Here is a 114287-nt window from a genome sequence, read left to right on the forward strand (position 1 = left end):
CGGCCGGCGTCGACGACCTGCTCCGGCACGAGCTGACCCACGCCGCCTCGCTGCCCGACCGGGGCTACTCCGGCCGGGCCGACTGGTGGCTGGTGGAGGGGCTCGCCGAGTACGCCGGCGCGGACGGCCAGCCGGTGCTCCGTTACGAAGGCCTCGCCGAGGTGCGGAAACTCGTCCGGAGCGGATGGAACGGCCGGCTGGACGGGTTGGCCCCGGCCGACAACGCGGCCGACGACCGGGTCGGCGGCAGTTACGGGATCGGCTACCTGGCCGTCCGGCACCTCGTCGACCGGTACGGCGAACAGCGGCTGCTGGACTTCTTCCGGGCCGTGATCCACGACCGGAGCACGGTCGAGGAGGCGTCCGAGCGGGTCTTCGGGGAGCAGTGGAGGACGCTGCACGACGACTGCGTCGCGTACGTCCGTGACGCCGCCGGCTGAGCGGTCGACGTTCGTCGACGGGTCGTAGCATGGACCGGGTGGCCCGCACCCACTCGCCGCGGCCCGCGATCGCCACGCGGCCCCGCCTGTTCACCGCCCTCCTCGCCGTCGTCGCCCTGACCGGCACCACCGCCGCCTCGTGCGGTGACGACAAGTCTCCCGTCGCGCTCGCCCCGGTCGGCCGGTCCGCCGTCGCCGAGGTGATCGACGCCCCGGCCACGGTGACCGCCCGCGCCGCCGCGACCCTCACCGCCCCCGCCGACGGCACCCTCGCCAGCCTCCGGGTCCAACCCGGACAGCGGGTGCGCCGGGGGCAGGTGCTCGCCGTCATCAGCTCACCGTCGGCACAGGACCGGCTCAAGCAGGCCCGCGAGGCGCTGCGCGCGGCGAAGCGCGCCGGCCGCGGCGTCGGGGTCGGTGACCTGGGCGGTAGCCGGCGCGGCACCGACCGGGCCGCCGCCGACGCGTTCGACGCCGCCCGGACCGCCGCCGGCAAGATCGGCGATCCGCAGCTGCGCGCCGCACTCCAGCTCCAGGTCCGCTCCGCCCAGCAGCAGTACGAGTCAGCCGCCCGCGCCGCCGACCGCGCGGTCGCCGCCGTGCAGCGCGGGGTGGCGGGGGTGAACTCGGCCGTCGGCGCGCTCTCCAGCGCCCAACGCCTGCAGGCCCAGCAGGCGTACGACCTGGCGAAGGCGACCGTCGACGCGCTCACCCTGCGGGCCCCGGTCGACGGGGTGGTGCAGCCCGGTGGCACCCGTACCGGCGGTGCGCCGACCGACCTGGCGGGGCTGCTGGGTGCGGCCGGTCAGGGCGCGGCGGGGGCGTTCGCGCCCGCTCAGGGCGGCCCGCCGCCGGGGGTGGACGACGCCGTACCGGCCGGTGGCCGGGTCACCGCGGGAACGCCGGTGCTGACCGTGGTGGACATCGGTGCGCTGGGGCTGCTCGCGGAGGTGGACGAGACGGACGTGCTGCTGGTCCGGTCCGGCGTGCCCGCCTCGGTCGAGCTGGACGCGGTCACCGGCGCCACGTACGACGCCCGGGTCGGGTCGGTCGACGTGCTGCCCAGCACCTCCGCGCGCGGCGGGGTGACCTACCGGGTGCGGCTGACCCTCGGCCCGGGGCGCCTCGGCGAGGGTGAACGTGCCCCCGCCCCCCGCCCCGGCATGAACGCCGTCGTCCACCTCCGGGTACGCGAGGCCGCCGACGCGGTGGCCGTACCCGCCTCGGCGGTCTTCTCGGCCGACGGGCGGGACGCGGTCTGGGTGTTGCGGGACGGCAAGGCGGACCGGGTGCCCGTCACGGTGGGCGTGCAGGGGCAGGACCTGGTGCAGATCGTCAGCGGCGTGCAGGCCGGTGACCAGGTCGTGGTCCGGGGCGCCGACCAGGTGCGGGACGGTCAGCAGCTGCGATGAGTGCGGGCCTGCCGGCCGGGGTGCCGGCGATCGAGGCGGTCGACGTGTCCCGGACGTACGAGCTGGACGGGGTGTCGGTGCCGGCGCTGCGCGGGGTGTCGCTGACCATCGCCGCGGGGGACTACGTGGCGGTGATCGGGCCGTCCGGCTCCGGCAAGTCCACGCTGATGCACCTCCTCGGCGGGCTGGACAAGCCCTCCGGTGGCCGGCTGGTGATCGGGGGCCGGGACGTGGCGACGCTGACCGCCCCGGAGCTGGCGACGCTGCGCAACGAGACCATCGGCTTCGTCTTTCAGGCGTTCCACCTGCTGCCCCGCACGTCCGCCGTGGACAACGTGGCGCTGCCGCTGGTCTATCGGGGGATCGGCGCCCGGCAGCGGCGGGAACGGGCGGCGGCGATGCTCGGCCGGGTCGGGCTCGGGCACCGGCTGCACCACCGGCCCAACCAGCTCTCCGGCGGCGAGCAGCAGCGGGTGGCGATCGCCCGGGCGCTGGTCACCGACCCGGCGGTGCTGCTCGCCGACGAACCCACCGGCAACCTGGACACCGCGACCGGCGAGGCGGTGCTGGAACTGCTGGAACGGCTGAACGTCGAGTCGGGGGTGGCGCTGGTGATGGTCACCCACGACCAGGAGGTGGCCGCCCGGGCCCGCCGGCAGATCGCTGTCCGGGACGGGCTCGTCCGCTCCGACACGGTCACGTCGGGCGACGGCCCGCTTCATGATCGACCGCTGTCCGACCGCGCCGGCCGACCTGAGACACTGGACGCCGCTCCCAGCGCGGAGCCCCGGTCCGCGTCCGGAAGCGGCCCGGGGCACCCGTCCGGTGGCTCCGGTGGCGCCGCCGGAGCCACCGGGCGCCTTCCGCGGGAGGGCACGCCTGCCTCGCGTACCCTCGGGGCCGGAGCGGTCGGGCGGGCCGCGCCCGACGACGGACCGCCCGACGCGGCCCGGCCGGCGGCGGACGACTCGGCCGGAGGTGCCGCGTGAGGGTGGCCGAGGCGTGGCGGGTGGCGCTGGACGCGCTGCGCGCCAACCGGATGCGCAGCGCGCTGACCATGCTCGGTGTGATCATCGGGGTGGCCTCGGTGGTGCTGCTGGTGGCGATCGGCACCGGCACCAAGCAGAAGGTCGAACAGCAGGTCGAGGGGCTCGGCTCCAACCTGCTCCTGGTGGTGCCCGGCAAGATCGACGTCGGTACCGCCCCGGTGGTCTCGCCGCTGACCCTGAAGGACGTCGACGCGGTCTCCCGGGTGGTCGGCGACCCGTCCCGGGTCGCGGTCACCGTCGCCTCCGGTGCCACCGCGCGAGCCGGCAACCGGTCCGACTTCACCACCGTCCAGGGCGTGCTGGAGACCACCCCGACGGTCTTCACCCGGTCGCTGGCCCGGGGCCGCTATCTCACCGGGGCCGACGTCGACACCAGCCGGCGGGTGGCGGTGCTCGGCGCCTCCGTGGCCACCGCCCTCTTTCCCGACCGGGATCCGCTCGGCCAGCAGATCGCGCTCGCCGGGGTCCGGTTCCGGGTGATCGGCGTCTTCACGCCGCTCGGGCAGAGCCTCGGCGTGGACCGTGACGACGAGGTGCACGTACCGGTCACCGCCGCGCAGCGGCTCTGGGGCACCCAACGGGTCGACGGCATCGCGGTGAAGGCGCCGGACCGGGAACGGATCGGCGAGCTGGGCGACCGGATCACCGCCGAGCTGTCCCGCCGCCACCCGGACACCGAGTTCAGCGCGGTCACCCAGCAGCAGATCCTCGGGGTGCTCGGCGACATCCTCGGCGTGCTGACCGGGGTGCTGGCCGCGATCGCCGGGATCTCGCTGCTGGTCGGCGGCGTCGGCGTCTCCAACATCATGCTGGTCTCCGTCCGGGAACGGACCCGGGAGATCGGGCTGCGCAAGGCGGTCGGCGCCCGGCCCCGGGACATCGGGGTGCAGTTCCTGCTGGAGGCGGTGCTGCTCACCGCGATCGGCGGCCTCACCGGGATGGCGCTCGGGGTGGGCGCGGCGCTGCTGGTCGACGCGGTCTCCCCGATCCCCGCCGCGATCACCTGGTGGTCGCTGGCGCTCGCCTTCGGGGTCTCCGCCGCCGTCGGCATCGTCTTCGGGGTGGTCCCGGCGCAGCGGGCCGGCCGGCTCGACCCGGTGGTGGCACTGCGCGCCGAGTGACCCGCGTGGCCGAGGCCACGGGAGCGGTCCCGGCAACGGGACGAGGGACCCAACCGGGTGGAAAACGCCAGGTCAAGACTGGGAAAACGGCCAGCGATGCATGATCAAACGCAGGAAGGGATCGCGCCGGTCACAACCGTCCCGCTACCGTACTGGTAACACGCGCGTTGCCGTTCCGGCGGGACGATCCCGTCGGCCCCGGCACGCGCCGGGCATGGGAATGGGTCGGTGAGCCATGGCCGGGTCGCAGTCCGACGCTCGACTGTCGGATGTCAGGTTCCTGACCGTCGCCGAGGTGGCGACGGTCATGCGGGTGTCCAAGATGACGGTCTACCGTCTCGTGCACAGCGGTGAGCTCACCGCCGTCCGGGTCGGCCGGTCGTTCCGGGTCCCCGAGCACGCGGTGCACGAATACCTGCGGGGTGCCTTTCAGGAGACCGCCTGACGCGTCGTCCGGCCCTCGGGCGAGTGCGACGTAACGGGCATCCACGGGGGCGCGTTGGTCCTGCTGACCCACTCCGGCTACCCTGGAGCCCGATCGTGACCGCACACTGGTGCGCCCTGCCCACCACACGCTGGTCCGGTCCGTTGTCCGCACGCGGTCACCGACGCCACCCGAGGTGGTGTCTCCCGGTCCGCCCCGCACGTTGCATCGAAAGGCTGTCGTATGGGCTCGGTGGTCAAGAAGCGCCGCAAGCGCATGGCTAAGAAGAAGCACCGCAAGCTGCTGCGCAAGACCCGCGTCCAGCGTCGCCGTCTCGGCAAGTGACCGCAGCCGGGCCACGGCCCGGCTGCCGGCACCACTTGCCAACTGTCGACTCTCGGAGGCTCAGGTGATCAGGCCGCGGATGTCCCGGCTCGATCCCGCCTGCCGGGCGAGGCGCACGACATGACCCCCGGTGGCACCCCAGGTGCTCCGGGGGTCGTCGTCGTGACCGGGGTGGGTCGCTATCTCGGCGCCCACGTCGCCGCCCGGCTCGCCGCCGATCCCCGGATCGAGCGGGTCATCGGCGTCGACCCGGCCACCCCGGGCCCCGAGGTCACCGACCTGCTCGACCGGGTCGAACGGGTCCGCCTCGACCTCGACTCCCTCGGCGGTCTCCTCGCCGACCTCGACGTCGACGCCGTCGTCCACCTGGCGCTGGTCAGCTCACCCGACCCGCAGCACGGCGGCCGGTCGGCGATGAAGGAACAGAACGTCATCGGCACCATGCAGCTGCTCGCCGCCTGCCAGCGGGCGCCCCGGCTGCGCAAGCTCGTGGTCCGCTCCTCGACCGCCGCGTACGGCGCGTCGTTCCGCGACCCGGCGGTGTTCACCGAGGAGACCGAGCCACGCGAGGTGCCGCGCGGCGGTTTCGGCCGCGACATCCTCGACATCGAGGGGTACGTCCGCGGGTTCCGCCGCCGCCGGCCCGACGTGACCGCCACCGTGCTGCGCTTCGCGCCGTTCATCGGCTCCACGGCCGACACCACGCTCACCCGCTACTTCTCCCAGCCGGTGGTGCCCACCGTCTTCGGCCGTGACCCCCGCCTCCAGTTCGTGCACTTCGACGACGCCCTGGAGGTGCTGCACCGGTCCATCGTCGAGGACCATCCGGGCACCTACAACGTCGCCGGGCCGGGGGTGCTCTCCCTCTCCCAGGCGATCCGGCGGGCCGGTCGGGTCGCCATGCCGGTGCTGGAACCCGGCCTCTCCGGGGCCGCCGCGTTCGCCCGCAGCCTCGGCTTCGGCCGCTACGGTTTGGACCAGGTGGACCTCTTCGTGCACGGTCGGGTGGTGGACACCAGTCGACTGGAGCGGGAGTACGGCTTCACGCCGCGTACCACCGCCGCCGCCTTCGAGGACTTCATCCGTGCCCACCACGGCGGCATCGTGGTGACCCGGGAGCAGCTCAGTGCCGCCGAGCAGTTGGTGCTGGAAGGCATCCGGCAGGTGCGCTCGGCCGTCCGGGAACGCCCGTGACCGGCCGGGACGAGCGGGGCGACGCCCGCTTCGACGTACCGCCGGCCATGCCCGGGCCGGACGCGGAGCCGGCGCGGCGCAACGGACACCGCCGGGCGACGGTCGCCGCCGTCGAACCGACAACCCACGACGAGCCGGACACCGCCGCGACGGACGAGCCGGTCGCCGTCGCGCCGCACGAGCCGGTCGTCCCTGCGCGGGACGAGCCGGACACGGACGAGCCGGACGAGCCGGACGCTGCCGCGCGGGACGAGCCGGGCCCGGCCGCAAGCGACGAGCCGGACGCTGCCGCGCAGGATGGGCCGGCGGTGCACGCGGGACCGGCGGTGGCGGACCGGCACGACCACTGGGACCGGCGGGTCGCGGGCGGGCTGGCGTTCCTGCGCCGGCGGCTCTCCGGCGACTACGAGGTCGACGAGTTCGGGTTCGACCCCGATCTGACCGACGCGGTCTTTCACCCGCTGGTCCGGCTGCTCTACCGGGACTGGTTCCGCACCGAGGTCAGCGGCCTGGAGAACGTGCCCACCGACGGTGCCGGCCTGGTGGTCGGCAACCACTCCGGCACGGTCGCGCTGGACGCCTTGATCCTCGCCACCGCGCTGCACGACCAGCACCCCGCCCGCCGCTACCTGCGGCTGCTCGGCGCCGACCTGGTCTTCCGGATGCCGGTGGTCTCCGAGATCGCCCGCAAGACCGGCGGCACGGTGGCCTGCAACCCGGACGCGGAGCGGCTGCTCGGCAACGGTGAACTCGTCGGCGTCTTCCCGGAGGGCTTCAAGGGCGTCGGCAAGCTCTATTCCGACCGCTACAAGCTCCAGCGTTTCGGTCGGGGCGGGTTCGTCTCGGCGGCGCTGCGCACCGGCACCCCGATCGTGCCGGTGGCGATCGTCGGTGGCGAGGAGATCTATCCGATGCTCGCCGACATCAAGCCACTGGCCCGACTGCTGAAGCTGCCCTACTTCCCGGTCACCCCGACCTTCCCGTGGCTCGGGCCGCTCGGCATGGTGCCGCTGCCCAGCAAGTGGCTGATCGAGTTCTGCCCGCCGATCCCCACCGCCCACCTGACCGACGCGGCGGACGACCCACTGGTCGTCTTCAACCTCGCCGACCAGGTCCGGGAGACCATCCAGCACACCCTGCACAAGCTGCTGGAACGACGCCCCGACCCGTTCGGTCCCTGACCGGCCGGGGCCCCGGCGTCAGGGGGTGCGGCGGCGGCGGTGCAGCGCGAGGCCGGCGGTGACCGCGCCGGCGACCAGTCCGGCGGCGGCCGTCGACGGTACGGCGATCTTCGCCGCCCGCCGCCCGGTGCGGAAGTCCCGCACCTCCCAGCCGTGCTCGCGGGCCCGCCGGAGCAGAGTGGAGTCGGGGTTCACCGCCACCGGGTGCCCCACCGTGGAGAGCATCGGCAGGTCGTTGGCGGAGTCGCTGTAGGCGGCGCAGCGGGTCAGGTCCAGCCCCTCCACCGCGGCGAGCTGGCGTACCGCCTCCGCCTTGGCCGGCCCGTGCATCAGGTCACCGACCAACCGCCCGGTGTACGCCCCGTCCACCACCTCGGCCACCGTGCCGATCGCGCCGGTCAGGCCGAGCCGGGTGGCGATCACCCGGCCGATCTCCACCGGGGCGGCGCTGACCAGCCAGACCCGCTGGCCGGCATCCAGGTGGCGTTGCGCCAGTTTGCGGGTGCCGGCCCAGATCCGCGGTGCCATCAGCTCGTCGAAGATCTCCTCGGCGAGCCGTTCGACGTCGTCGACCCGCCAGCCGTGGATGAACGCGAGCGCGGCCTCCTTGGCCTGGGACATGTCACCGGCGTGCTCGGTGGCGAGCAGCCGGAACTTCGCCTGCTGCCAGGCGAACCGGGCCAGGTCACCGCTGGTGAAGTAGTTCCGGGCGGCGAGCCCACGGGCGAACCAGTAGATCGAGGCGCCCTGCATCATCGTGTTGTCCACGTCGAAGAAGGCCGCCGCGCCCGGATCCGGCGTCGGGGTGGCCGGGGGTGCCGCCGGGGTCTCCGACCAACCGGCGGTGTGACCGTGGACGTCGGTGCTGACCGTGACCTTGCGGGTGCGGACCACGCGACCTCCCTCCCCGTACGACGACCGCGAACCGTCCTGCACTGCGAGCGTAGCCGGGGGTCGGTGACGGTCGGGTGTCCGTGCGGGGAAGTGTGGCGTGGACGGCTGTCCCGCTGCGCCGACCGGTTTCGGGTGGACTCAGCGGTCGCCGGGGCAGCTGTTCGGAGTGGGGCCGAGCGCGTCGCTGGCCACCGGGGCCGGCAGGCCGCAGGCGATCGCCGCGCGGAGCGCCCCGGAGCGTTTGCCGATCGCGTCGAGCAGGGCCAGCGAACGCCGGGTGCGGTCCCGCTCGACGTGGTCGTCCCGGTCGAGCAGGCCGCTGACCGCCCGGCGCTGCCCGGTGAGGAAGGTGCTGACCGCGTCCAGGCCCGCCGGGTCGGAGCGCTGCGCCGCGACGGTGGTCAGCAGGCGTACGCCCTGGCGGGTGTCGGCGTCCATGTCGTCGAGGACGGCGCTGAACCCGATCCGGTCGCCGTGCAGCGTGGCGGCCTCGTCGAGCCGGGTGCGGGCGAAGTCGAGGAAGAGCTGGCCACGGCTGATGTCGGAGCTGGCCAGCGCGAGCTGGGCGCGTTCCGTGGAGCGCTTCATGCCGTACAGGGCGTCACCGGGGACCGCGTTCTCGCTGGCGGCGGAGATGCCGGAGAGGGCGACCGCCCCGGCGGCCACGCCGACCAGGATCGCGCCCCGGGCCCGGGCCCGACGGGCGGTGGCCGCCGGCAGGAACGAGCCGCGGGCGGTGCTGGCGGCGGTCTCCGGGGTCGTCTTCGCCGGGCTGCCGATGCCCTCCCGCTCGGCGGTGGCGACGAGCATCGCCCGCAGCCCGGTACGGAAGTCCGGCTCCACGTCGACGTCGGGCCGGTCTGCGGTGAGTTGCTGACCGAGCGCGACGAGTCCGGCGAGTTCCTCGTCGGCCCGGGAGCGGACGTGGTGCCGCCGCCCGCCGTTGGCCTCGTCGAGAAGCTGCGCGAAGCGTTCGGCACGCCGACGGGAGAAGAGGTTGCTGTCCACCGCAGGCACCTCCTCTCGCTGGTCACGGCCGGTCGGCCGTAGTCGTCACCAGCGACCGGTGGAGTGTGACGCCGACGGACGGCCCGATCGGCCGACCCCCGTTCACCGGACCGGGTGGCCCGGGGGACGCCGGGACAACCACTGGTCGCACCCGGAGAAACGGTCCGCGCCGGGTGGCGGTTACGGGGCGGGCGGAGGCGAAATCACGAAGAGTGATCGTCGTCACGGTGGCGTGACGGGTGGCCCGCCCTCGTGACGATGGCGGGTCGCAGCGGCGGTGATCAGGGCTGGAAGCCGTCGGGCAGCAGCCGGGCGAGGGCGCGTACCGCCCGGTACTGGAGGGCCTTGATGGCGCCCTCGTTCTTGCCCATCGCCCGGGCCGTCTCGGCCACCGAGAACCCCTGGAGGAACCGGAGCACGATGCACTCCTGCTGCTCCGGGTTGAGCTGCTTGACGGCGGTCAGCAGGGCGACGTTGGTGATGTGCTCCACCACCGCCGCCTCCGGGCTGCCCTCCGGCCCGCGGTCCTCGCGGTCGGCGTCGAGGACGTCCCCGGTAGTGACCTCCAGCCGGTAGCGGCCGGACTTGAAGTGGTCGGCGACCAGGTTGCGGGCGATGGTGACCAGCCAGGCGCCGAGGTCGCGGCCCTGCCAGGTGAAGCTGCCGATCCGCTTGAGCGCGCGCAGGAAGGTGTCGGAGGTGAGGTCCTCGGCGAGCTGCCGGTTGCCCACCCGGAAGTAGACGAAGCGGAAGACCGTGTCGACGTACCGGTCGTAGAGCAGCCCGAACGCCTCGGCCTCGCCGGCCTGGGCCCGTTCGACCAGGGACCACACCTCGGTGGCCGGGTCGGACGGGTCGGGGCGGCTCGGGTAGCCGGTCGCGGTGGTGGCGGGCGGTGCGGCCTCGGCCGGCACCTTGGGCAGCACCGCCGTGTCGGCGGCGGGGACCGCGGGCAGCACGGCGGTCTCGCCCGCCGACGGGTCGCTCACCGCGGGCGGGTCGCCGGCCCGGCGGCCCTGCACCGGCATGACGGGCCGGGGCGGTGCGCCGACCCGGCCGGCGGTCGGCATCGCGTTCCCGCCGGGTTGTGCCGGTCGGGCGGGCGCCTCGTTGTGGTGCGACCGGTTGCGCAGCCGCCGGGCGCCGCCCTCGCCGCGCAGGGCGAGCCCGGAGCTGCCCTCCGCCGGCTCCAGCCGCTCGTTGACCGCCGCCCTGGGTGCCGGGCCGGTGAGGCCGGTCGGCCGTTCCGTCCAACCGAAGGTGGTCACCGCGCCTCCCCGATCCGCACCGGGCGTGGCCGTGCCGGTCGTCGCGGCGGCGCGCCGGGACCGGGCAGGGCCGTCCCGGGACCCGCCGACAGGCGGCAGGTCACCTTGAGGTGCTGGTCCAATGCGCTCACAGGCACGGGGGCCTCCTCGGGCTGAGGGGTGTCAACTCACGGCAAATGGGGTGAGCTGACCCGAGTGATGATAGGGCCAACGTCACCCGCGCGTGGCAAGTCCGTTACACAGGGCGGAAGTATTTCCCTCCCCGTCGCACAAATGGCGGACCGGTTGTCCGTCGTGTGCGGTTGACTTTGTCGCTGTGGGCTGGTCCGGAGTGGAAAGTCCTGGTCGGAGCGGTTGCCGGGGCCCGTCGGCGTGTCGCGGCGGGGCGGCCTCGCCGGCACCCGTACCCGGGTCGCCGGGCGACCGGTGCCGCCCGCACGCCGGTCCTCCCGGCGGGACCGGGGTCACCGTCACCCCCATTCGGCGTACGGGCATGGCCGGGCGCGGGCCGCTGTGCCAGACTCAGCGACCGTGCAGGACGCAGCCGACAGCTCCGCGCCGAACCTCGCCGACCGGCTCCGCCGGGCGGCCGTCGCCCACGGCGACCGCCCCGCGCTGCACTGGCGGGACCGGACCCTCACCTGGTCCGAACTGGACGCCGCGGTGACCACCACCGCCCGGGCCCTCGCCGCCACCGTGCCGGGCGCGGGGCCGGCCGACCGGCACCCGCCCCGGGTCGCCCTCGCCCTCGGCAACACGCCGGACTTCGTGGTCAGCTACCTCGCCGTGCTGCGGGCCGGGCTGGTCGCGGTGCCGGTCAACCCGGGCTACACCGGGCGGGAGCTGAGGCACGTCCTCGCCGACTCCGGCGCCGGCGTGCTGATCTGCGCCGAGGAGGTGCGGGACCGGGTCGCCGCCCTCGCCGCCGAGCTGCCCGCGCTGACCGCCGTGCACACCGCCCCGCCGGTGACCGACGTCGCCGGGGCGGTCACCTTCCCCCGCCGCGGCGGGGAGGATCTCGCCGTCCTCCTCTACACCTCCGGCACCGAGGGCCGACCCAAGGGCGCGATGCTCCCGCACCGCGCCCTGGCCGCCAACCACGAGCAGGTCGCCCGGATCGACCCGCCGGTGGTCGGGCCCGACGACACCGTGCTGCTGGCCCTGCCGCTCTTCCACGCGTACGGGCTGAACTCGGGGCTGGGCGCGGTCGTCCACCACGGCGCGACCGGGGTGCTGGTCGACGAGCCCGGGGCGGGCGGGGCACTCGCCGACATCGCCCGGCACCGGGTCAGCGTGCTGGTCGGCGTACCGTCGATGTTCCTGGCCTGGGCGGACGCCGGCGCCGAGCTGGCCGCCGCGACCAGCTCGGTCCGGGTCGCGGTCTGCGGCGCGGCGCCGCTCCCGCCGGCCACCGCGGCGCGGTTCGCGCAGCTCACCGGCCGTCCCGTGCACGTCGGGTACGGCCTCACCGAGACCGCACCGGTGCTCACCTCCACCCTGACCGGCGGCGCCCCGAAGGCGGGCTCGATCGGCCGGCCGCTGCCCGGGGTGGAGCTGCGCCTGGTCGGCCCCGACGGGGTGGACCTGTGGCGCGACGGCGCGCCGGTGCCCGAGGAGGACCCCGACGAGCTGGACCTCTCCGACGCCGACGCGGGCACCGACCCCGGCGAGATCGTGGTCCGGGGGGCGAACCTCTTCACCGGCTACTGGCCGGACGGTCGGGACGGCCCGGACGCCGCCGGCTGGTGGGCGACCGGCGACGTGGCGTACGCCGACGACGACGGGGACCTCTTCCTGGTCGACCGGCTCGGCGAGCTGATCCTGGTGAACGGCTTCAACGTCTATCCGCACGAGGTCGAGCTGGTGCTCGAGGCGCACCCGGGGGTGGCCGAGTCCGCGGTCCTGGGTGTGCCGCACGCGCGGACCGGGGAGACTGTCCGGGCGTACGTGGTGCGGGCGCCGGGGGCCACGGTGACGGGGGAGGAGCTGCTGGCCCACTCCGCCCGGAACCTGGCCCGGTTCAAGTGCCCGACCGGGGTCGAGTTCGTCGACGAGCTGCCGCACTCGGCGATCGGCAAGGTACGCAAGACCCAGCTCCGCCCGTCGGCGCCCCCGGTGCCGGCACCCGCGGCGCCGACCGACACCCGCACGGAGGTTTCCGATGTCCAGTGACGCCCGGCTCGCCCTGATCACCCGCCCGGGCTGCCACCTCTGCGAGGACGCGAAGACGGCCCTCGACCGGGTGGTGGCGGTCACCGGTGACCGGTGGATCGAGAAGGACGTCACCGGCGACATCGAGCTGGAGCGGGAGTACGGCGACCGACTGCCGGTGGTGCTGCTCGACGGCAAGGAGCACGGCTACTGGCGGGTGGAGGAGGAGCGGCTGCTGCGCGACCTGACCACCCCGCAGCTCTGACCCGACCGCCGTCCGCCTCCGACGGGCCGACCTCCGGCACGCCGGCCTCCGGCGGGCCGGCGTCCGTCCGCTCCGACGGGCTGGCCTCCGGCGGGCTCGACGGGCTGGATTATGGTGCTGCGATGACCCCTGCGCGGCACCACCTGGTGTGGGACTGGAACGGCACCCTGCTCGACGACCTCAGCCTGGTGGTCGAGGCCACCAACGTGGCCTTCGCCAGCGCCGGTGGGCCGGCGGTGAGCGCCGACGAGCACCGGGCGAGGTTCCGCCGCCCGATCGCCGACTACTACGCGGAGATGCTGGGCCGGGCGGTCGACGACGAGGCGTTCGAGCGGTTGGACCGGATCTTCCACGACGCGTACCGGGCCGGGTTGACCAGCTGCGCGCTGGCCGCCGACGCGACCACCGCCATCGCGGCCTGGCCGGGCAGCCAGTCGCTGCTGTCCATGTGGTTCCACGACGAGCTGGTGCCGACGGTGCACACCTACGGTCTGACCGACCACTTCGCCCGGGTCGACGGGCTGCGGGCGACGGTGGGTGGCGGCTTCAAGGCGCAGTGGCTGGAGAAGCACCTCGCCGAGCTGGGTCTCGACGGCGACCAGGTGGTGCTGATCGGCGACTCGCTCGACGACGCGGACGCCGCCGGATCGGTCGGCGCGCGCTGCGTCCTCTACACCGGTGGTCTCTCCGACCCCACCCGCCTGCGCAACTCCGGCCACCCCACCGCCGACACCCTCACCCACGCCGTAACCCTCGCCACCACCCTCCCCTGACCCCGCCCCCCACGCCGGACCTGACCCGCGCCCACCCCCCCTGCCCGGGCCTGGCCCGGCGCGCCGCCAGTCAGGTTGATCATGAAGTTTGCGTCTGAGTGAGCGGCGTTCCTGACGCAAACTTCATGATCAACGGGACGGGGTGGGTGGGGTGGGGTGGGAGGGGGTCAGGGGCGGAGGTAGGTGAGGACGGCTCGGACTCGGCGGTGTTGGTCGGCGTCGGGTGGGAGGGCGAGCTTGGTGAAGATGTTGCGGACGTGCTTCTCCACCGCGCCGTCGCTGACCACCAGGATCCGGGCGATGGCGGTGTTGGAGTGGCCCTCGGCCATCAGCGCCAGAACCTCGCGTTCGCGCGGGGTCAGCTCCCGCAGCGGGTCGTCCCGGCGGCGGCGGACCAGCAGCTGACCGACCACCTCCGGGTCGAGCACCGTGCCGCCGGCGGCCACCCGGGCCAGCGCGTCCAGGAACTCGTCGATCGCGGCCACCCGGTCCTTGAGCAGGTAGCCGATCCCGCCGCCGCCGGCCCCGCCGGTGGTCGCCAGCAGGTCGTCGGCGTACGACACCTCGACGTACTGGGAGAGCACCAGGACCGGCGTACGCGGCACCAGCCGGCGGGCCTCGACGGCCGCGCGCAACCCCTCGTCGGTGTGCGACGGTGGCATGCGGACGTCCACCACGGACACGTCCGGCCGGTGCGCCACCACCGCCTCCACGAGGGCGTCACCGTCGCCGACGGCGGCCACCACCTGGTGCCCCGACTCGGTCAGCAGCCGGGACAGCCCCTCCCGGAGCAGTACGGCGTCGTCCGCGATCACCACCCGCATGGGTCAGGTGTCTATCACGTCGGCCCGCTCTCCACGGCCCGGCAGGCCGTCCCCGCGCCGGCTGTGCCGTCCGGCTCGGTCGCGCCCGCTGCGCCGACCGGGGTCGTCAGCCGGGGAGGTCGGCGCGGATCTCCGTGGGGCCGCCGGCCGGGCTGACCACCTCCAGGGTGCCGTCGGTGGCCCGGACCCGGTCGGCGATGCCGGCGAGGCCGTGCCCCTTGGCCGGGTGTGCGCCACCCACGCCGTCATCGACGACGCTGATCACCAGCCGGTCGGCGGCGCGGGTGACCGTGACCCGGCACGCGGCGGCCCCGCTGTGCTTCGCCACGTTGGTCAGCGCCTCCGCCACCACGAAGTACGCCGTGTTCTCCACCGCCGGGTCGAGCCGTCCCCCGGCCGTGCCGAGGTCGGGGTCGACGGCCAGTTCGGTCGGCACCAGCGCGCGGCCGGCGAGGGCGGCCAGGGCACTGGGCAGGCCCCGGTCCACCAGGATCGGCGGGGCGATGCCCCGGGACAGGGCGCGCAGCTCGCCGAGGGTGTCCCGGGTCTGCGTGACGGCCTCGTCCAGGGTGCGGCGGGCCGCCTCCGGGTCGGCGGCGAGCTGCTGCCGGGCCCGGCTCAGGTCCATGGCGAGCCGGACCAGGCGCTGCTGCGGGCCGTCGTGGATGTCCCGTTCCAGCCGGCGCAGGGCGGTGGCCTCGGCGGAGACGGCGGCCCGCTTCTGCTCCTCCAGGGTGGTGATCCGGTTGCGCATCTCGGCCACCCCGGTCAGCAGCGACCGGGCGAAACCGGCCTGGAGCAGGGCGCAGGCGCGTACCAGCAGGGGCAGGGTGAACAGGCAGAACAGCCCGATGGCGGTGTTCACCGCGATCCGTGCGACGGCCCCGTCGCCCATTCCGAGCAGTTGGCTGAGGTCCTGGTCGTCCGGGCCGCGGGGGATGGCCCAGTCGTACGCCGGGTAGAGCGTGCCGGCGACGGCGAGCGCCCACCAGACCACGGTCAGCACGAAGGTCGGGATGGCGAGCACCAGCTTGAACAGGCCGTGCACCAGGTCGAGCCAGGACTGCGCGTCGCGCATCGGCAGGAATATCCGCCGCCACGCCTTCGCGCCCGGCTCGGGCGTCCGGTACGCGGGGCGGACCCGGGGCTGGCGCAGCACGGCGGGCAGCCGCAGCCGTTCGAGGTCGGCGAGTCCCCGGGCGGCGTAGAGGGTGCCGGCGAGGACCGGCAGGCCGAGCACGGTCACCAGGAGCCCGGCGCTGAGTGAGATCCCCGCCACCACGACCACGAAGCCGGCGACAGCCAGGGGGAGGCCGAGCAGCACGTACTGCGAGTCGCGCAGGAGTTGTCGGGTGACGCCGCGAACGGGTGCCGGCACGCTGGTCAGGGGAAGGGCGGTCATGTCGTCGAGGCTATGGGCGGCCGGGCGCGGGACCCATCCCGTACGCCGGCCTGTCGGGGGTGGGGTTGTCCCTACCGGGCGGCCCGGCGGAGTGAGGCTCGCCCCAGATAGACGGTGACTCAGCGCGACGGCCCGCGCGCGATTGGTCAGAGAAGTCGGGATTGAGCAATAATCGCCGGGCGGCGCCGACGGAGCGCGTCAGATCGATCTTGTGGAATGGAGGGGCAGGTGGAGGCGCGTCGCGAGAGAGCAAGATCGCGATTTGTGCACGTCTTCACAAGCGCCTACTCTGTAGTTTCGACGCGCCCTGCTAGCACAGCCGGCAACAACGGTCGCCAGCGGGAGTCCCGAAACGACCGGCCGCCGACGCTGGTCGAGGATCGCACCGCACGGAGTCTCATGAGTCAGCACCGTCACCCAGGCGCGCCCGGCCGTGCCGGTGCCGTACCGGCGCTCCCGGACCTGCCCGAGGCGACCGTCGCGCGGCTCCCGGAATACCTCCGTGCCCTGCACAATCTCGCCGACACCGGCCACGAAACGGTGTCCAGCGATCATCTGGCCAACGCCGCCGGGGTGAACTCGGCGAAGCTCCGCAAGGACCTCTCCCACCTCGGCTCGTACGGCACCCGGGGCGTCGGCTACGACGTGGCCCTGCTGGTCGAGCAGATCTCCTCGGTGCTCGGGCTCACCCAGTGCCGGGCCGTCGCCCTGGTCGGCGTGGGTAATCTCGGTCACGCCCTGGCCGGCTACGACGGCTTCGCCAGCCGGGGCTTCCGGATCGCCGCGCTCCTGGACGCGGACCCCTCGCGGGTCGGCGAGGAGATAAACGGCCTGGTCGTACGCCATGTCGACGAGCTTCCGCAGGTCGCCGTCGAGGAGTCGATCTCGATCGGCGTGATCGCCACCCCGGCCCGGGCCGCCCAGGCGGTGGCCGACCAGCTCGTCTCCGTCGGCGTCACGAGCATCCTCAACTTCGCGCCGTGCGTACTCTCGGTCCCGGAGGGGGTCGACGTGCGCAAGGTCGACCTCGCGATCGAGCTGCAGATCCTGTCCTTCCACGAGCACCGCAAGGCGTCGCTGACCGCGCTCCCCGCCACCGCCGGGACCGCCCTGGCCGCACTGCCCGGCGGACTCGCGGCCACCGACACCCAGGAGGCGATCGGCACGTGAAACTGCTCGTCGTCGGCGCGTCCTACCGCACCGCTCCGGTCGCCACCCTGGAGCAGCTGGCGGTCGCCCCCGCCGAACTCACCCGCACCCTGGACCGGCTGGTCGCCCAGCCGTACGTCAGCGAGGCCGTCCTCGTCTCCACCTGCAACCGGGTGGAGGTCTACGCCGCGGTCACCGGCTTCCACGGCGGCCTCGGTGACATCTGCGCGGTCCTGGCCGAGCAGGCCGGCGCGCCGCCCGCGGCGCTCGCCAACCACCTCTACGTGCACTACGACTCCGCCGCCGTCGACCACGTCTTCCGGGTCGCCGCCGGGCTGGACTCGATGGTCGTCGGCGAGGCGCAGATCCTCGGTCAGCTCCGTGACGCCTACCACTGGGCCAGCGGCGCCGACTCCGCCGGCCGGCTGCTGCACGAGCTGATGCAGCAGGCGCTGCGGGTGGGCAAGCGCGCGCACGCCGAGACCAACATCGACCGGGCCGGTCAGAGCGTGGTCACCGCCGCCCTCGACCTGGCGGCCGACCTCCTCGACGGTGACCTCTCCGGTCGGCCCGCCATGGTGGTCGGGGCCGGTGCGATGGGCTCGCTGGGCGTGGCGACGCTGTCCCGGCTGGGTGCCGGGCCGCTCACCGTGACCAACCGCGGCGCCGACCGCGCGGTCCGGCTGGCCGAGTCGTACGGCGCCAGCGCCGTCCCGATGACCGAACTGGTCAGCGCCCTCTCCGCCGTGGACATCGTGGTGGCCGCCACCGCCGCCACCGAACCCGTCCTCACCCGGGACGTGGTGACCCGGGCGCTGGCCGGCCGGGACGCCGACCGCGGTCCGCTGGTCCTGCTCGACCTCGCCGTTCCGCGCGACGTCGAGGAGGGCGTGGCCGGGCTGGCCGGCGTCGAGGTGATCGACATCGACCGGATGGCCGCCGTCCTCGCCGACGGGCCGGCCGCCGCCGACGCCGCCGAGGTGACCCGGATCGTCACCGTCGAGGTCGAGGCGTTCCTGTCCTGGCTGCGTGGCGCCGACGTGGCGCCGACCGTGGCCGCCCTGCGCGGACGCGCCGACGACGTGGTCACCGCCGAGCTGCGCCGGCTGGTCCAGCGTCGCCCCGACTTCACCGACGACCAGCGCGCCGAGGTGGCCCGGACGGTGCACCGGGTGGTGCAGCGGCTGCTGCACCAGCCCACCGTGCGGGTCCGGCAGCTCGCCGCCGAACCGGGTGGCGACCAGTACGCGGCCCTGCTGCGCGAGCTGTTCGACCTGGAGGTGCCACAGACCTCCCCGGTCGACACCGTGCCCGACGTCGTCGAGGCGACGCCGGACCCGGCCGACACCGGCGTCGACGGCACCCTCCCGTCCGGCACCGCCACCGACGGCCGGTCGTCCTTCGAGGCCGCCGACGTCCCGTCCACCGGAGGTGCGCGATGACCGCCCCCCTGCGCCTCGGCACGCGGGGCAGCGCCCTGGCGATGGCCCAGTCCGGCCAGATCGCCGAGGCGCTCACCGCAGCCACCGGCCGCGCGGTCGAACTGGTCGAGGTGGTGACCGCCGGGGACCGCTCCTCCGCCCCGGTGCACCGACTCGGCGTCGGCGTCTTCGTCTCCGCCCTGCGGGACGCGCTGACCGCCGGCACCATCGACCTGGCCGTGCACTCGTACAAGGACCTGCCGACGGCGGACGCCCCCGGGCTGCACATCGCGGCGGTCCCGCCGCGGCAGGACCCGCGGGACGCGCTGATCGCCAAGGGCGGCCGTACGCTCGCCGAGCTGCCGCCCGGCGCGCTGGTCGGCACCGGCGCGCTGCGCCGGATCGCCCAGCTGCACGCGCTCGGCCTGCAGCTGGAGGTCACCCCGATCCGGGGCAACGTCGACACCCGGCTCGGTCGGGTGCTCGGCCCGGACGCCGACCTCGACGCGGTCGTGCTGGCCCGGGCCGGGCTGGCCCGGCTCGGTCGGACCGACGTGATCACCGAGACGCTCGATCCGATGCTGATGCTGCCCGCACCCGCCCAGGGTGCGCTGGCCGTGGAGTGCCGGAGCGACAACCCGGACCTGGTCGAGCTGCTCGCGGTGCTCGACCACGCACCGTCCCGCGCCGCGGTCACCGCGGAACGGGCGCTGCTGGCCACCCTGGAGGCCGGGTGCTCCGCACCCGTCGCCGCCTACGCCGAGCTCGCCGAGGGCGAGACCGGTGACGAGATCTACCTGCGCGGGGCGGTGATCAGCCCGGACGGTACCCGTGACCTCCGGCTGTCCCGCACCGGAACGCCCGCCGACGCGGCGGAGATCGGCAAGGCACTCGCCGCCGAACTCCTCGAACTCGGCGCCGACTCGATCCTCGGCCAAGAAGGACACGCCGGCCCGGGGACCCAGCAATTTGGGAGCACAGAATGACCCGCACCCGTAAGCCCGTAGGCCGCATCGCGTTCGTCGGGGCCGGACCCGGCGACCCGGGCCTGCTGACCCGCCGGGCGCACGACGCCCTGGTCGACGCCGACCAGGTGGTGTACGACCGGGGAGTCCCCGAGTCGCTGCTCGACGCCGTCCGCGCCCAGGCCAGGTCCGACGCCCAGTTCAGCCCGGCCGAGGGCGTGCCGGGGGACGTGGCGAAGGTGCTGATCTCCGCGGCCCGCTCCGGGCTGAACGCGGTGCACCTGGTCGCCGGTGACCCGTTCGGGCACGACTCCGTGGTCAAGGAGGTGCAGGCGGTGGCGCGTACCGCCGCGCACTTCGAGGTGGTCCCGGGCGTCGGCCAGGCCGAGGGCGTGGCCACCTACGCCGGTGTGCCGCTGCCGGGCGTACGCACCGCCGCCGACGTCGAGGACGTCAGCACGCTGGACTTCGACGCGCTGGCCGCCGCCGTCGGCCGGGGCTCGCTCGCCCTGGCCGTGGACGCCGGCGACCTGGCCGCCATCCGGGACGGCCTGCTGGCCGCCGGGGTGGAGGGCACGACCGGCGTCGGGGTGACCGGCGACGGCACCGGCGAGACGCAGTACACCACCACGTCGACCGTCGACTCGTTCGTCGCGGCGGCGCTCGGCTTCACCGGCCGGGTGGTGCTGACCGTGGGCGAGGGCGTCGGCCAGCGCGACAAGCTGAGCTGGTGGGAGAACCGCCCGCTGTACGGCTGGAAGGTGCTCGTCCCGCGCACCAAGGAGCAGGCCGGGGCGATGAGCGCCCGACTGCGGGCGTACGGGGCGATCCCGTGCGAGGTGCCGACCATCGCGGTCGAGCCGCCGCGTACCCCCGCCCAGATGGAGCGGGCGGTCAAGGGCCTGGTCGACGGCCGGTACGCCTGGGTGATCTTCACCTCGGTGAACGCGGTCCGTGCGGTCTGGGAGAAGTTCGCCGAGCACGGCCTGGACGCCCGGCACTTCGGCGGCGTCAAGATCGCCTGCATCGGTGAGGCGACCGCCGACGCGGTACGCGCCTTCGGCATCCAGCCGGAGCTGGTCCCCTCCGGGGAGCAGTCGTCCGAGGGGCTGCTGGCCGAGTTCTCGCCGCACGACGAGATCCTCGACCCGGTGGGCCGGGTGCTGCTGCCGCGCGCCGACATCGCCACCGAGACCCTCGCCGCCGGGCTCACCGAGCGGGGCTGGGAGGTCGACGACGTGACCGCGTACCGGACCGTCCGGGCCGCTCCGCCGCCCGCCGAGATCCGCGACGCGATCAAGTCGGGCGGGTTCGACGCGGTGCTCTTCACGTCCTCCTCGACAGTGCGCAATCTGGTCGGTATCGCGGGGAAGCCGCACGCCCGTACCGTGGTTGCAGTGATCGGGCCCAAGACGGCCGAGACCGCGACGGAGTTCGGCCTGCGGGTCGACGTCCAGCCTCAGCACGCCTCGGTGCCCGACCTGGTGGAGGCGCTGGCCGCCTACGCCGTCGAGCTGCGCGAGAAGCTCGCCGCCATGCCGGCGAAGCAGCGTCGCGGCTCGAAGGTGCAGGGGCCGACCGCCCTCCGCTTCCGCTGAGCGTTCCGGGAGGCCCGTCATGCCGTACCCCGAGATCCGGCCCCGCCGGCTGCGCCGTAACCCGGCCATGCGGCGGCTGGTCTCCGAGACCCGCGTCGACCCGGCCGAACTGGTCGTGCCGATGTTCGTCAAGGAGGGGCTGACCGAGCCCCGGGCCATCGCGTCGCTCCCGGGGGTGCTCCAGCACTCCCGGGACTCGCTCCGCAAGGCCGCCGTGGAGGCGGTCCAGGCCGGCGTCGGCGGGATCATGCTCTTCGGGGTGCCGGCGTCGCGGGACGAGCGCGGCTCGGGTGGCATCGACCCGGACGGCATCCTCAACGTGGCCATCCGCGACGTGGTGGCCGAGGTCGGCGACGCCACCGTGGTGATGAGCGACCTCTGCCTGGACGAGTTCACCTCGCACGGGCACTGCGGCCTGCTCACCCCCGACGGCGGTGTCGACAACGACGCCACGCTGGAGGCGTACGCCGAGATGGCGGTGGCCCAGGCGGACGCCGGGGTCGGCGTGGTCGGGCCCTCCGGGATGATGGACGGCCAGGTGGGCGTGGTCCGCCGGGCCCTGGACGCCGCCGGGCACCAGGACGTCGCCGTGCTGGCGTACGCGGCGAAGTACGCCTCCGCCTTCTTCGGCCCGTTCCGGGACGCGGTGGAGTCGTGCCTGGAGGGGGACCGGCGCAGCTACCAGCAGGACCCGGCGAACCTGCGGGAGTCGCTGCGCGAGGTCGAGTTGGACGTCGCGGAGGGTGCCGACATGGTGATGGTCAAGCCGGCCCTGCCCTACCTCGACGTGGTCGCGGCGGTCCGGGCCGCCGTGGACGTCCCGGTCGCCGCCTACCAGGTCTCCGGCGAGTACGCGATGGTCGAGGCGGCTGCCGCGAACGGTTGGATCGATCGGCAGCAGGTGATGCTGGAGACGCTCACCTCGATCCGGCGGGCCGGCGCACAGATCATCCTCACCTACTGGGCCGTCGAGGCCGCCGGGCTGCTCCGCCAGCGTTACTGAGCGGGCGCTCCGGCGCCTCCTTGTTCCCGGTTTCGCCTGCGTGACCGCCTCAGACGTCGCCTGGAGCGGCCCGCGTCGCTTCATGGGCAAGAGCCCTTTGCCGCCCTGACGGATATCGCCCTACGCCTGCGCAGGCTGTCGCTCTCCGTGATGTAACCCCACGCCTTCCCCCCACTGCCCGGTTCCCTTTGCTCTGCAGCCATGTACGCAGCAGCCACTTACCGTCACTGCTGCGTATGCGGCTGCAGAGCAAAGGGCCGGGAGGGAAGGGGGTCGGAGGGCGACCGGTGGGGAAATTTAGTCGTTCTTGTCCGTATAGCTGACTGTTCGATGGTCGGTGCTGATCCCAGCCCATAGCGGACAGTGATTTTCGCTTTGCGTGATGGCGGAAGTGCTCGGAGGCGGGCTTGGGGCGGCTCGGCGGAGAGGTGATCGGCGGGACGGGCTGCGGGTTATCCACAGCCCGGATCGGGTTGTCCACAGGCGGCGCGGTCGAGGTTGTCCCGGGAGCCGTCGACCGTGAGGCTTGCGGGTGTGACCGAGTCCGAGAGGCCAGGACGGCCGGAGCCAAGGGAGCTGCCTGAGCTGCCGGAGCCCGCAGAACTGCCGGTGCAACTGGCCGGGGCGGCCTCGAGCGGGGGCGGGACGGCGGTGGACGCCCCGCGTGACTCGCCGGCACTGCTCACCGAACCCCTCGACACCCCGTGGCCCGTCGCCGGGATCGTCCGCGCGGTGCGCCGCCGGGCCGACGCGAGTCAGCGGGAACTGGCCCGGTTCGCCGGCGTGCACGCGACCACCGTCGGACGGATCGAGGCGGGCACGTTGACGCCGAGCATCGCCGTGCTACGCCGGATCATCGGCGTGGTCGGCTTCCGGCTCGTCGTGGTCGACGACTCGGGGCGGGTGCTCAAACCCATGCGGGATCGGGCCGACCTGCGGGACGGCGCCGAGCGTCGGTATCCGTCCCACCTGGACATCGTCACCGATCCCGAGCCGGGGGAGTGGTGGGCCGACCGGTACGGCCTGGCCCGGCCACCCGAGACGTTCTACCGCGACCGGGAGGTCCGGGACGCGCTACGCCGGCGTAGCCAGTGGGAGGTGCGGGTGGCGAAGTACCGGGGCGCGCCGCGACCGCCCCGGCCCCGACGGGGCGTACACGAAATCGGCCCGCCGCCCGGCTGGTGAGCCGGACGACGGGCCGCTTCGCGGACGGATCGTCAGTCGTCGTTGGTGATGGTGCCGACGGCCACGCCGTCGACCACCCGGAGGCCCGGCACGCCGGTCACGAGCAGCTTGAGCTGCTCGTTCGGCTCGACCTTCTTGTCACCGTGGACGGCCACCGGGAAGGTGAGCGACGTCTGCCCGGCCGCCAGGGTGCGGCAGCCGACGTACGGCTCGTAGTCTGAACCCGGCTGCGCGGTGGTGCCGTAGGTGACGGCGCAGATCAGCGCCGACTCCGACAGTGGCCGGGACACGGTCACCGTGAAGTTCAGGGCGGTGTCGCCCTTGTTCCCCTCGGCCACCGCGGCGTCCGCGACGCTCAGCGACGCCCGGGAACGGAACCGGGCCACCTGCGGGTCGTGGTCGCTGGCACCCCGGTCACCGAGGCCCTCGGTGTCCGTCGGGTAGTCGGCGTTGATGTGCGCCGACCGGATCTGCACCAGGTCGTCGTGGAGCTTGTCGTTGACGAAGAGGTTGTCCAGCGTCTGCGCCTGCCCACTGAAGGTGTACGAGTACGCCGCCGCCGGCACGTCCGCCGCCAGGCCGTCCCAGAGGTTGTGCATCCCGGCCCGGTACAGCGGACCGAGCTGGTCCGACGGGGTCGGGTTCGCCTCGGTGGCGATCGGGTCGTCCGGACGCGGGTAGACGTTCAGGTCACCGCCGTAGATGACCCGGGCGTTCGCGTCGCTCGCCTCGATGGCCTTGACCAGCGCGGCGCCGTACGCGGCCTGCTCTCGGCGCTGCCCGACCCGGGCGTCCGGCCCGGACGAGTAGTGGTTGCTCAACGCCCAGAGCGTGTAGTGCTCGGTCGAGCCCGGTGCCGCCGCCACGGTGAACTTGGCGAGCTGCGGGGCCCGGGTGTAGACGTTCGCGCCGTCCACACCGGTGGAACGGTCCACGTCGGCCGGGAGCACCGCGTTGAGCGCCTTGGGGTTCTGCACGTCGGCGTTGGCCGGCAGGCCCGCCGAGCGGTAGTCCACCGTCGGAGCGGTGCCCAGCAGCGGGTCGGTGGCGGTCGCCTCGGCCAGCGTCAGCCGGTCCGTGCGGTAGAGGAACGCCGAGGTGATGCCCCGGGCGTCCGCGCCGGTCCGGTCGTACGCGGCGGCGTAGGCGGGGCCGCCGTTCGCCGCGATGGTGAGCGCCAGCTCCTGGATGGTGTCCGGCGCGCCGTCGGCGTCGTTGGTGTCGCCGCAGACCAGCTTGCCGTCGGCGACCGAGCAGATGTCCTGGTCCTCGGCCTCCTGCACCATCACCAGGTCGGGGCTCTGCAGGGCGTTGATGATCTGCCGCGCCTCGACGCCCAGTCGCGCGGTGTACTCGGCCTCGCTGGCCGGCACGTAGTCGAACGGCGGGTTGACCCCGGTGCAGCCCGTGTTGCCGGCGAAGTCGCAGCCGTCGAACGGGTCGTCCCGGTAGTCGTACAGGTTCTCCAGGTTGTAGGTCGCGACCGCGACCTCGGTGTCGCGCTTCGCCGGCTGCGGCGGGTTGTTCGCGTACGGGTCCGCGCCACCGGTCAGCGTCAGCTGCTCCGGCTGCACGCTGTACTTGCTGAACGCGTACGAGATGGCGCCGTAGGCGTCCTCGGTCAGCGTGTCGTAGGTGCGGGCCTCCGGCAGCAGCGCGGTCGAGTCACCGGCGGTCGCCTTCACGCCGCCCGCGCCGAGCAGGATGCGCTGGTTGTTGCCGTTGTCGAAGAGCTGACCGGGGATGTCGTCCAGCGGGTGGGCGTCCCGGAACACCCGGCGGGCGTACGGGTCGGTCCGCTTCATGATCGGGTCCTCGCGGTCCACCACGTAGATCTCGGAGTCGAGGGTGGAGGCGAAGATGTGCCGCGGGGCGGAGACCCCGCTGCCCGAGCGGACCCGCAGCCGGGCGCCCTCGTGCCGCTCCCAGAACAGGTCCGCGCCGGTCGCGTCGGCCGGCGGCGTCGCGTCGTCGACCTGGAGGGCCGTGTCGACGTCCAACCCGGAGTCGAGCTTGCGCACCAGCGAGGCGCTGGAGAGCTGGGTCTGGTTGAAGTACTCCGACACCCGGCCGCGCAGCACCACCTCGTCGCCGACGGTCGGCGCGTAGCCGCCGATCAGCGTGGTGAACGAGCCGGTGAAGACGAAGATGCCGTCCGAGCTGAGCGGGTTGCCGTCCTCGGTGCCCTTGCGGCTCTGCAGATAGAAGCCGTACTGGGCGGCCCCGGCGGAGGTGCGGGTCAGCGACTTCTGGGTGATCACGCCGCGCACGTCGTAGAGGGCGGAGCTGGTGCCGTTGCCGCTGGCCGGGGCGAACGGCGAGCGGTCGGTGCGGCCGTTCTCGTCGTCGCCGGTCGGGCCCTGCACCTCGCCCACCGACAGCACGGCCGTGGCCTGCACGGTGACCGTGCAGGTCGCGGTGCCGCCGTCGGCGTCGGTCGAGGTGACGGTCACCGCGTACGAGCCGGCCGGGAGGCCGGTGGCGGTGAGGGTGGCCGTGGCGGTGCCACCGACCCCGGTGGCCGCGGTGAACGCGGTACGGCTGATCGAGCCGGACGCCGGCGTCGGGCTGACGGCGACCGCCAGGTCGGTGATCGTGTCGTCCGCGTCGGTGGCGGTGACGTCGCGGGTGGCCGTGCCGCCCGCCTCGACGGTGAGCGCGCCACCGCAGGTCAGCGTGGCCGGCTGGTCGACCGGTCCACCGCCGCCGTCGACGGAGTGGCTGCCCAGCCCGTCGAAGGTGTCGGTGGCGAACCCGGCCCACTGGACGGCCGGGTCGAAGGCGTCCGACGGGTCGGTGTCGCCGGAGGTGACCGACGGCAGCCGGCGCAGGGTGTTGTCGGCGGTGCTGGTGAGCCCGGTGCCCCACTCGGTGCCCGGGTCGACGCCGACCTGGCCGAGCGAGTCCAGCACCGTGCTGCCCTTACGCAGCACGATCGCGTCGTCGCCGTTGAACAGCGACGAGGCGTACGTCTGGTCGGCCTGGGCGAGGATCGCCGGGGCCGCCGTGGCGGCGGCGAGGACGAAGACGTCACCGGCGGCGACGGTGCCGTTCAGCGCGATGTTCGTCGCCGTGGTGGAGCCGTTGAAGAAGAGCTGGAGCGAGTACCCGCCGGCGGCCAGGTCGACCGGCGCGCCGGTGCCGTTGAAGAGCTCGATCGCCTTGTTGTTGGACGAGCCCTCCACGTATTCGGAGATGAACAGGTCGGTGGGCGCGGCGCTGGCCGCGGGGGGTGCGACGCCGATTGCCGTGACGGTGACGGCGGCGGTGGTCGCGAGCGCGGCGAATGTGCGGCGCGGGCGCATGAAGCCTCCACGATGGGTGGACGTGAACTAACGCACGTTAAGGGGCGGTCATGTCCGGCGTCCATCCCCCGAGCAGGCCGTTCGGTGAACAACCGTCAACGGGTGGCGTCCAGGCGGTGCACCAGCTCGGCCACGTCGACGCCGTATTCGCACCAGTCGCGGTCGGGGCGGTAGCCCAACTCGGCGTTCACCTTGAGCATCGCCTCGTTCTCCTGGGCGTTCCAGGTCTGCACCTCGGCCAGCTCGGGCTCCGCCGAGCGCAGCTCCAGCAGCATCCGTGCCTTGATCGCCCGGTCGATGCCGTAGCCCCGGTGGTCCTGCACCACGATCGTGTCGTACTGGTCGGCGCGGGTGGGGTGCTGCGCCGGCACCACCACCTCGGTCAGCCCGGCCACCTCGCCGCTCTGCTCGTGCAGCGCCAGCACGATGTACGGCTTCATGCCGCGCCGGTGCAGCGTGTCGAGGCTGTCCCGGAGCCGCTCCGGATCGTAGGAGCTGGGGCGCAGTTCACCGTCGTCGGCGTCGCGCACCTCCGCCTTGGCCCGTGCGTACGCCTCGATCAGGTCGTCGGGCGGGCCGCCCGGGCAGAACTCCAGGTGGTAGCCCGCGCCGATGCCGGCGGCCATCTCGGTCAGCGCCGGCCAGTCCACCGCGCGCAGGTCGAGCACGCTGCGGGTCTCCACGTACTCCCGGGTGAAGCCGAGCGCCTCGTAGAACCCCACGGCCGGGGTGTCGCCGACCACCTCGACGCCGATCGACTGGAAGCCCTCGTCCCACACCCGCCGGGCGGCGAGCTTCACCAGCGTGCGCCCCAGTCCGGTCCGCCGGACCGAGGGGTGGACCAGCACCTCCAGCACGCCGATGTCGCCGAGGAGCAGCACGTGGACGTGACCCAGGATCGCTCCCGGGGTGTCGTCCGCCGTCGGCTCGGCCTGGGCGACCCAGGAGATCCGCCGCTCACCGGGCATCACCTCGGCGAGGTATTCCCGCAGGGAGCTCTCCCGCCACGGCGGGTCCTGCGGGAGATCGGCCGCCAGCACCGCGTTGAGCGTGTCCAGCAGCGACGCGATCTCGGCGGACGACGCGGTCCTGGGATCCCACTCGCGCACCATCACCCGTCTAGCTTGCCGTCAACGGCTGCCGGGGGGAAGTGTCCAGTTCTCCAATGTATGCGGACGATCACTTCACGTACGGCTGACCCGTCCGTACTCGTTGGCCTTGTCGAAGACCGCCTGGGCGTACCGGCGGACGTCGTTGTAGGAGAGGATGGCGCCCCACCAGTCGCCGGAGATGGTCATGTTCCGGCCGCCCGCACAGAGGTAGTCGCCCGCGGCGAGGGCGGCGTCGTCGATGTCGTGCGGGTCGCTGCGGCCGTCGCTGTCCGCGTCCGCGCCGATCTGCTGCCAGGTGCTCGGGATGAACTGCATCGGCCCGATCGCCCGGTCGTAGGTGGTGTCCCGGTCGAGCTTGCCCTTGTCCGTGTCGAGGATCCGGGACCGGCCGCCCTGCCCGTCGAGCGGGTCGCCGATGATCTCCGGCTCGGCCCGTCCACCGGGCGTGAGCGTGGCGCCGTTGGCCGTGCCGTGCCGGGACTCGACGTAACCGATCGCGGCCAGCGTGGTCCAGCTCAGCTGGCAGGACCGGTGCGTCTGCGCCAGCACCAGCTCGGCGTAGCCGTACGCCTGCATGGCGACCGGCGGGATGCCGGTCCGCGCGCTCATCTGCTGCGCCCAGCCGGCCAGCGCGTCCGCCGGCCGCCCGGTCGGCGCCGGGCCGACCACCGGTCCGGTGGGTCGCCCGCCGCCGGGCAGCGCGGTCGCGGGCGGGAAGGTGCCGCCGGGCAGCGCCGCCCCGGGCGGCGGCAGGGCCGTCCCGGTCGTCCCGGGCAGGGCACCACCCTCGGGTACGCCGCTGACGGCGACCGTGGCGGTGACGTCCACGGCCACCGGCTCCGGCGGCGGCGCCGCCCTGGGCACGAGCAGCACCCCGGCCGTGGCGGTGCCGGCGACGAGGAGCAGCAGGAAGAGCCCGGAGACGGCGACCCGACCGCCGGGGCGACGGGACCAGTCCCGGGTGGCCCGGGTGGCCGTGACGGCCAGTTGCCGGGGCGGCACCCGCAGCGCGTGCGCGTACGGCAGCCGCCGGCGCCGCCCGCCCACCGCCCCTGCCGCAGTCCCGCCCCCGCCGCCGGTCCCGGTCCTGCCGTCGGTCGCGGTCTTCGGGCCGGTCCCGGCCTCGGGGCCGGCGTCGGCTTTCGGGCCGGTCCCGGTCTTCGGGTCGGTCTCGGTCCGGGGGCCGGTCGTGGCTTTCGCGCCGGTCCCGGCTTTCGGGCTGACCCCTGGCTTCGGATCGGCCTCGGACCACGCATCGCTCTTCGCGTCGGCGTCGGTCTTCGGGTCGGTCGCGGCCGGTGCGGCGGTCGACCCGGGGCTGGGGGTGGCCCGCCTGCCGGACCGGGACCGGGGACGGGGGACGGCCGGCTCGGCGGCGGGCCCGGTGCCGTCGGGCGGCGCGGCCGGTCGCAGGGGCCGAAGTGTCACGCTCTCCTCGCCGTCCACCACCCGTCGAGTATCACCCATGTTCGCCGGGTCGTCAGGCCCGGCCGTACGCTGTGGACATGCCCCGGTACGAGTTCCGCTGCCGCGCCTGCGGCGACACCTTCGAGGTCAACCGGCCGATGGCCGAGGCCGGCAGCCCCGCGTCCTGCCCCCAGGGGCACGCCGACACGGTCAAGTTGCTCTCCACCGTCGCGGTGACCGGCCGAGGTGGCGGCGGCCCGGTGGGTGGCCCGCCCGCGCCCTCCGGCGGCGGCTGCTGCGGGGGCGGCTGCGGCTGCTGAACGGCCCTGCTCCCTCGTCCCGGTGGTCGATCTCCGGCTTGCCGGCGGTCGGTCGCACTGGCACGTTGAGTCGGAATCTGCCCGGCCGTTCTCACGATGCGTGACGGCGTGACCATAGGGCAGCATGAACCCGACGTCAGGGGCGGAGGTTCCACGCATGTCGCCACGGATCCACCTCCCGAGCGGATGGGTGACCTTCGTGTTCACCGACATCGAGGGCTCGACGCGGCTGGCCCAGCTGCTCGGTCCGGGCTACCGCCCGGTGTTACGCGAACATCGCCGGCTGCTGCGTGACACGCTGGCCGCCACGGACGGCGCGGAGCTGCTGACCGAGGGGGACTCCTTCTTCCTCGCCTTCGCCGACGCGACCGCCGCACTGACCGCCTGCCTGACCGCGCAGCGGGCGCTGACCAGTCACGACTGGCCCACCCCGGAGGCCGCGCCCCGGGTGCGGATGGGCCTGCACACCGGCTACGCCGAGCCCCGCGACGGCGAGTACGCCAGCCCCGAGGTGCACCGGGCGGCCCGGGTGGCCGCCGCGGCGCACGGCGGGCAGGTGCTCTGCTCGGGCAGTACCGCGCAGCACGCCGACCCGTTGCCGGCCGGCGCGTCCCTGGTGGACCTCGGGCTGCACCGGCTGCGCGGCTTCGACGACCGGGAGCGGCTGTTCCAACTGGTCGCGCCGGGGTTGGCGCGGGCGTTCCCCCGGCCGCGTACGGCCGACGCGGTGGCGCACAACCTGCCGACCCAGGTCACCTCGTTCGTCGGCCGGGAGGCCGAGCGGGCGGAGCTGGCCCGGCTGGTCGACGAGCACCGGCTGGTGACGGTGCTCGGCGCGGGCGGCGCCGGCAAGACCCGGTTGGCGGTGGAACTGGCCTCGGGCATCGTGGAGTCCCATCCGGACGGTGTCTGGTTCGTCGACATCGCCGCGGTGACCGACCCCGGGCTGGTCGCGTTCGAGATCGCCGCCGTGCTCGGGCTGCGCCCGGAGCCGGGCCGGCGGATGGTGGACACCCTGGTCGAGTACGCGGCGGGCCGCCGGATGCTGGTGCTGCTGGACACCTGCGACGCCCAGCCCGCGGCGTCGGCGGAGGTGATCTCCCGGTTGCTGGCGGGGGGCCGTGGGGTCCGGGTGCTCGCCACCAGCCGGGAGTCGTTCGGCCTCCCCGGCGAGGTGGTGTGGCGGATTCCCCCGCTCTCGGTGGACCCCGGCCCCGACGGCGTGGAGAGCGACGCGGTGGCGCTGCTGCTGGACCGGACGGTGGCGGCCCGGGGCGGCCGGGCCCCCGACCCGACCGAGCAGGCCGACCTGCGACGGGTGGTACGGCGGCTGGACGGGGTGCCGCTCGCCATCGAGCTGGCCGCGGCCCGGCTCCGGGTGCTCTCGGCCGGGCAGCTCGCCGAACGCCTCGACGACATGCTCGGCACGCTGGACGCCGGGCGGGCCGCCCCGGAGCCGCCGGTGGAGCAGGGGTGGGCGGGCAACCAGCAGGACACCGTCGACCTGGTGGCCGCCGCCGCGGGCACTCCGCCGCCCAGCGCGGCGTCCCGGGCGGTGCTCCGGTCGGCCAGCGAACGGCACCTCACCATGCAGGCCACGGTCACCTGGTCGTACCGGACGTTGGGGGCGCGGTCGGCGCGGCTGCTGCGCTGGCTGGCGGTCTTCGCCGGCCCGGTGGACCTGCCGACGGTGCAGTGGCTGCTCGACGAGGACCCGCTCGACCCGCTGTCGGTCCTGGTGGACAAGTCGATGGTGCTGGCCGATCCGCACGCCTCGGGCAGCACCTACCGGATGCTCGACCCGATCCGGGCGTACGCGGCCCGACGGCTGGTGGAGGCGGGGGAGGAGCAGCAGGCCCGCAACCGGCACGTCGCCTGGTCCCGGCACGCGCTGGACCGCGCGCACCTCGGCCCGGACGGTCGTCCGGTCACCCTCTCCCTGTACGCGCTGGACCCGCTCGCCGGGGAGCTGCGGGCCGCGCTGCGGTGGTGCGCCACCGGTGGCAGTGCCCGGTCGGGCCTGCTGCTGGCCGGCGGGCTGGACCAGTGGTGGCGGGAGCGCGGGCTGGCCCGGGAGGGGCGGCTCTGGCTGTTCCGGCTCTATGGCCGGCTCGCCGAGACGGGGGAGGAGGTCCCGGAGGCGGAGCTGGCGGCGGCGTACCACATGCATTCGTTGCACGCCGGCGCGGACGGTGAGTTCGGCGAGGAGCTGCGCTATTCGCAGCGCGCCGAGGCGGCTGCCCGGCAGGCCGGTGACCTGGGGCTGCTGGCCCGCGTACTGGCCGGCCGGGCGGCTCCGCTGGTGGACATGGGCCAGTTCGCCGAGGCCGAGCGGGTCTGCCGCGAGGTGATCGACTGGGCCCGGCAGCAGGACGTGACGCCGGACGCGCTGCTGGCCATCTACAACCTGGCCGAGCTGCTGTGGCGGCGGGGCGCCCTGGCGGAGGCGGCCGACCTGCTCGGCGCGGCCCGCCCGGTGGAGGCGGCCCGCCCGGTGGAGCGGGGTCGGCGGTCGGTGGACATGCTGCTCGGCATGGTGGCGCTGGCCCGGGGCGACCTGGTCGCGGCGCACGAGCACCTGCTGGTGGCGCTGCGGTCCCGGATGAGCCACGGCTATCTGGGGCGGGCCTGCGACACCCTGAACGCGATCGCGGTGCGCTGCGCGCTCGGCGGCGACCCGGTCACCGCGGCCCGACTGTTCGGGGCGGCGCAGGCCACCCGGGCGAACCTGCGCGCCACCCCGGGTCTCTACGGCCCGTACTGGCTGGCGCGGCAGGCGGAGCTGCGCCGGGTGCTCGGCGACGCGGCCTTCGACACGGCGTACGGCGAGGGCGGCGAGCTGGCCCTGGCGGAGGCGGCGGCGCTCGCCCTGGGCGTGGAGCACCCCGACCTGGCCCTCGACTCCCCCCGCTTCACCACCCCCACCCCCATCACTCCCGCGCCCCCCGCAGCCCCCCTCTCCCGCCCCCACCACGCCTGACCCCCCTTACCCAAGTTGATCAAGAGGTTTGCGTCAGGATCCGGCCCCGGATCCGACGCAAACCTCTTGATCAACGGGCTTGGGGTGGGGGAGGGGTGGGGTCAGCGGGGGGTGGTGGGGTAGAGGCGGGCGGCGCGGTCGATGTCGGACTGCTGGACGGCGGCGATCGAGCCGAAGGTGTGGACCGCCTGGTAGTAGGTCCAGGCGAGGCTGTAGCAGGCCGGCTGGACGGCGCTGCTGTAGGTGGCGCAGACCCGCTTCAGGTCGGCGTAGAAGGAGCTGTCGATGCGGTCCTTGTTGGCGGAGAACTGCCCCATCGCCTTGTAGTTGCGGTAGCCGAAGTCGTGCCGGTAGCAGGAGAGGTTGAACTTGAAGCCGAGCGGGTTGTCCGGGCTGGACGAGCAGTAGTCGGTGGACCAGTTGAAGGCGTACGCCGACCAGGCGCCCTGGTTGAGTCGGGCGGCGTTCCAGGCGTTGTAGCTGGTGGCGCTGGTCTGGGTCCAGCTGGACAGCACGCTGAGCTTCTGGCTGGTGCTCACGGCGGCGCTCGCCGGTGCGGCGAGGCCGAGGGTGGTGAGCAGCGCGAGCGCGCCGACGGCGAGGCTGGTGACGAGACGTCGGGACACGGTTCTCCTCCGCGGGGGTCTGCGGTACGGCGGGCGGTCGGCGATCACCGACGTCGATCAGTGTCGATCGCCCTCCCGGCATCCCGAAACGTCGATCGCGAACTATTGGTGAAACCCGCTGAAAAACACCGGTCCTCTTGTCAGCCCGCCCCGACATCGACGGACGCCCGGGACTCGTCGCGAGTCCCGGGCGTCGTCAACCTCCCCAGGCGGGTGAGGCGGGCCGTCCCCTACCGCACGAAGCGCGGCGGGCTGGGCGGTCCGGCGTTCCAGCCACGGTCGAGCGCGGTGAGGTAGTAGGTGTAGCGGCCGTCGGCCGTGGCGGTGGTGTCCACCCAGGACTGCGTATCGCCGTCGGTGGCGCGGACCGTGCCGATCAGGTGGGTCGCGTCGGCGAAGTCGCAGCGGTCCGCGACGTGGCCACCGTCGAAGCGCCACACCGCGTACGAGGTGGCGGTGCCGAGCGGGCCCCGGCCGTCCGCCGGCTGCCGCCAGCTCAGCCGTACGCCGTCGTCCTGCCGTTCGGCGCCGGTCACGACCGGGGCGAGCAGCGGCTTCGACGGCAGCTGGGACATGGTCGGCACCAGTGCCGGCCGGGAGTAGTGCTCGGCGGCGTAGATGTCGGTGGCCCCGAGGCGGTTCGCCCGCACCTGCACCGCGGAGAAGTGCACGTTGCCGAGCACCTCCGGGTACGACCGGTTGAGCGTCAGGTGGTCGGACAGCTCGCGCGGGTTCTGCCAGTACGGCCCGTACGCCGGCTCACCGCTCTTGTAGTCGGCCTGGCCGATGTAGAGCTGGACGTTCGTGCCGCGCACCTGCTCGGCCCACCACGGCACCAGCCGGGCGTAGTCGGCGGCCGGGTACTGGCCGATGTACCAGTAGAGCTGCGGCACCACGTAGTCGATCCACTCGTTCTTGATCCACTTACGGGTGTCGGCGGAGATGATGTCGTACGACTGCGAGCCGGTGGTGTCCGAGCCGTTCGGGTCGGCGCTGGCGTTCCGCCAGATGCCGAACGGGCTGACCCCGAACTTCACCCACGGCTTGGCCGCCTTGATCTTCGCGCCCATCTCCTGGACCAGCAGGTTGATGTTGTCCCGCCGCCAGTCCGCCTTGTCGGTGAAACCCCGGTTGTACGCGGCGAAGGTGGCGTCGTCCGGCACCTGGTACGCCCCGCTCGGGTAGGGGTAGAAGTAGTCGTCGAAGTGCACGCCGTCGATGTCGTACCGGTGGACCGCGTCCATCATCGCGGTCTGGACGAACTCGCGGACGGCCGGGATGCCGGGGTTGTAGTAGAGCCGGCTGCCGGCGACCCCGGCCGGCGGGTACGCGAAGACCCAGTCCGGGTGCTGCCGCGCCGGGTGGTCCGGCGCCAGCTTGGCGAGGTCGGCGCCGGCACCGCCCGGGGCCGGCATGGAGACGCGGTACGGGTTGAACCAGGCGTGGAACTCCAGGTTCCGCTTGTGCGACTCGGCGACCAGGAAGGCCAGCGGGTCCCAGCCCGGGTCCTGGCCGCGGGTCCCGGTGAGGAACTCCGACCACGGCTCGTACGGCGACGGCCAGAACGCGTCGGCGGTCGGGCGCACCTGCACCACGACGGCGTTGTGGTGCAGCTTCTGCGCCAGGTCGAGCCAGCCGAGGTATTCCGCCTGCTGGGCGGCGATCCGGTCCGGCGCGGTCTGCGAGGCCTTGGTCGGCCAGTCGATGTTGACCACCGAGGAGATCCACATGGCGCGGAACTGGCGCAGCGGGGTGGCCGGGTCGGTGGTGCAGGTGGTCGAGGTGGCGGTCGCCGTGGCGCTCTCCGCGGCGCTGGCCGGCGTGGCGGCGGCGAGCGTGCCGAGCAGCGCCACGGCCAGCCCGGCGGCTCTGAGCCGAGTTGCCTTCATGCGGTGCGGTCCCTTCGTTGGACTCCGGGGCGGGTGGGTCCGGTGACGGAGGACACCCGGCGTCTGGCAAGATTCGCCGTACCGGCTGCCCCCTCGGAAGAAAACTTTCACCATTCCCGGCGACACGCAAGACTTCCGGGCGGATCGATGCCCAGGTGGGGACGAACGTCCGACCGGTGACCGGGCGCACACCGCCGATCGTGACCCTTTCGACACGTCCGGTGATGCTTCGGCTGGGAGTTTGCTGGGTAGCTTGGCCGGTCACGGGCCGCCACCGTGGTGGTCGCACGGTGGGAGGGGTGATCGCTTTGTCCGTGCTGCGGACCAAACCGATCCAGGACGTGCTCGCCCAGGGCGAGGCCGACGGGAGCGACGGGAAGCTGGGGCTGCGTCGTCGCCTCGGTGCCGTCGACCTGATGGGCTTCGGGATCGGCATCGTGATCGGCACCGGCATCTTCACGCTGACCGGTATCGAGGCCAAGAACCACGCCGGCCCCGGCGTGGTGATCTCGTTCGGCATCGCCGGCGTGGTCGCCCTGCTCGCCGCGCTCTGCTACGCCGAGCTGGCGTCCAGCGTGCCGACCGCCGGCAGTGCCTACACCTACGCGTACGCGACGATGGGCGAGATCGCCGCCTGGATCATCGGCTGGGACCTGCTGCTGGAGTTCGCGCTCGGCTCGGCGGTGGTCGCCCGAGGCTGGTCCGGCTATCTCGCCTCGCTGTTCAACCTGCCCAGCGCCTGGTTCGCCGAGGAGGGCAGCATCGTCAACGTCGGTGCGATCGCCATCGTGCTGATCCTCGGCGTGGTCGGCATCGTCGGCATCCGCGAGTCCGCGCGGCTCACCAACATCCTGGTCCTGGTCAAGGTCGCCATCTGCGTCTTCATCGTGGTCGCCGGGCTGTTCTTCGTGAAGGCGGCCAACCTCAGCCCCTTCATCCCGTCGGCCGAGCCGGCCGGCGGCGGGGAGGACGGCATCCGACAGCCGGTCACCCAGGCGATCTTCGGGCTGGAGCCGTCCGTCTTCGGCTTCGCCGGCGTGCTCACCGCCGCCGCGGTCGTGTTCTTCGCGTACACCGGCTTCGAGGCGGTGGCCAACCTCGGCGAAGAGACGAAGAAGCCCCGGCGCGACCTGCCGCTGGGCATCCTCGGCACGCTGGTCGTCTCGACCGTGCTCTACATCGGCGTCTCGCTGGTCGTGGTCGGCATGGTCCGCTACACCGACATCGACGAGGGCGCCCCGATCGCCTCGGCCTTCAAGGCGGTCGGCGCCGGCTGGGCCGCCGTCCTGGTCTCCATCGCCGCCATCGCCGGCCTGACCAGCGTCATCCTGGTGGACCTGGTGGCCATGGGCCGGATCGGCTTCGCCATCGCCCGCGACGGGCTCATCCCGCCGGCCATCGCCAAGGTGCACCCGCGCTGGGGCACCCCGTACCGGATCTCGGCGATCATGACGGTCGGCGTGGCGCTGCTCGCCGGCTTCCTGCCGCTCTCCGCCCTCGCCGACCTGGTCAGCATCGGTGCGCTCTGCGCCTTCGTGCTGGTCTCCATCGCGGTGCCGATCCTGCGGCGCAAGCGGCCCGACCTGGAGCGGTCGTTCAAGGTGCCGTTCTCCCCGGTGCTGCCGATCGTGTCGGCGCTGGCCTGCCTCTACCTGATGCTCAACCTGTCGGTGGAGACCTGGATCCGGTTCCTGGTCTGGATGGTGCTCGGCGGCATCATCTACTTCGGCTACGGCTACCGGAAGAACCGCCTCGCCCGCCGCGAACACACCGCCGCCGAGGAACCCACCCCCGCCACCCACTGACCCCCTCCCGCCCCCCGCGAGCCCTGCCCGGCTCGCGCCCGTCGCTCGCGTCGCGGCGCCTGATTCACGGAAAGAGTGGCTATCCGCCGTGGGATAGCCACTCTTTCCGTGAAAGTGCGGGCTCGGAAGCCGGCGGAGGGGTCAGGGGCGGGGTTGGGGGGTGCCCGTGGGGCCCTTGACGACGGGCTTGCCGTTCTGCCAGACCAACTCGTCCAGCCAGGCCTGGCGGCCGGGGTCGGTGCTGCCCTCCTGGCCGGGGGGCCAGGCGTGGTAGAGCAGCCAGGTGCGGCCGTCCTTCTCGACGAGCGAGGCGTGGCCCGGGCCCGTCGCCGCCGTGTTGGACTTCAGGATCGGGTTCTCCGGGGCCTTCACGCACGGGCCGGTCGGGCCCTCGCAGACCGCGTAGCCCTCGGCGTACGTGTCCTTGTCGTAGGCGTTGGCGGCGAAGAAGAGGAACAGCTTCCCGTCGTGTCGGTGGAAGAACGGGCCCTCGATCAGGGTGCCCTCCCACGGCTCGGTCTGCTTCAGCAGCTTCGTCGGCGTGCCGACCAGGCGCAGCCCGTCGTCGCTCAGGCGCTGCGACCAGAGCCAGGTGTCCACCCCGACGGCGTTGCCGTCGTTCTTCCAGAGCAGCCAGAGGCTGCCGTCGGTGTCCCGGAACGGGCTGGCGTCGATCGACCCGCCCAGCTCCGCCTGGCAGATCAGCGGCCCGGTGGAGTCGTCCCGGTACGGCCCGACCGGCTTGTCGGCGACGGCCCGCCCGACGCACTGCCGTCCCGAGGAGCGGTCGGCGACGGTGTAGTAGAGCAGGAACCGGCCGGGGGTCACCTTGATCGCCTCGGGTGCCCACGTCTTGCCTGAGTCGGCCCAGGCCGGCAGCTCCGGCAGTGCGTCACCGGCCTCGGTCCACTCGACCAGGTCCGGTGAGGTGAGCACCGGGACGTTCCGGCCGCCCGCGTTGGTGTGGAAGAGGTACCAGGTCTCGTCGACCCGGATCGCCTGCGGGTCGGGGGCGTCGGTGCGGACCACCGGGTTGGTGAACATCTGCGCGTCCTTCGGCGTACTCGACGGGGTGGTGCTGCTGCCGCAACCGGCGACGAGCAGCGCGGCGGCCAGGGCCGCCGCGCCGCGTCGCCGGGTTCTCCGGTCGGTCATCCCTTCAGGCCGCTGCGGGAGACGCCCTGGATGATGTGCCGCTGGGCGGCCACGAAGAGGATCAGCACCGGCACGCTGGCCAGCACCGCCCCCGCCATGATCACCGGATAGTCGGTGACGTAGGCGCCCTGGAGCAGGCCCAGCCCGGCCGGCAGGGTCAGTCGCTCCGGGCTGAACAGCACATAGACCGGCCAGAGGAAGTCGTTCCAGTTGGTCAGGAACGACAGCACCGCCAGGGTGGCCAGGGCCGGCTTCGACAGCGGCAGCAGCACCTTGACGAAGATCTCCCACTGGTTGGCGCCGTCCAGCACCGCCGCCTCCTCCAGCTCGGCCGGGATGGAGAGGAAGAACTGGCGCAGGAAGAACACGCCGAAGGCGCTGGCCGCGCCGGGCACCACCACCACGGTCAGGGTGTCGATCCAGCCCAGCCGCTCGGCGATCACGAAGTTCGGGATGATCAGCGAGGTGGGCGGGAGGAAGAGCGTCCCGACGATCAGCGCGAAGCTCAGCCGCCGGCCGCGGAACCGCAGCCGGGCCAGGGCGTACGCGGCCATCGACGCGGTGACCAGCACCAGGAGCGTGTGCAGGCTCGCCGCCAGCATGCTGTTGACGAACCAGCGCAGCACCGGATTGGCGGTGTTGTTGATGATCGCGTCGTAGCCGTACCCGGAGAAGGGGTGCGGCAGCCAGCTCGGCGGGTCCTGCTGCGCGTCCGCGTACGTCTTCAGCGAGGTGAGCAGCATCCAGACCAGCGGGGTCACGAAGACCGCGGTCAGCAGCAGCAGGACGGCGTAACGCGCGCCCCGACGCAGACTCGTCATCGTCGCCCCCTCAGTCTTCCTGATGGCGGAACAGTCGGAAGTTGACCACGCTGACCACGGCCAGCATCAGCGCGAAGAGCACACTCATCGCCGCCGACCGGCCGACGTCGTAGTCGCGCAGCCCCTCGTCGACGATCCGCCAGACCACCGTGCGGGTCTGCTCGCCGGGCGCACCCTGGGTGATCAGGAACGCCTGCCCGAAGACGTTCGCGGAGGCGAGGATCGTCGTGGTCAGCACGAAGAGCAGCACCGGACGCAGTCCGGGCAGGGTGACGTGCCGGAACCGTTCCCAGCCGTTCGCGCCGTCGACCCGCGCCGCCTCGTACAGCTCGGCGGGGATGTCCTGGAGCCCGGCCAGATAGATCACCGCGTTGAAGCCGCAGGTCCACCAGACGGTCACCCCGACCAGCGACACCCACGCCCACGGCACGTCGGTCACCCACGGGGTGTCCGAGGGCAGCCCGACCGCCCCGAGCAGCCGGTTGACCAGACCCAGGTTGGCGTCGAGCAGGAACCGCCAGAGCAGGCCGATCACCGCGACGCCGAGGACGTACGGGGCGAAGAAGGCCGCCCGGAAGAAGGTCCGCCCGGGGAACGAGCGGTTCAACAGCAGGGCCAACCCCAGCGGTACGACCACCAGCAGCGGGGTCGCGAAGAGGGTGAAGATCCCGGTGGCCCGGACGCTGGACCACCAGTCGCCGTAGATCGCCGAGTCGCTGGAGAAGAGGTCCCGGTAGTTGCCCAGCCCGACGAAGGGCCGGTTCGGGAGCTGGAGGTCCCACTGGTGCAGGCTGATCCAGACCCCGAACAGGATCGGCGCCAGCCCGAACGCCAGGAACAGGACCAGGTACGGCGCGAGGAAGAGGTACGGGGTGGCCCGGTGCCCCCGCTGCGTGGCACTCCGACGGCGGGTACGCCCCGCCCGGGGCGGCGCGTCTCCACGCGCCGCCCCGACCTCGATCACGTCCGCCACGACGGATCAGCTCCCGTACTTCTTGCGGTTGTCCGCGAGCTGCTTGTCGGCCTTGGCCGCGCCGTCGTCGAGCGCCTGCTTCGGCGTCTTCTTGCCCAGCGCCGCCTCGTTGAAGGCGTTGTAGAAGGTGATCATGACCTCGCCCAGGCCGGGTACGGCCGGCGGGAAGGCCGCGTACTCCAGCTCCGGGGCGAGCGCGTTGACCTCGGTGAGGGCCTTGAAGTCGGCGCTCTCCCGGACCGTCTTGCGGGCCGGCACCTGGCCGCCCTTGGCCCAGTCGAGGGAGTGCTCGCTGAGCCAGTTGATGAAGACCTTCGCCCCGGAGACCTTGTTGGCGTCGGCGCCGCGCTGCTTGACGATGGTGAAGTTGTGCGAGTTCGCCCAGACGGCCTGCTTAGTGCCGAGCTGCGGCAGCGGCGCGACGCCCCACTGCACGTCCGCGCTCTTCTTCAGGTCGTTGATCTGCCAGATGCCGTTGAAGTTGAACGCGTTCTTGCCGCTCTTGAGCGCCAGGTAGTCGGCGTCCTGGCCGACGTTCGCCGGCGAGTAGCCCTGCTTGATCATGTCCACCAGCCAGGTGCACGCCTCGACGCCCTGGTCCGAGTTGAAGGTGGCCTTGGCGACGTCGCCGTCGAAGAGCGTGCCGCCCCACTGGTGCAGCAGCGAATAGAACGTCATCCCGCCGGTGAACTGGAACGGGCTGACCCAGAAGCCCTGCACGCCGGACTTCTTCAGCTCCGCCAGCGCGGCGGTGAACTCGTCCTTGGTGGTCGGCGGCTTGTTCGGGTCGAGGCCGGCCTTCTGCATGACGGCCTTGTTGTAGTAGAAGCCGAGCGGGTGCATGTCCAGCGGGATGCCGTACCGCTTGTCGTTGTAGAGGCCGCCCTTCCACACCGTGGGGGCGAAGTCGCCCTCGCTCAGTTGCAGCGCCTTGGCCACGTCGTCCAGCTCGGTGATCACGCCGCGCGCGGCGAAGGTGGCGAGCTGGTCCATGTGCATGACCGCGATGTCCGGCCCGTTGCCGCTGGAGACCGCGCCGGGCAGCTTGCTGTAGTAGTCCTGCCACTCGTACGTGACGACGCTGACCGCGATGTTCTTGTGCTCGCCGTTGAACTGCTCGACCAGCTTCTTGAAGATGTCGCCGTCGCCGCCCGTGAAGCCGTTCCACAGCTTCAGGTCGACCTTGGGACCGGTGTAGTCCTTGCCGCCGTTGCCGCCGGCGGCGGAACCGCCGGGGCTGCTGCTGCCGCCGCCGCAGCCGGCCAGGGTGAGCGTGGCCGCCGCGCCGAGCCCGACGCCGTAGCCGAGCAGGCGCCGCCGGCTCATCTCGTTGCTGATCATGCGGTTCTCCTTGGGGGACGGAATGAAGTGTGCCTGGTCACGGCTGGGGGACGAAGCGCAGCAGGTTCCAGGAGCAGGCGGGCAGCACCACGGAGCACCGGCCGCCGTCTGAGGTGGGGGTGGTGAGCAACCGCGGCGTCACCCGGTCGGGCTCCGCCTCGGTGTTCGTGGCCGACGGGTCGGACCCGGCGGCGATGGTGTGGTGTTCCGTGGGCCGCAGGCCGGGCAGGCCCCGCAGGTCCAGGTCGAGGGGGAGGTCGTCGGTGCCGCGGTTGACCGCGAAGACGGCCAGCTCACCGGTCTCCTCGGCGTGCACGGCGACGGTGTCCAGCACCGGCACCTCCCCGTACCGGGCGGTCTCATAGCTGGGGGAGACCGGCTCGGTGCGCAGCACGGTGCCCCGGGCGTACCGGGCGGTCAGCGCGAACGGGTGGAAGATGCTCTGCCGCCAGGCCGGGCCGCCGGTCCGGGTCCGGATCGGGGCGATCACGTTGGCGAGCTGCGCCTGGCAGGCGACGCCCACCCGGTCGGCGTGCCGGAGCAGGGTGATCAGCAGATCGCCGACCACCACCGCGTCGACGGCGGTGAAGTCGTCCTCGATCAGCGCGGGGGCCTCCACCCAGCCGCGCCGGTCCAGGTCGGCCTGGAGGCGGGACTCGTACCAGATGTTCCACTCGTCGAAGGAGAGCTTGAGCTTGCGCTTGTGCCGCTGCTTCGCGGCGACGTGGTCGGCGGTGGCGATGACCTCGGTGATGAAGTTGTCCATGTCGACGGCCGAGGCCAGGATGCTGGCCTGGTCGCCGTCGGAGGGGTCGTAGTAGGTGTGCGCGGAGATGTAGTCGACGTGTTCGTAGGTGTGCTCCAGGACGGTGGCCTCCCACGACGCGTAGGTGGGCATCCGCCGGTTGGAGCTGCCGCAGGCGATCAGGCTGATCGACGGGTCGATCAGCTTCATCGCCCGGGCGGTCTCGGCGGCGAGCCGGCCGTACTCGTCGGCGGTCTTGTGGCCGACCTGCCACGGGCCGTCCAGCTCGTTGCCGAGGCACCACAGCCGCACCCCGTACGGGTTCTCCGCGCCGTGCTTGCGGCGCAGGTCGGACAGCTGGGTGCCGCCCGGGTGGTTGGCGTACTCCAACAGGTCGCAGGCCTCCTGCACGCCCCGGGTGCCGAGGTTGACGGCCATCATCGGCTCGACGCCCGCCTCGTCGGCCCAGGTCATGAACTCGTCCAGCCCGAACGCGTTGGTCTCGATCGTCTTCCAGGCCAGGTCGAGCCGGCGCGGCCGGTCGCCGACGGGGCCGACGCCGTCCTCCCAGCGGTAGCCGGAGACGAAGTTGCCGCCGGGGTAGCGGACCACGGAGACGCCCAGCTCACGGGTCAGGTCGAGCACGTCGCGGCGGAGTCCCCGCGGGTCCGCGCTCGGGTGGCCGGGCTCGTAGATCCCGCCGTAGACGCAGCGCCCCATGTGCTCGACGAAGGAACCGAAGATCCGGCGGTCGGCCGGTCCGATCGCGAACGCCGGGTCGATCGTCAGCTGTGCGCTCCGCAAGGGGGGCCACCTCTCCTCGTGCCGGTGCCGGGTGACCGCGGTCACGCCGTACCCCAGGTTTCTACAACGTTGTAACCAACGTTGTAAAGAGGTCGTGACATGGTCGTGACACGGTAGGGTGCGGACAACAGAGCGGGGAGGAAGGCAGTGCGACACAGGCTCAAGGACGTCGCCGAACGGGCCGGCGTCTCGGTGAAGACCGTCTCGAACGTGGTCAACGGCTACCTCCACGTCCGGCCGGACACCCGGGCCCGGGTCGAGGAGGCGATCGCCGAGCTGAACTACCGGCCCAACCTCTCCGCCCGCAACCTCCGCAAGGGCCGCACCGGCGTGATCGCGCTCGCCGTCCCCGAGCTGGACATCCCGTACTTCGCCGAGCTGGCCCGGCACGTGGTCGCCGCGGCTGCCGCGCACGGCTGGACGGTCCTGATCGACCAGACCGGCGGCGGCTCCGAGCAGGAGCGCAAGGCCGCCTCCGGGATCGGCGACCACATGATCGACGGTCTGATCCTCAGCCCGCTGGCGCTCAGCGCCGACGACCTGGCCGGCCTCGACGGCCTGCCCATGGTGCTGCTCGGGGAGCGGGTCGACCACGGCCCGGCCGACCACGTGGTGATCGACAACGTGGCCGCCGCCCGCGAGGTCACCACCCATCTGGTGGGGCTCGGCCGCCGCCGGATCGCCGCCATCGGCTCGCAGCGCACCCCGGAGGGGGCCAGCGCCCGGCTCCGCCTGGCCGGCTACACCGCCGCCCTGGCCGAGGCCGGCATCGGGTACGACGAGAAGCTCGTCGCCCCCGCGCCGGCCTGGCACCGCGCGGACGGCGCGGCCGCCATCCGCGACCTGCTCGCCGCCGGCGTACGCCCCGACGCGGTCTTCTGCTTCAACGACACCCTCGCCCTCGGTGCCCTGCGCGCCCTGCACGAGGCCGGCCTGCGGGTGCCCGAGGACGTCGCGGTGGCCGGCTTCGACGACATCGAGGACGGCCGCTTCTCCGTCCCCACCCTCACCACCGTCTCCCCCGACAAGGAGCGGATCGCCAAGCTGGCCGTGGAACTCCTCGCCAACCGCATCGACGGCGACCGCGACGCCCCCCCACGCGAACTGACGGCCCCCCACCACCTCGCCCTCCGCGAAAGCACCACCCCCTGACCCCCTCAGGCTCCTTGCGTTGATCATGAGCTTTGCGTCATCGAGCGGCCGATCCCTGACGCAGACTCCATGATCAACGCCGTCCGGGCGGGAGTGGGCGGGAGGTAGGGGGGTCAGTCGAAGAAGCGGGCCAGGTGGGTGGGGGTGGGGGCGGGGGCTGTGGGAGACAGGGGGGTGAGGTCGGCGAAGATGGAGGCGCCGTCGCAGGCGACGTGCAGGGGATACCAGCGGGGCGTGCCGGGCGGGCGTTGGCCGCAGATGCCCTTGAAGGTCTGCACGTCCAGCAGGCGTACGTGGGTGGGATCGGCGACCGCGTTCACGTGCCGCCACCAGGGGCTCATCACGTGCAGCACACCGCCCGGCCGGAGTGCCCGGTGCGCCTCGTCCAGCAGCGGCAGGAAGTCGATCAGGTGCTCCAGGATGTGCACCGCGAAGAAGACGTCCACCGAGTCGTCGGCCAGCGGCAGCGAGCCGGAGAGGTCCGCCACGGCGTCCACACCCGCCGCCGGATGGATGTCCAGCCCCAGGTTGCCCGGCCACTGCTTCTGACCCCCGCAGCCCAGGTCGACCACCACCGGGTCGCGGCCGGCGACGCGTACCCGGCACCAGACGCCGAGCACCCCGGCGAGCCGGCCCACCAGGTCCCGGACCAGCCGCAGCTCGGCCGGGTCGTCGACCTCACCGTCGACGTGGGCGACGCCCCGGTCGAAGCGCACCCGCACCGCCAGCGCGCGCAGCCGGTCGTCGTGCCGGGCCAGATCGGCCCACGCCTCGGTGAGGAAGCCGTCGACCACCGACAGCCGCTGGGCCGAGGGTGCGGTCATTCCGGTCGCCACCATGCGCCACCTCCGGGCCGCGCCATACCCGGATCCCCGCCCGGTATGCCTGGCTCGCACCGGTTCCCCGCCGTCGCCACGGCTTTCCGCCGGACCGCAGCCCGGCCGTCGGTCCCGCCGGTGGTCTCCGGGCGGGCGCGAGATCCGGGGGTCAGCCGGACAGGGTACGACGGGCGCCGCGCATCCGCTGCCGGGGCTGCGGGGCGGCCGGCTTGGGTCGCTTGAGGTGATAGCGGTGCAGCTCGTTGTTGCCGGGCAGCGACGGGTCCTCGCTCATCGCCACCAGCTCCCAGCCCTGGTCACCGGCCCGGTTCAGGTGGGCCAGCGCGGTGTCGCCGTACGGGGTGACGTCGACCATCGAACCGTCCGGGCCGTACCAGACGAAGACGATCTCCCAGCCGATGTCCGTGGTGGCGGCCTGCCGCCGCCGGACCAGCAGCGCGTACTCCCACTTGAGCATGCCGTCATTGTCACCCGGCAAGCGGACTTCGGCAGGGATCAATCCTCGGCGATCCGCCCGGCGTCCACCCGCAGCCGCCGGTTGACGCTCACCGCGTCCAGCATCCGCCGGTCGTGGGTCACCAGCAGCAGCGTGCCCGGATAGCCGTCGAGGGCCTGCTCCAACTGCTCGATGGCCGGCAGGTCCAGGTGGTTGGTCGGCTCGTCCAGCACCAGCAGGTTCACCCCGCGGCCCTGGAGCAGGGCCAGCGCCGCGCGGGTCCGCTCGCCGGGGGAGAGGGTCACCGCCGGCCGCAGCACGTGCGCCGCGCGCAGGCCGAACTTGGCCAGCAGCGTCCGCGCGTCCGCCGGGTTCAGCTCCGGTACGGCCAGCCGGAACGCGTCCAGCAGCGGCTGGTCGCCGAGGAAGAGCCCCCGCGCCTGGTCGACCTCGCCGACCACCACCCCGGGACCGAGCGCGGCGTGCCCCTCGTCGAGCGGCAGCCGGCCCAGCAGCGCGGCGAGCAGCGTGCTCTTGCCGGAGCCGTTCGCCCCGACGATCGCCACCCGGTCGGCCCAGTCGATCTGCAGGTCCACCGGGCCGAGGGTGAAGCCACCCCGGCGTACGACGGCACCGCGGAGCGCGGCCACGACGGCGCCGGCGCGGGGCGCGGCGGCGATCTCCATCCGTAGCTCCCACTCCTTGCGCGGCTCCTCCACCACCTCCAGCCGCTCAATCAGCCGGTCGGTCTGCTTCGCCTTCGCCGCCTGCTTCTCCGAGGTCTGGCCCCGGAAGCTCTTCACGTGCTTGTCGTTGTCGGTGGCCTTGCGGCGGGCGTTGCGGACGCCCTTCTCCATCCAGGCGCGCTGGGTGCGGCCGCGCTCCTCCAGCCCGGCGCGGGTGTCGGCGTACTCCTCGTACTCCTCGCGGGCGTGCCGGCGGGCCACCTCCCGCTCCTGGAGATAGGCCGCGTAGCCGCCGCCGTAGTGCCGGGTCTGCTGCTGGGCCAGGTCCAGCTCCAGCACCCGGGTGACCGTCCGGGTCAGGAACTCACGGTCGTGGCTGACCAGCACCGTCGGCGCGCGCAGCCCGGTGACGAAGCGCTCCAGCCGGTCCAGCCCGGCCAGGTCCAGGTCGTTGGTGGGCTCGTCGAGCAGGAAGACGTCGTACCGGCTGAGCAGCAGCGAGGCCAGCCCGGCGCGGGCCGCCTGGCCGCCGGAGAGGGCGGTCATCGGGTGGTCCAGGTCGACGGTCAGCCCCAGCTCCGCGGCGACCTGCTCGGCGCGTTCCTCCAGGTCCGCGCCGCCGAGCGCGAGCCAGCGCTCCAGCGCCTCGGCGTACGCGTCGTCGGCGCCCGCCGCCCCGGCGGTCAGCGCCTCGGTGGCCGCGTCCAGCGCCGCCTGCGCCTCGCTGACCCCGGTACGCCGGGCCAGGAAGTCGCGGACCGTCTCGCCGGGCCGGCGCTCCGGCTCCTGCGACAGGTGGCCGACGGTGGCGGTGGGCGGGCTGAGGGAGACGTCGCCCGCCTCGACCGGCTGGAGGCCGGCGAGGATCCGCAGCAGCGTGGACTTGCCGGCGCCGTTCGCGCCGACCAGCCCCACCACGTCACCGGGGGCGACGACGAGGTCCAGGTCGGTGAAGAGCAGCCGGTCACCGTGGCCGGCGGCGAGGTCCTTGACGATCAGTGTGGCGCTCATGAGGAGGTCGAGCCTACCGGCGCGGTGCCGCGCGCCGATCGGATGACCAGCGCTCCGCGCGCGGCGGAGGTGAGGGAGACTCACTCCCGTGGTGACCACTCTCGCGATCGACTGTGGGGGCGGGGGGATCAAGGCGTCCGTGCTGGACGCCGCCGGGACCATGCGGGCCCGGCCGCTGCGGGTGCCGACGCCGTACCCGTTGCCTCCGTCGCTCTTCGTCAAGACCCTGCTGGACCTCGGTGGCCGGCTGCCGGCGGCGGACCGGGTGACGGTCGGCATGCCGGGGATGATCCGGCACGGCGTGGTGGTCGCCACCCCGCACTACGTGACCCGTACCGGGCCGCGCAGCCGGGTCGACCCGGACCTGCTGGCCGAGTGGTCCGGCTACGACGCCCGCAGCGCGCTCGCCGACGCGTTCGGGGTCCCCGCGCTGGTGCTCAACGACGCCGAGGTGCACGGGGCGGGCGTGGTCGCCGGCACCGGCTGCGAGCTGGTGCTGACCCTCGGCACCGGGCTGGGCAGCGCGCTCTTCGACGGTGGGGTGCTCGCCCCGCACCTGGAGCTGTCGCACGCCCCGGTCCGCTGGGGCACCACCTACGACACGTACGTCGGCGAGCCGGAGCGTCGGCGGCTCGGTGACGCCTTCTGGTCCCGGCGGATCCGGCAGGTGGTGGACGGCCTGCGGCCGGTGTTCCGCTGGGACCGGCTCTATCTGGGCGGCGGAAACTCGCGGCTGATCCGGCCGGAGCAGCTGGCCCGGATGGGCGACGACGTGGTGGTCGTGCCGAACACGGCCGGAATCGTCGGTGGTGTCCGGGCCTGGGAGCTGGTGGGCGACCGGTACGACCCGACCCACTGACGCCGATCGACGCCCGAGGAACACTCGCGGTTCGGCCGGTGTTGTGCCAGCGTCGACACAAGCGTGGCGCGACACGAGGAGGTGGGTCGGATGGATCTGCTGGCGGAGTACCGACGGGCGACCATGTTCTTCGAAACGGGTGACCCGGCCGGAGCGGCCCGACTGCTCGAGCCGATCGTCGAGGCGGAGCCGGGCAACTCCTCCGTGCGGCAGCTGCTGGCCCGGGCGTACTTCCAGTCGGCCCAGCTCAACCGGGCCGAGGAGCAGCTCCGGGAGCTGGTCGACCGGGACCCGAGCGACCACTACGCGCACCACGTGCTGGGCCGGACACTGGAGCGGCTGAACCGGCACGTCGACGCCCTGCGTCACCTGCGCATCGCGGCGGCCATGTACGCGACCAACACCGACTACACGACCGCGCTGCGCCGGGTGGAGGGCCGGGTGGGCGGCGGTCGCTGACGAAGCGGCGGGCAGCCCGGGCGGGCTGCCCTCCGTCGTACCTAGGATGGTCTGGTGAAGCTCAAGCTCGATCTCCACGACATCTACAACAAGGGCCACGACATCGACCGCGCGCTGCGCGGGATCATGGACGAGGCGGTGGCGAAGAAGGCCACCCTGGTGGAGATCATCCCCGGCAAGGGTTCCGGCGCGCTGAAGAAGAAGGTGCTGCGCTTCCTCGACCAGAAGGACGTCAAGCAGCTCTACCACCGGGTCGAGAAGGACTCGAAGAACTTCGGCCGCCTCTTCGTCCACTTCCGCTGGAAGTAGCGCCCGCCTGAAGAAGATCGTTCCGAGCTTCCGGCTTGCATGTCAACGAACATGTTCGTTACGATCGCGTTCATGAGCCCTCGTCGTACGCCGGTCAGTCGTCGGGACCGGCCGGCCAAGTCGCCGCTGAGCCGGGGTGGCCTCGTCGCCGTGGCGCTGCGGATCATGCGGGACGAGGGCCTGGAGCGGGTCACCATGCGGCGGCTCGCGACCGAACTCGACACCGGTCCCGCCTCGCTCTACGTCTATGTCGACAACATGGCCGAGCTGCACGGCGCGCTGCTGGACGAGCTCGTCGCCGAGCTGGATCTCCCGACCGACGCGGCCGCACGGCACTGGCGCGACGAGCTGATCGGGCTGCTGGTCCGCTACACCGGGCTGCTCATGGGCTATCCGAGCCTGGCCCGCTCGGTGCTGACGCTCCGGCCGTCCGGGCCGCACTACCTGCGTCTGATCGACGCGCTGCTGGGTCTGCTGCACGTCGGCGGCGTGCCGGCGCGGCAGGCCGCCTGGGGTGTCGACCTGCTGTTGCAGCACGCCACGGCCACGGCGGCGGAGCAGGGCACCCGGGACGAGTCGGCGGTCGCCGACAGCGAGGCCGAGCAGCTCCTGGTGGCCGTACGGGAGGCCGACGAGGGTGACCACCCGAACGTCCACCGGGTCCGCGACGAGCTCTTCTCCGGCACCGGCGAGGAGCGGCTGCGCTGGTCGTTCGCCGTGCTGGTGGACGGCCTCGCCACCACTGCCACCCCCTAGGCGGGTCACCGCTCGCCTCCGATCGAACTGCACCTATGACGAACATGTTCGTCACGAACATGTTCACAACACAGGGAGACACCGATGACCACACCGTCGATCGCCATCGTGGGCGCCGGGCTGGGCGGCCTGTTGCTCGCCCGCGTCCTGCACGTCCACGGCATTCCGGCCACCGTCCACGAGCGGGACGCCGGGCAGGAGGCGCGTACCCAGGGCGGCATGCTCGACATCCACCAGGACACCGGGCAGCTCGCGCTCCGCGCCGCCGACCTCTACGAGGGGTTCCGCCGCATCGTGCACCCCGGCGGCGAGGCGCTGCGCATCCTGGACCGGCAGGGCACGGTCCTCGTGGACGAGGCCGACGAGGGCGACGGTGACCGGCCCGAGGTCGACCGCGGCGACCTGCGCCGGCTGCTGCTGGACTCGCTGCCCGAGGGCACGATCCGGTGGGGCGCCACGGTCACCGCGGCCCGCCCACTCGGCGACGGACGGCACGCGTTGACCCTTTCGGACGGCGACACCGTCACCACCGACCTGCTGGTCGGCGCGGACGGCGCCTGGTCCCGGATCCGGCCGCTGGTCTCGAACGCCACCCCGACCCCGGCCGGAGTGTCCTTCGTGGAGATCGAACTGGTCGACGCCGACACCCGTCATCCCGGCTGCGCCGCCGTCGTCGGCGCCGGCATGATGTTCGCCCTCGCCCCCGGCCAGGGCCTCCTGGCGCACCGGGAGACCGACGGCAGCCTGCACGTCTACGCCGCGTTCACCGGCGGGGACGTCGACATCGCCGGCCGGGACCCGGCCCGGTTGGTGGAGCGGTTCGCCGACTGGGCGCCCGAGCTGCGGGCGCTGATCACCGAGGCCGACGGCGACCTGGTGCCGCGGGCCATCCACATGCTGCCCGTCGGGCACCGGTGGGACCGGGTGCCGGGCGTCACGCTGCTCGGCGACGCCGCGCACCTGATGTCCCCGTTCGCCGGCGAGGGCGCCAACCTCGCCATGCTCGACGGGGCCGGGCTGGGCCGTGCCCTCGCCGACCACCCGGACGACGTCGAGGCGGCGCTCGCCGCGTACGAGCGGGCGCTCTTCCCGCGCAGCGCGCGGGCCGCCGCCGAGGCCGCCGCCAACCTGGCGGTCTGCTTCCGTGACGACGCCCCGCAGGGCCTCGTCGACCAGTTCGCCGCCTACGCCGAACCGCGCTGACCCGGCCCCGGGGTCAGCGGGAGGCTGACCCCGGGGCACCAGGACGGTCAGAAGGAGTAGCTGCGGGCCACCGCAAGCATCTCCGAGGTGTGCGAGCCGACCACGCCGACGTCGGCGGGGCGGGGGCGGAAGCCGGGGACGGCGGTCAGACCGTCGCTGGCGTCCATGGCCCGCAGCACGACCTTGTCCGCCTTCGGGGTCAGGGTCAGCGTGACCTCGATGCCCTCCGGCGGCGGGGCGTGGAAGACGATCCCGAAGCCCCACCGACCCTCGCGGGCCTTGACCGGCACCTCGCGGCCCCCCACCACCGCCGACCGCACGGTGGCGGTGGAGGTGTCGACGTGCAGCGTGGCGAGGCGGACCGGCCGCTGCGGGACCAGCCGCAGCCGCAGCACCCGCTGGTCGCCCGCGCGGGTGTCGGCCAGCACCGTCACCGTCGGCGCGGGCAGGTTCGCCGGCTGCGCCGGCCCGGCCCGCAGCTCCGGGTCGCCCAGGCCGGGGAAGTCGTCGGCCACCGACGCCCGGTCGTCGACGAAGCCGGCGGTCCAGGGCTGCGGGTCGTCCTCCCGGCTGAGCCACTGGGCCTTCCCGGTGCCGGCGTCCAGGGCGTACATCAGGTGGGTGGGCACCGGGTGGGCGGCGTCGAAGCGGTCCACGACCAGGCCGACCCCGGCGAGCACCACGGCCGCGAGCCCGGCGGCGACGGCCGGCAGCGCGCCCAGCCGGCGGGCCCGCAGCGCGACCAGGCCACGCTGGCCGCCGGCCTGCGGGTGCAGCAGGTCCACCACCGGCAGCGCGGCCAGCCCGAGCAGCACCGCGAAGAGCGCCGCGACGCCACCCATCGCCATCCCGAGCGCGGGGAAGAGCAGCACCACGGTCGGCAGCAGGATCAGCACGGCGACCGCGCCGGCCAGGGTCACCGCCAGCACCGGCCAGGGGCCGTCGAGCCGGGTGGCCAGGGCCGCGAGGCCGGCCAGCGCACCGGCCAGGGCCGGCAGGGTCGTCAGGTACGCCCCGCCGGGCACCAGGACGGCGAGCAGCACCCCGAACAGGGCCAGCCAGACCAGCCCACCGAACGCGAGGGCGGCCGGTCCGACCCGGCGACGGGTCGACGCGTACCAGGCGAAGAGGATCGTGGCGGCGAGCGCCACCACCGCGAGCCGGTACCAGGTCGGGCGGTACGGGTCGAGCAGTTCCGCGTAGCCGGGGCGGGCCGTGGTGATCCCGGTCCAGAGCAGCCAGGCGCCCAGCGGCGCGGCCACCACCGGCACCAGCGCGAGCCCGACGCCGGCGGCGAGCCGGCCGGCGGTGGCCCGCCCGCGCCGTCGCAGCAGCCAGCCGAGCACGCCGACGGCGACCACCGCGAGCAGCGCCAGCGGCAGGGTCAGCCAACCCGGGTAGCGGACCAGCCCGCCGGGCACCGGGAAGTAGGTGGCGTCGTGGTCCGACCGCAGCGCGTTGAGGTCCGTACGCCCGAACTCGCGGGCCAGCCCGAGCGCGTTGTCGCCGTGCATCTGGAGGCTGCGCCGGTCCATCGCCGCCGGGGTGTCCAGCGGCGAGTGGTAGACCGCCCCGCCGTCGATGTACGCGGAGTTCAGCCCGACGAAGTTCCGGTCCAGGAAGGCGGTGAAGTCGGTGTCGTTCGGCAGCGCCCGGTAGATCTCCACGGCGAACGAGGTGCCGACCGGGTGCGGGGCGGCCCGACCGAAGACGTCGACCAGCTTCGCGTTGTTCCGGGACGTCTCGAACATGATCACCGGGCCGGTGGAGCCGCGCGCCTCCAGGTTGAGCACCACCCCGCCGTCGGCGGCGAGTGGATGGCTCTGCGCGAACGCGGCGGCCCCGCAGAGGCACGCCTCCTCGGCGTCGGTGAGCACCAGGACGATGTCGTTGCGGGGGCGCGGCCCGGCGGTCAGCGCCCGGCCCACCTCCAGGATCGTCGACGTGCCGGCCGCGTCGTCGTTGCCGCCCGGGCCCGACTGCACCGAGTCGTAGTGGGCGACCAGGAAGACCCGGCCGGTCGGCGCGGTCCCGGGCACCCGGGCCACCACGTTGCGGACCCGCGCGACGGTGGCGCCGCCGGCCGCCCCGCTGAGCTGACCCGCCTCCGGCGCCACGGTGTCCTGCACCTCGGTCTCCAGGCCCAGGCCGCGCAGCACGTCGACCAGGTGCTCCCGGACCTGGTCGTTGGCGGGGCTGCCGGCCACGTGCGGCCGGGCAGCGATCACCCGCACCTGCTCGTACGCCCGGGCGGCGCTGAAGTCACCGGCCGGCGCGTCGGCCGGTCGGGGCGCCGGTGGGCGCAGGTCGAGCAGGGTGCCCGCGCCGACGGCGAGCAGCGCCGCCAGCGCGGCGAGGGCGGCGGGCAGGCGCCGCCGGGGCCGGGCCAGGGCCCGGTCGGCGGGGCGGGTGGGGGATACGCCCACGGGGGACTCCTCGGGGGTGGGGCCAGGGGTGGGATCATCCTGCACCCCCGGGGCGCGCGGCGGGACTCGCCGGTCGGCGGACCTTCTCGGCAGGGTGTCCCGCCTGGGGACCAGGGACCCGGCGTAACATCGGCCGTCCGTCTGGTCGCTGAGCGGGTGGGGGCGATCCCGTCCCGCCCCGTGCCGCTGCCGCTGTCGTGTTGTGTGCGACCGTTGTCTGATACAGGATCAGCAGGGCACTCGGAAGGAGCCCGACATCACCAGCGACCTCCCGCGACTCGCGGCGGTGACCCGGCCGAACCGGGGGACCGGTATGACCGGTTCCTCCCTGGTGCCGTACCCGCACGGGGGGCTCGCGCGGCACGGCAACCTGCCGCCCGGTGAACGCCTCCGGGTCCTGCTGGTCGAGGACGACGAGGGGGACGCCTTCCTCGTCGGTGAGCTGCTCGCCGAGACCAACTCGATGATCGACCTGCTGGTCGCCACCAGCCTGAGCGAGGCCCGCCAGCGGGTGATGGGCGTCGACTGCGTCCTGCTCGACCTCGGCCTGCCCGACGCGCAGGGGCTGGACGGGCTGCGCCAGGTGCTGGAGATGTCCAGCGGCGCCGCGGTCTGCGTGCTGACCGGCCGCTCCGACGAGCACCTGGGCATCGTCGCGGTCGCCGAGGGCGCCCAGGACTATCTGGTCAAGGGGCAGGTCGACGGGGTCCTGCTGACCCGGGCGCTGCGCTACGCCGTCGAACGCAAACGGGCCGACGAGAACGCCCGCCGGCTCCGCGAGGTCGAGCTGCGGCAGGCCGAGTCCGCCCGCCTGGAGCGCGGCCTGCTGCCCCAGCCGCTGATGACCACCGACCAGGTCGCGGTGCACACCTTCTACCGTCCCGGTCGGCACGCCGCCCTCATCGGCGGCGACTTCTATGACGTGGTGCAGACCCGGCCGGACCGGATCGACCTGATCGTCGGCGACGTCTGCGGCCACGGCGTCGACGAGGCCGCCCTCGGCGTCGAACTGCGGGTCGCCTGGCGGGCGTTGATCCTGGCGGGCGTGCCCGACGACGAGGTGCTGCCCGCGCTGGAGCAGGTGCTGATGAGCGAGCGCCGCCTCCAGGAGATCTTCGCCACGGTGGCCACCGTCCGCCTCGACCTGGCCGCCCACCGGGCCACCGTACGACTCGCCGGGCATCCGCCGCCGGTGCTGCTCAGCGGGGGTGAGGTCGCGCCGGTGCCGGCCAAGGGTGGCCTGCTGCTGGGCGTACGACCGCGCCGGCCCGTTGCCTTCGACCTGGAGTTCGACACCGATGACTGGTCCCTGTTGATGTACACCGACGGCCTGATCGAAGGGCGGGTGGGCGACGGCGACGAGCGGCTCGACGTGGCGGGGCTGACCGAACTCCTCGCCGACCCGGCCAACCGGGCGGTGCCTCTGGCCGAGCTGCCGGCCTGGCTGGTCGGTCGCGCCGAGCAGATCAACGGCGGCCCGCTCGCCGACGACGTCGCCATGCTGCTGGTCACCCGCGGAGCTGGCCGATGAAGGCGTACCAGCAGGGGTGGACCCTGCGTCGCCGGGTGGTCGCGCTGCTCAGCGTGGTCCTGGTGCTGCTGCTCGGGCTGGCCGCGGCCGAGGCGCTGGTGGCGACGAAGAACCGGCAGAACATCGACGCCGTGCTGCTCAGGACCGGCCCGCTGCGGGTGCAGGCCCAGGAGTTGCTCAGCGCGCTGCTCGACCAGGAGACCTCCGTCCGCGGGTACGCGGTGAACGGCGACCGGAAGGACCTGGCCCCGTACGAGGCCGGTCTGGTCCGGGAGCGGGACACCGTCGCCAAGATGGAGAAGCTGGCCGCCGACTATCCCGACGTGCTGCGCGAGCTGCGGGTCGTCGAGCAGCAGGCGGCGCAGTGGCGGACGAAGGTGGCCGAGCCGGTGATCGCGACGACCACCCGCAGCGGCCCGGCCGCCGGTCAGGCGCTGATCACCGACCAGACCCGGCAGCAGTTCGACGGCATCCGGGCCGCGGTCAACCAGCTCCAGGCGGAGATCCTGGTCGTCCGGCAGCAGACCGCCGACAAGGTCAACGAGACCGGCAACGTGCTGGTCGTCCTGCTGATCGTCGCCGCCCTGGTGGTCGCGGTCGCGGGCGTGGTCATGGTGCTCTCGCTGGACCGGATGCTGATCCGGCCGCTGGCCGGGCTGGTCGGCCAGGTGCGGGAGGTCGCCGCGGGCGACTACCAGCACCACATCGAGGGCTCCGGCCCGCCGGAGTTCCGGGTGCTCGCCGAGGACATCGACGGCATGCGGCAGAAGATCGCCCGCGAGCTGGCCGAGGTACGCGAGGCGCGGGAGCGGATCGAGTGGGTCAACAGCCAGCTGTCGAAGCAGGCCGAGGAACTCACCCGCTCCAACCGTGACCTGGAGCAGTTCGCGTACGTCGCCTCGCACGACCTCCAGGAGCCGCTGCGCAAGGTGGCGAGTTTCTGCCAGCTGCTCCAGCGGCGCTACGCCGGCCAGCTCGACGAGCGCGCCGACCAGTACATCGCCTTCGCGGTCGACGGCGCGCAGCGGATGCAGCGGCTGATCAACGACCTGCTGGCGTTCTCCCGGATCGGCCGGCTCACCACCGGGTTCACCGAGGTCGACCTGAACAAGGTGATGGGTGACGTGGCCGCCCAGACCGAGGCCGCCCGGCAGTACTCGGACGCCGAGCTGACCTGGGGCGAGCTGCCCACCATCCGCGGCGAGGAGCCGCTGCTGACCAACCTGCTCGCCAACCTGGTCAGCAACTCGATCAAGTTCCGCCGCCCGGACGTGCCGCCGAAGGTGCACGTCTCCGCCCGGCTGGTCGGCGACGAGTGGGAGATCAGCTGCCAGGACAACGGCATCGGGATCGAGCCGGAGTTCGCCGACAAGATCTTCGTGATCTTCCAGCGGCTGCACGCCAAGGACGCGTACCCGGGCACCGGGATCGGCCTGGCGATCGTCAAGAAGATCGTGGAATATCACGGCGGTCGGGTCTGGGTGGACACCGGCACCGCGGAGGGCACCGCGATCCGGTTCACCCTCCCGGCGCTGCCGGAGGACGTCGAGGCCGCCCGGGCCGCCGAGGCGGAGCGTACGGCTGAGGCGACCGGGACCGACGCGGAGCCGGTCGTCGCGGCCGACCCGGCGGACTCCTCGACGCGCGGCGACACGCCGGAGGCAGCGGCCGAGGGCGGTACAACGGGTGGCATGAGGGAGACGGTGGGATGACCGCGCCGGCAGACGGCAAGAGCCCGATCGAGGTCCTGCTGGTCGAGGACGACCCGGGCGACGTGCTGATGACCCAGGAGGCGTTCGAGGAGCACAAGCTCCGCAATCGGCTCACCGTGGTCTCCGACGGCGCCGAGGCCCTGGCCTACCTGCGCCGCGAGGGCGAGTACGCGGACGCCGTCACGCCCGACCTGATCCTGCTCGACCTCAACCTGCCCCGCCGGGACGGCCGCGAGGTGCTGGAGGAGATCAAGAACGACGAGGAGCTGCGCCGCATCCCCGTCGTGGTGCTGACCACCTCGCAGGCCGACGAGGACATCCTGCGCAGCTACCAGCTGCACGCCAACGCCTACGTGACCAAGCCGGTGGACTTCGAGCGCTTCATCTCGGTGGTCCGCCAGATCGACGAGTTCTTCGTCAGCGTGGTCAAGCTCCCGCCGCGTGGCTGACACCCTGCTGGACGATGTCGGCGCGCTGCTGCGGGAGGTCGCGGCCCAGGTCGTGGTGCCGCTGTTCCGGCGGCTCGACGAGGACGACATCTCCGAGAAGGCCCCCGGTGAGGTGGTCACCGTCGCCGACCGGCGAGCCGAGGAACTGATCTCGGCCGGGCTGCGGCGGCTGCGTCCCGGCTCCCTGGTGGTCGGCGAGGAGGGCGTCGCCGAGGACCCGGAGCTGCTCCGCCACCTGCGCGACGCCGGCGACGTCTGGCTGGTCGACCCGGTCGACGGGACCGCCAACTTCGCCGCCGGCCGCCGCCCGTTCGCGTTGATGATCGCGCTGCTGACCGACGGGCTGCCGGTGGCCTCCTGGATCTTCGACCCGCTCGCCGGTGACCTGGCCGCCTGCCGCGCCGGCGCGGGGACGCACCTGGACGGCGCGACGGTACGCACCACCGACTCGCTGCCCGCGGTCGGTGCGTTGCGCGGCACGGCGATGACCCGGTTCCTGCCGCCCGACGCGCGGGGGGCCGCCGAGGCGGGTGGCGCGCGGATCGGGGAGCTGCTGCCCGGTCAGCACTGCGCCGGCCGGGAATACCTGGACATCCTCACCGGCGCCCAGCAGTTCGTGCTGTTCTGGCGCACCCTGCCCTGGGACCATGCCCCGGGCACCCTCCTGGTCCGGGAGGCCGGCGGGGTGGCCCGGCATTTCGACGGCACCGACTACCACCCGGCCGACGACTCCCACGGCCTGCTGGTCGCGGCGAGCGACGAGATCTGGACCGAGGTCCGCGCGGCCCTCCTCGACCGCTGACCGGGGCCTGTGCTTCTCCCGGGGCGGGCGGTATTGTGACCGGCGGTCGACGGAAGGACCCTTTCGTGCTCAGGAGCAGGCGCGTCCGCCACCCGTTGCTCGCCCTGCTGGTCGCCACCGCGCTGCTGCTCGGCGCCGGCCTCGCCCCCGCCGCTCCGGCGGCTGCCGCGCCCACCCCGGGCACCCCCGACGAGGGGGGCAGCAAGCAGCTCCGGGAGGCCCTCGAAGCGGCCGCGAAGGGCCACATCGAGGCGAAGGCCAAACTGGACAACTCCAAGCGCCGGCAGGTGGCGCTGACCGGCCAGCTCAGGGAGATCGAGGGCCGACTGGTCGGGTTGACCGCGCAGGCCGGCGAGGTGGCCGTGCAGTCGTACCGGCTGGGGCGGCTGACGCCGGTGTCGATGCTGCTGGAGAGCGCCGACCCGCAGTCGTTCCTCAAGCGGGCCGCCGAGCTGGAGGTGATGGCCCAGCGGGACAGCGCTCGGCTGCGTGACCTGAACCAGGCGCGGGCGGAGGCCGCCCGGGCCAAGACCGCCATCGACGGCGAGGTGCGCGAGCAGGCCAAACAGCTCGTCGCGCTGGCCAGGAAGAAGCGGGACGCCGAGATCGCGCTCGCCAAGGTCAGCTCGGGCAGCGGCTCCGGCTTCCGCGGCGGCGGCTCCTCCTCCGCCCGTCCCGCCCCGCGCAACCCGGACGGCTCCTGGCCGTCCGAGTCCTGCTCGGTGGACGACCCGACGCCGGCCGACGGCTGCATCACCCCGCGCACCCTGCACATGCTCCAGCAGGCCCAGGCCGCCGGCTACAAGCGCTACGCGTCCTGTCACCGCAGCGGCGGCGACGGCGAGCACCCGAAGGGGCGGGCCTGCGACTTCTCCGCCGCGGCCGGCGGCTTCGAGGACGTCACGGCCACCGGCGGCGACAAGGCGTACGGCGACAGCCTGGCGAGCTGGGCGAAGAACAACGCCGGTCGGCTCGGCATCATGTACGTGATCTGGTATCGGCAGATCTGGATGCCGAACACCGGTTGGCGGGCGTACAGCGGGGGCGGCAGTCCCGCCGCCGACCACACAAACCATGTTCACATCTCGATGTACTGACCCGGAGCGCGGCGAACGCTCGTAGCATCGCGACGGTGAGCAGTTCATCGTCCGACATCGTGGTGGAGTCCGCCCCGGTGGTGCCCGCCCCGCCCGGGGCCCTGCCGAACGGCCTCGCCGCGTTCCTGGTCTTCCTCTCCAGCGGGGCCGTGCTGGTGCTGGAGACCGTCTCGCTCCGGCTGGTCGGCCCGTACGTCGGGGTGACCCTCCAGGTCACCAGCGCGGTCATCGGGATGGCGCTCGCCGCCATCGCGTACGGGGCGTGGATGGGCGGGTTCCTGGCCGACCGGCGGAACCCGCGTGCGCTGCTGGCCCCGGCGCTGGTGCTGGCCGGCATCGCCACCGCGGTCACCCTCCCCGTGGTCCGCTACGCCGGTGAGGTGCTGCGCGGTGGTGCGGCCGGCGCGGTGCTGATGCTGACCGCGCTGGCGGTGCTGGTGCCGGCGGCGCTGCTGGCCGGGATCACCCCGCTGGTGGTCAAGCTCCAGCTCGCCGACCTGCGCCGGACCGGTCAGGTGGTCGGGCGGCTCTCCGGCATCGGCACGCTGGGCGGGATCACCGCCACCCTGGTCACCGGCTTCGTGCTGGTGGCGGCGCTGCCCAGCACGGTGATCGTGCTGGGGCTGGCGGTGCTGCTCGGGCTCACCGGGCTGGGGCTGAGGGCGTACCTGCGGCGGCGGGCGGGCACCGGGCTGCCCGGTCCGGCCCGGGTGAAGGCGGCCGTGGCGGTGCTCGGCCTGGCCGGTGCGGGGCTCTCCGCGGTCGCCCCGAACCCGTGCGACGTGGAGACCGCGTACCACTGCGCCCGGGTGGTGGCCGACCCGCACCGGGCCGGCGGGCGGGTGCTCTACCTGAACTCGGCGCAGCACTCGTACGTCGACCTGACCGACCCGACGCACCTGGAGTACGCGTACACCCGATGGGTCGGCCTGGTCGCCGACCTGGCCGCGCCGGCCGGGCAGCGGCTGGACGCCCTGCACCTCGGCGGCGGTGGCTTCACCGTGCCGCGGTACCTGGCCGCCACCCGCCCGGGCACCGACAACCTGGTCTTCGAGATCGACGGCGGCCTGGTCGACCTGGACCGGCGGGAGCTGGGCGTGCGGACCGGCCCCGACCTGCGGGCGCGGGTGGGGGACGCCCGGGTGCTGCTCGGCGGCGAGCCGACCGACAGCCGGGACCTGATCGTCGGGGACGCCTTCGGTCACCTGGTGGTGCCCTGGCACCTGGCCACCCGGGAGATGGCCGGCGAGATCCGCCGGGTGCTGCGGCCGGGCGGGATCTATGTGCAGAACGTCATCGACGCCCCGCCGGGCCGCTTCGTGCGCAGCGAGATGGCCACCGTGGCGGCCGAGTTCCACTACGTCGCGCTGATCGCGCCGCCGTGGGCGCTGGCCGGTGACGGGGGCGCGAACTTCCTGCTCGTCGGCTCGGACTCGCCGCTGCCGTTGGCGCGGATCATCGTCGCGCTGCGGGGCCTGCCGGAGCCGGCGGTGCTGCTGTACGGCGACGAGCTGACCTCGTACGTCGGTGACGCGCTGGTGCTCACCGACGACTACGCCCCGGTGGACCAACTCCTCGCGACCGCCTGATCGGGTGACTTTTCTGACCGATTCCGACCGTTGAGGTGTAGGCAGGGCGACGCCGGGCAACAGCACCGACCATGGGTGGAACGGTCAGGAACGGCGGCTCACAGCTGCTCGGGGAGCGGTACCGGCTGATCGAGCAGCTCGGTGCGGGCGGCATGTCGGTCGTGTGGCGTGGCTACGACGAGGTGCTCGGCCGCCAGGTGGCGGTCAAGGTGCTCGCCTCCCGGTTGGCCAGCGACAAGGCATTCCGGCACCGGATCCGGATCGAGGCGCAGGCCGCCGCGCGGCTCTGCCACCCCAACATCACCAACGTGTACGACTACGGCGAGTCCGAGCAGGTCGGGCTCACCGTCCCGTACGTGGTCATGGAGCTGGTGGACGGCGGCCCGCTCAGCAGCCGACTCGGCCGGGGCGGGCAGCTGCCCTGGCGGGAGGCCGTCACGATCGGCGCGGAGGTCGCCTCGGCGCTGGCCACCGCGCACGCCCGCGGCGTGGTCCACCGGGACGTGACCCCCGGCAACGTCATGCTCACCCCGACCGGGGTGAAGGTCGTCGACTTCGGCATCTCGGCGCTGGTGGGGGAGAGCGAGAAGGGCCCGGACGGCGCGCTGCTCGGCACCCCCGCCTATCTGGCGCCGGAGCGCCTCGACAACGGCCAGGTCTCCCCGGCCACCGACGTGTACGCGGTCGGCCTGCTGCTGTACCGGATGCTCACCGGCCGGCTGCCGTGGCAGGCGAGCACCACCACCCAGATGCTCCGCGCGCACATGTACAACGACCCGGACCCGATGCCCGAGGTGGTCGGCCTGCCCGACGCCGTCGCCGAGCTGGTCGGTCGTTGCCTGGCGAAGCGCCCCGCGGACCGGCCGGGCACCGCCGAGGTGGCCCGTACGCTGGCCGACGCGGCCGGCATCGCGGCGATCGTGCCGGTCTCCCCGGCGCTCGGGCAGTTCGACCCGGCGCTGCTGGAGAACGCCGGCACCACCATCCTGCCCTGGTCCTCGGCGACCGACGCGCTGCCCTTCTCGGCGGTACGCACCCGGGAGCGCCGGGCGGCGGCCCGCCGCCGCAAGGTGGAGGCCGGGGTGGCCGCCGTCGGTCTGGTCGCGGTCACCGCGACCATGTGGGGGCTGACCTCGCGCAGCCCGGCCAGCGGTGGCATCGAGCCGACCGAGGCGCGGATGGGGCTGGCCGAGCCCGCCCCCTGCGAGGTCGACTACGCGCTGCGCCGCGACTCGGGCCGGGACTTCGCCGCCGAGCTGACCCTCACCAACACCGGTGGCCGGGAGCTGCGGGACTGGACGATGAGCTTCACCTTCCCGGGGCGGCAGACGGTGACGAAGGCCCAGCCGACGGTGCACCAGGAGGGGCGGACGGTGCTGGTCAAGCCGACCGCCGGGAACACCGCACTGGCCCCGGGCGCCTCCCAGAAGATGGCCCTGAGCGGCAGCTACACCGGCGGGAACCCGCTGCCGGTGCAGTTCAAGCTGGGGGATCAGGCGTGCGACGTCCAGGTCTCCGGGGTGGCCGGCTCGACGCCCACCACCGCGCCGACCACGACCGCGCCGACGAAGGCGCCGGCCAAGGCGCCGGTGAAGGTCACCACGAAGAGCAGCGGCACCCGTTCCTCGGGGACCTCCGGCGGGGCCAGGGCCAAGCCGGACAGGCCGCACAAGGGCAAGGACGGTGGTAAGGGAAAAGGAAAGTGACCGAGAAGAAGGGGGGTGGGCACGGCAAGAAGAACAAGAAGGGCAAGTGAGCCTCAGCTGAGCGCGGCGAACTGCTGCACCTGCGCGATGCTGCCCTCCACGATCAGCACACTCCCCTCGGCGAGCACGGTGTCCGCGGCGGCGTAGCGGAACCGTTCGCCCGGGAGCTTCGCACCGACCACCATCACCCCGTACCGGTCCGCGGGGGCCAGCTCGCGCAGCGGCCGACCCACCATCGAGTCCGGCACCCGGACCTTCGCGATGGCGAAGTCGTCGCCGAACTCGATGAAGTCGAGCATCTTGCTGACGATCAGGTGCGCCACCCGCTCACCGGTCTCCGCCTCCGGGAAGATCACGTGCTGCGCGCCGACCGCGCTGAGGATCTTGGCGTGCTTCTCCGAGGTGGCCCGGGCCCAGACCTGCGGAACGCCCAGCTCGGTCAGGGCCAGCACGGTGAGCACACTGGCCTCCACGGACGCGCCGATGGCCACCACCACCCGCCGGAAGTCCGCGACCCCGAGCTGGCGCAGCGCGCCCTCCTCGGTGGAGTCCGCCTGCACCACCCGTTCGAGCTGCGGCGCCCAGCGCTGCACCACCTCCCCGCTGCGGTCGATGGCGAGGACCTGGTGGCCGAGCTGGCTCAGCGAGCCGGCCAGGTGGCAGCCGAACCGGCCCATGCCGATCACCACGATGCCGCTGTCGTCCGTCTTCCTAGCCGACAATGGGTTGCTCCTCCGGATAGCGGTACAGCCGGCGTCGGGTGTTCAACGCGATCGCCGACCCGAGGGTGAGCGGGCCGATCCGGCCGATGTACATGAGGGCGGTCAGCACGTACTCGCCGGGTTCCGGCAGGCGCGCGACGAGTCCGGTGGTGAGGCCGGTGGTGCTGAAGGCGGAGGTCACCTCGAAGAGTGCGGCGTAGTAGCGCACGTGCTCGGTCAACACGATCAGCGCGACCGTGCCGGCGACGACCAGCGCCACGCTGAGCAGGGCCACGGTGAGGGCCTGCCGCTGGCTGGCCGTGGCGAGCCGGCGGCCGCCCACCGTGACGTCCGGCTCGCCGCGCAGTTCCGCCCAGATGACGAAGGCGAGCAGGAAGAACGTGGAGACCTTGATGCCGCCGGCCGTGCTGGCGCTGCCCCCGCCGATGAACATCAGCACGATCAGCAGCGGGTAGCTCTCCTCACTGAGGTTGCCGACCCCGATCACGTCGAAGCCACCGGTGCGGCTCAGCGCGATCTGGGTGAACGAGGCCAGCACCTTCCCCGGGGCGTCGTAGGTGCCGATGGTGGCGGGATTGCTCCACTCGGTGAGCAGCAGGACGCCGAAGCCGAACCCGATCAGCACGAGGCTGCCCCAGATGGTGAGCTTGGTGGCGACCGTCCAACGGGCCGGTCGGCGCCAGCTCCGGACGGCCTCGAAGAGCGCCGGGAAGCCGAGCCCGCCGATGATCGCCCCGAGCCCCAACGGCAGCGCCACCCACGGGTCTCGGGCGAACGCCAGCAGACCGTCGGAGTAGAGGGTGAACCCGCCGTTGTTGAACGCCTGGATCGAGTGGAAGGTGGCCGACCAGAGGGCCCGCCTCGGCGGGTAGTCGTAGACCAGCCAGAGCCGCCCGGTGATGACGGCGGTCATCACCGCCTCGGTGACGAAGACGGTCGCCGCGATCCGCACAAGCAGCCGGCGTACGTCGCCGATGCCGTACTCCTGGGTCTCGGCCTGCACGAGCAGCCGGTTGCGCAGGCCGAGCTGCCGGGACACCACCAGGATCACCAGGGCCGCGATCGTCAGGATCCCCAGGCCGCCGAGCTGGGTCAGCACGGTGATCATCACCAGCCCGAAGTCGTTCCAGTAGTTCGGGGTGTCGTTGATCGCCATGCCGGTCACCGAGACGGCCGAGGTGGCGGTGAAGAGCGCCACCACGAACGGCGTGTACCGGTGCTGGCTGGTCGCCCAGGGCAGCATCAACAGGCCGGTGCCGACCAGGATCGCCGCCAGGAACCCGAACGGCACCAGCCGGACGGGGTGACGGAGCAGGCGGCGCACCAGGTCATCTTCCGTCCGGAGATTCACCGGCAGGTCAGGAACTGACCAACTGGTGGCCAACCGCGACCGGTCTGCTGGGCGCATCCCTCGACGACAGGAGACGGCGTTGCGACGTACCCTTTCCGCCCTCGGTCTGGCCGGCGCGCTGCTCGCGGCGGCCGTGGTGGTGCCGACCGTGGCCGCCCAGGCCGACCCGGAGCCCGGCGCCGACCGGCACCGGGCCACCCAGCGGCCCATCGTGATCGGCCACCGGGGCGCCAGCGGCTACCGCCCGGAGCACACCCTGGAGTCCTACCGGCTGGCGATCCGGCTGGGCGCGGACTTCATCGAGCCGGACCTGGTCTCGACGAAGGACGGCGTGCTGGTCGCCCGGCACGAGAACGAGATCTCCGGGACCACCGACGTGGCCGCGCACCCCGAGTTCGCCGCCCGGAAGGCGACGAAGACCATCGACGGGGTCGCGGTGACCGGCTGGTTCACCGAGGACTTCACCCTCGCGGAGCTGAGGACCCTGCGGGCCAAGGAGCGGTTGCCCCAGGTCCGGGTGGCCAACACCGCGTTCGACGGGAAGTTCCCGGTGCCGACCTTCCAGGAGGTCATCGACCTGGCCCGGGCCGAGTCGAAGGCCCGGGGGCGGACCATCGGCGTCTACCCGGAGACCAAGCACCCCAGCTACTTCGCCTCGATCGGGCTGCCGCTGGAGGAGCCGCTGGTCGCGGTCCTGGCGGCCAACAGGCTCACCCACCGCAACGACCCGGTCTTCATCCAGTCCTTCGAGACCGCCAACCTGCGCAAGCTGCGCGGCCTGACCGACAACCGGCTGATCCAGCTGATGGACGCAACCGGCCGCCCGTACGACTTCACCGCGGCCGGTGACGGCCGCACCTATGCCGATCTGGCCACCCCCGCCGGGCTGGCCTGGGTCGCCGACTACGCCGACGGTGTGGGCGTCAACAAGAACCTGATCGTCCCGCGGGACGCCGCCGGCAAGCTGCTCGCCCCGACCACCCTGGTCCGGGACGCGCACCGGGAGAAGCTGGTCGTGCACGCCTGGACGTTCCGCGCGGAGAACCAGTTCCTGCCGGTCGACTTCCGGATCGGCGCGGACCCGAACGCCCGCGGCGACATCACCGCCGAGTACGAGCTCTTCTTCGGCCTCGGCCTGGACGGCGCCTTCGCCGACCAGCCGGACACCGCCGTCGCCGCCCGCGCCGGCCTCGCCTGACAGCAGCTCGCCGAGGCGGGGGTGTCCGGGTCGCCGGACACCCCCGCCTCGGCCTTCCGGCGTCGGCCGGTCGCGCGGGGGCGCCCGGCAGGGCGGGGTGAGTGTCGTGGACGCTACAGACTTGATGGCATAGATGAATCACCCGCCGCGTCGGGCAAGTGATTCATCTATGCCATCAAGTTCGTAGCAGTCGCCAGCCGCCAGTCGTCAGCATCGAGGGCGAATCGGGCCAGCCGCTTCTCACCGCGCGGGCGCTCGGCGACATACGTGCCTCGGCCGGGTTGGCCGGTGATCAGTTCGCGGTCGTGCAGCAGGGAGAGAGCCCGCGAGGCGGTGTTCATGTGGACGCCGTATGCCTCGGCGAGTTCCCTCGTGGAGGGCAACTTGTCGCCGGGCTTGAGCTCGCCGCTTCTGATCTTGGCGGTGAGTTCGTTGGCGATCTGGCGATAGGGGGCTTCGGCGGTAGGCATGGTGAGGACTCCGGTTGGTTCGGCAAGCCTTCGGAGCCCGGACCTCAGGTGGGCTCCGGGGTCGTACCGCCGACGAGGGCTGCGGTCGCGGGGCCGGCGGTCCGGTCCGCGTCCCCTTTCCGCGGACCGGACCGCCTTCCAGGGCGACTGAGGAAGGAGGATTGCCATGCGCAACCTGCTCAACCTGTTCCGGCCGGCACGACAAACGGTGTCGGGGCGACCACCGAACGGTGGCTGGTACCGATCGGAGGCCTGTCGGCCGCTGAGCGTGGGGCAGGTCCGTGACCGGCACTTCCGGACCGTCCGGCACGGGCTCGACCCGGTCGAGGTGCACGCCTTCCTCTACCGGGTGGCCGGGGACCTGGCGATCGTCCGGCGCGAGTTGGCCCGTACCGCGGAGGAGAACGACCGGATCAAGCGGGCGTTGCGGAGCTGGCAGTCGCGCTTCACGCCGGGGGTGCGCTGATGGAGCGGGCGCGGTTCGTCGTACACCTGCCGGTGCTCGCCACGGATCTGGACGGTGCCCGGGCCGAGGCGACGGTGTCCGAGGAGGATGCCCAGCGCGTACGCCATCGGGTCTACTGCGACCTGCTGCTCGACGGTGGCCGGCGGTGCCCGCATCCGGCCGACCACGACGGCGCCTGCGGCCCGGCGGGTCATCGGTAAGCGAGAGATCCTCCGTATCGGTGAAACAGATCATAAATGGACAAATGCCCCCATAGTGTGTGCGCGTGACCTGCGCAGAGGGCAGGTCAGGGTCGCGCCGTCCCGCACGGCGTACGGGGGTTCTTGAATGTCCATTCTCAGCACGACACGGGTGCGACGCCGCTGGAGCGCGCTCGCGGCGCTGGCGCTCGTCGCCGGCCTGCTGCCGCTGGTGGGGCCGCACAGCGCCACGCCGGCGTCGGCCGCCAGCCCGACCACTGCCACGCTCGTCGTCAACAAGGGCGGTGACCGCACCGGCGAACAGACCGTCGGCCCGCTCGCCGGGGCCACCTTCGGCTTCTACGCGGGCACCAGCGGTGCCCCGCCGAGCCCGCTGCCGGCACCGGACGCCACCTGCACCACGGACGCCACCGGCTCGTGCAGCGTGGACGTCCCCGGGCGGACCGGCACCAACCAGGGTTACTGGATCATCGAGCAGAGCGCGCCGACCGGCTGGCGGGTCATCCCGAGCCTGGTCACCGGCAACGGAGGCAGCGCGCCGTTCCAGTCCACCCCGTACAACCGGGTCTTCACCGGTGCGGTCGCCAACGACCAGACGTACACCTTCCCGGTGCCGACCACCGGCAACAGCAACCGGACGGCGCGTGGCGCGCTCTGGGCCGACGAGCGCAACAACCCGGCGCTACCGGCCGCGTGCGGCCTGCACATCGCGCTGGTCATCGACGTCTCCGGCTCGATCTCGGGTGACCTGCCGACGGTCAAGGCCGCCGCGAACGGCTTCGTCGACGCGCTCACCGGCACGCCGTCGGAGATCGCGCTCTACACCTTCTCGACCAACGCCAACGCGGTGCTCAACCCGACCCCGGTCTCCGACCAGGCCGGTGCGGACACCGTGAAGGCGGCGATCAACGGCCTCACCGCCGGTGGCACCACCAACTGGGACCAGGGCATCTGGCAGGTCGCCGCCTCGCCCTTCGACTACGACGCGGCGATCGTGCTCACCGACGGCAACCCCACGGTGTACGGCCCGCCGCCCGCCCAGGGCCCCGGCAACTTCACCCGGTTCCTGGAGGTGGAGAACGGCGTCTTCTCGGCCAACGCCCTCAAGGCCCGCGGCACGAAGATCATCGCGGTCGGCGTCGGCGCGGGGGTCAGCGGTGCGCCGGACAACCTGATCGCCATCTCCGGTCCGGTCGCCAACGACGACTACTACCAGACCGGGTACGAGCAGCTCGCCGCGCTCTTCCGGCAGCTCGCGCTGGAGAACTGCGCCGGCACCATCAGCGTGGTCAAGAAGGTCATCCCACCCGGCGGCACCCCGGCCGACGCGCTGCCCGCCGGCGGCTGGACCATCTCGACCTCCACCAGCGGCGTCACCCCCGCCAGCGGGGTGACCGACACCTCGACCGGCGCGGTGAACTTCGCGGTCGACCTGGGTGGCCAGACGAGCCGTCCGGTCACCCTGGACGAGACCGTCCAGGCCGGGTTCACGCCGGTGCCGCAGGGCGACTTCAACGCGTCCTGCACGGCGAACGGAAGCCCGGCCACGGTCACCAACGGCACCGGTACGGCCTTCACCGTGGACGCCCTGGCCAACGGGATCGTCAGCTGCGTGATCCTCAACCAGGCCGCCGACCCGGTGGCGAGCGTCGTGGTCAACAAGACCTGGGTGATCAACGGGCAGACCTTCCCGGACCCGACCCAGGCGCCCGAGTTCCAGGCGGCCCTGAGCCTGCCGGGCATCGTCGAGCCGGCCTGGGGGGTCGAATACCACGACTTCACCGCCGGTCAGGCGATCGTGGTGGACGAGACCATCAACACCCAGCTGCTGCCGCCGGGCTGCACCAACACGGCCAGCGGTGACCTGGGCGAGCAGACCCTCGATGCCGGGCTGAACACCTTCCAGATCACCAACACGGTCACCTGCGTCACCCGGTTGCAGCTGGTCAAGGCGGTCGACAACCCGTACGGCGGCACCACGCCGCCGCCCACCGCGTGGACGCTCAACGCGTACCCGCCGGGGTCGCCGACGCCGGTGATCAGCGGAACCACCGGGGTGGTCGACAACGTGACGCCGGACCTCGTCTACTCGCTGGGCGAGAGCAACGTCCCCGGCTTCACGCAGACCGTCGAGCAGGGCGCGGTGATCGTGCCCCCGGCCACCGGGAGCTGGAACTGTCTGCTGGCCCAGCCCGGCGGGCCGCCCAGGGGCCCCGGCCCGACCGGCGCCGACGGCACGGTGGCCGTCCAGATCGGGCAGACCGCCGTCTGCACCGCCACCAACGTCGCGCAGGCGGCGAAGCTGACCCTGGTCAAGCGGGTGGAGAACCCGTACGGCGGCACCGCCACCCCGCAGGACTGGGTGCTGTCGGCGACACCCCGGTCGCGGGTGGTGATCCCGACCATCACCGGGCGCAGCGGGGAACCCGCCGTCACCGACGCCCAGCTCTACCCGAACACGCCGTACGACCTGGCGGAGAGCGGCGGCCCGGCCGGGTACGAGCAGGTGGGCAGCGTCCGGTGCGTGCTGACCGGCACGGACACCGTGGTGCCGACCCCGGACAACGTGCTGACCGCCACGTTCGCACAGGACGTCACCTGCACCTTCACCAACCGGCAGCTCCAGCCGCCGCCGGGCCAGGCCAAGCTCACCCTGGTCAAGCAGGTGGAGAACAAGTTCGGCGGCACGGCGAAGCCCACGGACTGGCTGCTGAGCGCCACCCCGCCGCCGGGCTCCAGCGCGACCGCGATCAGCGGTCGTAGCGGCGAGGCCGCGGTGACCAACGCGGTGGCGGTCGCGGGAGTGGGTTACACCCTCGCGGAGAGCGGTGGACCGGCCGGATACGAGCAGCTCGGGGACGTGCGCTGCGTCTACAACGACACGGGTGAGGTCGTACCGACCCCGGACAACGTGCTCACCCCGGTGGCCGACCGGAGCTACACCTGCACCTGGCGCAACGGCCAGCTCGACCCGGGTGGGGCGTACCTGACCCTGGTCAAGAAGCTGGTCGACGGCAAGGACGGCTGGGGCGGCAGCGGCGGCCCGACCGGCGGCCCGGGTGGCAGTGGTGGCCCGGGTGGCGGCCAGGGCTGGCAGGGTGGCCCGAGCGGCGGCGGGAGCTGGGGCGGTGACGGTGGCGGCAAGGCCCAGCCCACCGACTGGCTGCTCAGCGCGACTCCGCTGAACGGCGCGACCCCGATCAGCGGCCGGACCGGCAGCCCGGCGGTCACCGACGTCCGGGTCGAGGTCGGCGTGGGTTACCGACTCGCCGAGTCCGGCGGCCCGCAGGGCTACCAGCAGGTCGGCCCGCCCGAGTGCGTGCTGACCGGTAGCGAGGAGTCGGTGCCGGTGGTGAACGGGGTGGTCACGCCGGAGCGGGGCCAGGACATCACCTGCACCTTCACCAACCGGGCGGTGAAGAAGCCCGCCCCGCCGTGGTACCACGGCGGGGGCCACCTGCCGGTCACCGGTCTCAAGCTGACCGGGCTCATCGGCGGCGGTCTGCTGGCCGTGGCCGGGGGTGTGGCGCTGCTGCTGGTCACCTGGCGTCGGAGGAGGGCGCTGACCGTCTGACCGGTCGACGGACGGCCCGGTGGGACCCGGGTCGGCGCGGCGCACCACGCCGCGTCGACCCGCCCCGCCGGGCCGCCGTCGTGTGGGTGCGGCCGTGGTCGCTCCGGCGTCGACGGACGCGCCCGGAGCCGTCGGCCGCACCGCGACGATGGCGGGGCGCGACACCTCGCCCGGGTCGCCGGTGGCGGCCGGGGCCATCCGGGGTCGGTGGGGTCACGCGGCGACGACGGCACTTGTAACGGGCGGCCACCCGTTCCCGACGACTTGTGTGTTACGCCCACATAGCCCGTGGGTGACGTCACTTCTAGCGTGAGCCGACAACTGAGTCAGCTTCCTGTCCTCACCTGGAGTCGCGATGACGGTCCGGCACACGCGGCGGGTGTTCCTCTCCGCCGCCACGATGATGGCGGCGGCGCTCGCCACCACGGCCTGCGGCAGCCCGCAGGACACCGCCTCCGGCGGTGGTGACACCGCCCCGGTCAAGGTCGGTCTGGTCTACTCCCAGTCCGGCCCGCTGGCCAGCTACGGCAAGCAGTACATCGAGGGGTTCAAGGCCGGCCTCGACTACGCCACCAAGGGCACCGGCAAGGTCGGTGACCGGAAGGTCGAGGTCACCGAGGTCGACGACGCGGGCGACCCGGCCAAGGCGGTCTCCGCCGCCAAGGACCTGATCGGCAAGGGTACGAAGATCATCGCCGGGTCCACCTCGTCCGGCGTGGCCCTCCAGGTCGCCCCGATCGCCGCGCAGAACAAGGTCCTCTTCATCTCCGGCCCGGCCGCCACCGACGCGGTGACCGGGGCGAACAGGTACACGTTCCGCTCGGGGCGGCAGTCGTACCAGGACGTGGTGACCGCCAAGTCCTTCATCGGCGACGCGGCCGGCAAGAAGGTCGTCGTCTTCGCCCAGGACGGCGCGTTCGGCGACGCCAACGAGGCCGCGGTCAAGAAGGTCATCGGCGGCGCCGGCGCCACCGTCAGCAGCGTCCGGGCCCCCGCCAGCGCCACCGAGTTCACCCCGTTCGCCAGCCAGATCAAGGCCGCGAAGCCCGACCTGCTCTTCGTCGCCTGGGCCGGCACCACCGCCCCGGCCATGTGGCAGACCCTGGACCAGCAGGGCGTCCTCGCCTCCACCACGGTCGTCACCGGCCTGGACATCCGCGCCTCCTGGCCCACCTTCGGCGCGGCCGGGGCCAAGATCTCCTTCCTCTCGCACTACTTCGACGGGGCCAGCGACACCGAGGCCGCCAAGGCCGCCAAGGCGAAGATCCCCGGCGGGACGCTCGACCTGTTCCACCCGGACGGCTTCGCCGCCGCCCAGATGGTCGTCCGCGCCGTGCAGGAGGGGGGCGACGACGTCGACAAGATGGTCAAGGCCCTCGAAGGGTGGAAGTTCGACGGGATCAAGGGCCCGATGACGATCCGCGCCGAGGACCACGCGCTGCTCCAGCCGATGTACCAGGCCAAGCTCACCGGCAGCGGCACCGCCTTCACCGCCACCGCGCAGAAGAGCCTGACCGCTGACGAGACCGCCCCGCCGGTCACCCAGATGAAGGGCTGAGAAGTGCTCGCCACCCGCGGTCTGACCTGGCGGATCGGTGAGGTCGCCATCGTCGACTCCGTCTATCTCGACCTCGCGCCGGGGGAGTTCCTCGGCGTCATCGGGCCGAACGGCGCCGGCAAGACCTCCCTGTTCAACCTGATCACCGGCCTGCGCAGGCCCACCGAGGGGCGGCTCCTGCTGGACGGCAGGGACGTCACCGAGCTGCCGCCGCACCGGCGGGCCCGGCTCGGGCTGGGACGTACCTTCCAGTCGTCCTCGGTCTTCGGGTCGCTCACCGTGCGGGAGAACGTCCGGCTGGCCGTACAGGCGCACCGGGGTGGCTCGATGAAGCTGTGGCGGCGGGCGGCGGCCGACCGGGAGGTGGCCGCCGCCGCCGACGCGGCGCTCGACCGGGTCGGCCTGCACCACCGGGGTACGGCGCTGGCCGGCACCCTGGCGCACGGCGAGAAGCGCAAGCTGGAGATCGCCCTGCTGCTCGCCGGGGAGCCCCGGGTGATGCTGCTCGACGAGCCGATGGCCGGCGTCAGCACCGAGGACGTGCCCGAGCTGGTCAGCGTGATCAAGTCGCTGACCGGTGACAGCGGCCGGTCGGTGCTGATGGTCGAGCACCACATGGACGTGATCCTGGAGCTGGCCGACCGGATCGCCGTCATGCACCACGGCGCGCTGCTGGCCTGCGACACGCCGGACACGGTGATGGCCAACGCCACCGTCCAGGAGGCGTACCTGGGGGAAGCCTTGTGAGTGAGTCGATTCTCAGCGTCGAGGGCCTGTCGGTGCGGATCGCCGGGCTGCACATCCTCCAGGGGGTGTCGTTCGACGTCGCGCCGACCGGGGTGACCGTGCTGCTCGGCCGCAACGGCGTCGGCAAGACCACCACGCTGCGCGCGATCGTCGGGCTCACCCCCCGCAACGGCGAGGTGCGCGGCACCGTGCGGATGGGCGCGCAGAGCCTGCTGGCCCGCCCCACCCACCGGCTGGTCCGCGGTGGGCTCGGCTACGTGCCGGAGGACCGCTGCGTCTTCGCCGGACTCACCGTCGCGGAGAACCTGCGGCTCGCCGAACGGCGGGGCACCACCCCGGCGTACGACAAGGTCTTCGCGCTCTTCCCGGAGCTGGACCGGCGCGGACGGCAACGGGCCGGTTCGCTCTCCGGCGGGCAGCAGCAGATGCTCGCCATCGGCCGGGTGCTGCTCAACGACAACCGGCTGCTGCTGGTCGACGAGCCGACCAAGGGGTTGGCGCCGAAGGTGGTGACCGAGGTGGCGGAGGTGCTGGAACGGGTGGCCGAGTCGGTGCCGGTGCTGCTGGTCGAGCAGAACCTGGCGGTGGTCCGCCGGCTCGCCCGGGACGCCGTGGTGCTCTCCGCCGGCCGGGTGGCCTGGGCGGGGAACGCCCGGGAGTTGCTGCTGGAGACGGCGCTGACGAAGTCCCTGCTCGGTGTCGGCGCCTCGGAGGTGCACTCATGAGCACGGTCATCCTGTTGACGCTGACCGGGCTGGGTCTGGCGGCGCTCTACTTCCTGGTCGCCTCCGGGCTCTCCCTGGTCTTCGGTCTCGCCGACGTGCTCAACTTCGCGCACGGCCTCTTCCTCGGCGTTGGCGCGTACGCGACCTGGTGGGCGGCGGGCAACCTGCCCGGTGCCGGCCCGGACGGCTTCGGCTTCGTGCTGGCCGTCGTCTTCGGTGTGCTCGCCGGTGCGCTGGTGGCGGTGCTGGTCGAGCTGGTGCTGATCCGCCCGCTCTATTCCCGCACCATCGAGCAGGTGCTGGTCACCGTCGGGCTGTCGCTGGCCGGGGTGGCGCTGCTCCAGGCCACCTGGGGTGCCGACGCGCGGACCTTCCCGCGCCCCGCCTGGACCCGGGACGTGACCGCCGTCCTCGGCGCGAACGTGCCGAACGCCGGCCTGCTGCTGATCGTCGCCGCGGTGCTGGTGCTCGGCGCGCTGCTCGCCTTCCTCCGCTGGACCCGCTACGGCCTGGTGATCCGGGCCGGGGTGGAGAACCGGGAGATGGTCACCGCGCTCGGCATCGACGTGCGGAAGGCGTTCACCCTGGTCTTCGCCATCGGCGGGGCGGCCGCCGCGCTGGCCGGGGCGCTCGGCGGCGTCTATTTCGGCACCGTCTCGCCAGGGCAGGGCGGCTCACTGCTGATCTTCGCCTTCATCGTGGTGGTGATCGGCGGGATGGGCTCGGTCGTCGGGTCCGCGTACGCGGCGGTCGCGGTGGGGCTGCTGCAACAGTTCGTCAACTACTACGGCACGTCCGGCCTGGGTGACATCTGCGTGGTCGGGTTGCTCGCCGTGGTGCTGCTGCTGCGTCCGCAGGGCTTCGCCGGAAAGGTGGCAACGGCATGACCGACTCCGTGGTGGAGGCGCCCCCGGCGCGGGTGCCCGACGAGCTGACCCCGGGACGGGCCCGCTGGCACGGGCTGCGGCCGTTCCTGCCGCTGGTCGCGCTGGTGGTGGCGGCGATCGTGCCGTACTCGACGGTGAACCTGCCGGGCGTCTTCGACGGGCCGCTCAACTCACCGGGCACCCTGCAACTGCTCGCCATCTGCCTGGTCTTCGGCGGGCTCGCCGCCGGCTACGACCTGCTCTTCGGCCGGACCGGGATGCTCTCCTTCGGGCACGCCCTCTATTTCGCCGCCGGTGTCTACGGCACCGACGTGCTGGTCACCCGGGCCGGGTTGCCGCTGTGGCAGGCGGCGCTGCTCACCGTCGCCGGCGGGACGATCCTCGCCGCGCTGCTCGGCGCGGTGGCGCTGCGTACGGTCGGGATCGCCTTCGCCATGGTGACGTTGGCCTTCGCGCAGGTCGGGGCGATCCTGGTGGCCCGGGACTTCGGCGGGCTCACCGGGGGCGAGGAGGGGCTGCCGCTGGACGTCTCCGGGCTGCCGGCCGCCCTGGTCGGGGTGACCAACACGGTGAACCTCTACTGGCTGGCGCTGGCGTACCTGACGCTGGTGGTCTTCGTGGTGCACCGGGTCAGCGGCTCACCCACCGGGCGGGTGCTGGCGGGGCTGCGCGACGACGAGCGGCGGATCGGGGTGCTGGGGCTCGACCCGTACCGGTTCAAGCTGGTCGCGTTCACCCTCTCCGGCGGGTTGGCCACGGCCGGCGGGGTGGTCTACTGCCTGATCGTGGGCGGCGCGAGCCCGCACGTCACGTCGTCCGAGCTGACCCTGTCCCTGCTGGTCATGGTGGTCCTCGGCGGCCCCGGCACCCGCTGGGGCCCGGTGCTCGGCGGCATCCTCTACATGTACCTCGACCACCGCCTCACCGCCTTCGGCACCAGCGACACGGTGAACAGCCTCCCGGCGATCCTCAGCCACCCCCTCAGCCAGCCCCTCTTCGTCCTCGGCACCGTCTTCATCCTCGCCGTCTACTTCTTCCCCGGCGGCCTGGCCAGCCTCAAATCCCGCCTCACCCCCCTCCTCACCTCCCTCCACCGCCGCCCCTGACCCCCACCCCGCCTCGTTGATCATGGAGTTTGCGGCGCGACACGCCGGTGTCGACGCCGCTAACCTCATGATCGACGGAGCTGAGTGGAGGGGGCAGGGCGTGGGGGAGCGGTTGGCGGTTGTCAGTGGGGGTGGGACCGGGATCGGGGCGGCCGTCGTGCGGGGGCTCGTGATCGACGGGTACGACGTGATCATCGTGGGGCGGCGGGGGGAGGTGCTGCGGGAGACCGCGGAGCGGATCTCGTGGGAGAGCGGCCGGTCGTCGGCGGTTCAGGCGGTGGTCGCCGACCTCACCGATCCCGCGCAGGTGGCCGGGGTGGTGGCGGCGGTCGGCGAGCGGACCGTGGACGCGGTGGTGAACAACGCCGGTGGCTACCTGGGCGGGGACACCGACACCCTGGTCGACGTGGCCGCGTGGTGGCGGGCCAACCTCGACGCCAACGTGCTGACCGCCGTCCTGCTGACCGAGGCGCTGCTGCCGGCGCTGCGGCGGCCCGGTGGGCGGGTCGTCCTGGTCGGCTCCATCGCCGCCCAGCGCGGCGGGGCCGGGCCGTACTCGGCGGCGAAGGCGGCGCTGCACGGCTGGGCGTACGACCTGGCCGCCCGGCTCGGCAACGAGCAGATCACCGTCAACGTGGTCAGCCCCGGCTATGTCGCCGACACCGAGTTCTTCGGCGACCGGATGACGCCGGAGGGGCACGCCGCCCGGGTGGCGGCCACCCTCGTCGGCCGGGCCGGCGAGCCGGACGACATCGCGGCGGCCGTCCGCTATCTGGTCGGCCCCTCCGCCGGCTACGTCACCGGGCAGGTGCTCGGCGTCAACGGCGGCTCCGTCCTCGGCCGCTGAGCGCCGGACCCGTCGACGCACGCTGAGCGCCGGACCCGTCGACGCACGCAGGAGCGGCGACCCCCCGTGTGGCCGCCGCCCCTGGTGCGCCGAGTCGTGGATCAGCCGTTCAGCAGGTCGTACGCCGCCGCCGGCGCCTTCGTCGCGGTGCTGCCGCCCGGCCTGGTGATCTTCGGGGCGGTGCCGTAGTCGACGTAGCTGACCACGTAGTCGTACGCCTTGCGCTTCCCGGCCGCCGGCATCTTCAGCGTCAACGACGTGAGGTGCCGGTCCGGGCCGACCACCGCGGTGAACGGCACCTGCCTGCCGGCCTCCCCGAGGGCCGCAGCCTCGCCGTCCTCCAACGCCTTCGCCGCCTCGCCCTCGGTCACGTCGATGACCCCGGCGTACCGCCCCGGGGCCTGCTCCTGGACGGAGGTGGCCGCCTGGATCAGCGGACCGGCGTTGCCCAGGTCCGCGCCGTCGTAGCTGGGCGCGCTGGCGGCGTCCTTCAGCCTGGACCGGTCCAGCTTCATCCACTTGTCCGGGAACTTCGGCAGGCCCGGCCGACCGGTGAACTTCGCCTTCAGCCACAGCTCGTCGTCGATCACCAGGAAGGAGAGCTTCGTGGTGACGCCGTCGGAGTCCGCCGGCATCAGCGTCACCATCTCGAACGCCTTGGCCGCCGGGTCGACCCGACCGCTGAGCGTGCTGGACGCGTCCCGGCCGGTGAACCGGAACGCCCCCTCCGTCCCCTGCGGGACGGTCGCCAGCAGCGCGTCCTTCGGCGAGGTGGCCGGCGTGGCCGGCGCGTTGGCCGTCCCGTCGGCCCCGTCGGCCGGCCCGCAGCCGCCGAGCAGGGCAGTCGCGGCCACCGCGACGGTGACCGCCCCGACCATCCGTCGGATCGTGCCGGTGCCGCCCATTGCCTGTGTCATCGCAGTTCTCTTTCTTCGTTGCCTGGCTCCTGCCGATGACGATGCTGCAGCCCGGCACGGCCGATCCGCTGCCGATATGCTGCCGTCCGGCTGCCGGGCACTGCCGTCCGGCGACACCGGAGGTGTCAGGAGCGGAAACTCGCATGTCAGGAACGAAGCCGCCGGAGGGACCGGCCGGTGCCGGACCACTGCCGGCGCCGCTGCGTTTCGACCTCCTCGGGCCGCAGCGGGCCTGGTACGCCGACCGGGAACTCGATCTCGGCCCCGGCAAGCAGCGGGCCGTGCTGGCGGTGCTGCTGCTCAGCGCCGGCCGGCCGGTGCCCACCGGGCAGATCGTCGAGGCGGTCTGGCCCGAGGAACCGCCCGCCAACGGCACCAACGTGGTGCAGAAGTACGTCGCCGGGCTGCGCCGGGTCTTCGAACCGGACCGCTCCCCGCGCAGCCCCGGTCAGGTGCTGACCCTGACCGACGCCGGCTATCTGCTCCGGGCCGGGCCGGAGGCGGTGGACGCGGTCCGCTTCGAGCGGGGCGTGCACCGGGCGCGGCAGCGGCACGCCGAGGGGCGTACCGATGCGGCGCTGGGCGAGGTGAGCGCCGCGCTCCGACTGTGGCAGGGGGAGCCGTTCACCGGCTTCGCCGGGCCGTTCTTCGAGGCCGCCCGGCATCGGCTGGTCGAGCTGCGGGCCGGGGCGTTGGAGACCCGGGCCGACCTGCTGCTGGAGCTGGGACGGCACCGGGAACTGGTCGGCGAACTGGTGGAGCTGGTCGCCGAGTTCCCGGTCCGGGAGCGGCTGCGCCAGCAGCTCATGCTCGCGCTGCACCGCAGCGGCCGGCAGGCGGAGGCGCTGGCCGCGTACCGGGAGTTCGGCGAGCTGCTCCGCGAGGAGTACGGCATCGAGCCGGGCGAGGCGCTCCGGGAGCTGCACCGGCGGATCCTCCGCTCCGACCCGGCGCTGACCCCGCCGTCCCGGCCGGCCGAGCCACCCGCCCCGCCGTCCCGGCCGGCCGCGCCACCCGCCCCGCCGGCCGCCGGCCCGGCACCGGAGGACCCGCCGGAGCCGTCACCACCGGCGCCACGTACCCCGGTCGCCGTTGACCCCGGGCGGCCCGGACCGGTCGCCGTCGACCCCGGGCGGCCCGGACCGGTCGCCGCCGACCCGGTACGGCCCGGAGCTGCACCCGTCGGCCCCGTGCCGTCCGGGTCGGTCGGTGCCGTTCCCGTGCCGTACCCGCCGCCGCCCGCCGTCGCGGGCGGGTTCGCGCCCGGCCTGCCGCCGCCCTACGTCGCCCACCCCGGGCTGCCGCCGGCAGCGGTCCCGCCGCCCCACGTCGCCGGCAGGTACCAGCCACGGCCGTTGCCCTGGTGGGTGAGCGCCGGCGCGACCGTCACCGGTGCCGCCATCACCCTGCTGTCGTTCGGCTCGCTCACCTGGGCGGTGGTCCTCGCGTACGCGCTGTGGCGGCGCAGCTGGCGGCTCGCGGTGGCCGGCCTCGGCTACCTCGCCCTGGTCGCCAGCGTGCTCTTCCTCGCGATGCGGTCGACCGGGAACGACGAGGGCACGGACGCCGAGGCGTTCTACGTGGTGGGCACGCTCGGGTTCTGCTGGCTGGTGGGCACCGTTCAGGTGGTGCTGATCAGCCCGGCGGTGTGGGCGGCGGTACGCCGGCTCTTCGGGGCCGACGAGCGGCGGGTCACCGACGAGCGGCGGGTACGCCGGGAACAGGCCCGCTATCTGCTGCACCACTATCCGGCCGCCCGGTACGACCTGGGCATCGGCCGCCCCGACCTGCCCGGCGTCTTCGACGACGGTGGGCTGGTCGACGTCAACGGCGTGCCCGACCAAGTGCTCGCGACCCTGCCCGGGCTCACCCCCGACCAGTACCAGCGGGTCGTCGCCGACCGCTGGCTGCGCGGCCCGTACGCCTCGATGGAGGACCTGGCGGGGCGCTGCCTGCTCCCGGCGGCCCTCACCGACTCCCTCCGCGACCTCCTGCTCTTCCTCCCTCCGCCGGGTCCTCCCTCGGGCGTCGTTGATCAAGAGGTTCCGGTCCCCGGCGCCCCCGGATCGTGACGCAAACCTCTTGATCACCGGGGCGGGGGCGTGCGGGAGGGCGGGGTGGGAGGGGGTGGGGGTGGTAGGAATGCCGGATGGGTGAGGATCGGGCGGCCGTGCGGGAGCGGGCCGAGGGGGTGCTGCGGCGGTTGGCCGGCGAGCACGCGCGGCTCCGCGAGGACCAGTGGCGGGCGATCGAGGCCCTGGTGGTGGACCGGCGTCGGGTGCTCTGCGTCCAGCGCACCGGGTGGGGCAAGTCGGCGGTCTACTTCGTGGCGACCGCGCTGCTGCGGGAGCGCCCCGACGCCGCCGGGCCGACGGTGATCGTGTCGCCGCTGCTGGCGCTGATGCGCAACCAGGTGGAGTCGGCCGCGCGGGCCGGCATCCGCGCCCGGACGATCAACTCGGCGAACCTCGACGAGTGGGACGAGATCACCGCGGAGATCCACGCCGGAGCGGTGGACGTGCTGCTGATCAGCCCGGAGCGCCTCAACAATCCGGACTTCCGGGACACCGTGCTGCCGAAGCTGGCCGCCACCACCGGCCTGCTGGTGGTGGACGAGGCGCACTGCGTCTCCGACTGGGGGCACGACTTCCGGCCGGACTACCGCCGGCTGCGCACCTTCCTCGGCAACCTGCCCGAGCGCACCCCGGTGCTCGCCACCACCGCCACCGCCAACGAGCGGGTCACCGCCGACGTCGCCGAGCAACTGGGGGATGCCCTCGTGCTGCGCGGCACCCTGGACCGGGAGTCGCTGCGGCTGGGCGTGGTCGACCTGCCCAGCCCGGCGCACCGGCTGGCCTGGCTCGCCGACCACCTGGACGGGCTCCCCGGCTCGGGCATCATCTACACGTTGACCGTCGCGGCGGCCGGCGAGACCGCCGAGTTCCTGCGGGCCCGCGGCTGGTCGGTCGCGTCGTACACCGGGCAGGCCGAGGACGCCGACCGGCGGGCCGCCGAGCAGGACCTGCTCGACAACAAGATCAAGGCTTTGGTGGCCACCAGCGCGCTGGGCATGGGCTTCGACAAGCCGGACCTCGGCTTCGTGGTGCACCTCGGTGCGCCGCCCTCGCCGATCGCCTACTACCAGCAGGTCGGCCGCGCCGGCCGCGCCGTCGAGCACGCCGAGGTGCTCCTCCTGCCCGGCGTCGAGGACGCCGCCATCTGGCGCTACTTCGCCTCGCTCGCCTTCCCGCCCGAGGAGCAGGTCCGGGCGGTGCTGGCCGCGCTGCCCACCGACCGGCCGATGTCCACGCAGGCGCTGGAACCGATCGTGGACCTGCGCCGGACCCGGCTGGAGCTGATGCTCAAGGTGCTCGACGTGGACGGCGCGGTCCGCCGGGTGCGCGGCGGCTGGCTCGCCACCGGCGAGCCCTGGGTCTATGACGAGGCCCGGTTGCGCCGCGTCGCCGAGGCGCGCACCGCCGAGCAGCAGGCCATGCGGGAGTACGCCACCACGTCCCGCTGCCGGATGCGCTACCTGCGGGAATGCCTGGACGACGCCGGGGCGGTCGACTGCGGCCGGTGCGACACCTGTGCCGGCCCGCTCTTCACCGCCGAGGTCTCCGACGCGGCCCTGAGCGCCGCGCAGACCTTCCTGGGCCGCCCCGGGGTGGCGGTGCCGCCGAAGAAGCTCTGGCCGACCGGGTTGGAGGCGGTGGGCGTACCCCTGAAGGGGCGGATTCCCCCCGACGAGCAGGCGCTGCCGGGGCGGGCCGTGGGCCGGCTGTCGGACCTGGGCTGGGGTGGGCGGCTGCGCGGCCTGGTCGGGCCGGAGGCCGCCGACGGGCCGGTCCCCGACGACGTGACGGCGGCCGTGGTGGAGGTGCTGAAGGCCTGGGCGCACGGCGACGACCCGTGGCCGCGCCGCCCGGCCGGCGTGGTCGCCGTCGGCTCCCGGACCCGACCGACGCTGGTGGGCTCGCTCGCCGAGCGGATCGCCACGGTCGGGCGGCTGCCGCTGCTCGGCCAGGTGGTCCCGACCGGTCCGGCCGGTGCCGGCGGGCCGCGCGGCAACAGCGCCCAACGGGTACGCGCCCTGCACGACGCCTTCACCGTCCCCGCCGACCTGGCCGACGCGCTGGCCGGGCTGGACGGTCCGGTGCTGCTCGTCGACGACCTGGTCGACTCGGGCTGGACGATGACCATGGCGGCCCGGCTGCTGCGCCGGGCGGGCGCCCCCGACGTGCTGCCCCTCGCCCTCGCCGTCGCCGGCTGACCACGCCCGTCGCCCCTGCGGCGGTGATCGGGCGGGTCGTCGGGGGTCGTCCGGTGCGACGGGAAAGTTCCCGGGCGGCCGGGATTGCGACGACTGCCACGGTCACCCGTCGTGGGCCGGTCGGCGTCACGCCCGCCGGTACGGTGGGGCCCATGACCGAGCAGCCCGCCCCCGGGCCCGAGCCGGCCGACCCGGTGACGGGGGAGCCGGCCGCCCCGCCGGACCGGAGCACGCTGCGGCTGGCGCTCGTCGTCGGCGGACTCGTGCTCGCCGTGCTGCTCGGCTTCGGCCTGGGCCGGCTGAACCCGCCCCCGCCCACCACGGGCGCCGTCCCGGCGGCGGCCACCGGCGGCCACACCCATCCGCCCGGCACGGCCCCGCACGCGCACGGCGGTGCCGCCGTCGAGCAGGCCGGCCCGGACGCCGCCGGGCTCTCGGTCAGCTCCGGCGGCTACACCCTGGCCCCGTCGACCGTGGCGTTCGCCGTCGGCCGGGCCGGCGAGTTCCGCTTCCGGATCACCGACGAGCGTCGCCGGCCGGCGACCCGGTTCGCGGTGGTCCACGACAAGCCGATGCACCTGATCGTGGTGCGCCGCGACCTCACCGGCTACCGGCACCTGCACCCGACGATGGCGGCGGACGGCACCTGGACGGTGCCGCTGACCCTGCCCGAGGCGGGTGTCTGGCGGGCGTACGCGGACTTCACGGCGGTCGCCGACGACGGCCGGCAGACGGCGGTGACGCTCGGCGTCGACCTGACCGCGTCCGGCGGGTACGCGCCCCGCCCGCTGCCCGCCCCGGCCACCTCGACCACGGTCGACGGGTTCACCGTCGACTACCAGGGCACCCCGAAGGTCGGCGAGTCGGTGCCGTTGCGCTTCCGGGTCACCACCGCCGGCGCGGCCGCCCCGCTGGAGCCCTACCTGGGCGCGTACGGCCACCTGGTCGCGCTCCGCGAGGGCGATCTGGGCTACCTGCACGTACACCCGGAGACCCGGCGGGACGGCGACCTGGTCACGTTCGCGCTGACCGCGCCCGGGCCGGGGCGCTACCGGATGTTCCTGGACTTCCAGGTCGCCGGGGTGGTGCGGACCGCCGCGTTCACCGTGACGGTGTCCTGACCGGGCGGCCGGACGATCGGCGTGCTCAGCCGGCCCGGCGGACCGGACGGCGGGCCAGATAGCGCAGCAGGTCGCGGATGTGGTGCTTCTCCTCGGCGGGGACCGTGGGGTCGGCGAGCCGCTCCAGGATCACCCGCACGTCCGCCTCGACCGGGCCGTCCTCGGCGCGGCGGCGCGGGGCGGGGCCGGCGTCCGGCAGGCCGAGGGCGCGGAACGCCGCGGCGACCGGCAGGTCGAGGGCGGCGCAGAAGCCGCGCACCTTGGCCAACTCGGGATAGTCCTGCCAGTCCCCGGCGAGCCAGCGGAAGACGGTGGACCGACCGACGCCGGTGTGCGAGGCGAGGTCCGTCACGGTCCAGCCGCGTTCCTCACGGGCGTCGTCGATGGCGCGGCGGACGAAGCGCGCGAACGCCATCTGCGGAGAGACCTCTGCGGAGCCCATCCCTGCGGAATTCCCTTTCCGGCCGGGGCACCGGACGGTGCGTTCCCGAGCCTAGTACGCCGCGCCCCCGAATCAACTGACCGATCGGTCCGAACGTCCCGTGGACGGGACGCCACCCGGCGTTGGTTGCCTGCGGTCAATTAATATCGACGTTCGCCGCGTGCCTGCGGCGTCACCCTCTGGAACCGCGCACGAGGAGCACCATGGCCGAGCCCACCCGTCCGGCGCCGCACAGTCCCGGGGCGATCAGCCTCTTCTTCGTGGTCAAGGCCGGCGTCTTCGCCCTGGGTTTCTGGATCTGGCTGCTGGTACTGGTGCTCGGTGACGACCCGGCCAGCGGCGCGCACGTCCTCGCCGCGACCGGCGCGACCACCACCACGCTCGTCGGCGTGCTCCTCGGCGCGCGGCTGGCGGTGCAGCGCAACGCCGCCCTCCGGCACGCCGAACTCAAGCGGCTGCTGGTGGACATCTCCTGGAACGCCTTCACCGCCGCCGGGAACGCCGAGCACCCGGCCAAGGTGGTGCCCTTTCCGACGCTGCCCCCGGAGAGCGAACGGCTGACCCTCCTCGACCGGGGTGAGCGAGGTCGGGGCGGCAGCTCCGAGCGTCGCCGCTAGTCGGCGAGCAGAGTCTCCAGGCGGGGCGTGATCCGCCACCGGTCGACGAGTTCCCGGTATTCGGCGCGCTGCGCGTCAGTCGGTGGCGTGCCGGTGCGTCGGGCCCGGATCAGCAGGTTGCGCGGCGTGTGCCGGGAGTCGACGAACTCGACCACCTCGGCCCGGTAGCCGTGCGACCGGAGCAGCCCGGCCCGCAGCGCGTCGGTCAGCACGTCCGCGAACCGCTCGCGCAGGATGCCCTGCCGGGTGAGCAGCTCGTACGGCGCGGGCGCCGGTCGGGCCCGCAGCTGCGCCGCGACGTCGTGGTGGCAGCAGGGCGCGGCGAGCACCCAGCGGGCACCCCAGCGGACCGCCCGGGCCAGCGCCTCGTCGGTGGCGGTGTCGCAGGCGTGCAGGGCCAGCACCAGGTCCGGCGCCGGCTCGACGACCGCGTCGGCGATGGTGCCGGCCACGAAGCTGACCCGGTCGGCCCAGCCCAGTCGCTCCGCCAGCTCGGTGTTGCGTCGACGCTGGTCCTCCCGGACGTCCACGCCGACCAGCTCCACGTCGAGCCCGCGCTGCCCGAGATAGCGGTAGGCCGCGAAGGTCAGGTAGGCGTTCCCGCAGCCCAGGTCGACCACCCGGAGCGGCCCGGTCAGATCGTCGGGGAGGGTGGCGGCCAACGCCCGCAGGAAGGCGTCCACCTGGCGGCGCTTGGCGGCCGAGCCGCCGATCTCGGCGAAGATCGGGTCGCCGGGGTCGAGCAGGTAGTCCTTGGACCGGTCGTGCCCCTCCGGCTCGGGGGCCGGGCGGCTCGCCGCCGCCCGGTGCACCTGTGCCTCGCCGGACTTCGTCACCCGCAGTTGCAGGGTGGCGTCGGCGGTCTCCACGTGCCAGTTGCCGAACGGCTCGGCGAGCAGCGCGTCGACCGCCGTGTCGGCCTCCGCGCCGGGCGCCACGTTCCGGGTGTACGGCCGGGCGCCGTCGGAGGTGGAGATCTGGAGGCGGGGTCCCGCCTTGAGGGTGACCGGGCGCAGCTCCGCGCGGACCACCGAGGGGCGCTGTCCCTTGCGCCGTCCGGCGGCGACCGCCCGGGTCAGGGCGGGGTCGAGCAGCAGCGCCCGCACCTCGGTCAGGGCGGCGTCCAGCGGTTCCGGCATCGTTCCATCATCCTTCCGGCCTCGTCGACGGTGCCGGCGGGACCAACGGTCGGGCGGGGCTGCCACTGCCGCGTCGGCGGAACCGGCGCGGCGGGCAGGTCTCGTGCGACTCCCTTTGCTCTGCAGCCACCGACGCAGCACAGCGGTCCCTGCCGGGTGTTGCGTCCGTGGCTGCAGAGCAAAGGAAGCGCGCGGGACCCGGTCGCGGCAGGGAGAAGCGGGGGAGCGGGGAGGGGCGGGACAGCGGACATCCCCCGGGCCGGCGGGCGGCGCGGGGGATGTCGGGTGATGCAGCGTCAGTCGGCGGTCGCCTCGGCCGGCGTACCGGAGCCCGAAGCGCCACCACGGCGGCGCCGGCGGCGGCGCGGCTTGGTCGACGCCTCGCCCTCGGCGGCAGCGGCCGGCGCGGCCGACTCGGTGGTGCCCTCGGCGGAGATCACCGCGGTCGGCTCGCCGGAGACCGCCTCACCGGCCCGGCGGCGACGCCGACGGCGCGGGGTACGGGTGCCCTCCTCGCCGGCGGCCTCGGCGGGCGTCGCGTCCTCGGTCGGCGTCGTGCCGCCGGTGGGTGCGGCGCCGCTGCGGCCCCGACCCCGACCGCGCTCGCCCCGGCCGTCGCCGCGTCCCGCACCGTCACCGCGCCGGGGGCCGCGCTCGCCGCGCCGTGCCCGGCTCGTGCCGCCCAGGTCCTCCTCGACCTCGGCCGACAGCCCGGCCCGGGTCCGCTCGGCGGTCGGCAGGGTGCCGGTGACGTCGCGCGAGATGTCCAGGTCGGTGTAGAGGTGCGCGGAGGTGTGGTACGTCTCCGGCGGCTCGGGCATCTCCAGGCCGAGCGTCTTGTCGATGATCCGCCAGCGGGGCATGTCGTCCCAGTCGACGAAGGTCACCGCGACGCCGGTCGCCCCGGCCCGGCCGGTACGACCGATCCGGTGGGTGTAGGTGTCCTGGTCCTCGGGGCAGTCGTAGTTGATCACGTGGGTGACCCCGGTGACGTCGAGCCCGCGGGCCGCGACGTCGGTGGCGACCAGAATGTCGATCTTGCCGGCCCGGAACGCGCGCAGCGCCCGCTCCCGCGCGCCCTGACCCAGGTCACCGTGGACGGCGGCAACCGCGAACCCGCGGAAGTCGAGGTCCTCGGCGACCCGGTCGGCGGCCCGCTTGGTCCGGGTGAAGATCATGGTCAGGCCGCGCCCCTCCGCCTGGAGGATGCGCGCCACGATCTCGACCTTGTTCATCGAGTGGGTGCGGTAGACCAGCTGCTGGGTCTGCGGCGACGGACCGGTCTCGGCGGTGTGCCCGGCGTGGATGGTCACCGGCCGACGCAGGAAGCGCCGGGACAGGGTGACGATCGGGTCCGGCATGGTGGCCGAGAAGAGCATGGTCTGCCGGTCCTCCGGCAGCATCGCCAGGATCTTCTCGACGTCGTCGAGGAAGCCCAGGTCCAGCATCCGGTCGGCCTCGTCGAGGACCAGCGCGCGCACCCGGTCGAGCCGGAGGTGCTTCTGCTTCTGCAGGTCCATCAGTCGGCCCGGGGTGCCGACCAGGATCTCCACGCCCTTACGCAGCGCGTCGATCTGCGGCTCGTACGCGACGCCGCCGTAGATCGGCAGCACCCGGACGCCCCGGGTGCGGCCCGCGGCGGCGAGGTCCTTGGCGACCTGGATGCCCAGCTCACGGGTGGGGACGACGACCAGTGCCTGCGGCACGCCGTCGCCGCCCTCGCCAGGGGCGAAGACCCGCTCCAGCAGCGGGATGCCGAAGCCGAGGGTCTTGCCGGTGCCGGTCGGCGCCTGGCCGATCAGGTCGACGCCGCGCAGCCCGATCGGCAGCGCGTACTCCTGGATGGCGAAGGCGCGGGTGATGCCGGCGGCGGCCAGCGCCTCGACGGTCTCGGCGCGCGCGCCCAGCTCGGCGAAGGTCGGGGCCTCCGGGCGGACCGGGGCGGTAGGGGCCAGTTCCTGGCCCGTGCTGTCCTGAATCTGCTCGCTCATATGGATTTGGGGGTGCCCTCTCGTGGTGCGCCCCGTCATGTCCTCAGGGCGCGAACGGTATGGCGCGGGCCACACGGTCGGGGGCGAGAGCCGAGCCGGACCGGGCCGCACGCGCTCCGTGGGTCGGCGGTCGGTCGGATCGGTCTCGATCAGATCGGCGCCCACGGCAACTGCCTCACCTTACCTGAACCGCCCCGACCTCGTCCCGATTCCGCTGACGGGGCGGCGTCCGGGGCATGCCGGGGTGAGCTGGGTCACACCGATCGCCCGCCCCCTGCGGGTCGCGCGCGGGCGGTAGCGTGCGCTGGTGACCGCGCCCGATCCCGCCCTCGTCGACCTGCTCGGCCTCGTCGCGTACGGCGAACTGCTCGCCTTCGACCGGCTGGCCGCCGACGCCCGACTCGCCCCCGACCTGCGGCGGCGGGCCGCGTTGAGCGAGATGGCGGCGGCCGAGATGGCCAACTACCGGCGGGTCGCCGACCGGGTCGTCGCGCTCGGCGCGCTGCCCGAGGAGGCGATGGGGCCGTACGTCGGGGCGTTGCAGGCGTTCCACGACTCGACCGAGCCGAAGGACTGGCTGGAGGCGGTGACGAAGGCGTACGTCGGGGACGCCATCACCGACGACTTCCTCGGGGAGATCGCCGGGGCGCTCGACGAGCCGGACCGTCGGCTCGTCCTCGACGTCCTGCACGAGTCCCGGTACGCCGAGTTCGCCGCCGCCGAGATCCGGGCCGCGATCGCGGCGGACGCGCGGGTGGCCGGTCGGCTCTCGATGTGGGCCCGACGCCTCGTCGGGGAGGCGCTCTCCCAGGCCGGGCGGGTCGCCGCCGCGGACCGGGGGGCGCTCACCGCGCTGATCGGCCGGCGGGAGGGGGTCGACGTGCCGGCGCTGTTCCAGCGCCTGACCGCCGTGCACACCGAGCGGATGACCGCCGTCGGGCTGAACAACTGACCGCCGGGTCCGGCACGCCGGGGCAGGGGACGGGCGTCACCCCGCCCCGGCGGGCCGGAACTCCGCTCAGCGGACGGTGAAGCCGACCGCGCGGGGCGACGCCTCGGCGATCTCGACGTACGCGACCTTGCCGACCGGCACGATGATCCGCCGGCCCTTCTCGTCGGTCAGGGAGAGCGTGCCCTCGCTCTTGGCGAAGGCGTCGGTCACGATCTGCTCGATCTCGGCCGGCGACTGCGCGCTCTCCAGAACCAGCTCGCGGGGCGCGTACTGCACGCCGATCTTGACCTCCACTGTGCCTCCTCAGGTGGGCGAAAGAGCCGCCGATGGGAAGGCTATCCGATCTCGCGGCCGGATGTTCAGGCTGACTCACCTTGCAGCGGGAAGCTGGCGATGCCCCGCCAGGAGAGGGCGGCGACCAGCGCCTCCGCCTCGGCCTTCGGCATCTGCCGGCCGCCGGCCAACCAGAACTGCGCCGCCGTCTCCGCCGCGCCGACCAGGCCGGAGGCGAGCAGCTCCGCGTGCGCCCGGCTGACCCCGGTGTCGGAGATGATCGTGTCGGTTATCGCCGCGATGCAGCCCTGCTCGACCCGCTCCACCCGCTGCCGCACCGCCGGGTCGTTGCGCAGGTCCGACTCGAAGACCAGGCGGAACGCCTCGCTCTCGTGGTCGACGAAGTCGAAGTACGCCTGCACCGACGCGCCGACCCGCTCCTTGTTGTCGTTGGTGCCGCGCATCGCGTCGTGCACCTTGGCGACGATCGCGTCGCAGTGCGTGTCCAGCAGCGCCAGGTAGAGCTCCATCTTGCCCGGGAAGTGCTGGTAGAGCACCGGCTTCGAGACACCCGCCCGCTCGGCGATGTCGTCCATCGCGGCGGCGTGGTAGCCCTGCGCGACGAACACCTCCTGCGCCGCGGCCAGCAACTGCTTGCGCCGCGCCGAGCGGGGCAGGCGGGTGGGCCGACCGGCGGTCTGTGGACCGTTCCCCACAGCGGTCATGGGAGCCTCCGAGTTCCTTCGTACGAGCCGGCACTTTTCACCCGAACCGGTCGGGGCTCGTATGCCCGTCCCGGAATTGGCCCGCCGCTGTAACTTATCGCCACTGTCACCACACGGTAGCCTCAGCGGGGGCGACCAAGGAGCGCGCGGTGACTGAATCAGGGCAACCCGGAGCCGCCACCCCGGGAGAGCACGGCGACGGAACAGGTCAGCAGGACGACCTGGCCCGTTCCGTCAGCGGGTGGGCGCCGCCGGTGACCGGTTGGTCCCGCAGCGCGGAGGGCGGTCGCGACGCGCTGCCCTCCTGGCGGCAACCCGACACCGGCTGGGGCGCCTCGTCCCGTCGGCACGGCGACCTGCCGGACCCGCTGCCCGGCCGACCGGCCGAGGAGCCCCCCGCCCGGGTCAACGGTCGACCCCACCTCAACGGTGTGCACCACGCCGACCATGAGCAGCCGATCGCCCGGCAGACCCCGGTGAGCGCCCCGCCCGGGTCCGGCGAGGAGCCGCCGCGGGAGAGCGCCGACCGGCTCGTCGTGCCGGCGCAGCGGTCCGCGCCCGTCGTGGAGCGGTCGGCCGCCGAGGCGGAGCCGGGCCCGGCCCGCCACGCCTCCGACGAGCCACCTGCCCCCCGCGCGTCCCGGCGCGCCGATCCGGGCGTGCCCTCCTCGGCGCCGCCCGCCCTCCAGGTGCCGCCCGTCGGCGCCGCCGCCTCCGGCTTCGAGGTGCCGCCCGGCTTCCACGCCCCCACCGTCGACCGGCCCGCCGCCGAGCCACCGCTCGCACGCAGCTGGGCCGACCGGTTCCCGCCGGAGCAGCCGGCCGCCGAGCCGCCGGCCGAGACCCCCCGCGCGTCCGCCGGGCCCGCCGGCCCGTCGGGTGACGCCGGGTCGGCCGAGGAACCCGAGTGGTCGGGGCCGAACTGGAACCAGCCGAGCTGGGGCGGCTGGGCGCCGCCGTGGTCCCGCGAGGAGCAGCCGGTCGGCCGCCGCGCCCGCGACGAGCGCGGCAGCGGCTGGGCCCCCGAACCGACCCCGCCCCAGGAGCCGCTCCCGGCCGAGCAGACCCGGTCGTACGAGCCGCAGCGCGCGGAGCCCACCCCGCCCTACGAGGCGTACGGGGAGGTCCGGCCCGAACCGCGTCCGGCGTACGAGCCCGAGCCGCGTCCGGCGTACGGGTCGGAACGGGGTTCGGGCTACGGGTCGGAGCCGCGTCCGGCGTACGGGCCGGTGGCGCGGGAGAGCGTCGAGCGGCCCGCGTGGGGTGGCGGAGCGCCCCTCGGCACCCCGTTCAGCGCCCCACCGACCAGCGCCTCGCCGTCCGCCCCGCCCACCAGCGCCCTGCCGCCCGCCGCGCCGACCAGCGCCCCGCCCGGGCCGCGCGGCGCACCCGCCCCGGCCCACCCGACCCCGACCGGTGCCCCGTCGGCCGTCGCCCCACCGCCCGGTCTGCTGCCGACCGGTGTCCCCCCGGTCAGCGCGCCGCCGCTGCCGGACGGGCCGCCCGTCCCGTCGTACCCCCCGCCGCCCCGCGATCCGGCGCCCGTGGCCGTGGTCCGCTCGGCGGAGGAGGACCGCCCGTTCCGGCTGCGGCCGGTGGTCGAGACGACGCCCGCCTCCGTCGACCCGTCCGGGGACGTGTCGCCCCGCGTCCCCGGGATCGCCGCTGCCGGCGACCCGGCGGCCCGGGTCGCCTCGACCGGGCCGTCCCGGGCCGACCGCTCGGCCGCCGGTGGGCCGTCCCGCGCCGACCGCTCCGCCGCCGGGCCCGCTCCGACGAGCGCCCCGCCCTACGCGGCCCGCCGGTCCGTCCCCGAGCCGGCGCCGACCGAGCCGGAGGCCGCCGGTCCGGCGGAGTCGACGCCGCCGGTGCTGCCACAGCGCGTCCCCGCCGAACCGGACGTGCCCGTCGTGCCGGAGCCGCCGGTCGTGGAGCCGTCCGCCGAGACCCCGGAGTTGGCCCGTATCGCCACCCACCTGCGCCGGGACGACGAGCCCGCGCCGCTGCGCGAGCGGCCGGAGGGGTTCGACGTCAACGCGATCCTCGACGCCGTACGGGAGGTGGCCGGCGTCCGGGACGCCGCCCTGCGCCGTACCCCGGCCGGTGCCCACAGCCTCCGGCTCGACCTGGCCGACGGCGCCGATCCGGCCGAGGTGAGCCGGCAGGTGGCCCGCCTGCTCCAGGACCGGATGGGGCTGGCCGCCGCCCCGCAGAACCTGCCCGGCATGCCGGCCAGCGCGCCGCCCCCGGTCCGCCGTCGCTCGGCGGAGCCACGGGCGGGGGAGAACCGCGCCCGGGAGAACCGGCTCGGGGAGAACCGGGTCGGCGAGAACCGGCTCGGCGCCCTGCGGGACACCGAGGGCCGCCGGGCGCGGGACGCCCGGCCGGAGGTCGTGCCGTCGCCGCGGGAGAGCCCGGCGTCGTCCCGTCCGGAGTTCGAGCCGCCGCGCCGTCGCCGGCCGGCCCCCACGCACCGGGGTCGGGCCACGGTGGAGGAGAACTCGCTGGCCGCCGCCCCGACCGGCGCCGCCTCCGGCAGCCCGGCGACGCTCGGCACGTCGTACTCCGGTGGGCAGGTGACCACGACGGAGACGGCGCCCTCGCGACCGCTGGACACCGGCGGTGTGCCGGGGCCCCGGGTGGTGATCGACCACGTCCAGGTGAGCACCTTCGGCCTGGACGCCACCGTCGAGGTACGACTGATCGCCGGCGACGAGACCGCCGAGGGGCACTCCACCGGCCCGGCCGTGGACGGGTACGTGCTGCGGCTCTGCGCGGTGGCCGCCGCGGCGGCCGTGGACGAGCTGCTGCGGGGTGCCCCGCAGGCGTCGGACCGGGGGCGGTGCTTCGTGGAGCACACCGCGGTGGTGCCGTTCGGCAACTGCGAGGTCGCCACGGTGGTGGCACTGCTGGTCTGCGACGGCTGGGTGGAGCAGCTCGCCGGTTCCGCGCTGGTGGCCGGGGATCCCCGGCAGGCGGTGGTCCGCGCCACCCTGGCGGCGGTCAACCGTCGGCTCGAGGCGTTGCTCGCCTGAGGCGGGGTCGACGGTGTCGGGGCGCGGCGGGACGGGAAACACTGGAGGCATGAAGCGCGCCACCCTCGGGCCGGACGATCTCCTGCCCGCGCATCACGTGCCGTCGCCCTGGCCCGGCCGGGAGGTACGCCTCGACGGCACGGTCACGTACGTCCGGGACACCCCGGCCACTGCGTCCGGCGCGGAGCCGGCGCTCTATGTGCACGGGCTGGGCGGCTCGTCGCAGAACTGGACCGACCTGGCCGGCCTGCTCGCCCACCGGCTGGACGGGCAGGCCATCGACCTGCCCGGTTTCGGTCGCAGCGAACCGGGGCGGCGCTACACGATCCCCGCCTTCGCCGACCGGGTGGTCCGCTGGATCGAGCACAGCGACCGGGGGCCGGTGCACCTCTTCGGCAACTCCCTCGGCGGGGCCGTCTCGGTGCAGGTCGCCGCGCTGCGCCCGGACCTGGTCCGCACCCTGACACTGGTCTCGCCGGCGCTGCCGTTCCTGGACTTCCGCCGGTCGCTCCAGGGGCGGATGCTGCCCCTGCTGGCGATCCCGCGCGGTGAGCGGCTGGCCGCCTGGCGGCTGGCGCAGCTCGCGCCGGAGGTGATGGCGCAGCAGGTGATGGAGGCCTGCGTGGCGGACGTGACCCGGATCAGCGAGCAGCGGCGGCTGGAGGCGATCGAGGAGATCCGGGTGCGCTACGAGGCCAGCCACTACGCCGCGGCGTACGTGCGGACGTTCCGGGGTCTGGTCTCCAGCTTCCTGCGGTCGTACCTGCCGGGGTCGGGGTCGCTGTGGCGGCTGGCGCGGACGGTGCAGGCGCCCACCCTGGTGGTGGGGGGCCGGCAGGACCGGCTGGTCGACGTCCGGGTGGCGCCGCAGACCGCCCGGATGATCCCGGACAGCCGACTGCTGATGCTGGACGGGGTGGGGCACGTGGCCCAGTTGGAGGTGCCCCGCACGGTGGCCCGCGCCGTGCTGGGGCTGCTCGACGAGACCGAGGAGAGCGCCGGCCGGCACGACATGGCAGGCTGACCCGGATGTCCACGTCCTCCCGCTCCTCGCGTACCGGTCCCGCGCCGGCCCCGGGCGACCGTCCGGCCTTCCGTGGCTGGCGGTCGGTGGTGGTGCTGGTCGCGTTCGTGGTGGCGCTCGGCGGCGGCGTGTTCGCGGCGGTCCGGCACCCGACGGCCGGTGCCGAGGTGCTGGTCAGCGACGGGTTGGCCACCGCGCCGATGGTCCCGCCCGCCACCGCGCCCGCCGGCGCGTCCCCGTCGCCGCCGTCCGTAGCGGATGCGCCGTCGGTCGTGCCGCCGGTCGCGCCGGTGCTGGCGCTGTCCGGGCCGGTGCCGTCGGCCGGTCGCGGCACCTTCGGGTACGACGACCGTCCCGCCCCGGTGCTGGGCCGGGCCGGCGAGCTGCGCCGGTTCCGGGTGGCGGTGGAGAACGGCTCGGGGGAGGACGTGGCGGCGTTCGGTGACGCGGTGCAGGCGGCCCTCGCTGGCCCGGGGAGCTGGGTGGACAGTGGCCGGTTGCGGTTGCAGCGGGTGCCCGGCAGCGCCCGGTACGACTTCACGGTCTTCCTGGCCACCGCCGGCACGGCGGGGCGGATGTGCCTGGCCGGGGGGACCGACATCCGGGTGGGTGGTCGGCCGTACACCTCGTGTCGGACACCCGGCAAGGTGATCATCAATCTGGATCGCTGGCGGCTCTCGGTGCCGCACCTGGTCAGTGCCGGTCTGCCGTTGGAGCGCTACCGGCTCTATGTGATCAACCATGAGGTCGGCCACCAGTTGGGGCACCATCACGAGCGCTGCCCGGGGCCGGGTCGGCCGGCTCCGGTGATGCAGCAGCAGACGCTCTTCCTGAACGGCTGCGTCGCCAACCCGTGGCCGTACGTGGAGGGGCGGCGGTACACCGGGCCACCGGTCTGATCGTCCTTCTCGTGGCGATGTCGAGTATTTCGCGGCAACAGCGGCAATCGGGAGTAAATGCCCGAATCGGATGGCACGCTGGTGGCATGACGTCGTCGTCCCCTTACGACCCGCCTGCCGAGTCCCGCCGCCCACCGGACCGTCCCGGCCGGGAGCCGGTGCCGCTGGACTTCGACCGTCCGCCGGCCCCCGTCGGCCCCGTTCCGGTCCGCCCCGCGCTCCGTCGGATGCGCCGCCGTCGCCGCCGTACGCTGCTGCTCGTCCTGGTGCTGCTGGCGGCGGGTGGCGCGACGGCCACGGTGACCGGCCTGCCGGACCGCGTCGCCGACGACGTCGCGGCGGCCTCCGGCGACCCCCGGCCGGCGTTCGTGGTGGAGGCCGATCCGACCGGGGCGGGAGCCGGCACCCGCAGCGAGCCGAGGGGAGCCGGCACCCGCAGCGAGCCGAGCGGCTATCCGACGGCGGCCTCGGGCCGGTTCGCCGCCGCCGACGGGGGGTCCCCGGTCCGGGGCGTGGACGGGCCGCTGCGCCGCTACCGGGTCGCCGTCGAGGAGGGCTCCGGGCAGGACGTGGACGCCTTCGCCGCCACCGTGGACGAGGTGCTCGGCGACCCGCGCAGCTGGATCGCCTCCGGTGAGCTGCGGCTCCAGCGGGTGGCCGAGGAGGCCGCCGCCGACTTCACCATCTATCTGGCCACCCCGGCCACCTCGGAGCGGATGTGCGCCGAGGGTGGGCTGACCACCGAGCGGTACACCTCGTGCCGGCTGCCCGGCCGGGTCGTGCTCAACCTGGCCCGGTGGATGGAGGCGGTGCCGGACTACGGGGCGCCGGTGGAGACCTACCGCAGCTATGTGATCAACCACGAGGTCGGGCACGAGCTGGGCGAGGAGCACCAGGCCTGTCCGGGGCCCGGCGAGCCCGCCCCGGTGATGCAGCAGCAGACGTACGGGCTGGACGGCTGCGTCGCCAACGCCTGGCCGTACGTCGACGGGAGGCGGTACTCCGGCGAGCCGGTGGCGGGGATCTGAGTTATTCCCGCTCCCGCAGTTCGGACGACGTGTCCCTCATCATGGCCGATCCCTACCCGGGCGAGCGACAATTGCGCGGTTCACCACCGCCGACCCCGGGGAGTCCACCGTGTCGCTGCCCCCGCTCGTCGAACCCGCCGCCGAGCTGACCGTTGACGAGATCCGCCGCTACTCGCGCCACCTGATCATCCCGGACGTCGGGGTCGAGGGGCAGAAGCGGCTGAAGAACGCCCGGGTGCTCTGCGTCGGCGCCGGCGGCCTCGGCTCGCCGGCCCTGATGTACCTCGCCGCCGCCGGCGTGGGCACGCTCGGCATCATCGACTTCGACACCGTCGACGAGTCCAACCTCCAGCGTCAGATCATCCACGGCGTCTCCGACATCGGCCGCTCCAAGGCCGAGTCCGCCGCCGCCTCGATCCGCGAGATCAACCCGCTGGTCACGGTGGAGATCCACAACACCGCGCTGGACCGGGAGAACGTCCGGGAGATCTTCTCCGGGTACGACCTGATCGTCGACGGCACCGACAACTTCGCCACCCGCTACATGGTGAACGACGCGGCGGTGCTGCTCGGCAAGCCGTACGTCTGGGGTTCGATCTACCGCTTCGACGGCCAGGCGTCGGTGTTCTGGGCCGAGCACGGCCCCTGCTACCGCTGCCTCTACCCGGAGCCCCCGCCGCCCGGCATGGTGCCGTCCTGCGCCGAGGGCGGCGTCCTCGGCGTGCTCTGCGCGTCGATCGGCTCGATCCAGGTCAACGAGGCGATCAAGCTGCTCGCCGGCATCGGTGAGCCGCTGGTCGGCCGGCTGATGGTCTACGACGCCCTGGAGATGGAATACCGCAAGATCAAGGTCCGCAAGGACCCGAACTGCGTGCTTTGCGGCGAGAACCCGACGGTCACCGACCTGCTGGAGGACTACGAGGACTTCTGCGGCGCGGTCTCCGAGGAGGCCCAGGAGGCGGTGGTCGACGCGACCATCACCGCGCTGGAGCTCAAGGAGTGGCAGGACGCCGGCAAGGACATCTTCCTGGTGGACGTCCGCGAGCCCGCGGAATACGAGATCGTCCGGATCCCCGGCTCGACCCTGATCCCCAAGGGCGAGATCATCTCCGGTGAGGCGCTGGCGAAGCTCCCGCAGGACAAGCAGATCGTGCTGCACTGCAAGTCCGGGGTCCGCTCGGCCGAGGCGCTCGCCGCGCTGAAGGCAGCCGGCTTCCGGGACGCCGTGCACGTCCAGGGCGGGGTGCTCTCCTGGATCAAGCAGATCGACCCGTCGCTGCCCGCGTACTGACCCGTGCGGGCGAAGGGGCGGGGTGGCCACGGCCGCCCCGCCCCTTCGCGTATCGACGCACCGGGACGCACCGCCCCCGCCGACCGGAGCGACGCAGCCAGTCCCGCCTCGGCCGAATCAACGAGGCGCAACCACGTCTGCGCCGGTAGCGTTGCCGCCGTGGTCGACTTGGACGCCGCGACCGGCTTCGTCGTGGCTCACGGGGACGCGGTGGACCGTGCCCGGCTCTCCCGGCTGCGCAACGGCGCCCCGGTCCCCGACGAGCTGCTCGACGTCGCCGAGGCCGGGCAGACGCCCGACGGTGGCTGGCCGGCCGTCCTCGGCGGCGAGGTGGCGTCGGTCGACGCGACCTGCTTCCGGCTGGCCGAACTGGACGACCTGGGTGCGCTCGGCCGTCCGGCGGCCCGGCACGCGCTGGACTGGCTGGCCGCCCGGCAGCTCGCCGACGGCGGCTGGGACGAGGACCCGTCGCTGGCCGGGTTCGCCCCCGAGTGGGCCCGCCCCGGGGACCCGGAGGCCCGGCTCTTCCTCACCGCCAACGCCGGCTTCTGGCTGACCGTGGCCGGTCTGGACGCCCGCGCCGCCGGCCCGCTCGACCACCGCGTCGGCGGGGCGTACGCCGGGGTGGTGCAGGCGGCGGCGCAGGCGCTCGCCGCGCAGCTCGCCCCGGACGGGAGCTGGCCGTCGTTCCTGCCGGCCGGCTGGTTGAGCGCGGCGGTGCTGCACCGTCAGCAGCTCTACTACGAGTCGGCGCGGATCCAGGCGGTGCTGGCCGAGCGGATCCCGACGATGTCCCCGGCCGACGTGGCCTGGCTGGCCGCGACGCTGCGCCGGGTCGAGGTGGGCGAGGAGCAGTGGCTGCTGGTGTCGGCGCGCAACCGGCTCGCCGAGACGCAGCGCAGCGACGGCGGCTGGGACAGCGACGACGGCCACCAGTTCGACGTGCACACCACCCTGCGGGCGATCCGCGCCTGCCGGTCGGTGATCCCGGCGCCCCGGCCGGTCAGCCCGGCCCCGACCGGGCAGCACCCGGTCGTCCCGCCGCCCCGCGGGCGGCCGGCCGCCGATCCGGGCCGCACCGGCCCGGAGGAGCCGACGGCCGGCTGAGCCTCAGCGCAGGTGGCCGTCCCCGGTGACGACGTACTTGGTGCTGGTCAGCTCGGGCAGCCCCATCGGGCCGCGGGCGTGCAGCTTCTGGGTGGAGATGCCGATCTCCGCGCCGAACCCGAACTCGCCGCCGTCGGTGAACCGGGTGGAGGCGTTCACCATCACGGCCGCCGCGTCGACCCGGGCCACGAACTCGCGGGCCGACCGCTGCGAGTCGGTGATGATCGCCTCGGTGTGTCCGGTGCCGTACCGCCGGATGTGCGCGACCGCCGCGTCGAGCGAGTCGACCACGGCGACGGAGATGTCGGCGGAGAGGTATTCGGTGCCGAAGTCCTCCTCGGTGGCCGGGACGACCGCGTCGGACCAGCCGGCCACCCGCTCGTCGCCGTGCACGGTCACCCCGGCCTCGGCGAAGGCGGCCAGCATCGGGGGCAGGAACGCGTCCGCCACGTCCGCGTGCACCAGCAGCGACTCGGCGGTGTTGCAGGTGCTCAACCGCTGGGTCTTGGCGTTCAGGGTGACCGCGACGGCCTTGCCGACGTCGGCGTCGGCGTCCACGTAGACGTGGCAGTTGCCCACCCCGGTCTCGATCACCGGCACCGTCGACTCCTCGACCACGGTCCGGATCAGCGACGCGCCGCCGCGCGGGATCAGCACGTCGACCAGGCCCCGGGCCCGCATCAGCTCCTTGACCGAGTCGCGGGAACTCGCGTCGAGCAACTGCACCGCGTCGGCCGGCAGCCCGGCCCCGGCGACCGCGTCGCGGAGCACCGCGACCAGCGCGGCGTTGGAGTGCGCGGCCGAGGAGGAACCGCGCAGCAGCGCCGCGTTGCCGGACTTGAGGCAGATCCCGGCGGCGTCCACGGTGACGTTCGGGCGGGCCTCGTAGATGATGCCGACCACCCCGAACGGCACCCGGACCTGCCGCAGCTCCAGGCCGTTGGGCAGGGTCGATCCGCGGACCACCTCGCCGACCGGGTCGGGCAGCGCGGCCATCTGGCGCAGCGCGTCGGCGATGCCGGCGACCCGGGCCGCGTCGAGCCCCAGCCGGTCCAGCACGGCGTCGGTCAGCCCGGCCGCCCGCCCGGCCGCCAGGTCCGTCGCGTTGGCGGCCAGGATCTCCGGGGTACGCGCCACCAGCGCGTCGGCCATCGCGACCAGCGCGGCGTCCTTGGTCGTACGGGTGGCGACGGCGAGCGCCTCCGCCGCGTCCCGGCCCCGCCGGGCCTGCTCGACGACACTCATCTGCCTACTCCTTCAATGCGGGGGTTCACAGCAGCACCAGGTCGTCACGGTGGACGACTTCGCGTTCGTACGCCGGGCCGAGGGCGGCGGCGAGTTCGCCGGTGGAACGGCCGAGCAGGCCGGGCAGTTCCACCGCGTCGTAGTTGACCAGGCCCCGGGCCACCGGGGAACCGTCGGCGTCGACCAGGTCGACCGGGTCGCCGGCGGTGAACGCGCCGTCCACGGCGGTGATCCCGGCGGGCAGCAGCGACTTGCGTCGGCCCACCACGGCCTGCACCGCGCCCGGGTCGAGGTGCAGCCGGCCGCGCGGGGTGGTGGCGTGCGCGAGCCAGAAGAGCCGGGCGGCGGGGCGCTGCCGTTCCGGGTGGAAGAGCGTGCCGACCGACTCGCCGGCCAGCGCCCGGGCGGCCAGCGGGGCCGCGGTGAGCACCACCGGGATGCCGAAGCCGGTGGCGATCCGGGCCGCCTCGACCTTGGTGACCATGCCGCCGGTGCCGACCCCGGCGCGACCCGCGCCGCCGATGTCGATGCCGGCCAGGTCCCGCTCGCAGTGCACCTCGCCGATCCGGCTGGTCTCCGGCCGGGACGGGTCGCCGGTGTAGAGGGCGTCCACATCCGACAGGAGCACCAGCAGGTCGGCGTGGACCAGGGCGGCCACCAGCGCGGCGAGCCGGTCGTTGTCGCCGAACCGGATCTCCTCGGTGGCCACCGTGTCGTTCTCGTTGACGATCGGCACGGCCCGCAGGTCGAGCAGCTTGCGCAGGGTCCGGTAGGCGTTGCGGTAGTGCACCCGGCGGGTCACGTCGTCGACGGTGAGCAGCACCTGCCCGACGGTCAGCCGGTGCCGGGCGAAGCTGGCCGCGTACCGGCCGATCAGCAGGCCCTGCCCGACGCTGGCGGCGGCCTGCTGGGTGGCCAGGTCGCGGGGGCGGCGGGGCAGCCCGAGCGGGGCGAGGCCGGCGGCGATCGCGCCGGAGGAGACCAGCACCACCTCCCGGCCGTCGGCGGCCAGCGCGCCGAGGGTGTCGACCAGCGCGTCGACCCGGGCGTCGTCGAGCCCGCCCGTCGCCGTGGTCAGCGAGGACGAACCGATCTTGACGACGACCCGCCGGGCCGAGGTGACAGCTTCGCGCACGCGACCATTCTGCGCGGTCCGTCCCACCACGGCCGCCGCCGTTCCCATACTCTGGCCGGTCGTGACACCAGAGGAGTACGTCGAGGCGGTGCTCGACCTGGTCGAGCGGATTCCGCCGGGCCGGGTGATGTCGTACGGGGCGGTGGCCGACGCGCTCGCCGAGCGCTCCGGGCGGGCGTCGGCCCGGCTGGTCGGCGCGATCATGGCCCGGCACGGGGGCGGGGTGCCCTGGCACCGGGTGGTGAACTCGGCCGGTCGGCTGCCGCCCGGGCACGAGGTGGAGGCGCGGTCCCGGCTGCGGGCCGAAGGGTGCCCGCTGCGCGGGTCCGGGGTGGACATCCGGGCGGCGGCCTGGTCGCCGGACGAGGGGATGTGACCGGGGCCATAACGTGAGTAACATTCGTCGCCATGGAAGCGACGGGGCCGACCGGGCGCCTGCCCCGCCGGGTGCACGCCGGCTATGCGCTGGGCTCACTGGTCACCGGGGCCTTCGGCACCGTGCCCGGGCTGCTGCTCCTGCCCTACCTGACCGACACGCTGGGCGTCGCCGCGGGCGTGGCCGCCCTGCTGGTGCTCCTGCCGAAGGCGTGGGACGTGCTGGTCAACCCGGTCGCCGGGCGGATCTCCGACCGGACGCGCTCGCGCTGGGGCGCCCGCCGGCCGTATCTGCTGGCGGGTGGGCTCGCGCTGGCCGTGCTCTTCGCCGGGATCTTCGCCGCGCCGTTCGGCACCGGGCCGGGCGCCGGGGCGTACGTGGCGCTGGCGTTCCTCGCCACCGCCACCGCGTTCGCCTTCTTCCAGGTGCCGTACGTGGCGATGCCGGCCGAGTTGACCGACGACCGGCTGGAACGTACCCGGCTGATGAGCTGGCGGATCGCGGTGCTGGCGCTGGCCATCCTGGTCTCCGGGGCGGTGGCCCCGGCGGTGGTGGCCGCCGGCGGCGAGGGCGTGGCCGGGCACCGCTGGATGGGGCTCTTCGTGGCCGCGCTGATCGTGCTCGGCGCGGTCGGCGCGTTCCTCGGCACCCGCGCCGCGCCGACCGGCACGGTGGGGGAGAGCGAGCCGAGCCTGCGCGCCCAGCTCGCGGTCGTCGCCGCGAACCGGCCGTTCCGGGCGCTGCTGGCCTGCTTCGTGGTGCAGTCCGCCGGGGTGGCGACCGTGCTGGCCGGGGTCAGCTACTTCGCCGGCCAGGTGCTGCGCGACCCGGAGACCGGGCCCACCCTGCTCTTCGTCTGCTTCGTCGGGCCGGCGCTGCTGGTCATGCCGCTCTGGACCCGGGTCGGCGCCCGGGTGGGCAAGCGCGCCGCCCTGGTCGCCGCGTCGCTGATCTTCGCGGCCGGCGCGACGGCCCTGGTCGCCGCGCCCGTGCTGCCGGCCGCCGGGGTCTACCTGCTGGTGGCGGTGATCGGCGTGGGCTACGCCGGCCAGCAGGTCTTCGCCCTGGCCATGCTGCCCGACTGCATCGCCGACGAGACCGCGCGCACCGGTCGCCGCCAGGCCGGCGTCTTCACCGGCGTGTGGACCGCCGGGGAGACCTTCGGCCTCGCCCTCGGCCCCGGCCTCTACGGCCTGGTCCTCCACCTCACCGGCTACGTCTCCTCCACCACCGGCACCCCCGCCCCCCAGTCCGCAACGGCCCGCCTCGGCGTCCTCCTCGGCTTCACCCTCCTCCCCGCCCTCCTGCTCGCCCTCCCCACCCTCCTCCTCCCCCCACCCCCACCCCCACCCCCACCCCCACCCCCGGCGCAGTTTCACGGAAAGAGTGGGCATGAGCCGAAGAATTCGCCCTGATTCCCGGAAAGTGCGGGCTGCCGACGAGGTGGTGCGCGGTCGAGACGAGAGAGGCGGGTCATGAGCGACGCGGAGCGGGCGGGCGGGCTGCCCGTCGAGGGGGTGCCCGCGGAGCGGGTGCTCGACGAGATCCGGGGACTGCGGGCGCTGGACCGGCCGACGCACGGGGGTCGGTTGTTCGCCTACGTGTACGACCCGGGGGTCGCCGGGCTGGACGAGTTGGCGCAGGCGGCGTACGCGGAGAGCGCGCACGTCAACGGGCTGGACCCGACGGCCTTCCCGTCCCTGCTGGCGATGGAGAACGCGCTCGTGGGGGCGGCGGCGGGGCTGCTCGGCGGTGGACCGGGCACCTCCGCGCCGGACGTGGTCGGCAGCGTCACCAGCGGCGGCACCGAGTCGCTGATCCTCGCCGTGAAGGCGGCGCGGGATGCCCGGCCGGAGCTGACCGAGCCCCGGCTCGTGGTGCCGGTGAGCGCTCATGCCGCCTTCGCCAAGGCGGCCCACTATCTGGGGGTGGCCCTCGACCCGGTGGCGGTCGACCCGGTCACCCTGCGTCCAGCGGTGCAGGACGTCGCCGCCGCGATCCGCCCGGAGACCGTGCTGGTGGCCTGCTCCGCCCCGGCGTACGCGCACGGCGTCGTCGACCCGGTCGCCCAGATCGCGGCGGTCGCCGCGGCGGCCGGGGTGCGCTGCCACGTGGACGCCTGCTTCGGCGGGTGGACCCTGCCCTGGCTGCGGCGACTCGGCGCACCGGTGCCGCCCTTCGACTTCGCCGTCGACGGGGTCACCTCGATCTCCGTCGACCTGCACAAGTACGCGTACGCGCCGAAGGGGGTGTCGGTGCTGCTGCACCGGAACGCCGCGCTGCGCGCCCCGCAGTTCTTCGCGTACGCCGACTGGCCCGGGTACACCATGGTCAACCCGGTGATCGCCTCCACCCGCTCCGGCGGCCCGATCGCCGCCGCGTACGCCACCCTGCGGCACCTCGGCGAGGACGGCTACCTGGAGCTGGCCCGGCGGACCCGGGACGCGGTGACCGGGCTGGCCGACGCGGTACGCGGGACGGACGGACTGCGGCTGATGGCCGAGCCGGAGTCCACCGTGGTCTGCTTCACCGCCGACGACCCGGGGCTGGACCTCTTCGTGCTCGTCGACGAGCTGACCGCCCGGGGCTGGCACACCCAGCCGCAACTGTCGTACGCCGGTCTGCCGGCCAGCGTGCACCTGACGGTCACCGCGGCGGTGGCCCCCCGGGTGGTGGAGTTCGCACCGGCGCTGGCCGAGGCGGTCGCGGCGACCCGGGCGGCCGGCCCGGTGGTGCTCCCGCCGGAGCTGCTGGCGCTCGCCGGCACGCTGACGCCGGAGGCGCTCACCCCGGAGCTGATCGCCGGGCTGGCCGCCGGCCTCGGTCTCGGCGCGGGAGCCGGTGACACCGACGGTCCCGCCGCGCCGGTGCCGGACCGGATGGCCGTGGTGAACACGCTGCTCGACGCCGCCCCGGTGCGACTGCGTGAGCGGCTGCTGACGGAGTTCGTCAGCCTGCTGCAACGACCCGCCTGGTGACCCCCGGCCGGGCAGCCCCCGGACCCCGGGGTGGTTCGGCACGTCACCTTTCGGCCCGTCCGAGTGCGGTGGACGGCGAAGGTTGCCTCCCAATTGTATGGATATTCATAAATTAATGGTGGTTCTCCGTGATCTTCCGACTGCGTAGCGTTCTTCCCATCGAAGGACCTACACGGGAGGACGCACCATGGACACTCGCAAGCTCGTGATCAGCGCAGCCCTCGGTCTCGCCGGTCTGGCCGTCGCCGCCGGCGCCGGTGCCACCGCCGCCACCGCGATCGGCCCCGGCCCGGGCGTGATCGACCGGATCGGCCCCGGCCCGGGTGTCGCGTCGGCCTGGATCGGCCCGACCGTGCTGAAGGCCGCGATCGGCCCCGGCCCGGGTGTCGCGTCGGCCTGGATCGGCCCGACGGTGCTGAAGGCCGCGATCGGCCCCGGTGTCGCGTCGGCCTGGATCGGCCCGACGGTGCTGAAGGCCGCGATCGGCTCCGGCCCGGCTGTCGTCTCCGCCTGGGTGGGTCCGACGGTGCTGAAGGCCGCGATCGGCCCCGGCCCGGGTGTCGCGTCGGCCTGGATCGGCCCGACCGTGCTCACGGCGGCCATCGGCCCCGGCCCCGGTGTGGCGCAGCGCTGACCAGGTTCATCACCCGGCCGGGGAGAGACGGACCGGGACCGGGCGGCCCGGCCGGCAGCGTGCCGGCGCGGGCCGCCCCTGGCGTCGCCCCGGTGGCCCGGGGACCGGTCGGCCCGCTGGCCGACCTGCTGACGGAACCGCCCGCCGGTCATCCGGCGGGCGGCTCCGTCAGCCCCCGTTGTTCCGCCCCGAGCCGCCGAGTCGCGACCGCCTGGCGAACAGACACGCCCGGCGCGGCCTCCCGGTTGCGGGGTGGAGTGACTTTTTTCGGGTCAGCCGCCGAAGGAGACCGACACGTTCACCGTGGTGGCCGTGTCCGGCACCGCCGTCCCCGTCTCGCTCCGACCGGCCTGGACGACCACCGTCAGCTCGTGGTCCGGCCCGGCGGCGACGGTGGTGAACGGCAGCTCGACCTCGGCCTGCCCGCCCGGCTCCAGGGGTTGGGCGATGCAGGTGATCCGCCCGTCGTCACGGAAGAAGTTCCAGCAGCCCTGCGCCTCCGTCTCCGCCACCTGATCGGTGCCGTTGTCGACGTAGCTGACCATCGGATGTTCGACGGTGCCGCCGCCGGTGTTCGCGATGGTGATGGTGGTGCTGCCGTGCCGGGTGCCGGTGCCGTCCGGCGCGCCGTAGTCGAGGGTCGAGCCGAGGATCTCGAACAGGCGCGGCGCGGGCGGGGCCGGTGGGGAGGTGGTCGGGGCGGGGCCGGTGCCGCCCGTGCCGGCGGGCGGCGTGAAGCTCGACGGGCCGTCGGTCTGCGCGAACCTGGTGCCGTTCCACCGGTAGCCGCGCCACTGCCGGTGTGTCTCGTCCGGCACGCTGGCGTCGGTGCGGACGACGTCGGTCACCTCCACCCGGACCAGTCCGTCGGGGTGGACGCTGAGCGAGAAGAGCGACTCCGGCTTCGTCGCGTCCGAGCGGAAGACCTGGCCGAGGACGACCACCCGGCCGGCGGCGTCCCGGTCGAAGGCCACCACCTGCTCGGGATAGGCGCCCTCGGTGACCAGGCACCGGATCAGGGCTACCGGCTCGGCGACCCCGTCGGAGTCGACGTCGCCGTAGCCGCCGACGAAGCCGGAGAGGATGGCGTCCCCGGGCCGACCCTTCGGGTCGATCAGCCGCGTCGGACCGGACGCGCACGGCGCGCCCGCCGGCCAGTCCGGCAGGTCGACGGTGGCGGCGAGCAGGTCCGCCCGGCTGATCCGGGCCTGTGCGCCGGTCGCGCTGACCGATGGTGCCGGCGTGGCGCTGGCCTCCGGTGTCCCGGTCGGCGTCGGCTCCGGCGGCAGGGTGCCGACCGGGGCGGGCGGAGCCACCGGGTGCCGGCCCACCGCCGCCCAGCCCGCCACCGGGACGGCGAGGGTGCAGACCGCCACGGCGGCTGCCGCCGTCGCCGAGCGGCGGCGCCGCCGACGGACGGTCTCCCGCACCAGGCCGGGACCGGCCGGGTGGACCGTCGGCAGCACCCTCGCGCGGTACGCCGCGAACTCGTCGCCCAGCAGGAGGTCCTCGCGCTCAGCCATGGTCGGTCACCTCGTTGGTCGTGCTCAGTCGGCTGGCCAGGGCCGTGCGGCCCCGGTGCAGCCAGGACTTCACCGTGCCCACCGCGACGTTCTCCTGCGCGGCGATCTCGGCGACGGAGAGGTCGGCCAGGTAGTGCAGCACCACCGCGCGTCGGTGCTGGGCGGGCAGCAGGGCCAGCGCCGTGTGCAGCGCCACCCGGTCCGGGCTGGGCCCGGGCACGTGCTCCTCCCGCTGCCGCCGCAGGAACGACTGCGCGGTCCGCAGCCGGCGCCACCGGCTGGTGGCGAGGTTCCAGGCGACCCGGCGCACCCAGGCCACCGGGTCGTCGTACCGGGAGACCTTCGACCAGCGGGCGAAGGCCCGGCAGAACGCCTCCTGGGTCAGGTCCTGCGCCATGGACAGGTCACCGCAGTAGGCGGCGAGCTGCACGGTCAGCGACCGGAAGTGCGCGTGGTACAGCTCGTCGAAGTCGACGCCGGTCTCCTCGACCTCTGCGGGATCGCGCCCGACCGCGGCCGGCGGGGGCTCGTCGAGCCTCGCGTCGATGGTCACCGTCACCTGTTTCCTCCCCGTGCCGACCGGCAACTCTTCCTCACACGCCTCGGCCGGGGGAACGGTTGCGCGGACCACCCCGGCAATCGGTGTGATTGACTTGGCGCTCCGGAGACAGGCGAGGGAGGCCCGAGGTGCAGGTGCCGGCGGTGCTGGGCGAGCCGATCCGGTTCGTGCTGAACTGGGGGCGCCGCTACTCGCTCTGGGTGTTCAACTTCGGGCTGGCCTGCTGCGCCATCGAGTTCATCGCGACGAGCATGGGGCGGCACGACTTCATCCGGCTCGGGGTCATCCCGTTCGCGCACGGTCCCCGGCAGGCCGACCTGATGGTGGTCTCCGGCACGGTGACCGACAAGATGGCCCCGGCGATCAAGCGGCTCTACGACCAGATGCCCGAGCCGAAGTACGTCATCTCCTTCGGCGCCTGCTCGAACTGCGGCGGCCCGTACTGGGACTCGTACTCGGTGACGAAGGGCGTGGACCAGCTCATCCCCGTCGACGTCTACGTGCCGGGCTGCCCGCCGCGCCCGGAGGCGCTGCTGCACGGCATCCTCCGCCTCCAGGAGAAGATCGCCGCCGAGCAGTCCGGCCTCGGCGGCGTCCACCGGCCCGACGCGCTCGCGCCGCCGGTCGACGCCGACCCGGCGGGGACCGCGCGCCGCCCGGTGGCGTCCCTCACCGCCCCACCGGTACGTCCCCCGGCCGGCTGACCCGCGCCGTGGCGGCCGGGGATTAGCCTGCGGACCATGACCGAGTCCGCGGAGAAGCGCTCCGCCTTCATCGTCGACGTGCTGACCGAGGAGTTCGGCGCGTCGATGGCGCTCGACCCGGCGGCGTTCCGCCGCAAGTTCCGCAAGATGGCGGCCTCCCCGTTCGCCTTCTACCGGGGCAGCGCCTCGCTCTTCTACGCCGACCAGCGCGGCGACTTCGCCGACGACCGGTTCCTCGACGAGCGGACCAGCCGGGTCTGGATCCACGGCGACCTGCACGCGGAGAACTTCGGCACCTACATGAACGCCGACGGGCAGCTCGTGTTCAACGTGAACGACTTCGACGAGGCGTACGTCGGGCCGTTCTCCTGGGACCTGAAGCGCTTCGCGGCCAGCGTGGCGCTGCTCGGCTATGCCAAGGCGCTCTCCGACGAGGTGATCGGTGACCTGGTGACCGGCTTCGCCCGCTCGTACCTGACGGAGCTGCGGGCCATCGCGGCCGGCGGGGACGACGCGATCGGCTCGATCACCCTGGACAACGCCGACGGGGTGCTGCGCCGGGTGCTCCAGCAGGCCCGGCTCAACACCCGGGTCGAGCTGCTCGCCGCGCAGACCACCATCGACAACTACGACCGCCGGTTCTCCCTCGGCGACGGCGTCTTCGAGATCGACGACGAGACCCGGGAGCGGGTCTGCGCCGCCTACGAGGCGTACCTGGAGACCCGCCCGGACTCGGCGCCCCGGCTGCGCCCGGTGGCCGCCCGGATCAAGGACGTGGTGCTGCGCAAGGGCGTCGGCATCGGGTCGGCGGGCCTGCCGTCGTACAACCTGCTGCTGGAGGGGCACACCCAGGCGCTGGAGAACGACGTGATCCTCTACATGAAGCAGGCGCAGGTGCCGGCGGTGGCGCGGCACATCGACGACGAGCGGGTCCGCGGCTACTTCCGGCACCAGGGGCACCGCACGGCCGAGTCGCAGCGGGCACTCCAGGCGTACGCCGACCCGTGGCTGGGCTTCACCGAGCTGGACGGTGCCGGCCAGCTCGTCGCCGAGGTCTCCCCGTACGCGGCCGACCTGGACTGGTCGGACGTCAACGAGCCGGAGGAGCTGGCCGGCGTGCTGGCCGACCTGGGTCGGGCGGTGGCCCGGATGCACTCGGTGGCCGACGACGAGTCCAGCCACGACCTGGTCGACTACTCCACCGAGGAGGCGATCGTCGCCGTCGTGGACGCCGACCCGGACGGTTTCGTGGGGCACCTGCTCGACTTCGCGCACGCGTACGGGCTGCGCGCCCGCGAGGACCACCAGCTCTTCGTGGACCTGTTCCGCAACGGCCGCCTGCCGGGCCTCTGAGTCACTGCTGGAAGTCCAGCACCACCTTGATGTCGTCGCCGGTGGCGGTGTACGCGTCCGCGTACTCCGCCACCGGCACCCGGCGGGTGATCAGCGACTCCAGCCAGGACAGGTCGGCCCGGGCGAGCGCCTGGGCGGCCAGGTCCCAGTGCCGGCGGTTGGCGTTGACCGAGCCGAAGACCACGGTGTTCTCCAGCACCAGCGACCGGTTGAGCGCGCCCGCGTCGAAGTCGATGGTCCGGCCGCCGCTGGACACCCCGGTCAGGCAGACCACGCCGGTCGGCCCGACCTTGCACATCGTGTCCAGCACGACGCTGGGCGCGCCGGTGCACTCGACCACCACGTCCGGCTGGAAGTCCAGCTCGCCCACGGTCGACGTGTGGTACGTCGCCCCGAGCGACCGGACCAGGTCCGGCTTCGGCCCGGTGGTGTTCCGGTCCAGCACGTGCACGGAGAGCCCGCGCTGGGTGGCCAGCAGGGCGGCGAGCAGGCCGATCGGCCCGGCCCCGGTGACGAGCACGCTCTGCGGCTGCCACTCGGCGCGGGTGCCGATCCGCTCGATGTGGTCCCACGCCTTCGCCACCACGCTGGTCGGTTCGAGCAGCATCCCGACCGGGGCGAGGGCCGGGTCCAGCCCGACGGCGAACTTCGGCTGCACCCGCCACCGGTCCCGGGCGAAGCCGGGCAGCGCCTTGATGCCGTGCTCGGTGTACTGCCCGTTGCGGCACATGTCCCACTCGCCGACCGCGCAGTTGGCGCAGGGCACCGGGTCGGGGTGCCGGACGATGCCGGCCACCAGGTCACCGGGGCGGAAGGTGCCGGTCGGGTCCTCCCGCACCCGGCCCAGCGACTCGTGGCCCAGCACGAGGCGTTCCTGGCCCGGTGGGGCCTCGCCGTAGGCCCCGGAGATGATCTCCTGGTCGGTGCCGCAGATGCCCACCGCCAGCGCCTCCACCAGGATCGCGCCCTCCTCGGCGGCCGGCTCGGGCCACTCGTCGGTGAGCTTCAGCGAGTGAGGGACCCCGGGGGTCACGGTGACGGCGCGCACGGGTTCATCTTTCCCCGCCCCGGTGCCGTCGCGCCGGCAAAGCGGCCAGAAGACCCGACGCCGACGGCGGGCGGCCCGCGACGGGCTGCGGGCCGCCGCCATAGGATCAGCGGCATGACTCCGGAAGAGGTCGGCCAGCGGTTGGTCGCGCTGCTCGCGCCGGTGGCGGCCACCACGTCGGTCTCCGGCGGCCAGGGGTACGCCCGCGCCACGGTCGACGTACCCCCGGCGAGCTGGGGGGACGCGCTCCGCGCGGCCCGCGACGACGCCGAGCTGCGGCTCGACTTCTTCGACTGGTTGTCGGCGGTCGACGAGCTGGCGGACGGCTTCGACGTGGTGGCGCACCTGTGGTCGACGGCCGGGCGGCACGGCGTGCTGCTGCGCACCCGGGTGCCCCGGGACGCGCCGTCGGTGGCGTCGGTGGTGGACGTCTATCCGGGGGCGGCCTGGCACGAGCGGGAGACGTACGAGATGTTCGGCATCTCGTTCGCCGGGCACGGCGAGCTGCGGCCGCTGCTGCTTCCGCCGGAGTTCGAGGGTCATCCGCTGCGCAAGGAGTTCGTGCTGGCCTCCCGGGTCGCCAAGCCGTGGCCGGGCGCCAAGGAACCGGGCGAGTCGGAGGCGGGCGGTGGTCGTCGCCCGATCCGCCCGCCGGGTGTGCCGGCCCCGGGGGAGTGGGGCAGTACGCCCACCCCGGCGGGCGCGGCCGGCGTCGGCGAGGGCCCGCGCGGCGGTACGCCCGCCCGCCCGGCCCGGGAACGCCCGCCCCGCCCCGCGCCGGGTGCGGCGCCGGCACGGCCCGCCCCCGGGGAGCCGGTGGCCGGTGCGGAGCCGGCGGCCGGGGAGGGGAACGCCTGATGCCCACCTGGTTGGAGCTGGTCCTGCGGGTGGTCGGCGTGCTGGTCGCGTTCCTCACCCTGCCGCTGATCGTGGGACAGGTCGAGCACAAGGTCATGGCGCACATGCAGGGCCGCCTCGGCCCGATGTACGCGGGCGGTTTCCACGGCTGGGCGCAGCTCGTCGCCGACGGCATCAAGTTCGTGCAGAAGGAGGACGTCACCCCGCGCGACGCGGACCGGGCGGTGTTCCGGCTCGCCCCGGCGGTGGCGCTGGTGCCCTATCTGCTGGCGCTGCTGGTGATCCCGCTGGGTCCGGGCGACCTGGTCGGGCAGCCGCTCGACATCGGTCTGTTCTTCGTGCTGGCCGTGGTCGGCATCGGCGTGGTGGCGGTGCTGATGTCGGCCTGGTCGTCGGCGAACAAGTACAGCCTGCTCGGCGGCCTGCGCGGCGCGGCCCAGCTGCTTGGCTACGAGCTGCCGCTGGTGCTGGCCGCCGCGTCGGTGGCGATGGCGGCGGGGACGCTCAGCCTCTCCGGCATCGTCGAGGCGTGGCGACCGTGGTGGCTGCTCTGGCAGGCGCCCGCGATGCTGATCTTCTTCGTCGCCGGGCTGGCCGAGATCCGGCGACCCCCGTTCGACATGCCGGTCGCCGACTCGGAGCTGGTCTTCGGCTACATGACCGAATACACCGGCCTGCGTTTCGCCTTCTTCCTGCTGGCCGAGTACGTCGGCATCGTGGTGATCGCCGCGCTGACCACCGTGCTCTTCCTCGGCGGTTGGCAGGGCCCGTTCGCGGACGCCCAGCTCGGCTGGCTGTGGACCCTGCTGAAGGTCTTCGCCGTCGCCTTCGTGATCATCTGGCTGCGGGTGGCGTACCCCCGGCTGCGCGAGGACCAGCTCCAGCGGCTCTGCTGGCTGGTCCTCGTCCCCCTCGCCCTCGCCCAGCTCGTCCTCACCGTGGCCGTCCGCCTGGCGCTCTGAGCGGCGGCGCGGCCCCGCTCAGCGCAGCGGCGTGTGGGCGGGGTCGACGCGTTCCGCGGGCGGGGGCGGCGGGGGCGGGGTGCCGTCGCCGAAGGGCCGGCCGCCCAGCTCCTCCCGGCCGTGCGGGGTCAGCCAGTTCGACAGGTCCGGGCCGAGCGGCACGATGCCGGTCGGGTTGATGTCCCGGTGCACCTGGTAGTAGTGCCGCTTGATGTGGTCGAAGTCGACGGTGTCCCCGAAGCCGGGCGTGGTGAACAGGTCCCGCGCGTACGCCCACAGCACCGGCAGCTCGGTGAGCTTCTGCCGGTTGCACTTGAAGTGCCCGTGATAGACCGGGTCGAAGCGGACCAGGGTGGTGAAGAGCCGGACGTCCGCCTCGGTGATCGTCTCCCCGACCAGGTAGCGCTGCCCGGCCAGCCGCTCGGTCAACCAGTCCAGCCGGTCGAAGAGCCGGTGGTACGCCTTGTCGTACGCCTCCTGGCTGCCGGCGAAGCCGCACCGGTAGACGCCGTTGTTCACGTCGGCGAAGACCACCGCGTTGACCTCGTCGATCTCGTCGCGCAGCCGCTCCGGATAGAGGTCCGGCGCCCCCTCGCGGTGGTACGCCGTCCACTCGGTCGACAGGTCGAGGCTCATCTGCGCGTAGTCGTTGGTGACCACCTGCCCGGTCGGCTCGTCCACCAGGGCCGGCACGGTGATGCCCCGCTCATAGCCGGGGAACCGCGCGAAGTACGCGTCGGCCAGCCGTTCGATGCCGAGCACCGGGTCGCGGCCGTCCGGGTCCAGGTCGAACGTCCAGCTCCGCTTGTCGTGGGTAGGGCCGGCCACCGCCATCGAGATGGCGTCCTCCAGCCCCAGCAGCCGCCGTACGATGATCAACCGGTTGGCCCACGGGCAGGCGCGGCTGACCGCGAGCCGGTAGCGCCCGGGCTCGACCGGCCAGCCGTCCCGGCCGTCGGCGGTGATCCGGGTGGCGATGTACCGCTGGTCGCGGGTGAACTCGCCGCCCGGCTCCACGTACTTCCCGCCGACCTCGTCGCCGTTGCTGCCCATGCCGCCTCCCGAGGGGTGTCGTCCCGGTCCCATCATGGTCGTTCCGGGCCGCGCCGGCAGGCCGAGCCGGTGGAGCGGGGGACTAGGCTGCCGCGGTGACCGATCTGGAGGCGGCGGCCCGACGCTTCATCGCCGACGTGTGGAACGCGGGTCGCGAGGAGACGGCGTACGAGTTGGTGGCGCAGGACTGCCCGGGGCTGGGCGGGACCGGGCCGGCGGCGGCGCTGGCGTGGCACCGGGACCGGCGGGCGGCCTTCCCGGACCTGCGCTACAAGATCGTCGAAGTGGTGGCGGCCGGGGACCGGGTGGCCGTGCACTGGCGGGCCGCCGGCACCCAGGCGGGCCAGTTCGGCCCGGTGCCGCCGACCGGGCAGGTGGTGAGCTATTCCGGGGCGACGTTCCTGCGCTACGACGACACCGGGCGGATCGTGGACGTGTGGAGCGTCAACGAGCTGTTCCAGCTCCTCCAGCAGCTCGGCGTCGAGATGCTTCCCCCGCTGCCGGGCGGCGTCAGCGGCGCCGGGGCGTGATCCGGTCGATCGACAGGTTGACCGGAAACGGTTCGCCGGTGTCGACGAACTTCGTCCACCGCCCGGTTTCCTGGTAGACCTCGTCCACCGGATCGATCTTGTAGGTGTGTACCACCAGCCCGTCGTCCTCCACCTCGATCCGCCAGTAGAACGGGATGCCGGCTTGCGCGTACAGCGCCGGCTTGAGCACCCGGTCGATGGACCGGGTGCTGGGGGAGACGATTTCGACAGCGAGCACCATCTCGTGCGGTTCGTACTTCGACGGCTCGCGGGCTGCGGCCGCCGATGTCGTCACCAGCACGTCGGGGATGAAGGAGCGGGTGCGGCTGATCCGCACCTCCACGCCTTGGGTCACGTCGTACTCGTCGGGGCATTCCTGTTCGAGCGCGACGCCGAGTCGCATCGCGATGGTCTGGTGCGTACGGGTGGGGGAGGGGGCCACGATCAGCACTCCATCAAGCAGCTCGCGGCGGCGGCCGTCCTCGGGCAGCGCGTCCAGATCGTCAGTCGTCCACCCGCCCTCGGGCGGGTAGTCGCTCTGCAGCGCGGCGGTCATCGACGGGTCCTTTCCGGTGTGTCGTTCTCCCCGCGCTCACGATACCGCCGCAAAGCGCAGGGTCGTGGTCGCGCGCGCCCGGGGCACAGGGCAGGATGGGCGGCATGACCGAGCGCAGCGGCATTCCCGGTGAAGGGTTGGTGAAGGGGCTCGCGGTCACGTTGAAGACGATGACCCGTCGCTCGACCACCCAGCAGTACCCGGACGTCGCCCCCGAGCTGCCGCCCCGCTCCCGTGGCGTGATCGCGCTGCTGGAGGAGAACTGCACGGTCTGCATGCTCTGCGCCCGGGAGTGCCCGGACTGGTGCATCTACATCGACTCGCACAAGGAGGAGGTGGCGGTGCCCGGCGCCGCCCGCCCCCGCCAGCGCAACGTGCTCGACAAGTTCGACATCGACTTCTCGCTCTGCATGTACTGCGGCATCTGCGTCGAGGTCTGCCCCTTCGACGCGCTCTACTGGTCGCCCGAGTTCGAGTACGCCGAGTACGACATCAAGGACCTGCTGCACGACAAGGACCACCTGGGCGAGTGGATGGGCACCGTCCCGCCGCCGCCCGCGCACGACCCGCACGGCGACCCCTCCAAGGAGGAGACCACCGCCGCGCGCAAGGCCGCGGCCCCGGCCCGCCCCACCCCCACCGACCGGGGTACGACCCCATGACCGGTGCGGACCTGCTGCTGCTCGCCCTCGGCGCGGTCGCGGTCGGGGCGGGGGTGCTCGTGGTGGGCACCCGCCACCTCGTCCGGGCCGGTCTCTATCTGGTGGTCTGCCTGGGCGCGCTGGCCGGCGACTACCTGGTGCTCACCGCCGAGCTGGTGGCCTGGGTGCAGGTGCTGATCTACGTGGGCGCGGTGGTGGTGCTGCTGCTCTTCGCGGTGATGCTGACCCGGGCCCCGATCGGTGCCTCCGACGACCTGGACCGGCCCGGCTGGCCGGCCGCGCTGATCGGTGGCGGCAGCGGGCTGGGGCTGGCCGTGCTGCTGGTCGACGCGTTCCGCTGGTCCCGGGTGGAGCTGCCGGCGACGGGCACCGCCGACCGACTCGGCGAGCAGGTGTTCCGCTCCTGGGTGCTGCCCTTCGAGGTGCTGTCGGTGCTGCTGCTCGCCGCCCTGGTCGGCGCGATCGTGCTCTCCCGCGCGGACATCGGCCGCGCCAGCACCGACGAGGGGGGTCGCCGGTGAGGCCGGTCGTCCCCTACGTCACGGCCGCGCTGCTGTTCGGCCTGGGCGTGTTCGGCGTGCTGCGCCGCCGCAACGCCGTACTGGTGCTGATGGCGGTCGAGCTGATGCTCAACGCGGTCAACCTGGTCCTGGTCACCGCGGACACCACGGTCCGGGCGCAGTTGCCGCACGCCGGGGAGGTCTTCGCGCTCTTCGTGATCGTGCTCGCCGCCGCCGAGATCGGCGTGGGGCTGGCCATCGTGCTCCAGCTCTACCGGCTGCGGGCGAGCGTCGCCGTGGACGAGGTGCCGTTGACCGAGACTCCGGCGCTGGTGCCGGTCGCCGCGCCGACGGCGACCGCCGCCGAGGAGTCGGGCGGGACCGCCGGGGACACGGACGGGCCGGAGGTGCGGCGGTGACCGACGAGATCGGGCGGCTGCTGCCGGCCGTGCCGCTGCTGGCCGGACTGCCCCTGGCCGCCGGCCTGGTCGGGCTGCTCCTGCCGCCCTCGCCGAGGGGCGCGGCGACCGGCGAGGACCGGGCCCGGAAGGTGGCGATCGGGCTCGGCGTGGCCGGTGCGGCCGGTGCGCTGTTGATGGCGCTGGTGCTGCTGATTCGGGTCCACCACCTGGCCGAGGGGTCGACCACCTGGGTCGACCTGGGCGGCCTGCGGGTCACCCTGGGCTACCGGCTGGACGGCACGGCGGTGCTGGTCGCCACGGCGGTGGCCGCGGTGGCCCTGGCGGTGCAGGTCTACTCGGTCGGCTACCTGCGGCGCGGCCTGCACGACGACGTCGAGGTGGACCACCGCTACCCGCCGTACGCGGCGCAGATCAGCCTCTTCACCGCCGCGATGCTGGTCGTGGTGATCTCCGGCGACCTGATCATCCTGCTGGTCGGCTGGGAGGTGATGGGCATCTGCTCCTACCTGCTCATCGCCCACGACCGGCGGCTGCCGGAGGCGCCCGCCGCCGCGGTGAAGGCGTTCCTGGTGACCCGGGTCGGTGACGTCGGCTTCCTGCTGGGCATCGCCCTGCTCGGCGTGCACGCCGGCAGCTTCCGGATCGCCGACGTGCTCGCCCACGACTACTCCACCGGCACGCTCACCGCCGCCTGCCTGCTGCTGCTCGCCGGGGTGGCCGGCAAGAGCGCCCAGTTCCCGCTGCACACCTGGCTGCCCGACGCGATGGCCGGTCCCACCCCGATCTCCGCGCTGATCCACGCCGCCACCATGGTCGCCGCCGGCGTCTACGCGGTGGCCCGGCTCTTCCCGCTCTTCGCGCGCGCCCCGGTGGCGCTCGCGGTGCTCGGGGTGATGGCCTCGATCACCCTGCTGCTGGGTGCCTTCGCAGCCACCGCGCAGGACGACATCAAGCGGGTGCTGGCCTGGTCGACGGTCTCGCAGATCGGTTACATGACCGGTGCGCTCGCGGTCGGCGCACCCACGGCCGCGCTGTTCCACCTGCTCAGCCACGCCGCGTTCAAGGCGCTGCTCTTCCTCGCCGCCGGCGCGGTGATCCACGCGGTGGGCACCACGTTGATGTCCCGG

The 114287-nt window shown here is 73.7% G+C and carries 99 protein-coding genes and 3 pseudogenes (2 of these 102 cut by a window edge); 67 read left to right on the top strand and 35 right to left on the bottom strand.

The annotated features are described in order from the left end of the window. The 8 genes and pseudogenes from ABUL08_RS26775 to ABUL08_RS26810 form a co-directional block, all read left to right on the top strand. Window positions 1-440: the 3' end of a hypothetical protein gene (locus tag ABUL08_RS26775; RefSeq protein ID WP_350932800.1), read on the top strand. The gene continues 979 nt to the left of window position 1, outside the view; the window shows 440 of its 1419 coding nt (coding positions 980-1419); its start codon lies off the left edge, out of view; the stop codon is at window positions 438-440. Between the two features lie 29 nt (window positions 441-469). Then, window positions 470-1852 (top strand): efflux RND transporter periplasmic adaptor subunit, encoded by a 1383-nt coding sequence (locus tag ABUL08_RS26780; RefSeq protein WP_350932802.1) that lies wholly within the window; start codon window positions 470-472, stop codon window positions 1850-1852. Beyond that, window positions 1849-2712 (top strand): annotated as a pseudogene (locus ABUL08_RS26785) (ABC transporter ATP-binding protein); the annotation flags it as partial. The gene ABUL08_RS26780 and the pseudogene ABUL08_RS26785, both read left to right, overlap by 4 nt. A gap of 125 nt (window positions 2713-2837) precedes the next feature. Next, complete coding sequence (locus ABUL08_RS26790) at window positions 2838-4022, top strand: ABC transporter permease (RefSeq protein ID WP_350932803.1); 1185 nt, start codon at window positions 2838-2840, stop codon at window positions 4020-4022. A 235-nt stretch (window positions 4023-4257) separates the two neighbouring features. Next, window positions 4258-4467, top strand: a complete 210-nt coding sequence (locus tag ABUL08_RS26795; protein ID WP_046564428.1) for a helix-turn-helix domain-containing protein — start codon at window positions 4258-4260, stop codon at window positions 4465-4467. Window positions 4468-4689: 222 nt separating this feature from the next. Next, window positions 4690-4791: a 30S ribosomal protein bS22 gene (locus tag ABUL08_RS26800; protein ID WP_007465623.1), complete on the top strand. Its 102-nt coding sequence runs from the start codon at window positions 4690-4692 to the stop codon at window positions 4789-4791. 120 nt (window positions 4792-4911) lie between these two features. Beyond that, on the top strand, window positions 4912-5985 hold the full coding sequence (locus ABUL08_RS26805; protein WP_350932804.1) for an NAD-dependent epimerase/dehydratase family protein: 1074 nt from the start codon (window positions 4912-4914) through the stop codon (window positions 5983-5985). A gap of 308 nt (window positions 5986-6293) precedes the next feature. Further along, the gene (locus ABUL08_RS26810) at window positions 6294-7166 is read left to right on the top strand and encodes a lysophospholipid acyltransferase family protein (RefSeq protein WP_350938854.1); all 873 of its coding nucleotides are present in this window, start codon (window positions 6294-6296) and stop codon (window positions 7164-7166) included. Between the two features lie 18 nt (window positions 7167-7184). Here ABUL08_RS26810 and ABUL08_RS26815 read toward each other — a convergent pair whose 3' ends face one another. The 3 genes from ABUL08_RS26815 to ABUL08_RS26825 all read right to left on the bottom strand — a co-directional run bounded on the left by ABUL08_RS26815 (window position 7185) and on the right by ABUL08_RS26825 (window position 10336). Next, window positions 7185-8060 carry an HAD family hydrolase gene (locus ABUL08_RS26815; protein WP_350932805.1) on the bottom strand — a complete coding sequence of 292 codons (876 nt, stop codon included), beginning with the start codon at window positions 8058-8060 and terminating at the stop codon, window positions 7185-7187. A gap of 138 nt (window positions 8061-8198) precedes the next feature. Then, complete coding sequence (locus ABUL08_RS26820) at window positions 8199-9068, bottom strand: DUF5667 domain-containing protein (RefSeq protein WP_350932806.1); 870 nt, start codon at window positions 9066-9068, stop codon at window positions 8199-8201. A gap of 281 nt (window positions 9069-9349) precedes the next feature. Further along, window positions 9350-10336, bottom strand: a complete 987-nt coding sequence (locus ABUL08_RS26825) for an ECF subfamily RNA polymerase sigma factor, BldN family (RefSeq protein WP_350932808.1) — start codon at window positions 10334-10336, stop codon at window positions 9350-9352. Between the two features lie 531 nt (window positions 10337-10867). Here ABUL08_RS26825 and ABUL08_RS26830 point away from each other — a divergent pair. From ABUL08_RS26830 to ABUL08_RS26840, 3 genes are all read left to right on the top strand, one after another. Further along, window positions 10868-12508: an AMP-binding protein gene (locus ABUL08_RS26830; RefSeq protein WP_350932809.1), complete on the top strand. Its 1641-nt coding sequence runs from the start codon at window positions 10868-10870 to the stop codon at window positions 12506-12508. Next, window positions 12498-12752, top strand: a complete 255-nt coding sequence (locus tag ABUL08_RS26835) for a glutaredoxin family protein (protein WP_350932810.1) — start codon at window positions 12498-12500, stop codon at window positions 12750-12752. Before ABUL08_RS26830 ends, ABUL08_RS26835 begins: the two co-directional genes overlap by 11 nt. A 122-nt stretch (window positions 12753-12874) precedes the next feature. Then, window positions 12875-13525: an HAD family hydrolase gene (locus tag ABUL08_RS26840; RefSeq protein WP_350932811.1), complete on the top strand. Its 651-nt coding sequence runs from the start codon at window positions 12875-12877 to the stop codon at window positions 13523-13525. A gap of 167 nt (window positions 13526-13692) precedes the next feature. Here the strand turns inward: ABUL08_RS26840 and ABUL08_RS26845 are convergent, their stop codons facing one another. Both ABUL08_RS26845 and ABUL08_RS26850 read right to left on the bottom strand, forming a co-directional pair. Beyond that, entirely contained in the window at window positions 13693-14349 is a 657-nt protein-coding gene (locus tag ABUL08_RS26845) for a response regulator transcription factor (protein WP_350932812.1), read from the bottom strand. Window positions 14350-14455: 106 nt separating this feature from the next. Then, a complete protein-coding gene (locus ABUL08_RS26850; RefSeq protein WP_350932814.1) occupies window positions 14456-15751 on the bottom strand; it encodes a sensor histidine kinase in 1296 nt (431 codons plus the stop codon). A gap of 399 nt (window positions 15752-16150) precedes the next feature. On the opposite strand from ABUL08_RS26850, the gene ABUL08_RS26855 reads away from it, so the two are divergent. From ABUL08_RS26855 to ABUL08_RS26880, 6 genes are all read left to right on the top strand, one after another. Further along, the gene (locus tag ABUL08_RS26855) at window positions 16151-16921 is read left to right on the top strand and encodes a redox-sensing transcriptional repressor Rex (protein ID WP_350932815.1); all 771 of its coding nucleotides are present in this window, start codon (window positions 16151-16153) and stop codon (window positions 16919-16921) included. Continuing rightward, on the top strand, window positions 16918-18342 hold the full coding sequence (locus ABUL08_RS26860; RefSeq protein WP_350932816.1) for a glutamyl-tRNA reductase: 1425 nt from the start codon (window positions 16918-16920) through the stop codon (window positions 18340-18342). Before ABUL08_RS26855 ends, ABUL08_RS26860 begins: the two co-directional genes overlap by 4 nt. Next, the gene (gene hemC, locus ABUL08_RS26865; RefSeq protein WP_350932817.1) at window positions 18339-19307 is read left to right on the top strand and encodes a hydroxymethylbilane synthase; all 969 of its coding nucleotides are present in this window, start codon (window positions 18339-18341) and stop codon (window positions 19305-19307) included. The genes ABUL08_RS26860 and hemC overlap by 4 nt, the downstream gene beginning before the upstream one ends. Beyond that, window positions 19304-20884 (top strand): bifunctional uroporphyrinogen-III C-methyltransferase/uroporphyrinogen-III synthase, encoded by a 1581-nt coding sequence (locus ABUL08_RS26870; protein ID WP_350932818.1) that lies wholly within the window; start codon window positions 19304-19306, stop codon window positions 20882-20884. Before hemC ends, ABUL08_RS26870 begins: the two co-directional genes overlap by 4 nt. A gap of 19 nt (window positions 20885-20903) precedes the next feature. Continuing rightward, window positions 20904-21887, top strand: a complete 984-nt coding sequence (gene hemB / locus ABUL08_RS26875) for a porphobilinogen synthase (RefSeq protein WP_350932820.1) — start codon at window positions 20904-20906, stop codon at window positions 21885-21887. A 651-nt stretch (window positions 21888-22538) separates the two neighbouring features. Further along, window positions 22539-23072 (top strand): helix-turn-helix domain-containing protein, encoded by a 534-nt coding sequence (locus ABUL08_RS26880; protein WP_350932821.1) that lies wholly within the window; start codon window positions 22539-22541, stop codon window positions 23070-23072. A gap of 32 nt (window positions 23073-23104) precedes the next feature. Here the strand turns inward: ABUL08_RS26880 and ABUL08_RS26885 are convergent, their stop codons facing one another. The 3 genes from ABUL08_RS26885 to ABUL08_RS26895 form a co-directional block, all read right to left on the bottom strand. Beyond that, window positions 23105-26377 carry a lamin tail domain-containing protein gene (locus ABUL08_RS26885; protein ID WP_350932822.1) on the bottom strand — a complete coding sequence of 1091 codons (3273 nt, stop codon included), beginning with the start codon at window positions 26375-26377 and terminating at the stop codon, window positions 23105-23107. Window positions 26378-26472: 95 nt separating this feature from the next. Then, a complete protein-coding gene (locus tag ABUL08_RS26890; protein ID WP_350938855.1) occupies window positions 26473-27489 on the bottom strand; it encodes a GNAT family N-acetyltransferase in 1017 nt (338 codons plus the stop codon). Window positions 27490-27561: 72 nt separating this feature from the next. Continuing rightward, window positions 27562-28956, bottom strand: coding sequence for a lytic murein transglycosylase (locus ABUL08_RS26895; protein ID WP_449288904.1), 1395 nt, complete (start codon window positions 28954-28956; stop codon window positions 27562-27564). Window positions 28957-28994: 38 nt separating this feature from the next. On the opposite strand from ABUL08_RS26895, the gene ABUL08_RS26900 reads away from it, so the two are divergent. Next, window positions 28995-29216: an FmdB family zinc ribbon protein gene (locus ABUL08_RS26900; protein WP_350932824.1), complete on the top strand. Its 222-nt coding sequence runs from the start codon at window positions 28995-28997 to the stop codon at window positions 29214-29216. A 157-nt stretch (window positions 29217-29373) separates the two neighbouring features. Further along, window positions 29374-32196 (top strand): ATP-binding protein, encoded by a 2823-nt coding sequence (locus ABUL08_RS26905; RefSeq protein ID WP_377521832.1) that lies wholly within the window; start codon window positions 29374-29376, stop codon window positions 32194-32196. Window positions 32197-32297: 101 nt separating this feature from the next. Here ABUL08_RS26905 and ABUL08_RS26910 read toward each other — a convergent pair whose 3' ends face one another. Next, entirely contained in the window at window positions 32298-32822 is a 525-nt protein-coding gene (locus tag ABUL08_RS26910; protein WP_350932825.1) for a phospholipase, read from the bottom strand. Between the two features lie 230 nt (window positions 32823-33052). After that, window positions 33053-34711: a glycoside hydrolase family 10 protein gene (locus ABUL08_RS26915; protein WP_350932826.1), complete on the bottom strand. Its 1659-nt coding sequence runs from the start codon at window positions 34709-34711 to the stop codon at window positions 33053-33055. A gap of 299 nt (window positions 34712-35010) precedes the next feature. On the opposite strand from ABUL08_RS26915, the gene ABUL08_RS26920 reads away from it, so the two are divergent. Then, on the top strand, window positions 35011-36516 hold the full coding sequence (locus ABUL08_RS26920) for an amino acid permease (protein WP_449288903.1): 1506 nt from the start codon (window positions 35011-35013) through the stop codon (window positions 36514-36516). Between the two features lie 141 nt (window positions 36517-36657). On the opposite strand, the gene ABUL08_RS26925 is transcribed toward ABUL08_RS26920, so the two are convergent. The 5 genes from ABUL08_RS26925 to arfA are packed head-to-tail and all read right to left on the bottom strand — an operon-like array spanning window position 36658 to window position 42355. Next, window positions 36658-37671 carry a glycoside hydrolase family 43 protein gene (locus ABUL08_RS26925; RefSeq protein WP_350932827.1) on the bottom strand — a complete coding sequence of 338 codons (1014 nt, stop codon included), beginning with the start codon at window positions 37669-37671 and terminating at the stop codon, window positions 36658-36660. Continuing rightward, entirely contained in the window at window positions 37668-38492 is an 825-nt protein-coding gene (locus ABUL08_RS26930; RefSeq protein ID WP_350932828.1) for a carbohydrate ABC transporter permease, read from the bottom strand. The genes ABUL08_RS26925 and ABUL08_RS26930 overlap by 4 nt, the downstream gene beginning before the upstream one ends. 10 nt (window positions 38493-38502) lie before the next feature. Further along, window positions 38503-39465 (bottom strand): carbohydrate ABC transporter permease, encoded by a 963-nt coding sequence (locus tag ABUL08_RS26935; protein WP_350932829.1) that lies wholly within the window; start codon window positions 39463-39465, stop codon window positions 38503-38505. Between the two features lie 6 nt (window positions 39466-39471). Next, window positions 39472-40806: an ABC transporter substrate-binding protein gene (locus ABUL08_RS26940; protein WP_350932830.1), complete on the bottom strand. Its 1335-nt coding sequence runs from the start codon at window positions 40804-40806 to the stop codon at window positions 39472-39474. Window positions 40807-40843: 37 nt separating this feature from the next. After that, window positions 40844-42355, bottom strand: coding sequence for an arabinosylfuranosidase ArfA (gene arfA / locus ABUL08_RS26945; protein ID WP_350932832.1), 1512 nt, complete (start codon window positions 42353-42355; stop codon window positions 40844-40846). Window positions 42356-42502: 147 nt separating this feature from the next. Here arfA and ABUL08_RS26950 point away from each other — a divergent pair, with 147 nt between their 5' ends. Continuing rightward, window positions 42503-43507, top strand: a complete 1005-nt coding sequence (locus ABUL08_RS26950) for a LacI family DNA-binding transcriptional regulator (RefSeq protein ID WP_350932833.1) — start codon at window positions 42503-42505, stop codon at window positions 43505-43507. Between the two features lie 113 nt (window positions 43508-43620). Here ABUL08_RS26950 and ABUL08_RS26955 read toward each other — a convergent pair whose 3' ends face one another. The 3 genes from ABUL08_RS26955 to ABUL08_RS26965 all read right to left on the bottom strand — a co-directional run bounded on the left by ABUL08_RS26955 (window position 43621) and on the right by ABUL08_RS26965 (window position 46479). Further along, window positions 43621-44346, bottom strand: coding sequence for a methyltransferase domain-containing protein (locus tag ABUL08_RS26955; protein WP_350932834.1), 726 nt, complete (start codon window positions 44344-44346; stop codon window positions 43621-43623). Between the two features lie 148 nt (window positions 44347-44494). Then, on the bottom strand, window positions 44495-44803 hold the full coding sequence (locus ABUL08_RS26960) for a hypothetical protein (RefSeq protein ID WP_350932835.1): 309 nt from the start codon (window positions 44801-44803) through the stop codon (window positions 44495-44497). 38 nt (window positions 44804-44841) lie between these two features. After that, a complete protein-coding gene (locus tag ABUL08_RS26965; protein WP_350932836.1) occupies window positions 44842-46479 on the bottom strand; it encodes an ABC-F family ATP-binding cassette domain-containing protein in 1638 nt (545 codons plus the stop codon). A gap of 88 nt (window positions 46480-46567) precedes the next feature. Here ABUL08_RS26965 and ABUL08_RS26970 point away from each other — a divergent pair, with 88 nt between their 5' ends. The 5 genes from ABUL08_RS26970 to ABUL08_RS26990 all read left to right on the top strand — a co-directional run bounded on the left by ABUL08_RS26970 (window position 46568) and on the right by ABUL08_RS26990 (window position 50065). Then, window positions 46568-47338, top strand: coding sequence for an ROK family protein (locus ABUL08_RS26970; RefSeq protein WP_350932837.1), 771 nt, complete (start codon window positions 46568-46570; stop codon window positions 47336-47338). Between the two features lie 90 nt (window positions 47339-47428). Continuing rightward, window positions 47429-47797 carry a tetratricopeptide repeat protein gene (locus tag ABUL08_RS26975; protein WP_350932838.1) on the top strand — a complete coding sequence of 123 codons (369 nt, stop codon included), beginning with the start codon at window positions 47429-47431 and terminating at the stop codon, window positions 47795-47797. A gap of 54 nt (window positions 47798-47851) precedes the next feature. Further along, a complete protein-coding gene (locus ABUL08_RS26980) occupies window positions 47852-48106 on the top strand; it encodes a Smr/MutS family protein (RefSeq protein ID WP_013288724.1) in 255 nt (84 codons plus the stop codon). Window positions 48107-48178: 72 nt separating this feature from the next. Further along, entirely contained in the window at window positions 48179-48862 is a 684-nt protein-coding gene (locus ABUL08_RS26985; protein ID WP_350932840.1) for a TetR/AcrR family transcriptional regulator, read from the top strand. Between the two features lie 84 nt (window positions 48863-48946). Beyond that, window positions 48947-50065 carry an FAD-dependent oxidoreductase gene (locus ABUL08_RS26990; RefSeq protein WP_350932841.1) on the top strand — a complete coding sequence of 373 codons (1119 nt, stop codon included), beginning with the start codon at window positions 48947-48949 and terminating at the stop codon, window positions 50063-50065. Window positions 50066-50112: 47 nt separating this feature from the next. Here ABUL08_RS26990 and ABUL08_RS26995 read toward each other — a convergent pair whose 3' ends face one another. After that, a complete protein-coding gene (locus ABUL08_RS26995) occupies window positions 50113-52491 on the bottom strand; it encodes a M28 family peptidase (RefSeq protein WP_350932842.1) in 2379 nt (792 codons plus the stop codon). Window positions 52492-52804: 313 nt separating this feature from the next. Here ABUL08_RS26995 and ABUL08_RS27000 point away from each other — a divergent pair, with 313 nt between their 5' ends. From ABUL08_RS27000 to ABUL08_RS27030, 7 genes are all read left to right on the top strand, one after another. Next, the gene (locus ABUL08_RS27000; protein ID WP_350932843.1) at window positions 52805-54022 is read left to right on the top strand and encodes a PP2C family protein-serine/threonine phosphatase; all 1218 of its coding nucleotides are present in this window, start codon (window positions 52805-52807) and stop codon (window positions 54020-54022) included. Beyond that, window positions 54019-55734, top strand: coding sequence for a sensor histidine kinase (locus ABUL08_RS27005; protein WP_350932844.1), 1716 nt, complete (start codon window positions 54019-54021; stop codon window positions 55732-55734). The genes ABUL08_RS27000 and ABUL08_RS27005 overlap by 4 nt, the downstream gene beginning before the upstream one ends. Continuing rightward, window positions 55731-56183, top strand: a complete 453-nt coding sequence (locus tag ABUL08_RS27010) for a response regulator (protein WP_242794573.1) — start codon at window positions 55731-55733, stop codon at window positions 56181-56183. Before ABUL08_RS27005 ends, ABUL08_RS27010 begins: the two co-directional genes overlap by 4 nt. Further along, on the top strand, window positions 56176-56985 hold the full coding sequence (locus ABUL08_RS27015; protein WP_350932845.1) for an inositol monophosphatase family protein: 810 nt from the start codon (window positions 56176-56178) through the stop codon (window positions 56983-56985). The genes ABUL08_RS27010 and ABUL08_RS27015 overlap by 8 nt, the downstream gene beginning before the upstream one ends. 65 nt (window positions 56986-57050) lie before the next feature. Then, the gene (locus ABUL08_RS27020; RefSeq protein WP_377521830.1) at window positions 57051-58082 is read left to right on the top strand and encodes a coiled-coil domain-containing protein; all 1032 of its coding nucleotides are present in this window, start codon (window positions 57051-57053) and stop codon (window positions 58080-58082) included. Between the two features lie 35 nt (window positions 58083-58117). Further along, complete coding sequence (locus ABUL08_RS27025; RefSeq protein WP_350932846.1) at window positions 58118-59671, top strand: fused MFS/spermidine synthase; 1554 nt, start codon at window positions 58118-58120, stop codon at window positions 59669-59671. 71 nt (window positions 59672-59742) lie between these two features. Continuing rightward, window positions 59743-61377, top strand: coding sequence for a serine/threonine-protein kinase (locus ABUL08_RS27030; protein ID WP_350932848.1), 1635 nt, complete (start codon window positions 59743-59745; stop codon window positions 61375-61377). A gap of 53 nt (window positions 61378-61430) precedes the next feature. Here the strand turns inward: ABUL08_RS27030 and ABUL08_RS27035 are convergent, their stop codons facing one another. Beyond that, window positions 61431-62099, bottom strand: coding sequence for a potassium channel family protein (locus tag ABUL08_RS27035; protein ID WP_350932849.1), 669 nt, complete (start codon window positions 62097-62099; stop codon window positions 61431-61433). Beyond that, the gene (locus ABUL08_RS27040; RefSeq protein ID WP_350932850.1) at window positions 62089-63423 is read right to left on the bottom strand and encodes a TrkH family potassium uptake protein; all 1335 of its coding nucleotides are present in this window, start codon (window positions 63421-63423) and stop codon (window positions 62089-62091) included. The genes ABUL08_RS27035 and ABUL08_RS27040 overlap by 11 nt, the downstream gene beginning before the upstream one ends. 106 nt (window positions 63424-63529) lie before the next feature. Here ABUL08_RS27040 and ABUL08_RS27045 point away from each other — a divergent pair, with 106 nt between their 5' ends. Continuing rightward, window positions 63530-64648 (top strand): glycerophosphodiester phosphodiesterase, encoded by a 1119-nt coding sequence (locus ABUL08_RS27045; RefSeq protein ID WP_350932851.1) that lies wholly within the window; start codon window positions 63530-63532, stop codon window positions 64646-64648. Window positions 64649-64815: 167 nt separating this feature from the next. On the opposite strand, the gene ABUL08_RS27050 is transcribed toward ABUL08_RS27045, so the two are convergent. Next, a complete protein-coding gene (locus tag ABUL08_RS27050; protein WP_350932853.1) occupies window positions 64816-65118 on the bottom strand; it encodes a GntR family transcriptional regulator in 303 nt (100 codons plus the stop codon). Between the two features lie 166 nt (window positions 65119-65284). Between ABUL08_RS27050 and ABUL08_RS27055 the strand changes: the two genes are divergently transcribed. From ABUL08_RS27055 to ABUL08_RS27095, 9 genes are all read left to right on the top strand, one after another. After that, window positions 65285-65584, top strand: coding sequence for a DivIVA domain-containing protein (locus ABUL08_RS27055; protein WP_350932854.1), 300 nt, complete (start codon window positions 65285-65287; stop codon window positions 65582-65584). Continuing rightward, window positions 65584-65784 (top strand): hypothetical protein, encoded by a 201-nt coding sequence (locus ABUL08_RS27060; RefSeq protein ID WP_350932855.1) that lies wholly within the window; start codon window positions 65584-65586, stop codon window positions 65782-65784. The genes ABUL08_RS27055 and ABUL08_RS27060 overlap by 1 nt, the downstream gene beginning before the upstream one ends. Before the next feature lie 127 nt (window positions 65785-65911). Further along, window positions 65912-69358: a VWA domain-containing protein gene (locus ABUL08_RS27065; RefSeq protein WP_350932856.1), complete on the top strand. Its 3447-nt coding sequence runs from the start codon at window positions 65912-65914 to the stop codon at window positions 69356-69358. 355 nt (window positions 69359-69713) lie between these two features. Next, window positions 69714-70916 carry a substrate-binding domain-containing protein gene (locus tag ABUL08_RS27070; protein WP_350932857.1) on the top strand — a complete coding sequence of 401 codons (1203 nt, stop codon included), beginning with the start codon at window positions 69714-69716 and terminating at the stop codon, window positions 70914-70916. A 3-nt stretch (window positions 70917-70919) separates the two neighbouring features. Next, window positions 70920-71663, top strand: a complete 744-nt coding sequence (locus ABUL08_RS27075; protein ID WP_350932858.1) for an ABC transporter ATP-binding protein — start codon at window positions 70920-70922, stop codon at window positions 71661-71663. Further along, window positions 71660-72388, top strand: coding sequence for an ABC transporter ATP-binding protein (locus ABUL08_RS27080; protein ID WP_350932860.1), 729 nt, complete (start codon window positions 71660-71662; stop codon window positions 72386-72388). The genes ABUL08_RS27075 and ABUL08_RS27080 overlap by 4 nt, the downstream gene beginning before the upstream one ends. After that, window positions 72385-73275, top strand: coding sequence for a branched-chain amino acid ABC transporter permease (locus tag ABUL08_RS27085; protein WP_350932861.1), 891 nt, complete (start codon window positions 72385-72387; stop codon window positions 73273-73275). Before ABUL08_RS27080 ends, ABUL08_RS27085 begins: the two co-directional genes overlap by 4 nt. Further along, entirely contained in the window at window positions 73272-74381 is a 1110-nt protein-coding gene (locus ABUL08_RS27090) for a branched-chain amino acid ABC transporter permease (protein WP_350932862.1), read from the top strand. The genes ABUL08_RS27085 and ABUL08_RS27090 overlap by 4 nt, the downstream gene beginning before the upstream one ends. 100 nt (window positions 74382-74481) lie before the next feature. Then, window positions 74482-75228, top strand: coding sequence for an SDR family NAD(P)-dependent oxidoreductase (locus tag ABUL08_RS27095; RefSeq protein ID WP_350932864.1), 747 nt, complete (start codon window positions 74482-74484; stop codon window positions 75226-75228). Window positions 75229-75329: 101 nt separating this feature from the next. On the opposite strand, the gene ABUL08_RS27100 is transcribed toward ABUL08_RS27095, so the two are convergent. After that, window positions 75330-76145 carry a hypothetical protein gene (locus ABUL08_RS27100; protein ID WP_350932865.1) on the bottom strand — a complete coding sequence of 272 codons (816 nt, stop codon included), beginning with the start codon at window positions 76143-76145 and terminating at the stop codon, window positions 75330-75332. Between the two features lie 143 nt (window positions 76146-76288). Between ABUL08_RS27100 and ABUL08_RS27105 the strand changes: the two genes are divergently transcribed. The 3 genes from ABUL08_RS27105 to ABUL08_RS27115 all read left to right on the top strand — a co-directional run bounded on the left by ABUL08_RS27105 (window position 76289) and on the right by ABUL08_RS27115 (window position 81539). Next, entirely contained in the window at window positions 76289-78217 is a 1929-nt protein-coding gene (locus tag ABUL08_RS27105; protein ID WP_350932866.1) for a BTAD domain-containing putative transcriptional regulator, read from the top strand. 77 nt (window positions 78218-78294) lie between these two features. Next, window positions 78295-80418, top strand: coding sequence for a RecQ family ATP-dependent DNA helicase (locus ABUL08_RS27110; RefSeq protein ID WP_350932867.1), 2124 nt, complete (start codon window positions 78295-78297; stop codon window positions 80416-80418). Between the two features lie 152 nt (window positions 80419-80570). Next, entirely contained in the window at window positions 80571-81539 is a 969-nt protein-coding gene (locus ABUL08_RS27115; protein ID WP_350932869.1) for a hypothetical protein, read from the top strand. A 25-nt stretch (window positions 81540-81564) separates the two neighbouring features. Here ABUL08_RS27115 and ABUL08_RS27120 read toward each other — a convergent pair whose 3' ends face one another. Further along, entirely contained in the window at window positions 81565-81981 is a 417-nt protein-coding gene (locus ABUL08_RS27120; protein WP_350932870.1) for a helix-turn-helix domain-containing protein, read from the bottom strand. Window positions 81982-82184: 203 nt separating this feature from the next. Between ABUL08_RS27120 and ABUL08_RS27125 the strand changes: the two genes are divergently transcribed. Beyond that, the gene (locus ABUL08_RS27125) at window positions 82185-82598 is read left to right on the top strand and encodes a hypothetical protein (protein ID WP_350932871.1); all 414 of its coding nucleotides are present in this window, start codon (window positions 82185-82187) and stop codon (window positions 82596-82598) included. Here the strand turns inward: ABUL08_RS27125 and ABUL08_RS27130 are convergent. Both ABUL08_RS27130 and ABUL08_RS27135 read right to left on the bottom strand, forming a co-directional pair. After that, window positions 82595-83737, bottom strand: a complete 1143-nt coding sequence (locus ABUL08_RS27130; protein WP_350932872.1) for a class I SAM-dependent methyltransferase — start codon at window positions 83735-83737, stop codon at window positions 82595-82597. The genes ABUL08_RS27125 and ABUL08_RS27130 overlap by 4 nt on opposite strands. A gap of 296 nt (window positions 83738-84033) precedes the next feature. Next, window positions 84034-85728: a DEAD/DEAH box helicase gene (locus ABUL08_RS27135; protein ID WP_350932873.1), complete on the bottom strand. Its 1695-nt coding sequence runs from the start codon at window positions 85726-85728 to the stop codon at window positions 84034-84036. Between the two features lie 307 nt (window positions 85729-86035). Here ABUL08_RS27135 and ABUL08_RS27140 point away from each other — a divergent pair, with 307 nt between their 5' ends. Continuing rightward, the gene (locus tag ABUL08_RS27140) at window positions 86036-86680 is read left to right on the top strand and encodes a ferritin-like fold-containing protein (RefSeq protein ID WP_350932874.1); all 645 of its coding nucleotides are present in this window, start codon (window positions 86036-86038) and stop codon (window positions 86678-86680) included. 66 nt (window positions 86681-86746) lie between these two features. Here ABUL08_RS27140 and ABUL08_RS27145 read toward each other — a convergent pair whose 3' ends face one another. Both ABUL08_RS27145 and ABUL08_RS27150 read right to left on the bottom strand, forming a co-directional pair. Beyond that, entirely contained in the window at window positions 86747-86974 is a 228-nt protein-coding gene (locus tag ABUL08_RS27145) for a DUF3107 domain-containing protein (protein ID WP_242794550.1), read from the bottom strand. A 65-nt stretch (window positions 86975-87039) separates the two neighbouring features. Continuing rightward, window positions 87040-87678 (bottom strand): TetR/AcrR family transcriptional regulator, encoded by a 639-nt coding sequence (locus ABUL08_RS27150; protein WP_350932875.1) that lies wholly within the window; start codon window positions 87676-87678, stop codon window positions 87040-87042. Between the two features lie 1402 nt (window positions 87679-89080). Here ABUL08_RS27150 and ABUL08_RS30720 point away from each other — a divergent pair. The 6 genes and pseudogenes from ABUL08_RS30720 to ABUL08_RS27180 all read left to right on the top strand — a co-directional run. Further along, a pseudogene (locus tag ABUL08_RS30720) lies at window positions 89081-90713 on the top strand (hypothetical protein); the annotation flags it as partial. Between the two features lie 49 nt (window positions 90714-90762). Then, window positions 90763-91737: an alpha/beta fold hydrolase gene (locus ABUL08_RS27160; RefSeq protein ID WP_350932877.1), complete on the top strand. Its 975-nt coding sequence runs from the start codon at window positions 90763-90765 to the stop codon at window positions 91735-91737. Between the two features lie 5 nt (window positions 91738-91742). Beyond that, window positions 91743-92636 carry a DUF3152 domain-containing protein gene (locus ABUL08_RS27165; RefSeq protein ID WP_350932879.1) on the top strand — a complete coding sequence of 298 codons (894 nt, stop codon included), beginning with the start codon at window positions 91743-91745 and terminating at the stop codon, window positions 92634-92636. A gap of 86 nt (window positions 92637-92722) precedes the next feature. Beyond that, window positions 92723-93664: a DUF3152 domain-containing protein gene (locus ABUL08_RS27170; RefSeq protein WP_350932880.1), complete on the top strand. Its 942-nt coding sequence runs from the start codon at window positions 92723-92725 to the stop codon at window positions 93662-93664. A gap of 70 nt (window positions 93665-93734) precedes the next feature. After that, window positions 93735-94955 (top strand): adenylyltransferase/sulfurtransferase MoeZ, encoded by a 1221-nt coding sequence (gene moeZ, locus ABUL08_RS27175; RefSeq protein ID WP_350938863.1) that lies wholly within the window; start codon window positions 93735-93737, stop codon window positions 94953-94955. 3 nt (window positions 94956-94958) lie between these two features. Next, a pseudogene (locus ABUL08_RS27180) lies at window positions 94959-95933 on the top strand (hypothetical protein); the annotation flags it as partial. Between the two features lie 132 nt (window positions 95934-96065). Here the strand turns inward: ABUL08_RS27180 and ABUL08_RS27185 are convergent. Together ABUL08_RS27185 and proB are read right to left on the bottom strand one after the other, a co-directional pair. Next, window positions 96066-97307, bottom strand: coding sequence for a glutamate-5-semialdehyde dehydrogenase (locus tag ABUL08_RS27185; RefSeq protein WP_350932881.1), 1242 nt, complete (start codon window positions 97305-97307; stop codon window positions 96066-96068). 25 nt (window positions 97308-97332) lie between these two features. After that, a complete protein-coding gene (gene proB, locus ABUL08_RS27190; protein ID WP_350932882.1) occupies window positions 97333-98442 on the bottom strand; it encodes a glutamate 5-kinase in 1110 nt (369 codons plus the stop codon). 61 nt (window positions 98443-98503) lie between these two features. On the opposite strand from proB, the gene ABUL08_RS27195 reads away from it, so the two are divergent. The 4 genes from ABUL08_RS27195 to ABUL08_RS27210 all read left to right on the top strand — a co-directional run bounded on the left by ABUL08_RS27195 (window position 98504) and on the right by ABUL08_RS27210 (window position 102430). Next, entirely contained in the window at window positions 98504-98818 is a 315-nt protein-coding gene (locus tag ABUL08_RS27195; protein ID WP_350932883.1) for an MGMT family protein, read from the top strand. Between the two features lie 32 nt (window positions 98819-98850). Next, window positions 98851-100233, top strand: a complete 1383-nt coding sequence (locus ABUL08_RS27200) for an MFS transporter (protein ID WP_350932884.1) — start codon at window positions 98851-98853, stop codon at window positions 100231-100233. A 60-nt stretch (window positions 100234-100293) separates the two neighbouring features. After that, the gene (locus ABUL08_RS27205) at window positions 100294-101796 is read left to right on the top strand and encodes a pyridoxal phosphate-dependent decarboxylase family protein (RefSeq protein ID WP_350932886.1); all 1503 of its coding nucleotides are present in this window, start codon (window positions 100294-100296) and stop codon (window positions 101794-101796) included. A 187-nt stretch (window positions 101797-101983) separates the two neighbouring features. Then, window positions 101984-102430 carry a hypothetical protein gene (locus ABUL08_RS27210; protein ID WP_350932887.1) on the top strand — a complete coding sequence of 149 codons (447 nt, stop codon included), beginning with the start codon at window positions 101984-101986 and terminating at the stop codon, window positions 102428-102430. A gap of 272 nt (window positions 102431-102702) precedes the next feature. On the opposite strand, the gene ABUL08_RS27215 is transcribed toward ABUL08_RS27210, so the two are convergent. Further along, window positions 102703-103953 carry a hypothetical protein gene (locus ABUL08_RS27215; RefSeq protein WP_350932888.1) on the bottom strand — a complete coding sequence of 417 codons (1251 nt, stop codon included), beginning with the start codon at window positions 103951-103953 and terminating at the stop codon, window positions 102703-102705. Further along, entirely contained in the window at window positions 103946-104512 is a 567-nt protein-coding gene (locus ABUL08_RS27220; RefSeq protein ID WP_377521826.1) for a SigE family RNA polymerase sigma factor, read from the bottom strand. The genes ABUL08_RS27215 and ABUL08_RS27220 overlap by 8 nt, the downstream gene beginning before the upstream one ends. 128 nt (window positions 104513-104640) lie before the next feature. Between ABUL08_RS27220 and ABUL08_RS27225 the strand changes: the two genes are divergently transcribed. Both ABUL08_RS27225 and ABUL08_RS27230 read left to right on the top strand, forming a co-directional pair. Continuing rightward, a complete protein-coding gene (locus ABUL08_RS27225; protein ID WP_350932889.1) occupies window positions 104641-105216 on the top strand; it encodes an NADH-quinone oxidoreductase subunit B in 576 nt (191 codons plus the stop codon). 36 nt (window positions 105217-105252) lie between these two features. Continuing rightward, the gene (locus ABUL08_RS27230; protein WP_350932890.1) at window positions 105253-106569 is read left to right on the top strand and encodes a DUF2252 domain-containing protein; all 1317 of its coding nucleotides are present in this window, start codon (window positions 105253-105255) and stop codon (window positions 106567-106569) included. A gap of 1 nt (window position 106570) precedes the next feature. On the opposite strand, the gene ABUL08_RS27235 is transcribed toward ABUL08_RS27230, so the two are convergent. Beyond that, entirely contained in the window at window positions 106571-107617 is a 1047-nt protein-coding gene (locus ABUL08_RS27235) for a glucose 1-dehydrogenase (RefSeq protein ID WP_350932892.1), read from the bottom strand. Window positions 107618-107731: 114 nt separating this feature from the next. Between ABUL08_RS27235 and ABUL08_RS27240 the strand changes: the two genes are divergently transcribed. Next, window positions 107732-108475 (top strand): NADH-quinone oxidoreductase subunit C, encoded by a 744-nt coding sequence (locus ABUL08_RS27240; protein WP_350932893.1) that lies wholly within the window; start codon window positions 107732-107734, stop codon window positions 108473-108475. Next, window positions 108475-109437, top strand: a complete 963-nt coding sequence (gene nuoH, locus ABUL08_RS27245; RefSeq protein ID WP_350932894.1) for an NADH-quinone oxidoreductase subunit NuoH — start codon at window positions 108475-108477, stop codon at window positions 109435-109437. Before ABUL08_RS27240 ends, nuoH begins: the two co-directional genes overlap by 1 nt. Window positions 109438-109455: 18 nt before the next feature. Here the strand turns inward: nuoH and ABUL08_RS27250 are convergent, their stop codons facing one another. After that, window positions 109456-110490 (bottom strand): glutathione S-transferase family protein, encoded by a 1035-nt coding sequence (locus ABUL08_RS27250; RefSeq protein WP_350932895.1) that lies wholly within the window; start codon window positions 110488-110490, stop codon window positions 109456-109458. 95 nt (window positions 110491-110585) lie between these two features. Between ABUL08_RS27250 and ABUL08_RS27255 the strand changes: the two genes are divergently transcribed. After that, window positions 110586-111020 carry an ester cyclase gene (locus ABUL08_RS27255; RefSeq protein ID WP_350932897.1) on the top strand — a complete coding sequence of 145 codons (435 nt, stop codon included), beginning with the start codon at window positions 110586-110588 and terminating at the stop codon, window positions 111018-111020. Here ABUL08_RS27255 and ABUL08_RS27260 read toward each other — a convergent pair. Beyond that, entirely contained in the window at window positions 111001-111576 is a 576-nt protein-coding gene (locus ABUL08_RS27260) for a Uma2 family endonuclease (protein WP_350932898.1), read from the bottom strand. The two genes, ABUL08_RS27255 and ABUL08_RS27260, sit on opposite strands and share 20 nt — an antisense overlap. A gap of 104 nt (window positions 111577-111680) precedes the next feature. Between ABUL08_RS27260 and ABUL08_RS27265 the strand changes: the two genes are divergently transcribed. The 4 genes in view from ABUL08_RS27265 to ABUL08_RS27280 are tightly spaced (each overlapping or abutting the next) and all read left to right on the top strand, a layout consistent with a single transcriptional unit that may run on beyond the window. After that, on the top strand, window positions 111681-112238 hold the full coding sequence (locus tag ABUL08_RS27265) for a NuoI/complex I 23 kDa subunit family protein (protein ID WP_377521825.1): 558 nt from the start codon (window positions 111681-111683) through the stop codon (window positions 112236-112238). Then, window positions 112235-112759 carry an NADH-quinone oxidoreductase subunit J family protein gene (locus tag ABUL08_RS27270; RefSeq protein ID WP_350932900.1) on the top strand — a complete coding sequence of 175 codons (525 nt, stop codon included), beginning with the start codon at window positions 112235-112237 and terminating at the stop codon, window positions 112757-112759. Before ABUL08_RS27265 ends, ABUL08_RS27270 begins: the two co-directional genes overlap by 4 nt. Further along, window positions 112756-113157: an NADH-quinone oxidoreductase subunit NuoK gene (nuoK, locus tag ABUL08_RS27275; protein WP_350932902.1), complete on the top strand. Its 402-nt coding sequence runs from the start codon at window positions 112756-112758 to the stop codon at window positions 113155-113157. The genes ABUL08_RS27270 and nuoK overlap by 4 nt, the downstream gene beginning before the upstream one ends. Beyond that, window positions 113154-114287, top strand: the 5' portion of a protein-coding gene (locus ABUL08_RS27280; protein WP_350932903.1) for an NADH-quinone oxidoreductase subunit 5 family protein. 819 nt of this gene lie beyond the right edge of the window; the window shows 1134 of its 1953 coding nt (coding positions 1-1134); the start codon lies at window positions 113154-113156; the stop codon falls past the right edge of the window. Before nuoK ends, ABUL08_RS27280 begins: the two co-directional genes overlap by 4 nt.

This window comes from Micromonospora sp. CCTCC AA 2012012, assembly GCF_040499845.1.
In the GTDB taxonomy this organism is placed as follows: Bacteria; Actinomycetota; Actinomycetes; order Mycobacteriales; family Micromonosporaceae; genus Micromonospora; species Micromonospora mangrovi.

Bases quoted from the DNA above. Each gene is read 5' to 3' on its own strand.
- ABUL08_RS26975 (WP_350932838.1), top strand. From the start codon at position 47,429: ATGGATCTGCTGGCGGAGTACCGACGGGCGACCATGTTCTTCGAAACG.
- hemB (WP_350932820.1), top strand. From the start codon at position 20,904: ATGCCGTACCCCGAGATCCGGCCCCGCCGGCTGCGCCGTAACCCGGCC.
- ABUL08_RS27130 (WP_350932872.1), bottom strand. From the start codon at position 83,737: ATGCCGGAACCGCTGGACGCCGCCCTGACCGAGGTGCGGGCGCTGCTG.
- ABUL08_RS27065 (WP_350932856.1), top strand. From the start codon at position 65,912: ATGTCCATTCTCAGCACGACACGGGTGCGACGCCGCTGGAGCGCGCTC.
- ABUL08_RS26835 (WP_350932810.1), top strand. From the start codon at position 12,498: ATGTCCAGTGACGCCCGGCTCGCCCTGATCACCCGCCCGGGCTGCCAC.
- ABUL08_RS27120 (WP_350932870.1), bottom strand. From the start codon at position 81,981: ATGGGCTCCGCAGAGGTCTCTCCGCAGATGGCGTTCGCGCGCTTCGTC.
- ABUL08_RS26845 (WP_350932812.1), bottom strand. From the start codon at position 14,349: ATGCGGGTGGTGATCGCGGACGACGCCGTACTGCTCCGGGAGGGGCTG.
- ABUL08_RS26990 (WP_350932841.1), top strand. From the start codon at position 48,947: ATGACCACACCGTCGATCGCCATCGTGGGCGCCGGGCTGGGCGGCCTG.
- nuoH (WP_350932894.1), top strand. From the start codon at position 108,475: ATGCCCACCTGGTTGGAGCTGGTCCTGCGGGTGGTCGGCGTGCTGGTC.
- ABUL08_RS26795 (WP_046564428.1), top strand. From the start codon at position 4,258: ATGGCCGGGTCGCAGTCCGACGCTCGACTGTCGGATGTCAGGTTCCTG.
- ABUL08_RS27055 (WP_350932854.1), top strand. From the start codon at position 65,285: ATGCGCAACCTGCTCAACCTGTTCCGGCCGGCACGACAAACGGTGTCG.
- ABUL08_RS27265 (WP_377521825.1), top strand. From the start codon at position 111,681: ATGACCGAGCGCAGCGGCATTCCCGGTGAAGGGTTGGTGAAGGGGCTC.
- ABUL08_RS27105 (WP_350932866.1), top strand. From the start codon at position 76,289: ATGTCAGGAACGAAGCCGCCGGAGGGACCGGCCGGTGCCGGACCACTG.
- ABUL08_RS27165 (WP_350932879.1), top strand. From the start codon at position 91,743: ATGTCCACGTCCTCCCGCTCCTCGCGTACCGGTCCCGCGCCGGCCCCG.
- ABUL08_RS27030 (WP_350932848.1), top strand. From the start codon at position 59,743: ATGGGTGGAACGGTCAGGAACGGCGGCTCACAGCTGCTCGGGGAGCGG.
- ABUL08_RS27150 (WP_350932875.1), bottom strand. From the start codon at position 87,678: ATGACCGCTGTGGGGAACGGTCCACAGACCGCCGGTCGGCCCACCCGC.
- ABUL08_RS27125 (WP_350932871.1), top strand. From the start codon at position 82,185: ATGGCCGAGCCCACCCGTCCGGCGCCGCACAGTCCCGGGGCGATCAGC.
- ABUL08_RS26905 (WP_377521832.1), top strand. From the start codon at position 29,374: ATGTCGCCACGGATCCACCTCCCGAGCGGATGGGTGACCTTCGTGTTC.
- ABUL08_RS26915 (WP_350932826.1), bottom strand. From the start codon at position 34,711: ATGAAGGCAACTCGGCTCAGAGCCGCCGGGCTGGCCGTGGCGCTGCTC.
- ABUL08_RS27210 (WP_350932887.1), top strand. From the start codon at position 101,984: ATGGACACTCGCAAGCTCGTGATCAGCGCAGCCCTCGGTCTCGCCGGT.
- ABUL08_RS27060 (WP_350932855.1), top strand. From the start codon at position 65,584: ATGGAGCGGGCGCGGTTCGTCGTACACCTGCCGGTGCTCGCCACGGAT.
- ABUL08_RS27005 (WP_350932844.1), top strand. From the start codon at position 54,019: ATGAAGGCGTACCAGCAGGGGTGGACCCTGCGTCGCCGGGTGGTCGCG.
- ABUL08_RS27230 (WP_350932890.1), top strand. From the start codon at position 105,253: ATGACCGAGTCCGCGGAGAAGCGCTCCGCCTTCATCGTCGACGTGCTG.
- ABUL08_RS27205 (WP_350932886.1), top strand. From the start codon at position 100,294: ATGAGCGACGCGGAGCGGGCGGGCGGGCTGCCCGTCGAGGGGGTGCCC.
- ABUL08_RS26985 (WP_350932840.1), top strand. From the start codon at position 48,179: ATGAGCCCTCGTCGTACGCCGGTCAGTCGTCGGGACCGGCCGGCCAAG.
- ABUL08_RS26890 (WP_350938855.1), bottom strand. From the start codon at position 27,489: ATGGTGCGCGAGTGGGATCCCAGGACCGCGTCGTCCGCCGAGATCGCG.
- ABUL08_RS26800 (WP_007465623.1), top strand. From the start codon at position 4,690: ATGGGCTCGGTGGTCAAGAAGCGCCGCAAGCGCATGGCTAAGAAGAAG.
- ABUL08_RS27115 (WP_350932869.1), top strand. From the start codon at position 80,571: ATGACCGAGCAGCCCGCCCCCGGGCCCGAGCCGGCCGACCCGGTGACG.
- ABUL08_RS27010 (WP_242794573.1), top strand. From the start codon at position 55,731: ATGACCGCGCCGGCAGACGGCAAGAGCCCGATCGAGGTCCTGCTGGTC.
- ABUL08_RS27085 (WP_350932861.1), top strand. From the start codon at position 72,385: ATGAGCACGGTCATCCTGTTGACGCTGACCGGGCTGGGTCTGGCGGCG.
- ABUL08_RS26805 (WP_350932804.1), top strand. From the start codon at position 4,912: ATGACCCCCGGTGGCACCCCAGGTGCTCCGGGGGTCGTCGTCGTGACC.
- ABUL08_RS27270 (WP_350932900.1), top strand. From the start codon at position 112,235: ATGACCGGTGCGGACCTGCTGCTGCTCGCCCTCGGCGCGGTCGCGGTC.
- ABUL08_RS26855 (WP_350932815.1), top strand. From the start codon at position 16,151: ATGAGTCAGCACCGTCACCCAGGCGCGCCCGGCCGTGCCGGTGCCGTA.
- ABUL08_RS27100 (WP_350932865.1), bottom strand. From the start codon at position 76,145: ATGACACAGGCAATGGGCGGCACCGGCACGATCCGACGGATGGTCGGG.
- ABUL08_RS27260 (WP_350932898.1), bottom strand. From the start codon at position 111,576: ATGACCGCCGCGCTGCAGAGCGACTACCCGCCCGAGGGCGGGTGGACG.
- ABUL08_RS26940 (WP_350932830.1), bottom strand. From the start codon at position 40,806: ATGATCAGCAACGAGATGAGCCGGCGGCGCCTGCTCGGCTACGGCGTC.
- ABUL08_RS26895 (WP_449288904.1), bottom strand. From the start codon at position 28,956: ATGGGTGATACTCGACGGGTGGTGGACGGCGAGGAGAGCGTGACACTT.
- hemC (WP_350932817.1), top strand. From the start codon at position 18,339: ATGACCGCCCCCCTGCGCCTCGGCACGCGGGGCAGCGCCCTGGCGATG.
- ABUL08_RS27200 (WP_350932884.1), top strand. From the start codon at position 98,851: ATGGAAGCGACGGGGCCGACCGGGCGCCTGCCCCGCCGGGTGCACGCC.
- ABUL08_RS27050 (WP_350932853.1), bottom strand. From the start codon at position 65,118: ATGCCTACCGCCGAAGCCCCCTATCGCCAGATCGCCAACGAACTCACC.
- ABUL08_RS26960 (WP_350932835.1), bottom strand. From the start codon at position 44,803: ATGCTCAAGTGGGAGTACGCGCTGCTGGTCCGGCGGCGGCAGGCCGCC.
- ABUL08_RS27070 (WP_350932857.1), top strand. From the start codon at position 69,714: ATGACGGTCCGGCACACGCGGCGGGTGTTCCTCTCCGCCGCCACGATG.
- ABUL08_RS26900 (WP_350932824.1), top strand. From the start codon at position 28,995: ATGCCCCGGTACGAGTTCCGCTGCCGCGCCTGCGGCGACACCTTCGAG.
- ABUL08_RS26870 (WP_350932818.1), top strand. From the start codon at position 19,304: ATGACCCGCACCCGTAAGCCCGTAGGCCGCATCGCGTTCGTCGGGGCC.
- ABUL08_RS27160 (WP_350932877.1), top strand. From the start codon at position 90,763: ATGAAGCGCGCCACCCTCGGGCCGGACGATCTCCTGCCCGCGCATCAC.
- ABUL08_RS26965 (WP_350932836.1), bottom strand. From the start codon at position 46,479: ATGAGCGCCACACTGATCGTCAAGGACCTCGCCGCCGGCCACGGTGAC.
- ABUL08_RS27170 (WP_350932880.1), top strand. From the start codon at position 92,723: ATGACGTCGTCGTCCCCTTACGACCCGCCTGCCGAGTCCCGCCGCCCA.
- ABUL08_RS27185 (WP_350932881.1), bottom strand. From the start codon at position 97,307: ATGAGTGTCGTCGAGCAGGCCCGGCGGGGCCGGGACGCGGCGGAGGCG.
- ABUL08_RS26885 (WP_350932822.1), bottom strand. From the start codon at position 26,377: ATGCGCCCGCGCCGCACATTCGCCGCGCTCGCGACCACCGCCGCCGTC.
- ABUL08_RS27110 (WP_350932867.1), top strand. From the start codon at position 78,295: ATGGGTGAGGATCGGGCGGCCGTGCGGGAGCGGGCCGAGGGGGTGCTG.
- ABUL08_RS27000 (WP_350932843.1), top strand. From the start codon at position 52,805: ATGACCGGTTCCTCCCTGGTGCCGTACCCGCACGGGGGGCTCGCGCGG.
- ABUL08_RS26840 (WP_350932811.1), top strand. From the start codon at position 12,875: ATGACCCCTGCGCGGCACCACCTGGTGTGGGACTGGAACGGCACCCTG.
- ABUL08_RS26955 (WP_350932834.1), bottom strand. From the start codon at position 44,346: ATGGTGGCGACCGGAATGACCGCACCCTCGGCCCAGCGGCTGTCGGTG.
- ABUL08_RS27090 (WP_350932862.1), top strand. From the start codon at position 73,272: ATGACCGACTCCGTGGTGGAGGCGCCCCCGGCGCGGGTGCCCGACGAG.
- ABUL08_RS26930 (WP_350932828.1), bottom strand. From the start codon at position 38,492: ATGACGAGTCTGCGTCGGGGCGCGCGTTACGCCGTCCTGCTGCTGCTG.
- ABUL08_RS27240 (WP_350932893.1), top strand. From the start codon at position 107,732: ATGACTCCGGAAGAGGTCGGCCAGCGGTTGGTCGCGCTGCTCGCGCCG.
- ABUL08_RS27215 (WP_350932888.1), bottom strand. From the start codon at position 103,953: ATGGCTGAGCGCGAGGACCTCCTGCTGGGCGACGAGTTCGCGGCGTAC.
- ABUL08_RS27135 (WP_350932873.1), bottom strand. From the start codon at position 85,728: ATGAGCGAGCAGATTCAGGACAGCACGGGCCAGGAACTGGCCCCTACC.
- ABUL08_RS26850 (WP_350932814.1), bottom strand. From the start codon at position 15,751: ATGACCGCCCTTCCCCTGACCAGCGTGCCGGCACCCGTTCGCGGCGTC.
- ABUL08_RS27250 (WP_350932895.1), bottom strand. From the start codon at position 110,490: ATGGGCAGCAACGGCGACGAGGTCGGCGGGAAGTACGTGGAGCCGGGC.
- ABUL08_RS26925 (WP_350932827.1), bottom strand. From the start codon at position 37,671: ATGACCGACCGGAGAACCCGGCGACGCGGCGCGGCGGCCCTGGCCGCC.
- ABUL08_RS26780 (WP_350932802.1), top strand. From the start codon at position 470: ATGGACCGGGTGGCCCGCACCCACTCGCCGCGGCCCGCGATCGCCACG.